Source organism: Sulfuriferula sp. (assembly GCF_054605375.1).
Genome location: NZ_JBTSEG010000009.1, coordinates 1 through 92930, shown reverse-complemented (window position 1 = coordinate 92930; position 92930 = coordinate 1). Strand labels below are relative to the sequence as shown.

General features: G+C 54.7%; 91 protein-coding genes and 1 riboswitch. Of the genes, 23 read left to right on the top strand and 68 right to left on the bottom strand.

The genetic code is table 11. From position 1 onward, the window contains the following. The 29 genes from ACYCZJ_RS07420 to ACYCZJ_RS07280 form a co-directional block, all read right to left on the bottom strand. On the bottom strand, window positions 1-1434 hold a 1434-nt coding region (locus tag ACYCZJ_RS07420; RefSeq protein ID WP_461553590.1), incomplete at its 3' end, for an O-antigen ligase family protein. Between the two features lie 204 nt (window positions 1435-1638). Then, window positions 1639-1995 carry a hypothetical protein gene (locus ACYCZJ_RS07415; protein ID WP_461553589.1) on the bottom strand — a complete coding sequence of 119 codons (357 nt, stop codon included), beginning with the start codon at window positions 1993-1995 and terminating at the stop codon, window positions 1639-1641. A gap of 84 nt (window positions 1996-2079) precedes the next feature. Further along, the gene (locus ACYCZJ_RS07410) at window positions 2080-3117 is read right to left on the bottom strand and encodes a PDDEXK nuclease domain-containing protein (RefSeq protein WP_461553588.1); all 1038 of its coding nucleotides are present in this window, start codon (window positions 3115-3117) and stop codon (window positions 2080-2082) included. A 220-nt stretch (window positions 3118-3337) separates the two neighbouring features. Further along, a complete protein-coding gene (locus ACYCZJ_RS07405; protein WP_461553587.1) occupies window positions 3338-4471 on the bottom strand; it encodes a DUF1016 N-terminal domain-containing protein in 1134 nt (377 codons plus the stop codon). Further along, window positions 4468-4692, bottom strand: a complete 225-nt coding sequence (locus ACYCZJ_RS07400; protein ID WP_461553586.1) for a hypothetical protein — start codon at window positions 4690-4692, stop codon at window positions 4468-4470. Before ACYCZJ_RS07400 ends, ACYCZJ_RS07405 begins: the two co-directional genes overlap by 4 nt. A 64-nt stretch (window positions 4693-4756) precedes the next feature. After that, entirely contained in the window at window positions 4757-4963 is a 207-nt protein-coding gene (locus ACYCZJ_RS07395; RefSeq protein WP_461553585.1) for a hypothetical protein, read from the bottom strand. Continuing rightward, window positions 4950-5399, bottom strand: coding sequence for a hypothetical protein (locus ACYCZJ_RS07390; RefSeq protein WP_461553584.1), 450 nt, complete (start codon window positions 5397-5399; stop codon window positions 4950-4952). Before ACYCZJ_RS07390 ends, ACYCZJ_RS07395 begins: the two co-directional genes overlap by 14 nt. An 11-nt stretch (window positions 5400-5410) precedes the next feature. Further along, a complete protein-coding gene (locus ACYCZJ_RS07385) occupies window positions 5411-5683 on the bottom strand; it encodes a hypothetical protein (RefSeq protein ID WP_461553583.1) in 273 nt (90 codons plus the stop codon). A 69-nt stretch (window positions 5684-5752) separates the two neighbouring features. Continuing rightward, complete coding sequence (locus ACYCZJ_RS07380; protein WP_461553582.1) at window positions 5753-6124, bottom strand: type II toxin-antitoxin system VapC family toxin; 372 nt, start codon at window positions 6122-6124, stop codon at window positions 5753-5755. Beyond that, window positions 6121-6318: a type II toxin-antitoxin system VapB family antitoxin gene (locus ACYCZJ_RS07375; RefSeq protein WP_461553581.1), complete on the bottom strand. Its 198-nt coding sequence runs from the start codon at window positions 6316-6318 to the stop codon at window positions 6121-6123. The genes ACYCZJ_RS07380 and ACYCZJ_RS07375 overlap by 4 nt, the downstream gene beginning before the upstream one ends. Before the next feature lie 219 nt (window positions 6319-6537). Further along, a complete protein-coding gene (locus tag ACYCZJ_RS07370) occupies window positions 6538-6894 on the bottom strand; it encodes a Fic family protein (RefSeq protein WP_461553580.1) in 357 nt (118 codons plus the stop codon). Continuing rightward, complete coding sequence (locus ACYCZJ_RS07365) at window positions 6891-8246, bottom strand: RNA-binding domain-containing protein (protein ID WP_461553579.1); 1356 nt, start codon at window positions 8244-8246, stop codon at window positions 6891-6893. The genes ACYCZJ_RS07370 and ACYCZJ_RS07365 overlap by 4 nt, the downstream gene beginning before the upstream one ends. A gap of 2 nt (window positions 8247-8248) precedes the next feature. Then, window positions 8249-9079, bottom strand: a complete 831-nt coding sequence (locus tag ACYCZJ_RS07360; protein WP_461553578.1) for an ABC transporter permease — start codon at window positions 9077-9079, stop codon at window positions 8249-8251. 5 nt (window positions 9080-9084) lie between these two features. Continuing rightward, window positions 9085-9453 (bottom strand): MarR family EPS-associated transcriptional regulator, encoded by a 369-nt coding sequence (locus ACYCZJ_RS07355; RefSeq protein WP_461553577.1) that lies wholly within the window; start codon window positions 9451-9453, stop codon window positions 9085-9087. An 81-nt stretch (window positions 9454-9534) separates the two neighbouring features. After that, window positions 9535-10503 (bottom strand): GDP-L-fucose synthase family protein, encoded by a 969-nt coding sequence (locus ACYCZJ_RS07350; RefSeq protein WP_461553576.1) that lies wholly within the window; start codon window positions 10501-10503, stop codon window positions 9535-9537. Beyond that, on the bottom strand, window positions 10500-11051 hold the full coding sequence (locus ACYCZJ_RS07345) for an ORF6N domain-containing protein (protein WP_461553575.1): 552 nt from the start codon (window positions 11049-11051) through the stop codon (window positions 10500-10502). The genes ACYCZJ_RS07350 and ACYCZJ_RS07345 overlap by 4 nt, the downstream gene beginning before the upstream one ends. Next, window positions 11048-12154, bottom strand: coding sequence for a GDP-mannose 4,6-dehydratase (gene gmd / locus ACYCZJ_RS07340; protein WP_461553574.1), 1107 nt, complete (start codon window positions 12152-12154; stop codon window positions 11048-11050). Before gmd ends, ACYCZJ_RS07345 begins: the two co-directional genes overlap by 4 nt. 83 nt (window positions 12155-12237) lie before the next feature. Beyond that, window positions 12238-12699: a hypothetical protein gene (locus tag ACYCZJ_RS07335; RefSeq protein ID WP_461553573.1), complete on the bottom strand. Its 462-nt coding sequence runs from the start codon at window positions 12697-12699 to the stop codon at window positions 12238-12240. Window positions 12700-12713: 14 nt separating this feature from the next. Then, on the bottom strand, window positions 12714-13013 hold the full coding sequence (locus ACYCZJ_RS07330; RefSeq protein ID WP_461553572.1) for a hypothetical protein: 300 nt from the start codon (window positions 13011-13013) through the stop codon (window positions 12714-12716). 46 nt (window positions 13014-13059) lie between these two features. Continuing rightward, window positions 13060-13500, bottom strand: a complete 441-nt coding sequence (locus ACYCZJ_RS07325) for a hypothetical protein (protein WP_461553571.1) — start codon at window positions 13498-13500, stop codon at window positions 13060-13062. A gap of 47 nt (window positions 13501-13547) precedes the next feature. Beyond that, window positions 13548-13859: a nucleotidyltransferase family protein gene (locus tag ACYCZJ_RS07320; RefSeq protein WP_461553570.1), complete on the bottom strand. Its 312-nt coding sequence runs from the start codon at window positions 13857-13859 to the stop codon at window positions 13548-13550. Window positions 13860-14201: 342 nt separating this feature from the next. Next, a complete protein-coding gene (locus ACYCZJ_RS07315; RefSeq protein ID WP_461553569.1) occupies window positions 14202-14690 on the bottom strand; it encodes a hypothetical protein in 489 nt (162 codons plus the stop codon). Next, window positions 14687-14986: a nucleotidyltransferase domain-containing protein gene (locus ACYCZJ_RS07310; RefSeq protein WP_461553568.1), complete on the bottom strand. Its 300-nt coding sequence runs from the start codon at window positions 14984-14986 to the stop codon at window positions 14687-14689. Before ACYCZJ_RS07310 ends, ACYCZJ_RS07315 begins: the two co-directional genes overlap by 4 nt. 90 nt (window positions 14987-15076) lie before the next feature. Next, complete coding sequence (locus tag ACYCZJ_RS07305; protein WP_461553567.1) at window positions 15077-15202, bottom strand: hypothetical protein; 126 nt, start codon at window positions 15200-15202, stop codon at window positions 15077-15079. A gap of 70 nt (window positions 15203-15272) precedes the next feature. Then, complete coding sequence (hepT, locus tag ACYCZJ_RS07300; protein WP_461553566.1) at window positions 15273-15689, bottom strand: type VII toxin-antitoxin system HepT family RNase toxin; 417 nt, start codon at window positions 15687-15689, stop codon at window positions 15273-15275. Continuing rightward, a complete protein-coding gene (mntA, locus tag ACYCZJ_RS07295; RefSeq protein WP_461553565.1) occupies window positions 15674-16108 on the bottom strand; it encodes a type VII toxin-antitoxin system MntA family adenylyltransferase antitoxin in 435 nt (144 codons plus the stop codon). The genes hepT and mntA overlap by 16 nt, the downstream gene beginning before the upstream one ends. Then, complete coding sequence (locus ACYCZJ_RS07290; RefSeq protein WP_461553564.1) at window positions 16095-16319, bottom strand: hypothetical protein; 225 nt, start codon at window positions 16317-16319, stop codon at window positions 16095-16097. Before ACYCZJ_RS07290 ends, mntA begins: the two co-directional genes overlap by 14 nt. Window positions 16320-16398: 79 nt before the next feature. After that, a complete protein-coding gene (locus ACYCZJ_RS07285) occupies window positions 16399-16968 on the bottom strand; it encodes a Uma2 family endonuclease (protein WP_461553563.1) in 570 nt (189 codons plus the stop codon). Window positions 16969-17023: 55 nt separating this feature from the next. Then, a complete protein-coding gene (locus ACYCZJ_RS07280; protein ID WP_461553562.1) occupies window positions 17024-18037 on the bottom strand; it encodes an NAD-dependent epimerase in 1014 nt (337 codons plus the stop codon). A 71-nt stretch (window positions 18038-18108) separates the two neighbouring features. Here ACYCZJ_RS07280 and waaA point away from each other — a divergent pair, with 71 nt between their 5' ends. After that, complete coding sequence (gene waaA / locus ACYCZJ_RS07275; RefSeq protein ID WP_461553561.1) at window positions 18109-19374, top strand: lipid IV(A) 3-deoxy-D-manno-octulosonic acid transferase; 1266 nt, start codon at window positions 18109-18111, stop codon at window positions 19372-19374. A gap of 6 nt (window positions 19375-19380) precedes the next feature. On the opposite strand, the gene ACYCZJ_RS07270 is transcribed toward waaA, so the two are convergent. Genes ACYCZJ_RS07270 through ACYCZJ_RS07260 form a run of 3 tightly spaced genes read right to left on the bottom strand, consistent with a single transcriptional unit; the run spans window position 19381 to window position 21699 of the window. Then, complete coding sequence (locus tag ACYCZJ_RS07270; protein WP_461553560.1) at window positions 19381-20685, bottom strand: TolC family outer membrane protein; 1305 nt, start codon at window positions 20683-20685, stop codon at window positions 19381-19383. A gap of 31 nt (window positions 20686-20716) precedes the next feature. Beyond that, window positions 20717-21040, bottom strand: a complete 324-nt coding sequence (locus tag ACYCZJ_RS07265; RefSeq protein ID WP_461553559.1) for a rhodanese-like domain-containing protein — start codon at window positions 21038-21040, stop codon at window positions 20717-20719. A 5-nt stretch (window positions 21041-21045) separates the two neighbouring features. Next, complete coding sequence (locus ACYCZJ_RS07260) at window positions 21046-21699, bottom strand: protein-L-isoaspartate O-methyltransferase family protein (RefSeq protein ID WP_461553558.1); 654 nt, start codon at window positions 21697-21699, stop codon at window positions 21046-21048. A gap of 60 nt (window positions 21700-21759) precedes the next feature. Further along, window positions 21760-21863, top strand: a riboswitch (TPP riboswitch). A gap of 28 nt (window positions 21864-21891) precedes the next feature. On the opposite strand from ACYCZJ_RS07260, the gene thiC reads away from it, so the two are divergent. Together thiC and ACYCZJ_RS07250 are read left to right on the top strand one after the other, a co-directional pair. Then, window positions 21892-23808, top strand: coding sequence for a phosphomethylpyrimidine synthase ThiC (thiC, locus tag ACYCZJ_RS07255; protein WP_461553557.1), 1917 nt, complete (start codon window positions 21892-21894; stop codon window positions 23806-23808). 262 nt (window positions 23809-24070) lie between these two features. After that, window positions 24071-24892 (top strand): undecaprenyl-diphosphate phosphatase, encoded by an 822-nt coding sequence (locus tag ACYCZJ_RS07250; protein WP_461553556.1) that lies wholly within the window; start codon window positions 24071-24073, stop codon window positions 24890-24892. Window positions 24893-24973: 81 nt separating this feature from the next. Here the strand turns inward: ACYCZJ_RS07250 and ACYCZJ_RS07245 are convergent, their stop codons facing one another. From ACYCZJ_RS07245 to ACYCZJ_RS07220, 6 genes are all read right to left on the bottom strand, one after another. Then, entirely contained in the window at window positions 24974-30430 is a 5457-nt protein-coding gene (locus ACYCZJ_RS07245; protein WP_461553555.1) for a hybrid sensor histidine kinase/response regulator, read from the bottom strand. A gap of 65 nt (window positions 30431-30495) precedes the next feature. Then, complete coding sequence (locus tag ACYCZJ_RS07240) at window positions 30496-32634, bottom strand: methyl-accepting chemotaxis protein (protein ID WP_461553554.1); 2139 nt, start codon at window positions 32632-32634, stop codon at window positions 30496-30498. Window positions 32635-32682: 48 nt separating this feature from the next. Then, window positions 32683-33195, bottom strand: a complete 513-nt coding sequence (locus ACYCZJ_RS07235; protein WP_461553553.1) for a chemotaxis protein CheW — start codon at window positions 33193-33195, stop codon at window positions 32683-32685. Window positions 33196-33225: 30 nt separating this feature from the next. Next, window positions 33226-33588 (bottom strand): response regulator, encoded by a 363-nt coding sequence (locus tag ACYCZJ_RS07230; RefSeq protein WP_461553552.1) that lies wholly within the window; start codon window positions 33586-33588, stop codon window positions 33226-33228. Window positions 33589-33611: 23 nt separating this feature from the next. Then, window positions 33612-33977, bottom strand: coding sequence for a response regulator (locus tag ACYCZJ_RS07225; RefSeq protein WP_461553593.1), 366 nt, complete (start codon window positions 33975-33977; stop codon window positions 33612-33614). A gap of 160 nt (window positions 33978-34137) precedes the next feature. Continuing rightward, a complete protein-coding gene (locus tag ACYCZJ_RS07220) occupies window positions 34138-34314 on the bottom strand; it encodes a rubredoxin (RefSeq protein ID WP_461553551.1) in 177 nt (58 codons plus the stop codon). Between the two features lie 78 nt (window positions 34315-34392). Here ACYCZJ_RS07220 and thiD point away from each other — a divergent pair, with 78 nt between their 5' ends. Genes thiD through hemL form a run of 3 tightly spaced genes read left to right on the top strand, consistent with a single transcriptional unit; the run spans window position 34393 to window position 37132 of the window. Next, window positions 34393-35217, top strand: a complete 825-nt coding sequence (thiD, locus tag ACYCZJ_RS07215) for a bifunctional hydroxymethylpyrimidine kinase/phosphomethylpyrimidine kinase (protein WP_461553550.1) — start codon at window positions 34393-34395, stop codon at window positions 35215-35217. After that, window positions 35214-35843 carry a thiamine phosphate synthase gene (thiE, locus tag ACYCZJ_RS07210; RefSeq protein WP_461553549.1) on the top strand — a complete coding sequence of 210 codons (630 nt, stop codon included), beginning with the start codon at window positions 35214-35216 and terminating at the stop codon, window positions 35841-35843. Before thiD ends, thiE begins: the two co-directional genes overlap by 4 nt. 5 nt (window positions 35844-35848) lie before the next feature. Continuing rightward, complete coding sequence (gene hemL / locus ACYCZJ_RS07205; RefSeq protein ID WP_461553548.1) at window positions 35849-37132, top strand: glutamate-1-semialdehyde 2,1-aminomutase; 1284 nt, start codon at window positions 35849-35851, stop codon at window positions 37130-37132. Window positions 37133-37193: 61 nt separating this feature from the next. Here the strand turns inward: hemL and grxD are convergent, their stop codons facing one another. Beyond that, entirely contained in the window at window positions 37194-37499 is a 306-nt protein-coding gene (grxD, locus tag ACYCZJ_RS07200) for a Grx4 family monothiol glutaredoxin (RefSeq protein ID WP_461553547.1), read from the bottom strand. Window positions 37500-37695: 196 nt separating this feature from the next. Between grxD and ACYCZJ_RS07195 the strand changes: the two genes are divergently transcribed. Further along, complete coding sequence (locus ACYCZJ_RS07195; protein ID WP_461553546.1) at window positions 37696-38628, top strand: DnaJ C-terminal domain-containing protein; 933 nt, start codon at window positions 37696-37698, stop codon at window positions 38626-38628. 5 nt (window positions 38629-38633) lie between these two features. Beyond that, window positions 38634-38927, top strand: coding sequence for a chaperone modulator CbpM (locus ACYCZJ_RS07190; RefSeq protein WP_461553545.1), 294 nt, complete (start codon window positions 38634-38636; stop codon window positions 38925-38927). Here ACYCZJ_RS07190 and ACYCZJ_RS07185 read toward each other — a convergent pair. The 16 genes from ACYCZJ_RS07185 to ACYCZJ_RS07110 all read right to left on the bottom strand — a co-directional run bounded on the left by ACYCZJ_RS07185 (window position 38924) and on the right by ACYCZJ_RS07110 (window position 55826). After that, window positions 38924-40009: a nucleotidyltransferase domain-containing protein gene (locus tag ACYCZJ_RS07185; RefSeq protein ID WP_461553544.1), complete on the bottom strand. Its 1086-nt coding sequence runs from the start codon at window positions 40007-40009 to the stop codon at window positions 38924-38926. The genes ACYCZJ_RS07190 and ACYCZJ_RS07185 overlap by 4 nt on opposite strands. Then, window positions 39996-40916 carry an HprK-related kinase A gene (locus ACYCZJ_RS07180; RefSeq protein WP_461553543.1) on the bottom strand — a complete coding sequence of 307 codons (921 nt, stop codon included), beginning with the start codon at window positions 40914-40916 and terminating at the stop codon, window positions 39996-39998. The genes ACYCZJ_RS07185 and ACYCZJ_RS07180 overlap by 14 nt, the downstream gene beginning before the upstream one ends. Then, entirely contained in the window at window positions 40913-41206 is a 294-nt protein-coding gene (locus ACYCZJ_RS07175; RefSeq protein ID WP_461553542.1) for an HPr-rel-A system PqqD family peptide chaperone, read from the bottom strand. Before ACYCZJ_RS07175 ends, ACYCZJ_RS07180 begins: the two co-directional genes overlap by 4 nt. Continuing rightward, window positions 41203-41805: a hypothetical protein gene (locus ACYCZJ_RS07170; RefSeq protein ID WP_461553541.1), complete on the bottom strand. Its 603-nt coding sequence runs from the start codon at window positions 41803-41805 to the stop codon at window positions 41203-41205. The genes ACYCZJ_RS07175 and ACYCZJ_RS07170 overlap by 4 nt, the downstream gene beginning before the upstream one ends. A 153-nt stretch (window positions 41806-41958) precedes the next feature. Next, window positions 41959-42813 carry a peptide chain release factor N(5)-glutamine methyltransferase gene (gene prmC / locus ACYCZJ_RS07165; RefSeq protein WP_461553540.1) on the bottom strand — a complete coding sequence of 285 codons (855 nt, stop codon included), beginning with the start codon at window positions 42811-42813 and terminating at the stop codon, window positions 41959-41961. Between the two features lie 2 nt (window positions 42814-42815). Beyond that, the gene (prfA, locus tag ACYCZJ_RS07160) at window positions 42816-43895 is read right to left on the bottom strand and encodes a peptide chain release factor 1 (protein WP_461553539.1); all 1080 of its coding nucleotides are present in this window, start codon (window positions 43893-43895) and stop codon (window positions 42816-42818) included. Continuing rightward, complete coding sequence (gene hemA / locus ACYCZJ_RS07155) at window positions 43892-45142, bottom strand: glutamyl-tRNA reductase (protein WP_461553538.1); 1251 nt, start codon at window positions 45140-45142, stop codon at window positions 43892-43894. Before hemA ends, prfA begins: the two co-directional genes overlap by 4 nt. 98 nt (window positions 45143-45240) lie before the next feature. Next, window positions 45241-48450 (bottom strand): transglycosylase domain-containing protein, encoded by a 3210-nt coding sequence (locus tag ACYCZJ_RS07150; protein ID WP_461553537.1) that lies wholly within the window; start codon window positions 48448-48450, stop codon window positions 45241-45243. 18 nt (window positions 48451-48468) lie between these two features. After that, complete coding sequence (gene hemF, locus ACYCZJ_RS07145; RefSeq protein WP_461553536.1) at window positions 48469-49374, bottom strand: oxygen-dependent coproporphyrinogen oxidase; 906 nt, start codon at window positions 49372-49374, stop codon at window positions 48469-48471. 10 nt (window positions 49375-49384) lie between these two features. Next, entirely contained in the window at window positions 49385-49936 is a 552-nt protein-coding gene (locus ACYCZJ_RS07140; RefSeq protein ID WP_461553535.1) for an L-threonylcarbamoyladenylate synthase, read from the bottom strand. Further along, entirely contained in the window at window positions 49917-51194 is a 1278-nt protein-coding gene (gene purD / locus ACYCZJ_RS07135) for a phosphoribosylamine--glycine ligase (RefSeq protein WP_461553534.1), read from the bottom strand. Before purD ends, ACYCZJ_RS07140 begins: the two co-directional genes overlap by 20 nt. Window positions 51195-51212: 18 nt before the next feature. Next, a complete protein-coding gene (gene purH, locus ACYCZJ_RS07130; RefSeq protein ID WP_461553533.1) occupies window positions 51213-52775 on the bottom strand; it encodes a bifunctional phosphoribosylaminoimidazolecarboxamide formyltransferase/IMP cyclohydrolase in 1563 nt (520 codons plus the stop codon). Window positions 52776-52857: 82 nt separating this feature from the next. Beyond that, entirely contained in the window at window positions 52858-53052 is a 195-nt protein-coding gene (locus tag ACYCZJ_RS07125) for a helix-turn-helix domain-containing protein (RefSeq protein ID WP_461553592.1), read from the bottom strand. 76 nt (window positions 53053-53128) lie between these two features. Further along, a complete protein-coding gene (dusB, locus tag ACYCZJ_RS07120) occupies window positions 53129-54166 on the bottom strand; it encodes a tRNA dihydrouridine synthase DusB (RefSeq protein ID WP_461553532.1) in 1038 nt (345 codons plus the stop codon). 77 nt (window positions 54167-54243) lie between these two features. Then, window positions 54244-55068, bottom strand: coding sequence for a M48 family metallopeptidase (locus ACYCZJ_RS07115; RefSeq protein ID WP_461553531.1), 825 nt, complete (start codon window positions 55066-55068; stop codon window positions 54244-54246). A 44-nt stretch (window positions 55069-55112) separates the two neighbouring features. Continuing rightward, the gene (locus ACYCZJ_RS07110) at window positions 55113-55826 is read right to left on the bottom strand and encodes an outer membrane lipoprotein-sorting protein (protein WP_461553591.1); all 714 of its coding nucleotides are present in this window, start codon (window positions 55824-55826) and stop codon (window positions 55113-55115) included. A gap of 108 nt (window positions 55827-55934) precedes the next feature. Here ACYCZJ_RS07110 and ACYCZJ_RS07105 point away from each other — a divergent pair, with 108 nt between their 5' ends. Together ACYCZJ_RS07105 and ACYCZJ_RS07100 are read left to right on the top strand one after the other, a co-directional pair. After that, window positions 55935-56681 (top strand): ABC transporter ATP-binding protein, encoded by a 747-nt coding sequence (locus ACYCZJ_RS07105; RefSeq protein WP_461553530.1) that lies wholly within the window; start codon window positions 55935-55937, stop codon window positions 56679-56681. A 1-nt stretch (window position 56682) separates the two neighbouring features. After that, the gene (locus ACYCZJ_RS07100) at window positions 56683-58290 is read left to right on the top strand and encodes a DUF1302 family protein (RefSeq protein WP_461553529.1); all 1608 of its coding nucleotides are present in this window, start codon (window positions 56683-56685) and stop codon (window positions 58288-58290) included. A gap of 27 nt (window positions 58291-58317) precedes the next feature. Here the strand turns inward: ACYCZJ_RS07100 and ACYCZJ_RS07095 are convergent, their stop codons facing one another. The 3 genes from ACYCZJ_RS07095 to polA all read right to left on the bottom strand — a co-directional run bounded on the left by ACYCZJ_RS07095 (window position 58318) and on the right by polA (window position 63610). After that, entirely contained in the window at window positions 58318-59529 is a 1212-nt protein-coding gene (locus tag ACYCZJ_RS07095) for an ABC transporter permease (RefSeq protein WP_461553528.1), read from the bottom strand. A gap of 11 nt (window positions 59530-59540) precedes the next feature. Next, window positions 59541-60776 carry an ABC transporter permease gene (locus tag ACYCZJ_RS07090; protein ID WP_461553527.1) on the bottom strand — a complete coding sequence of 412 codons (1236 nt, stop codon included), beginning with the start codon at window positions 60774-60776 and terminating at the stop codon, window positions 59541-59543. Between the two features lie 104 nt (window positions 60777-60880). Further along, entirely contained in the window at window positions 60881-63610 is a 2730-nt protein-coding gene (polA, locus tag ACYCZJ_RS07085) for a DNA polymerase I (protein WP_461553526.1), read from the bottom strand. Between the two features lie 11 nt (window positions 63611-63621). Between polA and ACYCZJ_RS07080 the strand changes: the two genes are divergently transcribed. Genes ACYCZJ_RS07080 through ACYCZJ_RS07065 form a run of 4 tightly spaced genes read left to right on the top strand, consistent with a single transcriptional unit; the run spans window position 63622 to window position 66503 of the window. Next, window positions 63622-64350, top strand: coding sequence for an LOG family protein (locus ACYCZJ_RS07080; protein ID WP_461553525.1), 729 nt, complete (start codon window positions 63622-63624; stop codon window positions 64348-64350). Window positions 64351-64410: 60 nt separating this feature from the next. Next, window positions 64411-64749 (top strand): DUF2782 domain-containing protein, encoded by a 339-nt coding sequence (locus tag ACYCZJ_RS07075; RefSeq protein ID WP_461553524.1) that lies wholly within the window; start codon window positions 64411-64413, stop codon window positions 64747-64749. Between the two features lie 48 nt (window positions 64750-64797). Then, window positions 64798-65748 carry a homoserine kinase gene (locus tag ACYCZJ_RS07070; protein WP_461553523.1) on the top strand — a complete coding sequence of 317 codons (951 nt, stop codon included), beginning with the start codon at window positions 64798-64800 and terminating at the stop codon, window positions 65746-65748. 26 nt (window positions 65749-65774) lie between these two features. Continuing rightward, on the top strand, window positions 65775-66503 hold the full coding sequence (locus tag ACYCZJ_RS07065; RefSeq protein WP_461553522.1) for a BPSS1780 family membrane protein: 729 nt from the start codon (window positions 65775-65777) through the stop codon (window positions 66501-66503). A gap of 108 nt (window positions 66504-66611) precedes the next feature. On the opposite strand, the gene ccsB is transcribed toward ACYCZJ_RS07065, so the two are convergent. From ccsB to ACYCZJ_RS07050, 3 genes are all read right to left on the bottom strand, one after another. Continuing rightward, window positions 66612-67754: a c-type cytochrome biogenesis protein CcsB gene (ccsB, locus tag ACYCZJ_RS07060; protein WP_461553521.1), complete on the bottom strand. Its 1143-nt coding sequence runs from the start codon at window positions 67752-67754 to the stop codon at window positions 66612-66614. A gap of 4 nt (window positions 67755-67758) precedes the next feature. Beyond that, window positions 67759-69783 carry a cytochrome c biogenesis protein ResB gene (locus tag ACYCZJ_RS07055; protein WP_461553520.1) on the bottom strand — a complete coding sequence of 675 codons (2025 nt, stop codon included), beginning with the start codon at window positions 69781-69783 and terminating at the stop codon, window positions 67759-67761. 82 nt (window positions 69784-69865) lie between these two features. Beyond that, window positions 69866-70492: a c-type cytochrome gene (locus ACYCZJ_RS07050; protein ID WP_461553519.1), complete on the bottom strand. Its 627-nt coding sequence runs from the start codon at window positions 70490-70492 to the stop codon at window positions 69866-69868. An 86-nt stretch (window positions 70493-70578) separates the two neighbouring features. Here ACYCZJ_RS07050 and yihA point away from each other — a divergent pair, with 86 nt between their 5' ends. The 6 genes from yihA to ACYCZJ_RS07020 all read left to right on the top strand — a co-directional run bounded on the left by yihA (window position 70579) and on the right by ACYCZJ_RS07020 (window position 76366). Next, on the top strand, window positions 70579-71214 hold the full coding sequence (yihA, locus tag ACYCZJ_RS07045; RefSeq protein WP_461553518.1) for a ribosome biogenesis GTP-binding protein YihA/YsxC: 636 nt from the start codon (window positions 70579-70581) through the stop codon (window positions 71212-71214). Window positions 71215-71412: 198 nt separating this feature from the next. Then, window positions 71413-72402, top strand: a complete 990-nt coding sequence (gene hemB, locus ACYCZJ_RS07040) for a porphobilinogen synthase (protein WP_461553517.1) — start codon at window positions 71413-71415, stop codon at window positions 72400-72402. Window positions 72403-72576: 174 nt separating this feature from the next. Beyond that, complete coding sequence (locus tag ACYCZJ_RS07035; RefSeq protein ID WP_461553516.1) at window positions 72577-73350, top strand: N-acyl amino acid synthase FeeM domain-containing protein; 774 nt, start codon at window positions 72577-72579, stop codon at window positions 73348-73350. A 52-nt stretch (window positions 73351-73402) separates the two neighbouring features. Then, window positions 73403-74260 carry a ThiF family adenylyltransferase gene (locus ACYCZJ_RS07030; RefSeq protein ID WP_461553515.1) on the top strand — a complete coding sequence of 286 codons (858 nt, stop codon included), beginning with the start codon at window positions 73403-73405 and terminating at the stop codon, window positions 74258-74260. A gap of 1 nt (window position 74261) precedes the next feature. Further along, window positions 74262-75344: a nitroreductase family protein gene (locus ACYCZJ_RS07025; protein WP_461553514.1), complete on the top strand. Its 1083-nt coding sequence runs from the start codon at window positions 74262-74264 to the stop codon at window positions 75342-75344. 239 nt (window positions 75345-75583) lie between these two features. Beyond that, window positions 75584-76366, top strand: a complete 783-nt coding sequence (locus ACYCZJ_RS07020) for a PEP-CTERM sorting domain-containing protein (protein ID WP_461553513.1) — start codon at window positions 75584-75586, stop codon at window positions 76364-76366. Window positions 76367-76712: 346 nt separating this feature from the next. On the opposite strand, the gene prsT (ACYCZJ_RS07015) is transcribed toward ACYCZJ_RS07020, so the two are convergent. The 7 genes from prsT (ACYCZJ_RS07015) to ACYCZJ_RS06985 all read right to left on the bottom strand — a co-directional run bounded on the left by prsT (ACYCZJ_RS07015) (window position 76713) and on the right by ACYCZJ_RS06985 (window position 90637). After that, complete coding sequence (gene prsT / locus ACYCZJ_RS07015; RefSeq protein ID WP_461553512.1) at window positions 76713-79499, bottom strand: XrtA/PEP-CTERM system TPR-repeat protein PrsT; 2787 nt, start codon at window positions 79497-79499, stop codon at window positions 76713-76715. A gap of 35 nt (window positions 79500-79534) precedes the next feature. Beyond that, window positions 79535-82315 carry an XrtA/PEP-CTERM system TPR-repeat protein PrsT gene (gene prsT, locus ACYCZJ_RS07010; protein ID WP_461553511.1) on the bottom strand — a complete coding sequence of 927 codons (2781 nt, stop codon included), beginning with the start codon at window positions 82313-82315 and terminating at the stop codon, window positions 79535-79537. A gap of 236 nt (window positions 82316-82551) precedes the next feature. Beyond that, window positions 82552-83904 carry a PEP-CTERM-box response regulator transcription factor gene (gene prsR / locus ACYCZJ_RS07005; RefSeq protein ID WP_461553510.1) on the bottom strand — a complete coding sequence of 451 codons (1353 nt, stop codon included), beginning with the start codon at window positions 83902-83904 and terminating at the stop codon, window positions 82552-82554. Then, window positions 83901-86000, bottom strand: a complete 2100-nt coding sequence (gene prsK / locus ACYCZJ_RS07000) for an XrtA/PEP-CTERM system histidine kinase PrsK (RefSeq protein WP_461553509.1) — start codon at window positions 85998-86000, stop codon at window positions 83901-83903. Before prsK ends, prsR begins: the two co-directional genes overlap by 4 nt. A gap of 17 nt (window positions 86001-86017) precedes the next feature. Continuing rightward, a complete protein-coding gene (locus ACYCZJ_RS06995) occupies window positions 86018-87412 on the bottom strand; it encodes a TIGR03013 family XrtA/PEP-CTERM system glycosyltransferase (protein ID WP_461553508.1) in 1395 nt (464 codons plus the stop codon). 268 nt (window positions 87413-87680) lie between these two features. Continuing rightward, window positions 87681-88301: a nucleotidyltransferase domain-containing protein gene (locus tag ACYCZJ_RS06990; protein WP_461553507.1), complete on the bottom strand. Its 621-nt coding sequence runs from the start codon at window positions 88299-88301 to the stop codon at window positions 87681-87683. A 5-nt stretch (window positions 88302-88306) separates the two neighbouring features. Beyond that, window positions 88307-90637: a penicillin-binding protein 1A gene (locus ACYCZJ_RS06985; RefSeq protein WP_461553506.1), complete on the bottom strand. Its 2331-nt coding sequence runs from the start codon at window positions 90635-90637 to the stop codon at window positions 88307-88309. A gap of 208 nt (window positions 90638-90845) precedes the next feature. On the opposite strand from ACYCZJ_RS06985, the gene ACYCZJ_RS06980 reads away from it, so the two are divergent. The 3 genes from ACYCZJ_RS06980 to ACYCZJ_RS06970 all read left to right on the top strand — a co-directional run. Continuing rightward, window positions 90846-91922 (top strand): pilus assembly protein PilM, encoded by a 1077-nt coding sequence (locus ACYCZJ_RS06980; RefSeq protein WP_461553505.1) that lies wholly within the window; start codon window positions 90846-90848, stop codon window positions 91920-91922. Continuing rightward, on the top strand, window positions 91919-92503 hold the full coding sequence (locus ACYCZJ_RS06975; RefSeq protein ID WP_461553504.1) for a PilN domain-containing protein: 585 nt from the start codon (window positions 91919-91921) through the stop codon (window positions 92501-92503). Before ACYCZJ_RS06980 ends, ACYCZJ_RS06975 begins: the two co-directional genes overlap by 4 nt. Continuing rightward, the coding region (locus tag ACYCZJ_RS06970; protein WP_461553503.1) for a type IV pilus inner membrane component PilO at window positions 92500-92930 on the top strand (431 nt) is incomplete at its 3' end. The genes ACYCZJ_RS06975 and ACYCZJ_RS06970, both read left to right, overlap by 4 nt.

Genomic DNA, 92930 nt, shown 5'->3' with positions numbered 1-92930 from the left:
ACCATCTTTATGTATGGGATTAGGGATAAGGTTGAGCTCACTCATCGGTTTGTCATAAGGGTCGGACATTGCTACCAGCATCCCCGCCATAGACATCAAGTAGTACCAAAGCCCATCACTCATGTTGTCCACTAGGAAGCGTACTAGCGATATACAAAACACCAGGTAAATGCCAACAAACATGGCGGAACTTGAGCTATTTTTGAACTCATTTCGCCCAAGCTTAAGTACTTTTAAACAAAACCAGACAAAGCAAATTGCTCCTGGCAGTCCAAAGCATATGGCCAAATCAAGGAAACCACTATGCGACTCTTTTACGAAAGTATTGCCAGTTACCGCAGACGGATTGGCTGCGTCCAATAAGGTCAAAATCGTATATCTGGTGGCTCCTATACCCAGGGGGTGCTCCAACACACCTTGCAAGCCAAATTGTAGCCAAGATAGCCTCAAATAGGCTGATTGGTCTACCGAACATCTAAATTCTCTTCCATCGCCACAGTTAGTATCCTGCCAGTATTTTATGCTCTGCCATGCCTTGGCATTTGTGGTTTTCTGGAAAACTGCTGCTACGCTATAACTGAATTCCGACCAGCGTTCTTGACCGGCAGAGAAGGCTATTAAAATAGAGAAGGCTAAAACGCTGGCTAAATATACAAACAACAGATTTGAATGAGTAGTTATTCGCATAGCTGCCCCCATAAATGCCTTGCGTAACCAGGGTATAAAAATCACTCCGATAACAGTTATGACGAGAGATAACTCTGCGGATCTGGTATCCAAAATCGCCAGTGCAAATACTGATAATGGAAAGAGGAAAAGCAGGAAGGTTTTGGCCCTCTTTGAGACGCATGTACTGCCCAATAGCGCGAATACGAGCAGCGATGTTAGCGCGATACTTAAATATTTACGACCAACTCGAGGGATATCTTTAAGATGCTGGAAATATCTGGGAGTATCCAATTCCCCTCTTGTGAAAGCTTGAACCAGGTCAAGTGAAAAAATAGAGAGGTGAACCATCCCTGGCAGCAATAACAAAAGCATCAGACCTTTTTCACCCAGTTCACGATGAAAATTTTTCATTAGCCAATAAGCAGCCAAATAACATAAAAAACCAATTACAAACTCTCTGGTAAAAACGAGAAACTCTATTAAATCAGCACCAAAAAAAACAAACAGGAAACCTATCACAAGAATTACCCAAAGAGGGGAATAGACTCGCAACGCTAGGCGCCAATTTGTCGGAATTTTAGGCGTGTCTGAGACGCGTAGGAGAACAAATCCGAGAGTCATTAAGGCAAGACCATGCCACTCCTTCGTAGGCGCCAAAAACAGCGTAATAGCTGCCGCACTTAAAAGCAGGCTTGTCCATACAAAGAACAGGCGTTTGGGTAATGCAGCAACCCCCACTATTTGCCTTAGGATACTGCTGCTCATTACTCCCCGTACTCCTGTTCAATTTTGTGATATTCAATATCCAGTGGAGAAAATGGAGTCATACACCATTCCTCATTTGGTGTGTCGTCCTGTGTCTGTGAACCAAACAGCGGCACGCGCGCTGTCGCCGGAGTGGCGTTGTGTTTCTTTGCGGATGGAGGCTTTTTGGCTGTCTGCGAGTCTCATTGCGTGAGTCGTACCGGATCAAACGGGGTGACCGGCTGAGTGCTTCATGAAGTTGCGGTAAGCGTATTTTAACCCATCTTTCAGGTTTAAACCCGCATGCCAGCCAAGAGTGTTCATGCGTGAAACATCCAGCAGTTTTTTCGGGGTGCCATCCGGTTTGCTCGCATCAAATACGATGTCGCCGGTGAAGCCGACGGCTTCACCCACACACTCGGCCAGTTCCTTGATGGTGAGATCAACACCTGTGCCGATATTGACCAGCGGCGGCAGCGTGCCGTTGCCGTCATCCAGTACACGCTGGAAACGCCCATCGTCGAGGTTCATCAGGAACACGCAGGCATCGGCCATGTCGTCGCTGTAAAGAAATTCGCGCATTGGGGTCAGACTCCAATTTTCTCTGATCACTGAGACGGGCCGTGGGTTGGGTTTGTCCGTGAGGTTGGTTCAAGGTTTGTTTCATCATTCTGCGGTGCCCCTTAGTTTCAACCGCGCCAGCTCGATGGATTGGTGAAGTTTGGCTTGTAGCGTTTCACGCGGCGGCAGGAGGGTCAGGTAGTCGGCCACATGGATGTTGCTTTGCGGTAGTTGCAGCAGTTCGACGTGCTCCTGATTTTTTCCTGTGCAGAGGATAAGGCCGATGGGCGTGGCCTCGCCTTCCATTTGTTCCTGTTTTTCAAGGTAGCGCAGGTAGAGCTCCATCTGACCTTTGAAGGCGGCTTCGAATTCGCCGATCTTGAGGTCGATGGCGACGAGACGACGTAGCCTGCGGTGATAGAAGAGCAAGTCGATGTAGTAATCACGGTTGTCGATGGTGATGCGCTTTTGCCGGGCCATGAAGGCGAAATCACTCCCAAGCTCGATAATGAATCGTTGCAATTCGGCCAAAATGGCGGATTCGAGGTCTTTTTCGGAATAGCTGTCGGTCAGGCCAAGAAAATCCAGCACGTAGGGGTCGCGAAAGGTGAGATCCGGTGAGAGTTGCCCTTGGTCGCGTAGAAGATCGAGGTCTTGCCGGATGGTGTCTTCGGGCTTTTTGGATATGGCTGTGCGCTCGTAGAGCAGCGAGTTGATACGCTCTTGCAACTGGCGAACGCTCCAGCGTTCAAGACGGCAGATTTCGAGGTAGAAATCGCGTTTGAGTGGGTCGTCGATGTAGATCAGCGCCTTGAGATGAGACCAGGACAATTCTCTCCGCACTGTGGAGAGAATTTGCTCATCAGGGTATATCTCAGCCAATCGCAAGCAGTGACGGAGTTGCTGCTCGCTCCACCCTTTGCCAAAATCGGTCGTCAGCAGCCGTGCCAATTCGGCGATCACCTGCTTGCCATATTTGGCCCTTTGCCCCTGCAGCAATTCGCTGTTAATGCGTCGGCCGATCTGCCAGTAGAGTTGGGTGAGTTCGGCATTGACCGCGCTGGCCACCCGCTGCCGGGCGGCATCGATGAGATGGCGCACATCGGTAAGCAGCCGGTTATCGGTTGGAATGGGGTTGGTCATGTCAGGCTCTCAACAAAAATGAAATGGAGTCAGACATATTTCCCGGTTGAGTATTGGGGTCAGGATCAGACACCATTTTCCGGTTATATCACTGTCACCTGCCTTGTCCCGCACCCATGAGTCAAAAAGCGGGACGCCCGCATCATCGCCGACATACTGTTGCACTTCTTCGCGGATGGCGGTTTTTTGGGTGTCGGTGAGTCTCATTGCGTAGGTCGTATCAAACCGGCTGATGGGCCGAATGCTGCATGAAGTCGTGGTAGGCGCATTTTAACCCATCTTGCAGGCTTAAATCCGCCTGCCAGCCCAGCGCGCCCATGCGTGACACATCCAGCAGTTTCCTCGGTGTGCCGTCGGGCTTGCTCGCATCAAATACGATTTCGCCGGTAAAGCCGACGGCTTCACCCACCTGCTCGGCGAGTTCGCGAATGGTGAGATCGACACCGGTGCCGATATTGACCAGCGGCGGCAACTGTCCGTCGCCGTCATCCAGTACGCGCTGGAAACGCGCAGCGTCGAGGTTCATCAGGAACACGCAGGCATCGGCCATGTCGTGGCTGTAGAGAAACTCGCGATATGGTGTGCCGGTGCCCCACACCACGACTTCTTTATCGCCACGCACTTTGGCTTCGTGGAACTTGCGGATGAGCGCGGGGATGACATGGGAATTGTTGAGGTCGTAGTTGTCCCCGGGGCCATAGAGATTGGTCGGCATGACCGCCAGGTACTGGGTGCCATATTGCCGGTTATACGCCCAGCACATTTCGATACCGGCGATCTTGGCGGTACTGGCTAGCAGGCGTTCGTAAAACAAGCGGCCAATCTGCCGCTCCAGGTCACGCCGCGACCAATTACTCTGCACCGCTTCGGTTTCGTAGAACTGGCGGGCGGCGTTATTTTCCACCCGCATCAGGGCGCGGTAGTGTGACCAGCTCAGGTTGGGATGAAAGCCTGATGGGGATTCGCTACCCGCCGGGCAGCTTATCGGATTTAATCCATTGGAGGCCGCCAATTGGCTACCCGATGGGTGGCTAATCGATACTATCCGGTCGGAGTAGGTCTGATAAAACTGCCGGAAGTTTTTCAGGTTGGCGGCGGAAAACCCGGCGCCGTAGTGCCCGGTGAGTCGTTTCGACAGATCCGTGATCAAGGCATTGCCATATTGCGCCCGCGTTTCGCCGCCTTGCAGTGCTTGTACGATTTCACGGCCAATCAGCCAATACACCAGCACCGTTTCGTGGTTGATGGTGCGCAGGACACGTCCGCGCCCCGGCTCCAGAATGCCGGCGACGCGCTCAAACAGTGAATCCACTTCACTATTGGTTGAAAGTGATGGTGTGGCTGACCTTTTCATAGCCGTTCTTTTGTGGCTGTCAGCTCCGGCTGCATGCCTCTGGTGTAATGCTTGACGGGTGTATCAAGAATTCTTTCAACCTCGGCAAAAACCACGATCTCGTCAAATTTACTTCTGATCTTCGCCTTGCTCATGCCGAGGATCGCGCCATTCAAGAAAATCTTCCGATGGCCGATGATGTATTTTTTCGAGAGGTTCTCGACGCTGATAACAGAGGGCATCAGAAAACCTTTAAAAGTTTAGATTTAGTCATTCTGGCTTGCCTGGATTGATAGCGGGTAAGCCTCAAGTTTTATCGATTCCCCGCAATGTGCGGGCGCGGGTGGCGAGCGATTCCACGGTTTCGTCTTGCCATTGGTTTTTGCGCCACTCGGTATAATCAAAACGCTCACGGTTAATCAAAGCGATAAACCGTTCCGCTTCGACTGCTCCCATGACTTGCATCAAGGCACGGATGCCCTCAGAACGAATCTCAGTATCAGTCTTCATCATTTTTATCCTTTAGTACACGTACAAAATCAACAGGGTCGACAACGCGAATGCTGTCCTGTTTTGCCATCTTGCGCAGTAGTGCGTTATCCGTTGTCAGGAAGTATTCGGCGCGAGCCTCGATTGCACATGCAACATGAAGCGCGTCCATTGGTTTGACGCCAATTTTGGAGAGTGTTATCGCTTTCTGTTCAACAAGCTCGTTAACAGACATATCTACAACCCCTATTTGCTGCCAGTCAGCAATAGTCACTTTCCGATTCAAATCAGGATTGGCGGAATTTTCTATATCCATAATCGCCGACCATACCAAGTCCAGCGCGCCCTGTCGAACCATCTCCTGAACATGGAGCTTGGCCTCTGTCTGAAGTCGAACAATCAAATCCGATTGATCATCAAAGGGACGGTTAAAACAACAGATATCCAGATAAATACGCATGGCATTCCCTACTATTTGACGGACATTTGGTGCATTTTACCATCCACCAATTGCATTTTCAGTTGGCTACAGTTTGTAGTCGCGTTGAAGCTGATATCCTTGAGAGCCCAGAACTCTTCGTGGGTAGAGTCATTTTGCTGCTCTGAAAAAAGATGAAGCAGCTTCCGGTTGATACGCTTGGCACTATTCGCCAGGACATCGCGCAACGCGGTATAGCGCTCCTGCTTCCGGTGACCGATGTTGTATTCTTTCGAGAGGTTCTCGACTGAGATGACAGATGACATCAGGGAGCCTCTGGTTTTAGATTTTGTCATTAGGCTCTGTCTGAATCGATAACGAAGATGTCAGCCATTTCAGTGCGCCAATACTGCCAGCAACCCCGCCTGATCGGCGACGGCGCGCAAGCGTTTGTCGCGCGTCCAAAGCAGGGTGCCCGGTGTCAGGCGCGTGCTTGCCAGCAAGTGCGCATCTATATAACCGATCCCGATCCCGTATAGATTGCTTTGGTTGATGAGCGCCAGCACTTCTTCATCTGTGGCGACTTTTACACGGGGCATATCAGTTAATGTATCCAGAATCACATCGCGTTGTCGCAAGCTACCCAAGGCAATCTCGCCGATGACAAATGGGTGCACAAGCACTTGCCCGGTATTCAGCAGTTTCACCAAGGTATTGTCACCATGGCGGAGATGGTCTATCCACACCGATGTATCGACCAGTATCACGCTCGCACCGATTTCCGTCTTGGTACAGGCTCAAGCGCGGGCTCGCTGCCGCCCAGCAGCGCAAGCCGATGCGCGCTTTCGCGTTCTATCAATGCGTTCAGCGCCTCTCTCACCAAAGCCGATTTTTCTGTCAGCCCGGTAAAAGCCTGTGCTTTGGCAACCAGGTTGTCATCAAGTGCAAGTGTTGTTCTCATCGCAATATCCCTCAAATGTTGAGGCACACATAATAACATTAAATGATGCCTTGATTGATGCCTGAACTAACCGCTATATCCGCTGAATTGGGTCACTTTCCCGGCTTGGCGAAATGATGGCGGAGACATCAGATCACGTCCGCAACGGCAAGGTTAAGTGCAAAAACAAGCTCCGGAGCAAGTCCGGAATGACGAATGTAATCGCTGACATAGTGATGCTCATTTATGTTTGGCTTTCCGGTTTAGCTGTTGCGCTTGCCCTGCCCGTGTGATGCGATATTTCTGAAGACGGCTATTTGGCTTGTCTGAGATGGTTGGCTCAATCAAGCCCAACACAAGCGCTGGCTTGAGATAGCGCCTGTCAAAATTGTCGCGTGATTTTAGCGCTAGCGCATCCGGCAACTGTTGTCGTGACATTTCGTCGTGCACAACATTTAGCAACCGCCCGATCTCTGCTGTGACTTGCCTTGTGACTTGCCCTGTGCCATTACTATTCTCTAGCAGTGACTCTGGCTGCTCAACCTCAACCTGAGCGAAGGTGAGCATGAATCCGCCGCTGATTTCTTGTGTGCTCATTCGTCTGAGTCCAAATAATAATAACCGCCCGTTTTGGCTGCGCCTCTAAATTCAACCAAGCCATTTTCTTTGAGTTGCCTGAGCCAGCGCTCAACATTTTTCGCGGAGGTTGCCATTCGTTCTGCTAGTGAGGGGACACGCAACCCAGGATGCAGTTTGATGGTTTTGAGTAATGAATTTACTCCCTCATTTACTCCCTCATTTACTCCCTCATTTACTCCGCCATGCTGCGCAAACGTAACCATCACGCCGCCTGCAAATTCTTTGATATCGAAATCAATTTCCGGGTAGTCGCGCAGCGCTTTGCGAATGCGTATGAAGCCGCTACCATATTTCTCGATACTGCCAGTAAGGTAAAAACCTTCGGCAACCAGTTTGTTGCGCAGGCTGGAGCGATAGTTGTCGGCCTGGATGTCGGCCACGCTGATGCCGCCGTAAAAGGTGCCGGGGCTAAAGATTGTGATCTTGTCGTCAAAGATTTTGATTTGAATGTCTGAGCCATCGGTGTAGTCGCGGTGGACGACTGCATTGAGCAGGGCTTCACGCAGCGCGGGCAGCGGGTAGCCAAAGCGTTCTTTGCGCTGAATGCTGCCATCAAACTCAAACGCGACACTGATGTACGAGATGATGAATTTCATCGACTGCTCGACCACTTCAAACAGGGTATCGGTGAACTGCCGGTCGTCGATGATCATGCTGGGTGTTTTGAAGCGCCCGATGTGAATGTTGTGACGTATCGGTTCCTTGGCAAATAGCAGCATGGCCGCCCATGTGGGGCGACCATTGATGATGTAGTTGAGTTTTTCCAGTGCGGCGAGGCCCGTGTTTTCCAGTGCGAAGCGGCCATTGTCGTTCACGTGCTGAATGAATCGCTTGATCTTGGGCATGGATAACTCAGCCAGCGTGTGCTTGCCGGCTTGATGTGCGTCCCATGAAATCTGTAGCGATTGCATGTAGAGATCGGCAATTTCGTTTAAGGCAAGTTGATGGTTGGAACTGGCCACGCGCTTGAAATAGCGTCCCCGTGTGTTTATCGGTTTGACTGGAAATTCGTCAATGCGAATGGCCACGACGGTTTTGCCATTCACAGCGATGACTTCCAGGTCGGGGATAAGTGATGGGCTAGTAGCGGATTTGATTTGCCCCAGCCATTCGTTGAGCGTTTCCTTCCCCATCGATACACCCAAGGCCACCCCAGCATCGCTTATTCCCACCAGCACTATTCCACCCTGCGCATTGGCAAAGGCCACCAATGATTCAACTGTGGTCTTATCAAAACTGGTTTTAAACTCCAGTGTCTGTGATTCGCCATCAAGCAGCCATTGATCGTAATGGTTGTCCCTGGCGGCCATGATCAAATCACGTCCGCGAAAGTTTTTTCCGTTTTACGGAAGTAATAGATTCCTGTGACCAGTATCACCAGAACCAGAGACAGGGAAAGCAAAAATCCAGGCCAGTAAAGTTGGGTATTGCCGCCTAATATCGCCCAGCGGAAACCATCGATCACGCCTACCATTGGATTCAATGAATAGAGCAGGCGCCATTTTTCAGGAACGATCGTGCTGCTGAATCCGACTGGTGAAACGTAGAGTCCGAACTGCACCACAAAGGGAATGATGTAGCGAAAATCCCGGTATTTGACATTGAGTGCCGCTGTCCACAGTCCTGCGCCTATTGCAGCAGCAAAGGCGATCAAAATAAACAACGGCAGCGTTAATATTCGCCAATCAGGCGCAAACCCATACCAGAGCATCAAACCAACTAGAATGACCCCCGAAATCAGAAAATCCACAAAACTCACGATTACGGCACTGGCAGGCACTACCAAGCGGGGAAAGTAAACTTTGGAAATCATGTTGGCATTGCTGATCAGGCTATTACCCGCTTCGGTAAACGCATTGGAGAAAAATTGCCAAGGCAGCAGCGCGGCGAAAACCAGAATCGGGTAGGGCGCACCCTCGGAAGGCAGTTTGGCCAGTTTGCTGAATACGAACACAAACACAACCATGGTCAAGAACGGCCTGATTAGTGCCCATGCAAAGCCAATGACAGTTTGCTTATAGCGGACCAGAATATCCCGCCAAGACAAAATATAAAAAAGCTCACGATACCGCCACAGGTCTCTCCAATAGTGGCGTTCCGTCCTGCCTGCTTCGATAACGAGTGTAGCCTGATTGGTTGGCATGCGTATTATTTCATCCCTTTTTTAGAAGGAGTGCCATTGTGTTGCCGCGCCCGAATTTGCCCGGCCTCTTGCCGCAAACCTTTGATCTCTTTCGTCAACGCCGCATGTTCGTCAATCTTGATCTTGAGGAATTGCACGGTGATTCGCGCTTTTTCCTCGATTCCACACGGCGTCAGCAGGTAGGCATAGCCCTTTTTGTTGTTGCTGTTGCGGAAGTTGTTGGCTTTGACCAAACCTTTCTCGATCAAGGCTTGAATGCAATAGTTCACCCGCCCCAGGCTGATGCCCAGATCTCCGGCCAGTTCGCGCTGGCTGATCTCAGGATTGGCCTCCAGGCGTTTCAGGATTTTGTAGCGGTATTCGTCGCTTAACATGGCTACGCCATTCACTTTTATCGTTCAATCATTGAACATGTTCAGCGATTGAACGATAATTTCAAGGTAGAGTCAAGCGGGTTAATGGGCTGAGTGCTGCATGAAGTCGCGGTAAGCGTATTTTAGCCCGTCTTGCAGGTTTAAACCCGCATGCCAGCCTAGGGCGTTCATGCGTGAAACATCCAGCAGTTTCCTCGGGGTGCCATCCGGTTTGCTCGCATCAAATACGATTTTACCGGTAAAGCCGACGGTTTCACCCACACACTCGGCCAGTTCCTTGATGGTGAGATCAACGCCCGTGCCGATATTGACCAGCGGCGGCAGCTTGCCGCTGCCGTCATCGAGCACGTTCTGGAAACGCGCATCGTCGAGGTTCATCAGGAACACGCAGGCATCGGCCATGTCGTCGCTGTAAAGAAATTCGCGATACGGTGTGCCGGTGCCCCACACCACGACTTCTTTATCACCACGCAGTTTGGCTTCGTGGAACTTGCGAATGAGTGCGGGGATCACGTGTGAGGTGTTGAGGTCGTAGTTGTCGCCGGGGCCATAGAGATTGGTCGGCATGACCGCCAGGTACTGTGTGCCATATTGCCGGTTATACGCCCAGCACATCTCGATACCGGCGATCTTGGCGACAGCATAGGGGCGGTTGGTGGATTCGAGCGGGCCGGTGAGCAGGTATTCCTCCTTCATCGGCTGCGGGCAGTCGCGCGGGTAGATGCAGGAGGAGCCGAGAAACAGCAGGCGCTTGACGCCGTGCCGGTGCGCCGCCTGGATGATGTTGCTCTGGATCGCGAGGTTGATGGCGATGAAATCAGCCGGATAGGTGTTGTTGGCGAGGATGCCGCCGACTTTGGCGGCGGCGAGAAACACGTATTCGGGTTTTTCTGCGGCGAAGAAGACTTCGACTGCGGCCTGGTTGGTGAGGTCGAGCTCGGCATGGGTGCGGGTGAGGATATGGGGGTGGGAAGCGGTCAGGCGGCGGACGATGGCGGAGCCGACCAGGCCGCGATGACCGGCGATGTAGATTTTTGCGTTTGGGTTCATTTATTGGCCTTCCCGGGGGCCGCATCGGTTGCAATAAAACCGATGGGGCGTTTGCTTTGCGCAGGAGGTGTCATGAGCTGACGGATCGCATCAATCAGCCCGGTGATGGCTTGGTCATGACTGCCGATTTTTCGCTCCAGCGCTTCCAGCTTTGCAGCGAATTCCTTGTGTGTGGAGAGCATTTCGCGGAGCTGGACGAAGGTGCGCACGATGGCAATGCCAACTTCGGCAGCGGTCTCTGAATTAAGCACACTGGAAAGCATGAGTGCGCCATGTTCGGTGAAAGCATAGGGCGCATAGCGGCGACCGCCACGTCCTTTTGAGGTCACATTTTGTGATCTCAAAGCCAGCCATTCCTCTTCTGTGAGCCGAAACATGAAATCCGCTGGAAAACGGTGGGCATTGCGCTTGACGGCCTGCACCAATGCGCGTGTCTCGACGCTGTATAACAAAGCCAGGTCAGCATCCAGCATGACTTTATGTCCGCGAATCAGGAGGATTCGTTGAGCGGCAGACTCCGGCGCGACGAGCGTGGATGCGAGCGTCATTCGTGGTAGTCCATGGCCTTGTAGCCATGATGCTTGACCAGTTCGTCGCGTTCGGCCGCCTTGAGGTCTTCGCGCACCATTTCGGCGACCAGCTCATCGAAGGTGATTTTGGGGGTCCAGCCGAGTTTTGCCTTGGCTTTGCTGGGGTCGCCCAGCAGCGTTTCGACTTCGGTGGGGCGGAAATAACGCGGGTCGACTTGAACGATGATGCGATTCCCTTCTCCCGCGAGGGGAGGGGAGGTAAGCCAGTAGCCTTTTTCGTCCATGCCGGTGCCTTCCCAGCGGATGGCCATGCCCAGTTCCTTGGCGGCGGCATTGACGAAATCGCGTACGCTGTATTGCACGCCGGTGGCGATGACGAAATCTTCCGGCTCGTCTTGTTGCAGCATCAGCCATTGCATCTCGACGTAGTCTTTGGCATGGCCCCAGTCGCGCTTGGCGTCGAGATTGCCGAGGTACAGATCGTCTTGCAGGCCGAGTTTGATACGCGCCAGCGCGCGGGTGATCTTGCGGGTGACGAAGGTTTCGCCGCGCACCGGCGATTCGTGGTTGAACAGGATGCCGTTGCAGGCATACATGCCGTAAGCCTCGCGGTAGTTCACCGTGATCCAGTAGGCGTAGAGCTTGGCGGCGGCGTACGGCGAGCGCGGGTAGAACGGGGTGGTTTCGCGCTGTGGGGTTTCCTGCACTTTGCCGAACAGTTCGGAGGTAGAGGCTTGATAGAAGCGGGTTTTCTTTTCCAGGCCGAGGATGCGGATGGCCTCGAGCAGGCGCAAGGTGCCGAGCGCGTCGGAATTGGCGGTGTATTCCGGCTCTTCGAACGACACCGCCACATGCGATTGCGCGGCGAGGTTGTAGATTTCGTCGGGCTGCACCTGTTGCACGATGCGTACCAGACTGCTGGAGTCGGTCATGTCGCCGTAGTGCAGGAAAAACCGCCGGTTCTGTTCGTGCGGATCCTGGTACAGGTGGTCAATGCGGTCGGTGTTCAGCAGCGAGGCGCGGCGCTTGATGCCGTGCACTTCGTAATCTTTTGCAAGCAGGAACTCGGCCAGATAGGCGCCGTCCTGGCCGGTAACGCCGGTGATCAGGGCTTTTTTCATAAGGTAATATTTTGGGTGGTTACTAAATTAGTGTGTTGTGCAGGTGTCGCATCAGCAGGTTGGCGGAGGGCTGGCGCTCTGCGTTATGCCCAGCCTCGTTGCTCGATTTCATTCATCATTTTGTCGGCTGCAGCAATCAATGCCGGTACAAAAGCATGGCCGGATTGCAGCGCGCTGGCGAGTATGGCAGGGTCTTCAACGTATTCGTGAACCATCTGGTTTCTGAGGTTGCGCATGCTGATCCATTCGTCCGTTGAGTGGATGAGCCTCAGGCGCTCGGCGCGGTCAAGGTTGTCGATTGCAGCACCGGTTTTTTCGCCCAGGGCGGTCAACAGCAGGGGGAGTAATTTGTCACCTACGGTGTCTTGCAGGCGGCCGAATCTGCCGACAAAGGCTTCCACACGTTCTGCCAAGTCGGGGTCTGTTTCGAGCTGGCTCGCTTGCGCCAGGGTAAATGCATTTGCAAACAGGCGCTGGTCGGTGGTGGCGAGGTGCTGGCATTCTTTGCGCACAACGCGTACCAGGAACTTCAGACGTAGTGTCATTTCGGGTTTCAACGTCACAGCAACTGCCCTTCCTGGAATGCAATGTTGTGAATGGGCAGACGCATGAGGTTCGGTGCGCTGATCAGCACGTCCACTTTGCGGCCATGCAGGGCGCGTGAGGCGCGCGCCGCCAGTTGCGCGGCCATGAGAGCGGGGTTGTCTACCGGCTCGGGCAGTTCGAGCATCAGGTCGAGGTCGCCGCCGCGTGCGCTGTCATCAAGACGCGAACCGAACACGCGCACGCGTGCCAGTTCGCCGCCGATCTGGCGTGCGCTTTGGCGTATTGCTTCCATCTGTTCGTCAGTCAGGCGCATAGAGGTGTTTCACACTGGTTGGTATCGCCACTGGTTGTCTTTGCCGTCATTTTGACACACTCACTACGTTCGGGAAGTGCGCCAGCAAATATCGGCCAACAAATTCATACAATGCATTCAACTGTGTTGCGCCATCGAGAAAACGGTTGATGGCGCCAGCCTGCAATGCAGGGGCATCGGGGTATTCATGGGCAATTGCGTTGCGTGCTGTGCGAAGCTTTTTCCATTGTTCTGCCGAAGGCAATGCCCCCATTCGCTCCAGCCAATTGAGCTTTTCAGCGAAGCTTGCGTCGGGTGCAATGGGTTCCTGTGCCAGTTCGAGAACCGCCGGTAAAACTTTCTGGCCCATGGTGTCCTGTAATTTGGTGAAACGGTAGGCCACCTGGTCAAGTACTCGAAGCTGCTCTTTCGTAATGCGCTGAACGGAATCAGCATTAAACGGCAGCCATTTACGCGCCTCAGCCATGGCCTCTGCCAATACACTCACGTGTAGCCTGCATTCATTTAGATAGAGGCGCATCAGGCGTTCTGGTGTCACAGCCGGATACCTTCAGTTCGGGCAATATCATAAATCGGCATGTGGAAACCGGAATGCCGACGCTTGACGATCAGGTCTATTTTCTCGTCCTCAAAGGCGGGGGATGACTGGAGTTCTACGATCAATGCAATTTTGTGCTCAATGATGGCATCGGGCTGGTCGAGTGAGGTTTCGATAAAAAAATCGTAATCGCCACCTTTTTTTCTGTCGTCGGCACGCGAGCCGAACAGCCATAGCGCTGCGTCTGCGCCGAAGTGGCGCTGCGCTAAGGTTTTGACTGTCTCGGCTTGGTGCGGGGTCAGGCGCATGGGACGATGGCTCTTAAATAAAATAGGGGCTTACGCGCACAGATTGTGAAGGTATATGCAGCGCATAGGTGGGGATTATAGCAGCCCGAATCCATGCCTGGATTCAGCCGATGTTACCCTGCGTATTGGTCGCGCACACTGACTTGCATCGGCGATATTGCAGAATCAGATCAGAGCGCGCAAAAGGCTGCGTGCTGCAAGAGAGTAAGCGCATTGAACCCGTTGTGTTAAATAGGTAATTCCATTATTTCTCGTTAAAAATAGCATCAATTGCAGGAGCGGCTTTAGCCGCGATGCATTCTGATTGCGCGGCTAAAGCCGCTCCTGCATCCGGAGAATTCATTACGTTTTATCCACCAGCGGCAGATTTTGCTCGGCATAGGTCTTTATGCCATGAAAAGTCTTGTATAGCTCACCGGCCGTTTCGCGCGCCTTTACCAGCGCGGCAGCCAGTTGCGCCAGGTCATCGACATATTCGTGAACCAGATGGTTGCGCAGCCGGCGCATGGCTAGCCACTGGTCCGGGTCACTGACTATGCCCAGCCGTTCTGCGCGGCGCAGGTTGTCCAGGGCGGTGCCTGGTTCTTCGCCTACGGCGAGCAGAAAATGCGGCAGTAACTTATCGACGAGTGTGTCTTGCATGCGGGAAAACTTGCCGACAAAAGATTCCAGGCGGTCTATGCCTTCAGGTGTAGCAAGCAGATTTTCCAGCCATACGGGCGAAATCACATCTTGCCTGGGGAAAAGTCGTTGTATGACGCCTTGCAGGTAGATATCTTCTTTTTCGACCACGCGCAGTATCTGCCACAGGCGATTGATGGTTTCAGTCACAACGGTACTCCGGTTCTGCGTGCTTCTTCGTCGATGGTGCGCAGGGGTGTGCCGCGTCGATGAACGACGATGTCGATGCGCTGCTCGCCCAGCCGGCGCTGGAGTGCGGCGTAGAGCTGGAGCTCGCGCGTTAATGTCTGTTCGGCGTTGCCTTCGGCTTCAACGAAGAGGTCGATGTCGCCGCCCAGCGCGTCGTCACGCACCCGTGAGCCAAATAGCAAAACGCGCGCACTGTCGCCAAAGTGCCGTTGCACTTCTTCGCGGATGGTGGCGCTCTGGGTGTCGGTGAGTCTCATCTTGGTAGCTGCGTCCAATCAATCGGAAATAACAGGAATAATGGGAATGTGCAGGAAGGTATTGTAGCAGCCATGTAGTCACACATGGATTCAACCCGTGCCGTTGCCTTCTTGCAGCTCATCCATGCCGGCTTGCGTATCCGCTGATTCCAGCGTGAGGGTATTTCCGGTGGCGTAAATATCGGGATATGCCTGTTCGCTGAACGGCGCAACCATTGCTGTTCCACGTGGCGATTCCTTGCGTCAATCTGGCCGGGAACTGGCGGCTGATCGGTGCAGCCTGTGTTTACTTTTCCAGTTTGAGGGCGACCATTTTGGCAAATTCCGTAAAGTCCACAAGGTGATGGCGGGCGATGCTGTGCACAATCATCCAGTTGATACACTCGTAATTGTGAATGGCTATATTACGAAATCCAACGGCTTTTTTAAGGCGGGTTGCCAGCGTATCGTCCAAAACGCCTTGTTGTGCCAGGATGTCAAAAGTTTGCCCCATCGTGTCTGGTGGCGGCACCTCCATACCCGCTATCAAGTGCGTGCCAATATCAACGCAGATTTGCACTGCTCGGCTGAGATTGAGCGTGACGATGTCTTGAAGGTCTATGTTGGCTACCAGCGTTTGTGGATCTGGCGGGCACCTGGTTTCTATGCGTTGTAAAGATCGGCGCAAGGATTCCAGTTTTTGTTCGACTATTTCCCGATCCATGCGCGCCGCCTTTCCGCGAGTAATCTGGTGCGATAAGGCATGAAGTCTGCCTGTTCGTACAGATGTTTGCGAATCACTTCCCCATAAAGCGTGTCGCTGCCGACGATTTTTTTACCGTGGCGCACGATCTGCCCGAGCAATGGTTCCGCGACAGTACTCAGGTCAATCAGGTCGATCGGCCGCCCCGTATGCTCGGCCAACGCGCCGATAATGGCTATTTTCTCGTCGGCGGTCAGCGGATGGTTTGCGGCAATGGCGATATCCAGATCGCTATCGGGGCGCTGGCGGCCTGACGCTAGTGATCCAAACAACATGGCGAGGGTAATCTGCGGAAATTGCGCCAGCACTTTCCTGAGCAGAAGAAGGAATGGCGTCAGGCACCGTTTCTCGTTTGGCGAGGCCGGTTTAGCAGAATTCATTGCGTTTTATCTCCCTGCGGGAAAGCTTGCCCACGAAGGATTCCAGACGGTCTATGCCTTCAGGTGTGGCAAGCAGTTCTTCAAGCCACGCAGGCGATATCGCACTGTGTTCCGGGCAGCGTGCTTCTTTATCGCCGCCGGGCACGCCGTCGCCGAAGTGCCGCTGCACTTCTTCGCGGATGGTGGCGCTCTGGGTGTCGGTGAGTCTCATCTTGGTAGCTGCGTCCGATCAATTGGGGATAACGGGAATACGCAGGGGGTATTGTATCAGCCTGAACCCATAGCTGGGCTCAGGCCACGCTGCTGCCTTCGTACAGGTCATCCATGCGGATTTGCAGATTCGCCGACTCCAGCGTGATTTCATCGTCTGGCGCGAAAATGTCGGCGCTCCAGCCAGCTTCATTGCGGCGGTAAACCTCTACCCAGCGCCGTTCCTGGTCGATCAGCACGTATTCGCGCAGGCTGGCGATGTGGCGGTAGGCGAGCATTTTTTCGCGGCGGTCGATGGCTTCGGTGGTGGGGGAGAGCACTTCAACCAGCAGCACCGGGGATTCGATGTAATCCTTGGGGCTGTCGCTGGCGAGGTCGCCCTGTGCGCAAGTAACGGCAACATCGGGATAGTAGTAGCTGGCCTGCGTGGCGATGCGTACTTTCATATCGGCGATGAAGGTCTGGCAGCCGCTATCGCGCAGTTTGTTGCGCAGCAACGTGAACACGTTTCCAGAAATGATGTTGTGTGCCTTGCTGCCACCGGCCATGGCGAAGATTTCACCGGCGACATATTCATGCCTGACCTGGCTGGCGCGCTCGGTTTCGAGATATTCCTGTTCACTCAGTTGCAGAACAATCGCGTGCTTCATGTCGTACTCCCTTGTGGCCAACTGGCCGGACGCTGCTTATTGATTGGCGTGAGCATCACCCGGCCTGATGATAATAACCGCGATACCACGCTACAAATTTCTCTATCCCTTCCGCGAGCGGCGTCCTCGGCTCAAACCCTACGTCACGTTTGAGATCGGCCACATCGGCATAGGTAGCCACCACGTCGCCGGCCTGCATGGGCAGGAAGTTTTTCACGGCCTGTTTGCCGGCGGCGCGCTCGATGGTTTCAATGAAAGTCATCAGTTCCACCGGCTCGTGGTTGCCGATGTTGTAGACGCGGTAGGGGGCGTAGCTGGTGCCGGGGTCGGGGGCGTTGGTGTCGAATTGGGGATTGGGTGTGGCTGTGCGGTCGAGGATGCGCATCACACCTTCGACGATGTCGTCGATATAGGTGAAATCGCGCTGCATTTTGCCTTGGTTGAATACGTCGATCGGCTCGCCGCGCAGGATGGCGCCGGCGAACAGCGAGGGTGACATGTCCGGGCGTCCCCACGGGCCGTACACGGTGAAAAAACGCAGGCCGGTGGTGGGCAGGTTGTACAGGTGGCTGTAGCTGTGCGCCATCATCTCGCTGGCTTTTTTGGTGGCAGCGTACAGGCTGACCGGGTGATCGACATTGTCGTGCACGGAAAACGGCATGTGCGTATTGGCGCCGTATACGCTGGAACTGCTGGCGTAGACCAGGTGCTCGACCTGATTGTGTCGGCAGCCTTCGAGGATGTTGGTCAGGCCGACGATGTTGGACTGGATGTAGGCGTGCGGGTTTTTCAGCGAGTAGCGCACACCGGGCTGGGCGGCGAGGTTGATGACGCGCTGGAATTTTTCCGTGGCGAACAGGGTTTCCATGGCTGCCCGGTCGGCAATGTCGAGCTGGATGAAACGGAAGTTGTCATGGGGCGCCAATTGAGCCAGCCGCGCCTTTTTGAGATTGACGTCATAGTAATCGTTGAGGTTGTCCACACCGACGACTATATCGCCGCGTGCCAGAAGTTGCAGCGCGGTGTGCATTCCGATGAAGCCAGCCGCCCCAGTGAGTAGGATTTTCATGTGGTCTCCAGAATTATTAGGGCTGATTCTAACATGCCCGTTTACGCGTCATGCGCTGTTAGAATGCCGGCATGAAACTGTTTTTGCCCCGTTTTTTCTACGCCTTGCTGCTGTTCGTGGCGTTTCCTTACACGCTGCTGCATTTGCTCTGGCGTGCGCGTCGCCAGCCTGCTTACCTGCACCATTGGAGTGAGCGCTTCGGGTTGTATTCGGCCCGTCCAACGCAACCGGTGATCTGGTTGCATGCGGTGTCCGTGGGAGAGACGCGCGCCGCGGTACCGCTGGTGGAGGCGTTGCTGGCGCGCTATCCAGGGCATCGGATTTTGCTGACAAACACGACGCCAACCGGCCGCGCAACCAGTGAGTCTCTATTTGGCGAGCGGGTGATCAGAGCATATCTGCCCTACGATTACAGTTTCGCTGTGCGGCGCTTCGTGCGGCATTTTAAACCCGCGCTCGGCCTGTTGATGGAAACTGAAATCTGGCCGAACCTGATCCGTGCCTGTCACGCAAGCGGCACGCCAGTATTGCTGGTGAATGCGCGTTTGTCCGTGCGCTCCGCGCGGCGCTATGGCTGGCTTGATGCACTGGTGCGCAGCAGCTTGGGCAAGCTCGCCGCTGTCGTGGCGCAAACACACGCGGATGCTGAGCGGTTGAGCCTGCTGGGCGCGCAGGGTATCGAAGTGGCGGGTAATCTGAAATTTGATTGCGAGCCGCTCCCGGCGCAACTCCAGACCGGGGAGCAACTGCGTGCGCAGAGCGGCGGTTCACGGCCGGTATTCGTAGCGGCCAGCACACGTGAGGGCGAGGAGGGACTGGTGCTGGACGCGCTGGAACGGCTTGCGTCGCCCGGTCTGCTCACGATGATTGTGCCGCGCCATCCGCAGCGTTTTGACGAGGTGGCGGCGCTGCTGGAACAGCGCGGCGTGATTTATCAGCGGCGCAGTGCAGGTGAGCCTGTAGCAGTGCAGACAGCGGTGTTGCTGGGCGACACCATGGGCGAACTATTTGCCTACTATCGCGCCGCCGATATGGCATTTGTGGGGGGGAGTTTGCTGCCTTTCGGGGGGCAGAACCTGATTGAAGCCGCCGCCGTAGGCTGTCCGGTATTGATTGGCCCGCATACCTGGAACTTCACCGATGTGGCGCGCCAGGCTATTGCGTGCGGTGCGGCACAGCGTGTGGAGGATGTGGCCGGCCTGGCCCGGGCATTGAAGGATTTGCTGGATGATGCTTCGCGCCGCCGCCGGATGTCGGAAGCAGCGCAGGCGTTCAGCCTGGCTCATCGTGGCACGGTGCAGCGCTTGATGCAGGTTATTGGCCGATTTCTGGGTTGAGCCTGATTAATTGCTGCCCAGCAGTGATTTGTCCACTTCGTTGAGGTCGGTTTCGCTCAGGATTCCGGCAGCGGCTTTCAGGCGCAGTTTGGAAAGAATGTAGTTGTAACGCGCGGCAGCCAGATCACGTTTGGCGGAATAAAGCTGTTGCTGCGCATTGAGTACATCCACCGTGGTACGCACGCCGACCTCGAGGCCAAGCCTGGTCGAATCGAGCGCTGTCTGACTGGAGCGCAACGCCTGTTCCAGCGCCTTCACCTGGGCAGCGCCACTGGTTACGCCAAGGTATGCCTGGCTGGTATCGAGATCCACCTGGCGCCGCGCATCTTCGAGGTCTTCGCGCGCCTTGTCCTGATTGGCAACCGCTTCACGTACTTGTGAACTGACCAGGCCGCCCTGATACAGCGGCAGGTTGAATTCCACCCCGATTACGGCATTTTTGGTGTTGACCTGAAATCCGCCAAAATTCTGGTTGCGATTATCCGAATAGCTGGCAACGGCATCCAGGGTCGGGTAATGACCGGCGCGGTTGCGTTCGACCTCGCGTTGGGCGATGTCATAACTGGCGCGTTGTGCCTTGAGTACAGGGCTGTTCTGCTCGGCATGGACGATCCATTCTTCCATGTTGGCTGGATCGGGCGGTGTCAGGTGTAGCTTGTCCCCCAACGTGTCGAGCGTGGGCGGTGGCGTTCCGATAATGCGTTGCAGGGCGCGTTGTTTGATTTGCAGATCGTTGAGGGCGGCGATTTCCTGGGCGCTAGCGAGATCGGAACGCGCCTGTGCTTCGTTGCTGTCGGTAATCGTGGCGGTGCCGACCTCGAAATTGCGTCTGGCTTGCGCCAGTTGCTCGCCGATGGCGGCCTTTTGCGCACGCACGAAGCTGATGCTGTCCTGGCTTTGCAAGACATCAAAATAGGCTTGCGCGGTACGCAGGATCAGGTCCTGCGCGGCATTGGCGAGTTGTGCCCCGGCTACACTGACTTGCAGTTTGGCTTGCTCGTAGCGTTCCCAGTTCTGCTTGCGATAGATGGGTTGGGTGACAGTGATGCCGGCACTGTTGGAGGTGTAATTTTTGTCCCCGAACACCGATGAGTGGCTGTCGTTATTGAGCACATTGGCATTAAGACTGGCTTGCGGCAGTAAACCTGCCCGGCCCTGCGGCAGTTTTTCTACACCGGCGCGGTAGGCCGCGCGGGCAGAGGCATAAGCGGCATCGCTGTTTTGTGCCTGATGATAAATATCAGATAGGTTGGCGGCAAACGCCAAATGGGTAAATCCGATACCGAGGAGTGCGAGAGACAGACGTTTCAAAAGGTCCCCCAGAATTAGCCGGCGATGCGTTTCAATAAGTGGGCATGCCGGCATCCACTTGCTGCGCCCAGCTATCCACCCCGCCTTGTAAATTGTAGACCTGTTCGAATCCGGCATGCTCTAGAAAATGCGCTATCTGCATGCTGCGCACACCATGATGGCAGATCACCACAATATGCGCCTGTTTGTCGAGCATATCGAGTTTGCCCGGGACGCTTTGCATCGGTATCAAATGGGTATTGGCGATATGGCAATGCTCATATTCCCAGGGCTCGCGCACGTCCAGCAAAAAAGGGCTGGCACGGCTGGTATCCTGCACCCATTGCTGGAGTTCGTGCGCGCCGATTTGCTGCATGGCGGTTAAAATACGAAGCGTTCGGGTTGCTGTGCGTTGATGAGCGGCTGAATGCTGGTTTCAAACAGTGTCACGGTATTGTAGGCGCCTTCGGCCATGCAGGTGATGAGCTGGGCCTGCATGGCTGGCGCATCGCCGACGATGGCGAACATCCGTCCACCAGGCTTCAGGTCGTGCAGGTAAACTTCGGGCAATACAGGCGTGGAGCCGGCCAGCACAATCACATCATACGGGCCATGCCGCGACCAGCCGCGTGCCGCGTCGCCCACTTCCAGCGAGGCATTGGCAAAACCATGCGCCTTGAGTTTGGCTTCGGCGCGTGTCTTGAATTCCGGCACGATATCCACGCTGTGAACGTGGTGTCCCTGATGTGCGAGCAAGGCGGTGAGATAACCGCTGCCGGTGCCGACTTCGAGGATCTTGTCAGTTTTTGTGATGGCTAATTCCTGTACGATGCGCGCTTCGAGTTTGGGCTGCATCATCAACTGGCCGTGGCCGAGCGGAATTTCCATATCCACAAATGCCAGGGTACGGTAAGTTTGCGGGACGAATTCCTCGCGTTTGACCTTGGACAGCAGGTTGAGAATGTCCTGATCCAGCACATCCCAGGTACGGATCTGCTGCTCTACCATGTTGAAACGGGCTTGTTCGATATTCATTATTTAACACCTGGGCGCGAACTTATACCTTGCGATTATTCCATAATTCCTTTAATTTAACATCTTTGCTAGGGGTCTGCGCCGGATGTTGGTCAGCGCAGTGAGACACACCCTTTGAACCTGATACGGGTCATGCCGTCGTAGGGAAGCATCTGGCCGTGCTCCTTACGCTATTCTGCTTAAGGACTTTCCATGAATGCCAATCCCCAGTTTATTGCCGCCACCGCCCATGTCGACGAAGCGGCCGTCCAGCCCTTGCCCAATTCGCGCAAGATGTACGTCGAAGGCAGCCGCCCTGATATCCGCGTGCCGATGCGCGAAATCAGCCAGGCCGATACGCCAGCCTCATTCGGGGCCGAACCCAACCCGCCGATTTATGTGTACGACTGTTCCGGCCCTTACACCGATCCGGCAGCGAAAATAGATATCCGCACTGGGCTGGACACCGTGCGTGCCGGCTGGATCGAAGCGCGCAATGACACCGATGCGCTGACCGAGCTGAGTTCAGAGTATGGGCTTGAGCGCTTGAACGATGCCGGGCTCACCGTCATGCGTTTCCCTGGCCTCGCTCGTCAGCCGCGTCGTGCCAAGGCGGGAAAAAATGTCACGCAAATGCATTACGCGCGACAGGGCATCATCACGCCGGAGATGGAATATGTGGCCATTCGCGAAAATATGCGTCGCAAGGAATACATCGAGTCGCTCAAGACTGCCGGTTCCACCGGGTTGAAAATGGCGGAATTGCTGGGCCGCCAGCATCGTGGGCAAAACTACGGCGCTGCGCTGCCCGAAGAAATTACGCCGGAATTCGTGCGTGATGAAGTGGCGCGGGGCCGTGCCATCATCCCCGCCAACATCAACCATCCGGAAACCGAGCCGATGATCATCGGACGCAATTTTCTGGTGAAAATCAACGCCAACATCGGCAACTCGGCGCTGGGTTCATCGATCCAGGAAGAGGTCGAAAAGATGACCTGGTCGATCCGCTGGGGCGGCGACACGGTGATGGATCTCTCCACCGGCAAGAACATCCACGAAACGCGCGAATGGATTATCCGCAACTCACCCGTACCGATCGGTACGGTGCCTATTTATCAGGCGCTGGAAAAGGTGGATGGCAAGGCCGAAAACCTGACCTGGGAAATGTTCCGCGACACCCTGATCGAGCAGGCCGAGCAGGGTGTGGATTATTTTACCATCCACGCCGGCGTGCGCCTGGCACACGTGCCGCTGACCGCCAAACGCATGACCGGCATCGTGTCGCGCGGCGGCTCGATCATGGCCAAGTGGTGTCTGGCGCACCACAAGGAAAGCTTTCTTTATACGCATTTCGAAGACATCTGCGAGATCATGAAGGCGTACGACGTGAGCTTCAGCCTCGGCGACGGCCTGCGCCCCGGCTCGATTTACGATGCGAATGACGAGGCGCAACTGGCTGAATTGAAGACACTGGGCGAACTCACCCAGATTGCCTGGAAGCATGATTGCCAGGTGATGATCGAAGGCCCGGGCCACGTGCCCATGCAGCTGATCAAGGAGAACATGGACCTGCAGCTGGAGTGGTGCGACGAAGCGCCGTTCTATACCCTGGGGCCGCTCACCACCGACATTGCGCCCGGCTACGACCACATCACCAGCGCCATCGGCGCCGCGCAAATCGGCTGGTACGGCACCGCCATGCTGTGCTATGTCACACCGAAAGAACACCTGGGCCTGCCGGACAAGGACGATGTGAAAGAGGGCATCATGGCTTACAAGGTCGCCGCCCACGCGGCCGATCTGGCCAAGGGTCATCCGGGCGCGCAGATTCGCGATAATGCCTTGTCCAAGGCGCGCTTCGAGTTCCGCTGGGAGGATCAGTTCAACCTCGGCCTCGACCCGGACAAGGCGCGCGAATTCCACGACGAAACCCTGCCCAAGGATTCAGCCAAGGTTGCCCACTTCTGTTCCATGTGCGGCCCGCATTTCTGCTCCATGAAAATCACCCAGGACGTGCGCGACTATGCGGCACAGCAGGGATTGTCGGAGCAGGATGCCTTGCAAAAGGGCATGGAAGTGAAAGCAGTTGAATTTGTGAAGCAGGGCGCGGAAATTTACCGCAAGGCATAATTCGCATTGAAACTTCTGGTGCGCCGTTTCATGGATTGAAACAGCGTACCTGCCGTGCGCCTGAATAGGAAAAACCCGGTTTGACCATATCTGACGATATCCGCGTCATATCTTCACAGAATTTCTTTATCATGAATGCGCCGATGTAACCATTGTGCGCATTCACGAAATATCCGGCCATGCATTTCGCGGGTGGTTAACGCGTGTATATTAGCCCTAACTGATTTGCGCCCTGAACGGGTTTTTTTTTGTGCGAGGAACAATGGACAATCTGATATATCTCAAAGCCTTCATCATGGGGCTGGTAGAGGGTGTGACGGAATTCTTGCCGGTATCGTCTACAGGCCATCTGATTATTGCCGGCGACTTGTTGAATTTCAACGATAACGTCGGGAAAGTATTCGAAATCGTTATCCAGCTGGGTGCGATTCTGGCCGTGGTATGGGAGTTCAGGGCGCGTATCGGCGAGGTGGTTGGGGGTTTGGGCAGCAAGCCCGCATCGCGGCGGTTTGCCATCAACATCATGATCGCTTTTATGCCCGCCGCTGTTTTCGGGCTGTTGTTCATCAAGGCAATCAAGGCGCATTTGTTTAACCCATTCTGGGTCGGCGTATTTTTCATTCTGGGCGGTTTCGTGATATTTGCAGTGGAACGATACGCACGTAATCCGCGTATTCATCATGTTGATGACATGACGTGGAAGGATGCGCTGAAAGTGGGTTTCGCACAGGCTTTTTCCATCGTGCCGGGTACGTCGCGTTCAGGCGCCACCATCATGGGCGGGATGATTTTCGGGCTGTCGCGACAGGCGGCCACGGAGTTTTCATTTTTCCTGGCCATACCCACCATGTTCGCGGCGACTTTCTACGAAGTGGCAAAGCATTGGCATGAACTCCATGTGCATGATTTCATGGTGTTCGGAATTGGTTTTGTCACCGCTTTCGTTAGTGCATTTTTCGCTGTACGTGCGTTGCTGCGCTATATTTCAAACCATAGTTTTGCAATCTTCGCCTGGTATCGCATTGTGTTTGGCGTGATATTGCTGATTTATTTCCGCGATACCCTGTTTGCGAGCGCCGCCTAAGATTCCGCAGTGTTGTCCGGATGTCTGTGAGGCGATGGGAGGAAAGGCAGAAAGCCGGCCCGCACAGCAGCGGGCCTGAATTCAAACCGTTTCGGACTGTTGCATATAATGCGCAACGTGGGCCAGCAGTTCTTCTTCCTGGAATGGCTTGCCGAGGTAGGCATTGACTCCCAGACTCATGGCGTGATCACGATGTTTATCTGCAGTGCGCGAGGTGATCATGATAATGGGCACCCCGGCCAGTTGCTCATCTGCGCGCATGGTTTTGGTCAGCTCGAAGCCATCCATGCGCGGCATCTCGATGTCCAGCAACATGACATCCGGGATGACATCCTGCAGCATTTGCAATGCATCCAGGCCATCCTTGGCGGTGATCACTTCATAACCTTCGCGCGTCAGCAGCCGGCCGGTAATTTTGCGTACAGTGAGTGAGTCATCCACGACCATCACCACCTTGCTGCGTACGGCTTCAATTTCTATGACTGGCGCCACTGTCGTCTCGGTGTGTTCACCCTGACGCAGTGCCAGTTGTACCGGGTTGAGAATGAGGACTACCTGACCATTGCCGAGCACCGTGGCGCCAGCGATACCGCTGACGCGGGCTAACTGCGGACCGATATTTTTGACCACGACCTCACGGTTGCCGATCAATTCGTCCACCAGAATGGCGCAGCGTTGTGTGGCGCTTCTCAGCAGAATGATGGCGTTGTAGCGTTGCGAGAGGTGTGCCTGTTCCATCTGGCCGAGAAGGTGCGGAAGGTAGAACAGATTATAGTGATTGCCCTGCCAATTGATGGCGCCCGTGGCAAGCAGATCGACCAAAGCCTCACTTTTGTATTCCTGGACTTGTTCGACCATGGTGGATGGCAGCGCGTACAGGTGCTCGCCGGCCTTGATCAGAACCGTCTGCGTGACGGCGAGGGTAAGCGGCAGGTAAATCATGAACTGCGCACCTTTGCCGGATTCGCTCTCGACTTCTATACGGCCACCGAGGCTGGTGATTTCGCTTTTGACCACATCCATGCCAATGCCGCGGCCGGACAGTTCGGTGACCGATTCAGCTGTGGAAAAACCGGGTGCAAAAATGAATTGCATCAGCTGATTGGGGGCGACATGAATCTCGGGTTGCAACAAGCCATTGGCGATTGCACGGGCGCGAATTGCCTCCAGATCAAGCCCGCGCCCATCGTCGCGTAGCGACAGCATGACTTCGTTACCTTCCTGGCGCGCATGCAGCACAACTTCGCCATATTCCGATTTCCCGGACCCTATCCTGTCTGCGGGGAGTTCGAGGCCGTGAGCGACGGCGTTGCGTAACAAATGCTCGAAAGGCGCGACCATTTTTTCCAGTACGCTGCGATCGATTTCAACCTGCTCGCCAATGATCTGCAAGCTGGCTTTTTTGCCCAGGTCCTTGGCCGCGCGACGCACTGTGCGGTGCAGGCGATCGGCAATGCTGGACAGGGGCACGATACGAATATGCATCAATGCCTGTTGCAGATCGCGCGTCATCCGGCCCTGCTGGGTCAGGGCAGCCTCGGTTTCGTTGAGGCCGACTGTAATGTTCTGCTGGACGGTGCCGACGTCGTTAATACTCTCGGCAATCATGCGCGTGAGTTCTTGCAAGCGTGTGAAGCGGTCAAATTCGAGTGGGTCGAACTGCTGATCATCCATTTGCATATGCGACAGCGTGGATTGCATCTGGCTTTCAGCCTGGATTTCCAGTTCGCGCAACTGACCGCGCAAACGTCCGATATTTTCTGCCAATTCACCTGCATTTTGCTTGATGCCGGATACGCTGCTTTCAAGACGCGAGCGGGTGATACTGATTTCACCGGCCTCGTTGACCAGACGGTCTACCATTTCAGCACGTACGCGTAACATGCTTGCGCTGGTTTCCGGCTCGATCATGGGCACAGCGGGCGTGTGTACTGGCGTGACGTGAGGCGCGGCCTGCTGATCTGTCTGGGTGCCCTCGCCGAGAATGGGGGCTTCTTCAGGATGCAGCAATTGGTGCAAAGCGTCGTTCAGACGATCCAGCTCGATCTCGAATTCATCGAAATAGGCTGTGTCGAGAGAGCCGGATTCAAGCGCGTTGACAACCTGGGTTTCCATGACATGGGTCAGCTCGCCAAGGCGCATGGCACCGGCCATGCGTGCGCTACCCTTGAGGGTATGCAAGAGGCGCTGCAAACTCGCCGGTGCATCACCCTGGGTCGGGTCAGCGCGCCAGTTGCGGCTTTCAGCGCCGATTTTCGGCATCAGTTCAGCCGCTTCCTCAAGGAAGATCGGCAGCAGTTGATCGTCCAGGTCATCCACGATATTGCGCCGCGCCTGCTGCTCGTCGGCAGTGGCTAGCAGCGTGTTGAGATGGGGAATATCAGCGGCAGGTTCATCAATATTTAGTGGCTCGAGAGGAGCAATTTCATTCTCGACACCAGGTGCTATTGCAGAGTTGTTACTCGCAACTTCACTGTCTGACAGTTGTGCTTCATATTCAAGCGTGGCAGCCTGCAAAGCCTCGAGGGCGGCAATGAGGTCATTTCCATGTACAGGAGATTGCTGCGCACGGATACTGTCCAGCATTTCACCTAATGCGGTGATGGTCTCGTCTGTAAGCTTGCTGTCGGCGGGTAATGGTGCAACGCTTTCCTGCAATTGGGTAAGCCATGTTTCCAGCGCGTGTGCAAGATCGGCCACGGCGGTGAAGCCTGTGGTCCCGGCAATGCCGGCCAATGTGTGCGCGGCACGCATGAAATCGTATGCGACCGGTTCGCCAATGTTGGTTTGCAGACGCACGAATTCGTGCCGTAAAGTAGCATGATGCTGTTCGGCTTCGCGCAGAAAAATGTCCAAAAGCGGCGCGGAGATCAGGTTGGCGCCGATACTGATGCGGTCGTCTTCGGGAGGCGCGATTTCAGCGGCGTCCTCTTCGGAACTGATGGCGCCGATGTCCGTTTCGACTACATCAGATGGGGTCGCCGATTCATCTGGAAGGCTGAATTCATGCGTGCTGGATTCAGGTTCAGGTGCCGACACAGGTTCCAGAATGGCCGGCTCAGGCGCCAGGCTGGCCGATTCCTCAGTGGGCTGGACATCTTGTATTTGCACCGGTTCCAGCTCTTCACCCGTGCGTAACTGGTTTGCCCTGCTCACTAATTCGCTTGCTGAAATAAGCGCTTGTCCACTGGATTTTAGCGATTGAATCCAGCCATCAAAGTGACCGTGGGCGTCTGTCAGCACAGCCAGAAGAGCTGCGCTGGCCGGTTTTTCATCCTGCAGCCACTGATTAAGCAGCTGCTCGATGCTCCACGCAACTTCACCCAGGTCGGTGAGCCCTACCATGCGGCCGCTGCCTTTCAGGGTATGGAAATTACGGCGCAGTGTCGTCAGACTGTCATTGTTATGGGATTCAGCGCGGCATACTTCCAGATGGCTGGCGATGCTATCGAGCACTTCGCAGGCTTCTTCCAGAAACACTTCCAGCAGTTCCGCATCAATCGCCTGACTTGTGGCTGCATCGGGCGTTTCAATTGCGGACGCGGGCAGTGCAGGTTCATTACCCGTGATGTTCTGGATGGCTTGAGACAGTTCCGGATTGGGTCCATTGTCGGCAAGCTTTAGCGCCTCGGCAGTTTGTTGTTTGAGCGCATAGTCCCCGATGAGCTCGGCATCTTCTTCCAGCTCAAGCAGTGCGCTCAAAAACTTTTTTTGAGTGTGTGCCTCGCCGGGCGCTTCCTGCCAGGCTGTCAGCTGACCAGGCAGATTGTGTTTCAATGTATCCAGATTATCTTCGACACTGGCAGTGGGCACATTCGCCGATGCGCCTGGTTCAGGCTCATATAACCCCATCTGCTGAAGCGCGGGAAGCAGGATCGTATCTGCATCGTTGCGCTGGTGACGGAGTGCGTCAATATAAAGACCAAGGCTACTGAGGGCGTCTGCGATGACTGCAAAATCAGCTTCGTTAATGGGTTGCTGGAGATCCTGAAAACCCGACACAATGTCTCGGGCTGCAGTGAGTAGCTGCCCGGCCTGATCCAGCTGCAGGATGCTCAAAGCACCTTGTACCTGTGTCAACGGGGAATTGATGCCGCCCAAAGCCTGGCGATCATGTGCGGGGTCACGGAAAAACGCATCCAGTACTTCTTCGGCGTGGTTCAGATTGGATTGGATTTCCTGTGCAACCTGTGCGATGAGCAATCGCTCCTGGGCATGGCGCGATATTTCATCCAGCAACGGAATTTCCGGTATCTCGGATACATCCACATCGCCGTATGCGGCAGCGCGCAGCCGCTGTATTTGTACATCGGTTTGCGCAACCAGCTCGCCGGTAACGTTCTGGTAGTTTTCCAGCGTGTTCTGAATCAGTAATAGTGCGGTGGCAATTTCCAGACCCAGTGTTTCGCTTTTGCCTGTTGGAAGCGTGTCCAGGGATGTGGCGATCTCGCTGATTTGAGTCAGCAAATTCAACAGTGGCGTGCTTTTCAGTTCGGCAGTTCGTGCCAGCAAAGCGGAGGTCTGGGATCGGAATTGTGCCAAACTGTCACGATTGCCGGCAGTAAATTTGAGCCAGGACTCCTTGGCCGGACCGAGCAGATTGCGCAGTTCCTTGAGTAACGGCAGCAGCGCGGTCATTTCACTGGATGCGGCGCTATCGTCTGGCATCATGTTATCCAGCGCAAAAGCCTGCTTGACGGCTTTGACATGATCGCTGACATCGCGGCTTTTTGCCACGAAATAAAGGATGTCCTTGAGCAGGCGTTCGGCGACTTTATACGAGCCTTCAGCCTGGCGGCGCATTTGCAAATCGATGCGTCCGCACAGTTGCTTGACCGCAAAATTGGGTTCGATGGCGTGATTGGCAAGGCAGTCTACAAATGCCGTGGCGCCCCACCATAATGTACGATTGGCAGGCAGTGCCATGGCTTGCTCGATTTCATGCACTGCCGTACGCATCACCGCCAGACCCCGGTCCGCATTTTGTTGGCGCAGGAACGCCAGCAGGCCGCGCTGGAACTGGACGCGTGATTTTTTTACCAGCGCCGCCAATTCTTCTTCGGAACGCGACACTACGGATTGAATCTTCGGAGCGCGCTGACCCATATCCGGAAAGAATAGATCACTTTCTGTGCTGTTTTCAACGCCAAGAATGGTGCGGATTTCCTTGTAAAGCGGAAACAAGCGCAGTTCCAGGTTGGGCTTGCCTTTGATCAGGTCATCCAGATACAGACAAATCGCATCGATGCTGCGTTGCAGCAGATCAATAGCAGCCGTATCGATAGGCAGCGTCTGGTTCTCGAGTTGCTCCAGCAGTTTTTTGGCTTCCTGCGAAACAAGTGCAACACCTTGCAGCCCGACCATCTCGATGGCACCGCTGACCTGGTTTAGATACGTGCGGGCATTACGCAACTGTGCAGGGTCGTCCTGCCCGACACTGAACTGGTCCAGTATCGTGCGAGTTTGCTGCAGGGCGTGGTCGATTTCGCTCTTTACCCAGCTTAATGGGCCGGTATCGTATTCCGCAGTTGCGCTCATGGTGTGTCCTGTTTAGTCAGCTAGTCGCAGCGGCGTGCGCTCTGCACACGCCGGAAGTCAGTGTGTTATGTCAGCTTGAAGCCGGCAATCGATTTCTTCAGATCGGCTGCCAGGTCGCTCAGGGCGCCAATTGAAGATGCAGTCTGGTTTGTACCAGTTGTCGTCTGCTCGGTAATGTTCTGGATGTCCTGCATGGTGCGGGCAACTTTGGTGGCTGCCGAAGCCTGGGCTTCGGTCGCGGTGGAGATGTTTTCGATCAAGGCCGCCAGATTGCGGGAGACCTGACTGATCTCGGACAGCGCCTGACCGGCAGCATCGGATAGCTTCGCACCTTCAACCACACCCTGGGTACTGGTTTCCATGGCGGCAACCGCGTCTTGCGTATCCGATTGAATGGTTTTTACAATGGCGGCGATCTGCTTGGTCGCTTGACCGGAGCGTTCCGCCAGACGTTGCACCTCTTCCGCAACCACCGAGAATCCGCGCCCTGCTTCACCTGCTGATGCGGCCTGAATGGCAGCGTTCAAGGCGAGCACGTTGGTCTGTTCGGTAATGTCGGAGATCAACTCCACAATTTCGCCAATTTCCTGTGATGACTCACCCAGGCGTTTGATACGCTTGGAGGTTTCCTGAATCTGCTCACGAATGCCATTCATACCTGCAATGGAGTTTTGCACTGCGTGGGTGCCTTTTTCAGCGGCTTCCAGTGATTGGTGCGCCACCTGTGCCGATTGGCTGGCACTGGCTGACACCTCATTAATGGATTGCGACATATCCAGAATAGCGGCAGAAGTATCTTCGATTTCACGTGATTGACGTTGTGCCGCAGACAGGAGTTCGTCCGACACCAGTTTAGCTTGCGTGGTCGTCGAATTGACTTGATCAGTTGCCTTGTCAATACCTGCAACCAGTGACCGCAGTTCATCGATAGTGAAGTTGATCGAATCCGCGATCGCGCCGGTGATGTCTTCGTTAACCGTCGCGCTGACGGTCAGGTCGCCTTCCGAGAGGTCACCCAATTCGTTCAATAACCGCAAAATAGCTTCCTGGTTGCGTTTGTTCTCGGCCTCACCTTGCAACGCGCGGCGTTTGGCTTCGTTAATGTTGATATATCCAAACAATGCCAGGCTGGCTAGCCCCAGTACCCCAAACAGAATGGCCAGGGCATTGCCAAGCGCCCCCAGCTTTTGATAAGCGATGGTGATTTTTTGCGTGTCGGACAGAAGTTTGTCACTTTCGGTGAAAATTCCGTGTCCCGCCTGTTTGGCCTCCACCAGGGGCTGCATGTTGGCAAGGATGTTGTTGACGTCAACGTCAAATCCTTCGTAGGCAGTGAGAATGTCCTGCAGTTTGGTGCGTACGTCCTGATCCGTGGCGGCAGTCAGGCGCAGCTTTTCGCTACCGTCATGCAAGCCATTCATGATGTCCTTGAAAGTAGTCGCATCTTTGCCCAACTGAAATGCCACATCCTGATCAATGACTTCGCCGGACAGCAGCGTGTTGGCATTTTTAGCCATACGCTGGGTCAGCATGACCATTTCGCTGGCTAGCGAGGTAGGCCGTTGTGCTGCATTGGCATCGTTCATGCGGCCAACGAGTTGCTCGGAAAGTTCCAGCAGCGTACTGCTGTTCTTGTTGATGTTTCCTACGCTCTTATGCAGGCCAACCAGCGTTTTTTCCTGGCCCAAAATCAAATCGATCTGCTTGGCCATCGGCTTCCAGTCTTTGTCGAGCGTGGCCAGTAGTGGCTGAATCGAACTGGGTGAAGCAGGGATGCTGCTGTTACCGTTTACCAAGCCTGACAGGCTGTTTTTGTAAATATTACGGCTATCCTGGAGTTGTTTGAATGCTTCCGGGGTGCCTAGCACGGCCTGTTGCGCACCCTTGGCAATGCGTTGTGACAACATCTGCATCTCTGTGGATGTTCCGATATATTCGGTCTTGTTACCCACTTGAATGGTGCTGTATGTCACCAGACCGGCTGCCAGCACAATCAGCCCCAAGGCTGCGCCGAGGGTAAGCATGTACTGTTTTTCGATCGGCAAATGGCCGATAAGCGGCGTCTCTCCGGGGGTCTTTGCGGAAATTTTGCGCAATCCGCTCATGATCAGCGTGGTGTGCTCAGGCACGTCGCGCGTATTCCTGGATTTGGCAGTTTTGTCCTTGGAGGACTTCAGATTGAAACTGGGAAAGCTGATAGCCATGCTTTTCTCCGCGTTAAAGTTGTTTAGTAGATTGTTATTATGAAATAGCTAGATGCCGGCCTGGAGAAAAGTCGGGTGCGAAACCAATGCGCCCATGTCCAATACTTTCCAGGAGACATTTTGTCCGTCACGATAATGACGGCTTACCCATTCTGTATCCGGCGTGCCGGTTTCCGTGTGAGCGGCGTGTTCCAGGCTGCGTAGTCCCAGTGTCTGGTCAACGAGCAATGCGGCATTCACGGCAAAGCGGCTGTGTACCAGCAGTAAGCGCGTGTCCGGCCCTGGTGTAACCGGGGCGTGACCGGAAAAGGCGGACAGGTCGACAACGCTATATAGTTTGCCGCGTATATTGGCGACCCCCAGCAGCCAGGGCTTGGCAAGCGGCACCCGTATCCATGGCCCCGGCGCAATGACTTCGCTGATGTTGCCCAATTCGATCAACCAGTTTTCCTCGCCGACGCGCACTCCCAGGCTGGTCGCCAGCGTGGTGCGCGTGCCCGCATCCTGAAGCCGGGTACTCAGATCTTGCTGGAATTGTTTGAGGCTGACGCGTTTTGACATGGTCGTAAGTGAGTTGTCAGAAACTGAAGCTTATAAAGTACGGATCTTTTGCAGCAAGGCAGGGCCGTCGATGGGTTTCACCATGTACTCAATGGCGCCCTGACGCATTCCCCATATTTTATCGGTTTCCTGATTTTTGGTTGTGCACAGGATGACCGGGATATGCTTGGTGTCGTCGTCGCGTGAAATCGCGCGGGTGGCTTGAAAGCCATTCAGACCTGGCATCACGACGTCCATCAGGATCAGGTCTGGTTTGGTCTGCTTGGCTTTGTCCAGCGCCTCAGTGCCATTTTCAGCCATGCTGACCTCATAGCCATTTTTGCCGAGCAAATCAGCCAGGAAAAAGCGTTCGGTCGGAGAGTCGTCTACAATCAGGATGCGTTGGATAGCCATGGTAATAATCTCGTCTTAAAAAGTCAGGCAGCTAAATGCTGGGTGGTGTGGCGTTGTACTGCAGTTAACAGGGTATCTTTGGTAAAAGGTTTGGTCAGGTATTCATTGGAGCCCACCATGCGCCCGCGCGCCTTGTCGAACAAACCGTCCTTGCTCGACAACATGACCACCGGGGTGGCACTGAAATGTGCGTTTTTCTTGATCAGCGAGCAGGTCTGGTAGCCGTCCAGGCGAGGCATCATGATATCCACGAAAACCACATCCGGCAGATGCTCGGTGATTTTAGCCAATGCATCAAACCCGTCCTCAGCCAGAATGACCTGGCAGCCGGCCTGATTGAGAAAAATCTCTGCGCTACGGCGGATTGTATTGCTGTCATCGATGATCATTACTTTGATACCAGCCAGATTTTTCGTGTCGCTCACGCTGTACCCCGTCCTGAGTGTGTCGGTTTCGGCCTGCGCGGTGGTTCAATTGCAATAAGCACCAGTACAGGCTTTGAGTAAATATCGGACTGCCGGGCGAAATCTTTAGGAATTGCTACGCGTCCTATATTTGAACAAGCTCGAAATCGTCCTTGCGTGCGCCGCAATCCGGACAAGTCCAGTTGGGAGGCACGTCGTCCCAGCGGGTTCCAGGGGCAATGCCATCATCCGGACGACCCTTTTCCTCTTCATAGATAAAGCCGCAGATCACACACAGATAAGAGTTGAAGGGGGTTGCCATTAGAATTTCCGCTTTTCGGTTAAAATGATTATTCTAACTCCATAATGCACCGAAGTATCGGGTGCCACCGCCTCGACCATGACCGAAGAACTCCCGCCTATCGTACTCACTTTTGCCGCGACCGATCCCAGTGGCGGGGCCGGTATTCAGGCCGATATTCTCACGCTGACCAGCATGGGTTGCCATGCCTTGTCGGTGGTGACGGCGATCACGGTGCAGGATACGGTGGGCGTGGACGATTATCTGCCTATAGATGCCGACTGGATCGCCGATCAGGCGCGCAGCGTGCTGGAAGACATGCCGGTGGCCGCTTTCAAGATCGGCCTGCTCGGCAGTATCGAAGCGATTGCTGCGATTGCGGAGATCGTCAGCGATTACCCCGATGTTCCGCTGATACTCGACCCTGTACTGGCATCCGGGCGTGGTGATGAACTGGCGAATGACGACATGCAGGCGGCGCTTCTCGACATGCTGATCCCGCAGACCACTATCCTGACCCCCAACAGTATGGAAGTCAGGCGTCTGTTACAGGATGATGGTGAAGAAGGTGTGGAACTCGATCTGGAAGAATGCGCCCGACGCTTGATTGATTTGGGATGCGAATATGTGCTGATTACCGGCACCCACGAAAATACGCCGCAAGTCTTCAATACGCTTTATGGCGAAAACGGTCTGTTACGACGGGATGCATGGGACCGCCTGCCGGGCAGTTATCATGGCTCGGGTTGTACGCTGGCATCCGCGATTGCCGCCGCGCTGGCGCATGGTCTGGATCTGGCGGAGGCGGTCCGGGAGGCGCAGGAATTCACCTATGAGTCATTGCGCGCAGCATTTCGCCCCGGCATGGGACAATTCATTCCGGATCGTTTGTTCTGGGCGCGCGAGGGTGAGAAGCCGCAATGATAGGCGGGCTCTACGCGATCACGCGTGAAACTGACGACAGCGCACGGCTGCTGAATGAGGTCGAGGCCGCCCTGAAGGGTGGTGCCGCGGTTGTCCAGTATCGCGATAAGAGCGGTGATGTGGCGCGCCAGCATGAGCAGGCCAGCGAGTTGCTGGAGAGGTGCAGGCGTTACAGGGTGCCATTGATTATCAATGACAGCTTGCGTCTGGCCGATCTGGTGGATGCGGATGGTGTCCACCTCGGGCGCGATGATGGCGGCATCCGTGAAGCACGCATTGTGCTGGGAGCGGCCAAAATCATCGGCGTATCGTGCTATCAAAGCCTGGATCTGGCTTTGGCAGCCCAAAAAGCAGGCGCTGATTATGTGGCTTTCGGCAGTTTTTTCGCGTCCGTTACCAAACCCGATGCGCCGCGTGCGGATTGCACATTGTTGCAACAAGCCAGCCGGGCATTGCGCCTGCCCATCGTGGCAATAGGCGGCATCACGTCTGAAAATGCAGTGTCGCTCATCGAAGCAGGTGCCGATGCAATAGCGGTTATCAATGCCTTGTTCGAAGTACCCAACGATATCGAAGCGCGTGCGCGTCGCTTCGCTGATCTTTTTATTGCTGAAACAGAAGACTGAAAACCATGAGTAAAAATGAAGAACTGTTTGCCCGCGCCCAGCGCCATATTCCGGGTGGGGTCAATTCACCGGTGCGCGCGTTTCGTTCGGTGGGCGGTACGCCATGTTTTTTTGAGCGTGCGCTGGGTGCGCGCGTGTGGGATGCCGATGGCCGCGAATACATCGACTATGTGGGTTCGTGGGGGCCGATGATCGCCGGTCACAGTCATCCCGAGGTATTGCAAGCCGTGTGCGAGCGTGCGGCGCTTGGCCTGAGCTTCGGTGCGCCGACCGGGCTGGAAGTGGAAATGGCCGACCTGCTGGTTGAGCTGGTACCGAGCATGGATATGGTACGTCTCACCAGTTCCGGTACCGAAGCGACGATGAGCGCGATTCGCCTGGCGCGTGGCCATACCGGGCGCGACAAGATCATCAAATTCGAGGGCTGCTATCATGGTCACGGTGATTCGCTGCTGGTCAAGGCGGGCTCCGGCGCGCTCACTTTCGGCCAGCCCAGTTCCGCCGGGGTGCCTGCTGAACTGGCGGCACTCACCGTGGTGCTTGATTACAACGATACACAACAGTTGACAGACACGTTTGCCCGTATCGGATCAGAAATTGCAGCAGTCATCGTCGAGCCTGTGGTGGGTAACATGAACCTGATTGCGCCGCGAGGGGAATTCCTGAAAGCCATGCGCGACCTGTGTACGCAATATGGGGCAGTACTGATTTTCGACGAGGTGATGACCGGATTTCGTGTTGCGCTGGGTGGCGCGCAGGCGCTTTACGGAATTACGCCGGATTTGTCCACTTTTGGCAAGGTCATTGGCGGCGGTCTGCCGGTCGGGGCATTTGGCGGCCGGCGCGAGATTATGGAAAAACTCGCGCCGCTGGGTCCGGTCTATCAGGCCGGCACCCTGTCGGGCAATCCGGTGGCGGTGGCAGCGGGTTTGGCGACACTCAAACTCGTTCGTTCTACAGGTTTTTATGAGCGCTTGGCTGCCTCAACTGCCACTTTAGTGAGCGGATTGACCGAGGTGGCCTCGCGTCATGGCGTGGTATTTTCCGCGCAATCGGTAGGCAGCATGTTTGGTTTGTATTTCCGCGCCGCGCCACCTCAAACCTATGCCGAGGTGATGGAATGCGACAAAGAGGCCTTCAATGGCTTTTTCCATGCCATGCTGGATGAAGGTATCTACTTTGCGCCTTCAGCGTTCGAAGCCGGGTTTGTGTCGGCCGCGCATGGTGCAGCCGAGATCGAGGCCACCGTGGCGGCGGCGAATCGGGTATTCTCGAAAATGGCAGAATAATGATGCGATCGCCCAATAAAAAACGCAGCCAGGCTGCGTTTTTTATTGGGTGATTGAATTATCAACCCAATAGTTTTTGCAACTCGCCGTTTTTGAACATCTCTTGCATGATGTCAGAGCCGCCAACGAACTCGCCATTCACGTAAAGCTGCGGGATGGTCGGCCAGTTTGCATATTCCTTGATTCCCTGGCGAATTTCCGGATCGGCCAGCACGTTGACGGTAAACGGATCAGTCACACCGCAGGATTTGAGAATCTGCGTTGCGCCAGCGGAAAAACCACACTGCGGGAACTGCGGTGTGCCCTTCATGTACAGTACGACTTTGTGGGTGGTGACTTGCTCGCGGATAGTGTCTTGTGCGCTCATTGCTACGAATGCTCCATGATGATTATAAAAGATGCGGGTGAATACCCGACTAAATCAATCAGGAATAATACGCGCGTGCAGTTGCGTGCGTCAAGTTTCGCTTGCCGGCATATTTACCAGGCTTTGCTTGAATTTGTGATGCGACAGTCCAAAATGAGAGCGAATACAAACTTAGATTCAAAAAGGAAAAATCGCTGTGGAATACAAGGATTATTACAATATTTTAGGTGTGGCGCGGGATGCTTCACAGGATGAAATCAAGCGCGCATATCGCAAGCTGGCGCGAAAATATCATCCTGATGTAAGCAAGGAGGCCAACGCCGAAACGCGTTTCAAGGAAATCAATGAAGCCAACGAGGTGCTAAAAGACGCGGAAAAGCGTGCCGCCTATGACCAGCTTGGCAGTCGCTGGCAGGCAGGCGAGCAATTCCGTCCGCCACCTGACTGGGATGCCGGTTTCGAATTCAGCGGCGCCCCTCATCAGGGTGCTCAGGGGCAGGATTTCAGTGATTTTTTCTCGGAGCTGTTTGGCCGCCGCGCACGTCAAGGCGGCTCGGCGCAGCAGCGCACAGCCGGAAAGGATCACCATGCCAAAATCATGCTGGATCTGGAAGATGCCTATCGCGGTGGAGCACATCGAATCAGTCTGCGCGTACCTGAAATTGATGCCGGCGGCCACCTTGCGTACCGTGAGCGCAGTCTGAATGTGCAGATGCCAAAGGGGGTGCGCGCGGGCCAGCAAGTGCGCCTGGCAGGGCAGGGCACGCCTGGCGCTGGAGGAGCCGGGGACCTGTATCTGGAGGTGCAGTTCCGGCCGCACCCTTTATACCGTGTGGACGGTTCGGACCTTTACCTGAAATTGCCGGTTACCCCCTGGGAGGCTGCCTTGGGGGCAACAATCAAAGCACCGACTCCGGACGGCACAGTTGAAGTCAAAGTACCGCCCAATTCACAATCCGGGCGCAAGCTGCGCCTGAAAGGACGCGGATTGCCGGGTAATCCGGCGGGTGATCTGTATTTGACGCTGGAAGTGATATTGCCCGAGGCGGCAACACCGCGTGCACGCGAGCTGTACCAGACCATGGCGCAGGAGCTGGCATTTGATCCGCGTCATGCGCTCGGAGTATAACGTCGATGGAATCTTCCCTACCGATTTCCGCAGACAGCATTTTTACGCTGACACTGGAGCAGCTTGCCTGGACTTGCAGTGTTGAATCTGCATGGGTCTGTGTGCTTGTGGACGAGGCGATATTGAACCCGTCAGGTGCAACCCCGGCTGATTGGCGGTTTAACGCGGAAGATTTGGCCCGTGCCCGCCGTGCCTGGCGTCTGTATCACGAGTTGGAGGCCAATCTGGAAGTGCTGGGTTTGATACTGGATATGCAGGATGAGATCAGTCGCCTGCACGCGCGTTTGGACTGCGCTTAATTTTCTGCTGCGCGTGGTGGAAACAGCGCCTTGTGTGCCAGGTGATAGGCTAGCAGGTGGGGTGGCATGCGCAACCAGTGGGCACGTGTATAGAGCAGAATGCGAGCTGTCGCAGACAGGGCATCGTGGCAGCTGACGTGATCAGGTACCAAGGCACGTTGTAACAGCGCATTCATGAGCTGCTTTGCTGGTGTAGAGGGCCGCGCGCATGCGTCGATCTCGCGTAGCACCGGGGAGGGTATCGGCGTAGCAAACAACCGCACCGCCCAGTGCAGCGCGTAATACAGCGGCCGCGCCAGATCCAGTCGTTGCGCGCGCGCCACCAAGCCATCCCAGAACCCTGCCACAATACCGAATTCGCGCAGCAGCAAATCGATGTCCGACAAATCGCGCAAGCCATGCTCGAATTCGCCGCAGAATAAATGACTGGCCGAGTGCAGCACCATGTCAGCGGGTGCCAGAGTATATACGCCGGGTTGATCCACAACAGGCTGTGCCGCAGCCAGCAGCAGAGCCGGATCCGGATGCAGTCGCGCCGTCTCCGGCAGGATGGCATGGTGCACGTCGATCACCGACAGGCGCCTGATGTGAGTCAGCGGCGGAATTTCATGCATCCAGGTACGGTAGTAGCGCTGGTCGTAGGCATCATGTTGAGTGGCGACCCAGCCATGCAGCATGAGTGCAGCTTCGGCGTGATTGATAAGTTGCTTGGGCACAAGGATGTCCACGTCTGAGAATACGCGTCCGCGTCCCGCCGCCAGTGCCGCCATGCGGTAGGCAGCACCCTTCAGAAGGATCAAGGGCGCACCGGTAGGTGCAATCGCCTCGTGGATTTTGCGCACTTCCCAGGCGACTGCGGTCGCTTGCTTGTCGGCGATCACCCGTGCGGCCTCCAAATGGGCGCGTGGTGCTGCGGGTAGGGATGCGAGCAGATTTTTTTCTTGTGCGAGCCAGTGCAGCCGAGCCAGCAAATTGGCGCGCCGGCCCTGACGAATGAGGACATCCCATTCCGCCATGCTGAATTGATCGAGGCGGTCTGGCTCTCGTAGCGCGCGAACAATGGCGCAATCAGGTGTCTGCATCGTGTTGTGCTGCCATTGCGTCAAACATCCGCACGGCCTCGTCGAGGTTGCTGTATTCAAAGCTGTAACTGGCGCTGCCGCCCATCAGAGCAGACAGACGCCGAAAGCCTTCCTCCGCCAACAGGCTGTAATTGAAAGCGTTTCGTGCGAGTTCCATGAAGGCGTCAGTGCGTGCCATCGCGTGCATTGTGGCGGCTGCCTGGGCAGTATATTTGGGAAAAATGACCCAGCCCGGTTGCGCCCGCTCCAATACCCGGGCGACACTGTCTGCTGGCGCGCGTAAATGCGCCACAGTTCCTTTGATGGTGTCCTTGACTACTCGTCCGATAATTGCGTCCGGTGCGAATTGGCGAATCACGGCGATGGACTGGTTTTTCAGGCTGACAGGGCGCGCAATGCCCTGTATCAAGCCGTCCGATCCAATGAGTGTGAGTTCATCCGAGAGCAGCCGCCAGCCGCGTTGGATCAGTCCGGCGGTGAGCGTGCTTTTGCCCGAGCCCGGCGGCGCGGGCAGGATCGCCACCCGACCATTCTTTTCGATGGCGGCTGCGTGAATCATCAGATATTGATGCGCGTGGCTGGAAATACACCAGTTGAGCCCCCATTCAAACAACGCAAAGGCTTGGTCGATTGGCAGGGGTTTGAAGGGAGAAAACCCGTCAAAACGGAACACCACTTGGGGCTTGAGCCAGCGTCTAAAATTTTCTGGACGCAACAGTGTGATGTGGAAATCGGCAAACTGCTCGGCGGACAGCACGGGCGCGTCGGCATAGAGCTCATGGATACCTTCGGCCACCAGCGGAATGGTGCTGCGCACGCAGGCAGAAAATATCCCTGTTTGTAAATGTACCCCATTGTGCGCCATTGCGCGGCGCAGTTCGGGCAGAGTGTAATCGGCAATATTCAAACGGCGGTGTCGGTAATCAGATCTAGCTGTTGCAGGTCGCCCAAGGTGGCTTTCAGCGTCTGCTGCAATTCTACGGTGTCCTGACCCGGTGCGCAGTTAACAATGTGTTGGTGCAGTGTGTCGGTGGTCGCGGCAACGGATTGCAGATGCAGGATGACCTGACCTGCCAGTGCGCTGACCAGATGCGTATCGCCTGATGCGATCTGGTAGATAACCGCCTGACCATCCAATTCTGGCACGTAGAGCAGGGTGTCAGTGGTGAGGTGCCACACAGCGGGATTCGAGATCAACTATCGTGCAGGCTTTCCAGATAGTTTTTAACGTCTTCGTCCGTCCAGGAAACACTGGCATTGACTTGATACTGTCCGGTGTTCACCACCTCATTCCAGATTTGTTTGATCTGCGCCATGCTAAGCGGGAAGTTGGGCGCAAATTGTTGCGCATTCAACAGGGCACAAACCACTTCGCGCGCCAGTGCGGTCATGTCGCCACCGCCGAGATTGAGCACTTGCAGCATGGTTTGACCCGTGGTTATTCCCGGTGCATCCAGTAGCGAATTGGGCGCGCCGGCATTCCTGAACAACTGGCTGGGTGCAAACGGCGCTGGCCAATCACCTGTGGCCGTGTGGGTTTTCCAGTAGCCATGGCTCAGGCCGATGGCGCAATTGCCTTCTGGACCATGGGTCGAGACGTTGCCCGAGGCGTGACCGGAGATGGTGCAGTTGTAGGGAGCGGCGCCCAGCACCGGCTGGCTGGCGAGTGTGGCGATAACGGCTCCGGCACCCAGTCCGGTCTTGGTAAAGCGGCGCCGTGAATCGCTGGCCACGCCGTTTTTGGCAACAGGTTCGGTCACTCTGGTTCGCGACTCGTCATAAATTTTATTATCCATTGTCTGCCCTTTGAATCATGCTTGCATGTCGATATATGCAAAATTAAGCAATAAACATTCCAAAACAAAAATTACTCTGGCGCATCAGTATTGGCAAGTCATGCCGGGTTATTCAGAAATGATATCAGCGTGGATAGCGACGAGGGTGTAAATTTATCCGACAGTCCCCAGCGTCACTCGCTCCACACCGGCGAGGTCGTGATAAGTGACGCATTCGTGGAATCCCGCTTGCCGTAGCGCAGCGCGAGCATATTCGCCCTGGTCGTAACCATGTTCCAGCAACAGCGTGCCAGTGCTTGTTATACGAGATACTGCCTGATCAATAATCCAGGCAAGCGCGTCGCGTCCGGACGCACCCGCAGCGAGCGCGATAGGCGGCTCGAAACGCAAATCACCACGCGCAAGATGCGGGTCATCCGCGCGGATATACGGCGGATTGCTGACAATAACGTCAAATTTCTCGACACTGCTCAGTGCGCTGAACCAGTCACTTTCAATAAACAGTACATTGTTCGCTTTTAGATTACGGGCATTTGCTTGCGCCAATTCCAGCGCTACAGGGCTGACATCTACAGCCACCAGCTCGGCTAACGGGCGCAGCTTGGCCAATGTGATAGCGATGATCCCGCTGCCTGTGCCCAGATCCAGTACCCGGCATGGCCGATCCATGGGGATGCGCGCTAGCGCCAGCTCCACCAGCAGTTCGGTTTCCGGGCGCGGGATGAGCACGGACGGACTGACCTTGAACATCAGGCCGTAGAATTCTTTTTCACCAAAAATATAGGCGATCGGCTCGCCTGTCAGTCTGCGTTTGAGCCAGCTTGTATAACGCGCTGCGACGGGCGGGGCAAGCATTTCGTCATCATGTGCCAGCAGCCACGCACGGTTGACGTCCAGCGCGGCAGCCATCAGAAGCTGAATTTCCAGGCGGGCGTCGTGCGGCGTGAGGCGCAGTGTTTGTACGAGTTGTGACTGATCTGCCGCGAGCCGATCCCGAATTGCCGGCACGATTACCGCTCGCCCATCGCCGCCAGCAGTTCGGCCTGATACTCGGACGCCAGCGCGTCCAGCAGTTCGGTGAGATCGCCATCCATGATGGCGTCGATCTTGTACAGGGTGAGGTTGATGCGGTGGTCGGTGATGCGTCCCTGCGGGAAATTGTAGGTGCGCACACGCTCGGAGCGGTCACCGCTGCCGATCAGGGATTTGCGCGTGGCGGCTTCCCTGGCGGCGATTTCACGCAGCTGCTTGTCCTTGATGCGTGCAGCGAGCACCGATAGCGCCTGTGCCTTGTTCTTGTGCTGCGAGCGGTCATCCTGGCATTCCACCACAATGCCGGTGGGAAGGTGGGTGATGCGTACTGCCGAGTCGGTCTTGTTGATGTGCTGGCCGCCGGCGCCGCTGGCGCGATAGGTGTCGATGCGCAGGTCGGCGGGGTTGAGGTTGACGTCGGCCACTTCGTCCGCCTCCGGCATGACCGCTACAGTACAGGCGGAGGTGTGGATGCGCCCCTGGGTTTCGGTGGTGGGCACGCGCTGCACGCGATGGCCACCCGATTCGAATTTAAGCCGGGAATAGGCGCCGCGCCCGATAATCTTGATGATGACTTCCCGATAACCGCCCAGCTCGCTCATGTTTTCCGAAATCAGCTCGATTTTCCAGCGCTGGCGTTCGGCATAACGTGTGTACATGCGAAACAGATCGGCAGAAAACAGCGCGGATTCATCCCCGCCGGTGCCCGCGCGGATTTCCAGGAAGATATTGCGTTCGTCGTTGGGATCCTTGGGCAGGAGTTCGGTCTGCAATTCGGCTTCAAGCTGCTGGAGCCTGGCCTTGGCATCTTCGATTTCAGCCTCTGCCAATTCCTGCATTTCCGGGTCGGCCAACATTGTCTGGGCATTCACGATGTCTGTTTCAGATTGGCAATAAGCTTTGTAAAGCGCGACCACCGGAGAGATTTCAGCATGCTCGCGGGTGAGTTTGCGATAATTGTCGAGATCGCTGGTCACCGTCTCACTGGCGAGCAGACGGTTGAGTTCATCCAGCCGCTCGGTAATCTGAGCGAGCTTGGTAAGCAAGCTTGGTTTCATTCGTGATGGAGTGAGTAAAGCCGGGCCAGCAGCGCCGCCAATTCCTGACGCTCGCTGTCACCGGCGTGACTGAGTGCATGGGTCGGCAAATGCAGGAATTTATTGGTCAGTGCGCGCGATAACACGTCAATGACTTCGTGCGGGTCGTCGCCGCGCGCCAGCATTTTCTGTGCGCGCTCCAGCTCGTGGCGGCGGTAACGTTCGGCATGGTCGCGCAAACCGCGGATGGTCGGAACCATTTCGCGGGTTTCCATCCAGTGTACAAAGGTTTCCACCCTGGCTTCGATAATCGCCTCGGCCTGGCCGACATGCGCCTGGCGATTGTCCATGCCTTGTTTGACCACTTCGCCCAGATCATCCACGGTGTAGAGAAACACATCGGCCAGCTCTGCCACCTCGGTTTCAATATCGCGTGGCACCGCCAGATCCACCATGAAAATGGGACGATGGCGGCGTGCTTTGAGGGCCCGTTCAACCATGCCCTTGCCCAGTATAGGCAGCGGGCTGGCGGTACAGGTCACTACAATGTCGTAATTTGCCAGATGTTCGGGCAAATCGGCCAGCGCAATGGCGCTGCCGTTATACCGGTCGGCTAACTGATGCGCGCGTTCCTCGGTGCGGTTGGCGACCAGAATGTGCTTGGGGTGACGCGCGGCAAAATGTGTTGCGCACAGGTCGATCATTTCACCGGCACCAATGAACAATACATTCTGTTCGGCAATGCTGGGGAAAATCCGTTCCGCCAGGCGCACGGCTGCGGCCGCCATGGATACCGAGCTGGCGCCAATTTCGGTGGTGGTGCGTACTTCCTTGGCGACTGCGAAAGTGCGCTGGAACAGCTTGTGCAGGAGCATACCGAGCGTGCCGGCATGCTCGGCGGTTTTGACTGCCTGACGCATCTGGCCAAGAATCTGCGTTTCGCCCAATACCATCGAATCCAGTCCTGATGCGACCCGGAACGCATGTCGGGCCGCTTCGGCTTGTGGCAGGGCATACAGATAGGGTTGTATGACGGAACGCTTGAGCTGGTGATAGCGAGCCAGCCAATCCAGCGCCACTTCCCCCTGGTTGGTGTTGCAATAAACCTCGGTGCGGTTGCAGGTAGACAGGATGGCGGCTTCTTTAACCGGCGTGTGTGTAGTCAGGTCGCGCAGCGCCTCCTCCATGCGTTCAGCATGAAACGCCACCTGCTCGCGAATGGAGAGCGGTGCAGTCTGGTGATTAATGCCGAAAGTAAACAGCTGCATGAATGTGTTGAGGCATTATAACTGCCCCATTTTACCTAATTGTGGAAAACCGCGCAGGATTGAGTGCGGTTCAATGTTGGCGCTGACGCATTGAACGTTCAATAAGTTTCTTCGCTTTTGGGTTTGATGTCTTCATCCGGAGCGGTTGCCGCGGGGCTGGGCGAAGCGATTTTCGGTTGGGTTTTTGGTGGGCTGCCCGGGCTGATTGTCTCGGGAGGAAGATGCGGTTCCGGTTTTTCCTGCGGCAGGGTATGGTGTGGCTGGGGACGAGTGTGCCGGGCTGGTTCCGGTTGTGATTCCGGCACGGCGCCATGCTTGATTTTGGCGCGGGTCTGTTCGTTGATTGGCGTCAGGACGCTGCTTAAAGCGGGCCCCATTTCTTTGAGTATTTGTGCCGGCAGGGAACTGGTGAAGCGATAGGCGGCTGCTTTTTCACCGGGGACCAGTGCGGTCATGGTGCCGAAAAAACGGTCCCCCAGGAAAAATACCATGGTGGCGGTGCGGTTCACTACCCGCGAGGTAAGCAGATTGCCACCGGCACCGAAGGTTTTGTAGCGCTGGTCGCCGGTGCCGGTTTTACCTCCCATGGGAATGGGATTCCCGTCGGCATCCTTGAATGCGCCGTTCAGGCGTGCGGCAGTGCCTTTCTCCACGACTCCCTGCAATGCACGGCGCACGACCTGGGTCAATTCAGCGGGAAGCAGGCGTTCACCTTGCGGTTGCTGGCGTACAAACACGGTGTCGTAGGGCGTACCCGCGGCAAAGTGCAGTTTCTGTATGGAGACGGCCGGCAGGCGCACGCCATTATTGACGATTACACCCATTAATTCGGCGAGGGCGGCGGGGCGGTCTGCCGAGCTGCCGATGGCGGTGGCATAGGAGGGCACCAGGCTGTCAAATGGATAGCCGAGCCGTTTCCAGTCAAGATAAATGTTCTGGAATGCTTCGACTTCCAGCAGGCTGTGTATGCGTTGATCCTGCGCATTTTTGCGGCTGGTCTTGAACAGCCAGCTATATACTTCCAGGCGCTGATCGTGGCTGGCAGCGACGATGTTGGCGAAAGTCGCATCGGGATGACTGCGTAGATAGCGCACCAGCCACAATTCCAGCGGATGAATTTGCGAGATGTAGCCTCGATCGGCCAACGAATAGGCATCCGTCGCCTGCTGTGTGTAGAGTGTCTGAATTTCACGATCCGATAGGGTGGTCCCTGCTGCAACGTGGCTGCGCAGAAAGCTGGCAAATACACTGAGTGGGGCGGCCGGGATGACATATCGATAAACAGCGGCCAGCCTGCGCGGTATCGGATGCATCTCGGAAAACAGTTTTTCCGTGATCTGGTCAGGGTTGAGGCCGCGGTATTTTTTATGGAAGCGCAACAGGAATGCCTGGCCTTCCCGGTCGGCAAAACGTTCCAGATAGGTTTTCCGCGCCGGGTTGCTCGCATCTTCGAGAATCTTGCCGGCTACGCCAGGATTTTGCGCAATGTAGTGACGCTCGATGTCGCGCATGACACGGATATACACCAGGTTGACCGAGTTGCGCGTGGCCTCCCACAAGTTCATGCGGCGGCCATTATCGTCCTTGTTGAAGTTGACGAAATGAAGCAAGCCGCCGCCGGTGAAGAAGCCAGTAAACGGATCCGCAGAATAGGTGCGGTTCATTGCCGCTTCCAGCATGGCGGCAAGGCTTTTGTCCTGCGCGGTCAGCAGATATTGAGCTGCCCACTGGGCAATTGCATCGTTTTGCCGGCGCGTGATTTCATGCAGGCGTTCGTCGGGCAGATGCAGATAGGTATCATGCAGTTTGCTGACGATCTCCAGATAGCTGATCAGCGTGCGCAGTTTGGCGGTCGAGCCCAGATCCAGTTTTGCGCCGCGGTTGATATCGAACGGCTGGTTGAGGTTGTCTGCCTGTACCCGCAACAACGCGCCCTGCGGAGTCATTTCATACAGGGTAAAACTGTAGATTATTTGTGACAAATCATTTTCCTGGCTCAGCAGATTCCTGCCATAAGCACCGATTGCCTGGACACCTTCGTGTGTATTAAGACTAACCAGCAAGCGGGTTACCGCTTTTTGTGCAGTGGCGTTCAGGGTGCTGCTGGCGGTCAGGTCGAGACGATCAAGGTTGTACAGGCGGTGCGTGCCGAGCAATATGGCGAGTCGCGAGCGCATTGCGTTGGCGGCTTTTTGCTCGACAAAGTCGGTATAGCTGGCGGTGCGCTGGATGTTGAAATGCAAGGGGATCGATAGGGCTGCATCGCGCAGCGCCGGGCTGATCAGTCCTTCCCTGGCCATCAGGCGTACGTAGCTGTTGGTAAGATCGTTGAGCTCGGTGTGGTTGCTGCCAAGATAAAATGAGGGCTTGCGCTGTGCGATCAGCAAAGACAGCATATGCTTGAAGGCATTGGCTGTCGCGTGATCCGGCTGATCGGCATTGAGCAGGCGCACCACTTCATGGTAATTCAGCCCGTACCATGCTTTTAACGCATCCGGCAGGCCGATGACCTCACCGTAACCAGGGGCGGCGGAGAGAGGCACCGTGTTGAGATAGTCCAGTACCAGTCTGCGTCGCGTAGTCAGGGTGTTTTCGCCATCCAGATAAGCACGCACCGATGCCGATTCCATTTGTTTGAGTTTGTCGCCCATGGACAATGTCAGACCATCAGGCGAGTGACGATATTTTTCAATTTGTGTGGCGAGCGTACTGCCGCCGGGCACATCGTGTGCAGGATGGAAAATCTGAATGATTTTGTCCGTCACAGCCTGGGCGAGGCGATCCCATTCCACGGCGGGGTTGCGTTTTGGGTTTTCCGTGGAGAGCAGTTCGCGGTTTTCGATAAACAACAGCGAATTGCGGATCAGTGCCGGAATGGCCTGAAAATTGTCGAACACATGGTGTGGTGTGCGACTGGAAAACATGACCGTGCCGGTTGTGTCGTACAGGGTAAGGCCAGCCTGATCTTTTTCATGGTAAGGCAGGAACAGACCTTTATCAGCCATTTGCGCCATGGCGGGGCTGATGCGTGCCTGCGCCGAGATCGCGAAGCCGGCGTCCGTCAGACGTTTGCTGAAATCGGGCAGCTGGGTATAACCAAAGCGCACATCATAGGGGCCGTCATGCGGAAACCGGATGGACGGGCTGGGTCCCGGCTCCAGTTTGAAATGCATGCGTGCAGCGTACTCGCTGAGGTATTTTGCCTGCAGGGTGGAGGTGGTGAATTCCCAGGCGAGGAAGCCCGCCAGTATGCCGACGATAAGCAGACTACTACCACTGATAATCAGTTTGCTGCGCAGAGATGCCATGACGTCATTCAGACCCGGTTAAGCATTGGCGAGCCAGTCCTTGGCTACCAGAAAGTCACTGTATAGCTGTGACTCGGCGGTACCCGCTTCGGGCTGCCAGCGATAGCGCCATTTGGCTACAGGCGGCATGGATACCAGGATGGATTCGGTGCGGCCATTGGATTGCAGGCCGAATAGCGTACCGCGATCGTAGACCAGGTTGAATTCCACATAGCGGCTGCGCCGATACGCCTGAAAATCCCGCTCGCGTTCGCTGTAGGGCATATCCATGCGGCGCTCCAGGATGGGCGCGTAAGCGGAAAGAAAATGATCACCCACGCTTTGCACCAGGTTGAAGCTCGAATCGAAATCAGACTCATTGAAATCATCAAAGAAAATCCCGCCGATGCCGCGTGGTTCGTTGCGATGCTTGAGGAAAAAATACCTGTCGCACCATTCCTTGAAACGTGGGTAATAGGCAGCATCAAATGGATTCAATGCATTGCGGCAGGTGTGATGAAAATGTATCGCGTCTTCCTCAAAGCCGTAATACGGTGTCAGGTCCATGCCGCCGCCGAACCACCATACCGGCGCTGCACCCGGCTTGGTGGCCATGAAAAAACGTACATTGAGATGCACGGTCGGCGCATAGGGATTGCGCGGATGGAATACCAGCGATACACCCATGGCCTCGAAACTGCGTCCTGCCAGTTCCGGCCGCACCGCGCTGGCGGACGGGGGCAGATTGTCACCAAAAACATGAGAAAAATTGACCCCGCCCCGCTCCAGTACATTGCCCTCTTCCAGTACGCAACTGATGCCGCCGCCGCCTTCAGGGCGCACCCAGCTTTCGCGCAGAAAAGGCTTGCCGTCGATCTGCTCCATGCGTTCGACGATGAGTTCCTGTAACTCCAGCAGATATTCCTTGATTGGCTCGGTGTTCATGTCTCGTTCCTTAACTGCGCAAGATATTGCCGCTGACAAAATCCATGATGGTGCTGGGGCGTCGGGCCGTGCCGATTTTACCGGTAATGACGCGGACTTGATTGCCGAACAGCCGATAGCAGCCGCGCGCATTTTTCAGTGATTTCCCACCCGCCCGATTGGCGCTGGTGGAAACCAGTGCCATGCCGAGGCGTTCGCACATCAGGGCGGCACCCGGGTGCGCAGTAACACGCACTGCCAGTTTGGCATGCCGGCCGGTGAGCCAGGGTGGACAACGCTTGGCTGCGGGCAACAACAAGGTAACCGGCCCTGGCCAGTATGTGGAAAGTGCTGCGCGCTTCAATGCATGCTCATCCACAAAATACCCGAGTTGTTCGACATGCGATGCGATCAGTATCAATCCCTTGGATTTGGGTCGCCCCTTGATCTGCAGAATACGCCGGACCGCATGCGGGTTCATTGGGTCACAACCCAGTCCATAGCAGGATTCGGTCGGATAGGCGATCACGCCGCCGGATTTCAACCAATGGCGCAAGGCTGTATCAGTGGGATTTTTTGTCAATTGCGCGGTAACCGATATCGTGGCGCATCTGGCAGCCGTCGAAGTGGATCAGATCGGCAATTTCATAAGCGCGTCGCTGGGCTATTTTTACGCTGTCACCCAATGCAGTGGCACACAGTACCCGTCCGCCACTGGTCACCACGTTATTGTCCTTTAGCGTGGTACCAGCGTGAAATACATGGAAATCCTGGTCATCTTTTGGCAGGCCGAAAATCACGTCGCCGCTACGTGGCGTGTCCGGATAATTGGCTGCGGCCAGGACCACGCCCAGCGCGGTGCGTCGATCCCATTCGGCCTCCACTTTATCCAGGGTGCCATTGATCGCATGTTCCATGATGCTGATCAGATCGGACTTCAGCCGCAGCATGATGGGCTGGGTTTCCGGATCGCCCATACGACAGTTGAATTCCAGCACCTTGATATGGCCTGTGGCATCGATCATCAACCCCGCATACAGAAAACCGGTATAAGCGACGCCCTCTTTTTTCATGCCGGCCATCACCGGTGCGATGACCTCGCGCAGTACACGCGCATGAATTTCCGGCGTGACTACCGGTGCTGGCGAATAAGCGCCCATGCCACCGGTGTTGGGCCCGGCATCGCCGTCCAGCAATCGTTTGTGATCCTGACTGGTAGCCAGCGGCAGCACATGCTCGCCATCGCACATCACGATGAAGCTGGCTTCCTCGCCAACCAGAAATTCCTCGATGACCACGCGTGCACCGGCGCTGCCGAGTTTGTCACCTTCCAGCATCATGTCTACTGCGGCGTGGGCTTCCGCCAGGGTTTGGGCAACGACCACGCCTTTGCCTGCGGCCAGTCCATCAGCCTTGATGACGATGGGAGCGCCGTTGGCTTCAATGTAGGCATGCGCGGGCTGCGCGGTACTGAAGGTCTGGTATTTCGCGGTGGGAATGTTGTGCCGGGCCATGAATGCCTTGGCGAAATCCTTGGAGGCTTCGAGTTGGGCCGCCGCCTGGGTCGGGCCGAATATTTTCAGGCCAGCCGCACGAAAAGCGTCAACAATGCCGGCTGCCAACGGCGCTTCCGGGCCGACCACCGTAAACGCAATACCCTCGCGCCGGACAAATTCAATCATGCTGGGGATTTCGCTGACCGGCACATTGGTGAGTGCCGGATCCCGTGCCGTACCGGCATTGCCGGGAGCAACCAGTACTTTGGAAATGCGCTGTGACTGGGCCAAACGCCAGGCGAGCGCATGTTCGCGTCCGCCGGAACCAATGACTAGAACTTTCATGTTTAACCTGTCAAAACTTTAGTGGCGAAAATGCCGATGCCCGGTAAAGACCATGGCAATGCCATGTTCGTCCGCGGCGGCAATGACTTCTGCATCCTTGATACTGCCGCCCGGTTGAATCACGGCTTTGGCACCGGCCGCAGCGAGGATATCGACGCCGTCGCGGAACGGGAAAAATGCATCCGAAGCAACCGCACAACCGGTTAGCGGCAAGTTCGCTTGCCCCGCCTTGATGACGGCGATACGCGTGGAATCAACGCGGCTCATCTGGCCCGCACCCACCCCCAAGGTCTGGCCGTTGGCGGCAAATACAATGGCATTGGATTTGACGAATTTGGCGACGCGCCAGGCGAACAGCATGTCCTGGATTTCCTGCGGGTTGGGTGGACGTTGACTGACCACTTTCAAATCGGCTGCGGTGATGTTGAAGGTGTCGGCACTCTGTACCAGCAGCCCGCCACCGACGCGTTTGATCTCCAGCGCGTTATGGCCAGCAGCGAGCGGGATGGCAAGTACCCGTACGTTGGCCTTTTTTGCCAGCAGCTCCAGTGCGGCCGCGCTGTAGGCCGGTGCAATCAGGACTTCCATGAACTGCCCGGATATCGCTTCGGCCGTGGCCGCATCCACCTCGCGGTTGAAGGCAATAATGCCGCCAAACGCCGAAGTGGAGTCAGTCGCAAACGCCAGCCTGTAGGCGCTCAGTGGATCGGTTGCGACTGCCACGCCACAGGGATTGGCGTGTTTGATGATCACGCAGGCGGGCGCATCGAAAGTCTTGATGCATTCCCACGCCGCGTCGGCATCGCCGATATTGTTGTAGGACAGCTCCTTGCCTTGCAACTGGGTGTAATGTGCCAGCGTGCCGGGAGCCGGATTCAGGTCGCGATAGAAGGCGGCGGCCTGATGCGGGTTCTCGCCATAGCGCATTGATTGCACACGCTCGAAATTAAGGTTGAGTCGACCGGGAAAGTCAGCTTGTTCACCGTTCAGTTCGCGCGCAGTCAGATAATTGGAAATCGCACTGTCGTACTGGGCGGTATGCGAAAACGCCTTGCGTGCCAGGCTGTAGCAACTTCCGGTGGATACCGAGCCATGGTTGGTTTTTAGTTCGGCGAGCACAGCGGCGTAATCGGCTGGATCCGTCACCACGGCTACGTGCTGGTAGTTCTTGGCAGCGGAACGCACCATGGTCGGGCCGCCGATATCGATATTTTCGATGGCATCGGGCAGCGAGCAATCCGGTTTGGCGACTGTCTGACTGAACGGATAGAGATTCACCACCACCAGGTCGATGTAACCGATACCGGCATGGCGTACTGCCTCGGCGTGTTCGGCCAGGTCGCGGCGTGCCAGGATACCGCCATGTATTTTCGGATGCAGGGTTTTCACCCGGCCATCGAGCATTTCCGGGAAGCCGGTGTAATCGGCTACTTCGGTCACCTGGATACCATGCTCGGCTAGCATTTTTGCGGTACCGCCAGTGGAGATGATTTCGATATTGAATTCGCGCAAGCCTTTGGCGAATTCGAGTACACCGGTCTTGTCGGAAACGCTGATCAGTGCACGTTCGATGAAAGCCATGATTAATCCTGATTGTTTAAAAATTGTGCGTCACAGAATGCGCCCGGACGGCAAAGGGCAAGAATTTCTGTGGTGGATAGACTTATTTGATTCCGTACAGCGCCATTTTTTTGCGTAGTGTATTGCGGTTGATACCCAGGTATTCGGCCGCACGTGTCTGGTTTCCTTCGGCGAAAAGCAGCACTTGTTCCAATAGCGGTTGCTCCACACAAGCCATCACCATGTCATAGATCCCTGCGGGTACTTCTCCATCCAGATCGTGGAAATAGTCGTCCATGGCGCGGGTCACACATGCCGCAATGTCATTTTCTTTTTCTTTTCTCACCTTGCTGAATCTCCCTGTGCCTGCCGCATCATGCGGCTAGCGATGTTTCATTGAGGTTGTAATTGTCGAGTTCGATATATTCGAGGCACTGGCCGCGAGCGCGGCAGCGGTCGAAAAACTCGTTCACTGCCGCTTCTTGTTCGGCTACGTTCTGCAGCTGGTTCATGGCATGGCGAAAGGTGGCGGAATCCTGCAGGCCTTTGGTATACCAGGAGATGTGTTTGCGCGCGATACGTACCCCGGCATACTCGCCATAGAAGCCGTAGAGATCGTGCAGATGATCAAGTAGCACGCGGTGGATTTCGTCGACTTCGGGTGCGGGCAAGTGTGTGCCGGTTTGCAGGAAGTGTTCGATCTCGCGGAAAATCCATGGTCGGCCCTGGGCGGCGCGACCAATCATGACTGCATCCGCTCCGGTGTAATCGAGCACGAATTTCGCCTTTTCCGGGGTGGTGATGTCGCCATTCGCAATGACGGGGATACGTGCCACCGCTTTGACTGCAGCGATGGTGTCGTACTCGGCGTTGCCCGTGTAGCCGCATGCACGCGTGCGCCCATGCATCGCCAGTGCCTGGATGCCGCTGTTCTGGGCAATACTCAGCACGCTCAGCGCGTTTTTATGCTGCTTGTCCCAGCCGGTCCGAATCTTGAGCGTTACCGGCACGCCGGGCACAGCGTTAACCACGGCTTCCAGAATTCGCGCAACCAGCGGTTCATCCTGCAGCAGTGCGGAACCGGCCATGACGTTACAAATTTTCTTGGCAGGGCAGCCCATGTTGATATCAATGATTTGCGCGCCGCGATCGACATTATGACGTGCCGCTTCCGCCATCATTGCCGGATCTGCTCCGGCAATCTGTACCGAAATCGGGTCCACTTCGCCATCGTGATTGGCACGGCGTGCCGTTTTAGCCGAACCATACAGCAGCGAGTTGGAAGTCACCATCTCGGATACCGCCATACCCGCGCCCATCTGTTTGCACAGCTGGCGAAAGGGCCGATCGGTCACGCCCGCCATGGGGGCGACAATCAGATTGTTCTTGAGAGTGTGTGAACCGATACGCATGGAAGGGACAGCTAATGAAGAGGAAGAAAAGGCTGCCTATTTTATACGCAATCCGGAGCCGGGGCAAAACTGTCTGATTAGCGTTTTTTTGCCTGCAAATACAGCGGCATCACTTTTTCAGCGTATTGCTGCAAATCCTGCATGCGCGATTCCGGATTGGGGTGCGTACTCAAAAATTCGGGCGGGCGGTTGCCACCCAGCCGGATCATTTTTTGCCATACGGCTATGGCAGCGCGCGGATCATAGCCTGCACGTGCGGCGAGTTCCACGCCCATGCGGTCCGCCTCGGTTTCCTGTCTGCGGCTATGCGGCAAACCGATGCCAAGCTGATAAAGCTGTCCGCCCGCATTCACGATATTCTGGCCTGCCCCGGCCAGTGATGCACCAAGCAAGCCCAATTGCGCCAGCGATTGCTCGGAGGCCTGTTCGCGTGCATGTTCGCGCAGCGCGTGAGCGATTTCGTGGCCCATCACCGCAGCGATCTCGTCATCGGTCAGCTTCAGCTTGTCGAGAATGCCCGTGTATATGGCGATTTTGCCTCCCGGCATGCACCATGCATTGACCTCTGGCGAACGGAAAACATTGACCTGCCAATTCCATTTCGATGCATCAGGCCTGAATACGGTAGTTTGTGGAATCAGGCGATCGGCTATCCGGCGTACGCGCGCAGTCTGCGCAGGATCGGGATTCAGATCACCTTGTTTGGCTTCCTGCCCAACCAGGTTGGTATAGGTCAGCGCTGCCTGCTGTTCAAGTTGCTGGCTGGAAACCAGTGGCGACATGATTTGCTTGCGGTCAATGCCGACCGCACCACTTTGCGTGGTGCTCACTGTCTCGCACGCAGTGGTGAACAAAGCACTTGCAACAATCAGGGCGAGCAGAGTGAAGCGTGATCTAGTCATGGCTCATTTCCTGGTGCGGTTTATTTTGAAACTGTCCAAAATGCTTACTGTAGCTTCTTGAGATAGTCCTTGTTGAAAACCTTGTCGGGCAGGTCACGCAATTTCATGTTGCTATAGTCCAGTACTGACGTGTCGCCGGACTTGAGGGCGTCCTGTATGAGCAAGCGTGCCGGCCGCTGTTTTCCCGCCATGGTTTCGTAATTCTCGTAAAAACTGGTCTTCAGCAGACGGCCGGAGAGCGAATAAAATTCGGCCTTATACGGACGATAGCTGGATTTGTTGACCCATAGCAGGACTTGATGGTAGGTCACGCTGCGATCCACGGCATCCAGTTGCAGGACATAATAATCATCGCCGCCCAGTTTTTCGGTGCGTAATAATTTTGGGGTATAGTCACCGGAGAAGTTGGCTCGCGCCAGATCGCCATTCGCAACCTGACCGGTCAGGCGCTGGGCCAGTCCCAGCCGGATGGGTTGGGAAACGTCGGGCATGAAAATCCAGAGATCACGATCTTTCATCAGCATGATCTGTCCCCGTTCCGACGCGGGTTCAAGTATCATGACGACTGTATTTTCGTTGCCCTTGGAAAGTATCCGGTATTTGCGGTGTTCAGTTGCCGTCCCCGGCGAAGCGCTGGCAATATCGACATCAACCTGAAAGCCTTGGGCCGGAAATCGTATCGCGTCGGATTTTTCCAGAATGCTGCGCGCTAGCGGGCTTTCCGCAGTATTCGGCTCCGCAGCTGTTGCGGCACCCATCAGGGTCTGGGAAAGAAAACAGGTTAAAAAAGCGGCACGAAAAAAACAGGAGGTTATCGACATGGTATTAATCCTTCAAACGATGCTGCCTCGAACGGATGGGATGCAATGAGCCTGGTCCGGGTCGAAGGCGTAACCAAAGAATATTTGCTCGGTGAGCAAAAGGTTATTGCACTTGAAGATATCACACTCTCCATCGAGGAGGGCGTGTTTTTGGCCATAGCAGGACCTTCCGGCAGCGGTAAAACCACGCTGTTGAACATCATTGGCTGTATCGACAATCCTACCCATGGCAAGGTCTTCATTGATGATGTCGAGGTGACAGGCCGGTCGTCCAATCAGCTGGCAGACTTGCGTGCGCGTACCACCGGCTTTATCTTTCAAACCTTTAATCTGTTCCCGGTGCTGACCGCCGCGGAAAATGTGGAATACCCGCTGCTTCAACTGCCCGAAATCAGCCGTGAAGAGCGGCACAAGCGGGTCAGGAAATTTCTGAAGGTGGTCGGGCTTGAGCGCTATGCCGAGCATATGCCCAATCAATTAAGCGGCGGGCAACGGCAGAGAGTTGCGATCGCCCGGGCCTTGGCAATCAATCCCCGTATCGTGCTGGCTGACGAACCCACCGCCAACCTGGACAGCAAAACGGGTGAGAGCATCCTGAATTTGATGAAGGATGTTAACCGGCGCTATGGTACGACGTTTATTTTTTCCACCCATGACCGCCATGTCATGGCAATGGCTGATCGACTCATCCGTGTCGAGGATGGTCACATAACGATGCTGGGTATAAAAACGGATAAAAAATGGAAAGCAGTCAACACGAATAGCGCAGTGGTGAGCGAGGGGGAGAGTTAGTATGGGTTTACATTGGGCAAAAGCGGTAGGGGTGGTTTTGCTGGGCGCACCTGCTCTGGCAAATGCGTCAGGGACGATTGGGGCGAATACGCTCGGGAAGCCGGACGTATTCTTGCTGGCCGCGGCAGGTGCGGATCTACCGGTGTCCAAGGATGCGCTTTTCGATGCCCCTGCCGCGCCGGATAATGCAGATAAACCTGTTTCCAAAAAAGTGCCCGGGGATGCGGCTGAATCAAAGGATTCTTTGTTCGGTATTGATGACGGTTCGGACCAGAAACCCCAATCCGCAACCAGGACTGGCGGGGTTGTGCCAGACAGCAAGGCTGCGCTGTTCGATGACGCGGCTTTGGCATCACCCGGCAAAGATCAGGCACCATCGCGCTGGCACGGGTTTGCACAAACCGAGTTTGCCTATACTTATCCGCACCCGGCGCATTGGTCAAAACAAATGGGGCGCTTTGAGCTGGGTACAGAGGGTAATCTGGGCTCCGGAATCCATTGGAAGGTAAGTGGCCGCCTCGATTACAACGCGGTTTACGATCTTACCAATTACTATCAGGATGCAGTCCGTGATGACCAGCGCTTCGGGTTGCAGTTTCGCGAAACCTATCTGGACTTCAGCGGTGGTGGACTGGACTGGCGCGTAGGTCGGCAACAGATTGTTTGGGGCGAAATGGTCGGCGTATTCGTTGCCGACGTTGTTTCTGCCAAGGATCTGCGCGAATTCATCCTGCCGGACTTTCGGGTGCAGCGTATCCCGCAATGGGCTGCGCGTGCGGAATATTTCAAGGACGATTTTCATGCCGAGCTAATCTGGATCCCGGTTCCCGGTTACGACAAGATCGGCAAGCCGAAAGATTTCAGCCAGCCTGGTGCCGGGTCGGATTTCTATCCCTATCCGGTTACGCCTGCGGGTTATCCGGTGGTATTCAGGGACGAGGTGTTGCCAGGAAATCGTTTGAGTAATACCAATTACGGCCTGCGCCTTACTCAGCTAAGTCATGGCTGGGATATGTCCGGATTTGTGTACAGCAGCATGGACAGCCAGCAGACGTTTTATCGTCAATTGGTGATTGCACCCGCACCGCCGCATTTTATCTATACGCCGCGTCATGACCGCATCTGGCAGACCGGTGGAACCCTATCCAAGGATCTGGGCTCCTTCGTGTTGAAAGCGGAAGCTGTGTATACCAATGGGCGCAGTTACAATACGCTAAATCCTACTGATATCAACGGTTTGGTGAAACAGAATACTCTCGACTGGATCGTCGGGATGGATTTCAACCCGACTGCCAAGACCAGAATCAATACGCAGTTCTTTCAGCGTGTTTATTTCAATCATGATCCGAATATTATCCCCGACCGGATCGAGAACGATGTTTCCCTGCTGGTAAACCATAAGATCGCCCACAACTGGGAAGTGGAAGCGCTGGCAGTGCATAGTCTCAATCGGAGCGACTGGATGTTCCGGCCCAAGGCGACCTGGAAATTCGAGCGTAACTGGCGTCTGGCATTCGGGCTGGATACATTCGGAGGGCCGTCCACCGGATTTTTCGGTCAGTACAGCAAGCAGGATCGTGTCTACACAGAGCTGCACCGCGATTTCTAGTCACGAAAATTGCAGCGCAATATCGTTTTACACGTTCTGCCGTAATGCATCGACTACCGGTATGCGACGCACTCGTGCGGCTGGCAAAAACGCAGCCAGGAAGGTAGCAATCAATCCCACGGCGAAAGCACTGGCGACAACCGACGGCACGACGCGGATGTGAGCGGTATAGCTCAGATCCGCGTTGGGCGGTGGTGGCATGGGGATGCCGATGGCCGAGATGATCAACGCCAGGATGATGCCCAGAACCACGCCGAGGGTCGCGCCGGTCAAACCGATGATGGTGTTCTCCGTGATGATCAAGGTGAAGACCCTGCTACTACGATTGCCCAAGGCCATCATGGTGCCGAATTCACCCACGCGCTCGTAGATGCTCATATTCACGCTATTGATGACGCTCAATAACACCATTAACAGGATGATGAAGCGCAGCACACCGAACTGTACGTCATACATCTTCACGGTTTTTGCGTAAAAATCATTTAACTGCAGCCAGGTCTTCACTTCCAGACCGGCACCGGCAAATTTGCTGGTCAACGCCGAAGTGACGGATGCCGTATCCCGGGTGTGCTTTAATGACACTACCAGCGTATTGACACCATGCGTGGCGAGCAAATTCTGGGCGGAAGTCAAAGGGATGCGCACCGCACGGGCATCATAATCCTTGGAGAAAGTCTGGAAAACGCCGATTACCTGGAGGTCGAGGCTATTTAAAGCGCCATCAGCAGTATTCATCACCAGCGTTGCCCAGTCTCCCGGTTTGAGTTTGAGGGCGTGGGCCAAACCGTAACCGACCATCATGCCATTCTTGTCTTTGTCATCGAGTCGGCGCCCGGCCGTGATTACCATCCCGCTGCCCAGCCTGGCTTCACGAGAGGCTTCCACACCCTCGCCAACAATGGGCAGATCGGAACGGCCATTATTGAGTAAACCGGCAAAGTAGACTCTGCCCATGACATCATCCACTTCAGGCATCGCGGCGATATATTTGCGGATTGGCTCAGATTTGGCGATTAAATATTTTTCCGGGCTGCGTGCACCGTGTTCGAAGTAGCCGGTGCGCGAAAGCTGTATGTGACCGGATTGGGAATGAATCAGCGCTTCGCCCAACTGGGTGAAAATGTCGTGGACGAAGCCACCGCTCAAAATAAGGCCGACCACACCAGCGATGATCGCCAACAGGGTCATGCCGGTTCGAGCCTTGTGGCGCAGCACATTACGCAGGGCGAGTTTCCACATGCCTATGCTCCTCAGCGGTTGTGGCGTAACGCATCGACAATAACCAGCCGTGATGCGCGCCAGGCTGGATAAATGCTTGCGATGATGGTCGTAATTAAAGCCAGCAACAGGGCTTGTTGAATGATGCTTGGTGTGATCATGATCGCTGCGATGAACCCGCGTGACATACCCGGCGAGGGCGGCATCGGAATGCCGATTGCCGAGATAATGCGGGCTGCCAGATAACCGAGCAGCACGCCGCTTGCGCCTCCCATTGCACCCAGTACAGATCCCTCCATCAGGAACAGGCCGAGAATACGCTGGCGCCGGACTCCCAAAGCCATTGCCGTACCGATCTCCACAGTACGTTCCAATACGCTCATGGTCATGGTGTTGCTGATGCTGAGTATGATGATTAGCGCAATGATGGATTTGACGATATTCATCTGGCTGGAAAACAGTGCGACTGTCTTGTTATAGAAATCTGCCAGTTTCGTCCATGGCACGATTTCATAATCTTTTAATGCAGGTGCGGCTTTTAGCTTTTTCACAACTTCATTTGTCATGTCCGTGTGCCGCAGAGACACAACCCATACATGCGAGCCCTTGGTTCGAAGCAGGGTGCGTGCCATACCGATTGGTACGCGCAACATGGTGTCGTCGTACGCCTTCATGGAGGTGGACGCCAAACCCCGTACATGCCCTTCAACGGCATTGATTCCACCCGATGGCGTATTGGTGAGCAAGACGATGGTGTCGCCGGTTTTGACACCCAGATTGGCCGCCAGCCCGGCGCCCATCAGGATGCCTTTCGGGTCATTGGCATTGAGTCCATGGCCATCAAGAATATCCAGATTGCGCGCGGATGGATCCTTGGCAGGATCAATGCCCTCGCCAATGAAAGAGATGGTATTTTCACCATGACTGACCAAACCGTTAAAAGCCAGACGCGGTGTCACCGACTTTACGCCCGGGGTATGTTCGAGAACATCTAATGCGGGGGATTTTTCCGGAAGCAGGTAGGCCAATGGGTTTGCCTGGCCATTTTCATGATAACCAGGTTTGGTCACTTGAATGTGACCGAGTTGATTAACTGTCACCAACTCGCGATTAGCCCAGAAAATCCATTCAATGTAGCCCGAAGAAAGCATCATCGCGATGACGCCAAAACCAATGGCGACAATGGCGATGAAACTACGTCTGCGCTGACGCAAAATATTGCGCAGCGCAAGCCGGAAATCGATAGCTAGAGTATTGGCGATCGACAAGGTGTTAAATTAAATGGGAGGCCGCAAAAAGGTTTGCTGGTTAAGCATACTCGACATCATTTGCATCATCAAACCCTTGCGGCACTATGGTGTGTTCTTGGGGATCAATGTGCGGCTTCCCAGTTTAATCCAACACCCAGTCCAATTTTAATCGGCACTGCCAGCTTGGTCACGTCGCACATCAACCCGGGTAACGCACCGCATACGCGTTCCAGCTCAACCTCCGGCACTTCGAGTACCAGTTCGTCGTGCACCTGCATGATCAGGCGGCTGTGCAGGTGCTCGCGTTCCAGCCAGCCCTGCACGGCGATCATGGCGAGCTTGATGAGATCGGCGGCGGTGCCCTGCATGGGGGCATTGATGGCGGCGCGTTCGGCACCGTCGCGGCGCTGTTTGTTGGCACTGCGGATTTCCGGCAGCCACAGGCGTCGCCCGAATACGGTTTCTACATAACCCTGCTCGCGTGCCTGATCCCGGGTGCGGCGCATGTATTCGGCGACACCGGGATAACGCGCGAAGTAGCGGTCGATATAGGATTGTGCGGCGCTGCGATCGATGCCCAGCTGGCTGGCCAGTCCGAAAGCGGACATGCCGTAGATCAGCCCGAAGTTGATGGTCTTGGCGACGCGGCGCTGTTCCGGGCCAATCTCCTGCTGGGGCATACCGAAGATTTCGGCGGCGGTGGCGCTGTGGATGTCGGCGTCCTCGGCGAAGGCCTTGAGCAGGCTGGCATCATTGGAGAGGTGCGCCATGATGCGCAGTTCGATCTGCGAGTAGTCAGCGGAAACGATGTGGCTGCCCGGCGGCGCAATGAAGGCCTCGCGGATGCGCCGGCCTTCGGCGGTTTTGACCGGAATGTTCTGCAGGTTGGGGTCGGAGCTGGACAGCCGTCCGGTGACCGCCACCGCCTGCGAATAACTGGTATGCACGCGCCCGGTGGCGGGGTTGACCATGCGCGGTAGTTTGTCGGTATAGGTGGATTTGAGCTTGGCCAGTCCACGGTATTCCAGCAACAGCTTGGGCAATGGGTAATCCAGGGCGAGCTGGGTGAGCACGTCCTCGTCGGTGGAAGGCACGCCGCCGGGGGTTTTCTTGATTATCGGCAAGCCAAGTTGAGTGAACAGGATTTCCTGAATCTGCTTGGGCGAGTTGAGGTTGAACGGCTGGCCGGCGGCCGTGTGCGCCTGCTGCTCCAGTGCCAGCATTTTTTGTCCGAGTTCGCGGCTTTGCGCGTCGAGTAATTTAACATCGAGCAGTACGCCGTTGCGCTCGATTTGCCAGAGTATCGATAACACGGGTATTTCCAGCTGGCGGTATACATAATCCAGCCTGGCGTCAGCGGCGATGCGCGGGTACATGGATTGATGGAGCTGGAGTGTGACGTCGGCATCCTCGGCAGCGTATTCGGCGGCACGCGCCACGTCCACCTGCTCGAAACCGATTTGCCCGGCGCCCTTGCCGGCGACTTCGGCATAGGTGATGGTGGTTACCCCCAGGTGGCGCAAGGCAAGACTATCCATGTTGCGCGACTGGTGTGATTCCACCACGTAGGACTGCAGCAGGGTGTCGTGCGCCACCCCGGCCAATTGAATACCGTGGTTGGCGAGTACGTGCATGTCGTATTTGAGATTCTGGCCCAGTTTGGCGCGGGTGGCATCTTCCAGCCAGGGCTTGAGCTGCGCCAGCACGCTATCACGGTTGAGCTGTTGAGGCGCATCCGGCCCAACGTGCGCCAGCGGCAGGTAGGCTGCAGAGTGCGGCTCGATGGCGAATGACAACCCCACAATGCGCGCCTGGAGTGGGTCGAGGCTGGTGGTTTCGGTATCCACGCATACCAGCGGGGCGGCCATCAGCCTGGTCAGCCAGGTATCAAGCTGCGCCTGGGTGAGCAGGGTGTCATAATGGCGCTGCACGGGTGCTGCGGGTTGTGCATCGTCGGCAAACATATCCGCCGTGACCGGATTGATTGCAGGGCCTGGTGTGCCATTGTCGAGATCGCGCAACCAGCTCTTGAATTCATAGCGGGTATAGAGTGCGCTGAGTGCGGCCTTGTCCGGTGCATCCATGACCAGCGCATGTACACCCACGGGCAAAGTGACATCGGTGCGGATAGTGATCAGTTTGCGGCCGGTGGGTAGCCAGTCGAGCGCACGGCGCAGATTGTCGCCCACCGCACCTTTCATCTGCCCGGCCTGAGTGATGAGGTTGTCCAGCGTACCGTATTCAGTGAGCCACTTCACTGCGGTTTTTGGGCCGACCTTATCCACCCCCGGCACATTGTCCACCGCATCACCTACCAGCGTCAGGTAGTCCACTATACGCGAGGGTGGAATACCAAATTTGGCCAGCACCGCAGCTTCATCCAGCGTTTCGCTGGTCATGGTATTGACCAGAGTGACATGGTCATTGACCAGTTGCGCCATGTCCTTGTCGCCGGTGGAAACGATGCTGTGCATGCCTTCTGCTTCGGCCATTTTGACCAGTGTGCCGATCACATCGTCGGCCTCTACGCCGTCTATCATCAATAGCGGCCAGCCCATGGCGCGGATGGCGTTGTGCAGCGGTTCGATCTGGCGCGCCAGATCGTCTGGCATGGATGGCCGGTGCGCTTTATACTCGGGGTACCAGTCGTCGCGGAAGGTTTTGCCTTTGGCGTCGAATACACAAGCGCTATAATCGGCGGCGATATCCTTTTTCAGCCGGCGCAGCATGTTGAGCACGCCGTAAATGGCGCTGGTGGGCTCACCAGCGCTGTTGCGCATATCCGGCAGCGCGTGAAATGCCCGATACAGATACGACGATCCATCCACCAACAGCAGCTTTTTTGTCACCACGATACCTCAAAATGCTTAAAGAAAAATTGCCTCTGCCCGCCGATCCTGAACTGGCCGCCCATGCAGGTTACAACGCGCGTGAATCCTGGCGCATGTTCGAGATTATGTCAGAGTTTGTATCGGCTACCGAACGTCTGGGTGAGATACGTCCTGCAGTGAGCATGTTCGGCAGCGCCCGCACACCTGCCGATCACCCTTACTATGGGCTCACCGAGCGCATTGCACGGCAACTGTCGGATGCGGGTTTTTCAGTCATCTCCGGCGGTGGCCCCGGCATTATGGAAGCTGCCAACAAAGGCGCTTATTTCGGCAAATCACCGAGCGTGGGTTTGAACATTCAGCTTCCGCATGAGCAGCATGACAACCCTTATCAGGATATCTCGCAGAGCTTCACGCATTTTTTCGCGCGCAAGGTAATGTTCGTCAAATTTGCTTCGGCCTATGTCGTGATGCCGGGTGGTTTTGGAACCATGGACGAGCTGATGGAAGCGCTGACTTTGGTACAAACCGGCAAAACCCGCAAAATACCGATTATTCTGGTGCGCAAGCCATTCTGGAACGGATTGCTGGACTGGTTTAAATCCACGCTGGTGGATGAGGGCATGATTAACGCGGAAGACATGGATTTAATCAAGGTGATTGATCAGCCCGAGGATGTGGTATGTGCCATTTTTGACCATTACGAAAAGCGCGGTTTCGAGCCTTCGGCCAGGGAACGTGAAATTCAGCTTTATTTGTAGGGCAGTGTTGCAGGCTCTGCTAAAATCAAAACAATCCCATAAACATAAAAGGACGCCATCATGCGCCGTCTCATCGCAGCTCTTCTGGTTATTTTGCCCATCGCCGCTTCGGCAGCAAATCGCCCCGGTAACCTGCAACCAGTCCCGGATGCACCCCCCCCTCCGCCCCCACAAGGATTGACTGGAGATGATGCCACGCCCCAGATAACCATCAAAAAGCAGGGGCAGGAAACGCGCGAAGAATATCGCGTGCATGGCAAACTCTACATGATCAAGGTCACGCCAGCCGTGGGCAAACCTTATTACCTGGTTGATCAGTTGGGTGATGGTACGTTTGCGCGCAAGGAGGGGCTGGATTCAAATATCCATCCGCCGATGTGGGTAATACACCAGTGGTAATCTCGGCGTTTTAATTTTGGGTCGCCATTGTGCGGCTTCTTTGTAGCCATGTCCGTATTCACTACCGTTACTCCCGACGAAGCCAGTCATTGGCTCGGCCAGTACGCCATAGGCACGCTGGTCGAACTCAATGGTATTTCTTCGGGGATTGAAAATACCAATTATTTCCTGACCACGACGCACGGGCGTTATGTGCTGACGCTGTTCGAAAAGTTGACCCATGACGAGTTGCCGTATTTTCTCAATCTCATGGATCATCTGGCACGGCATGGCGTGCCTTGCCCGCAACCGGTGGCAACCATTGCGGATAGCCTGCTGACCAGCCTGAATGGCAAACCGGCCAGTATCGTCTCGTGCCTGTCGGGCCGGTCATTGGAAATCGCTGGAATGGGTCACTGTGCCCAGGTAGGCGAAACATTGGCTGATATCCATTTGGCGGGAAAAACCTTTTCTGCACAGCGCATCAATCCGCGTGGAGCGGCTTGGTGGAAAGTAACTGCCCAGCAAGTCGCCCCCTTTCTTGATGCGGAAGCGGCGCAACTATTGAACGATGAAGTGCGTTTCCAGACGCTGCACCGTTTGCAGGATTTACCGCGCGGCGTTGTTCACGCCGACCTGTTTCGCGATAACGTATTGTTTGACGGTGAACGGCTGGGCGGAGTGATCGACTTTTATTTTGCCTGCCATGATGTCTGGCTCTACGATATTGCGATTGCGGTCAACGACTGGTGCGTGAGTGAGGAAGGCGGGCTGGATGAGGAACGCATGCTGGCTTTGCTGAGCGCGTATCATGCGGTGCGCCCATTTATGTCGATAGAGCGTGGCGCCTGGCCGGTGATGCTGCGTGCTGCGGCGCTGCGTTTCTGGGTGTCGCGAATGTATGACCTTTACTTTCCGCGCGCGGGTGAACTTACCCATGCCAAAGATCCATTGCATTTTGAACGCATTTTGCGTCAACGTGTTGCTGCGCAGTCGCAATTACAACGTATCTGGGTTTGATTCCAGGTTAATTTCAGGTAAACACCATGCAAGCAATTCCGGAATTTCGTCGCGTACCTGCCAGACACGGCTGGTTGTGGATCAAACAGGCATTTGGCCTGTTCAAACAGAATCCGCTGATCTGGATTGTATTGTCGGTCAGCATTTTTTTGCTGGCAGGGCTGTTAGGGATTATTCCGCGTATCGGCAGCGTGGTGTTTCAGTTGATCTCACCCGTCTTTACCGCAGGCCTGATGATCGGATGCAAGGCGATAGAAGCGGGCGAAGAGCTGGAAATAGCGCACTTGTTTGCCGGTTTTAAATTCCATGGTGCGCAATTGGTGACGGTGGGCGGCATTTACCTGGTGGGCCTGATCCTGATCGCGGGCGTCATGACAGCGCTCGGCGGTGGCGCATTGGTCACCATGATGCTGCAAGGACACCCTGATGCCGGCAATATGGCCACGCCGGCAATGCCCGGCAGCGGGGCAGGTCTGGCAGTATTGGTGGCGCTGGCATTATTGATGCCATTGTTGATGGCATATTGGTTTGCTCCCACATTGGTCGTGTTTCGCAACATGGGTGCGGTGGCGGCAATGAAGCTTAGCATGCGTGCAGCATGGGCAAATATGGTGCCTTTTCTGGTCTACGGTATCATCATGTTTGTTTTGTTCGTGATTGCTGCAATGCCCTTGATGCTTGGCTTCCTGATCATGCTGCCACTGGCATTCATTACTTATTACACTACCTATAAGGATGTATTTGACGCAACCTGATGGCCGTATTCCCGCCCAAAACAAAAAAAGCCCCTCGCCGATGGCGAGGGGCTTTTTTTCTATCGGTTGCCAATGCGCAGAGGGGCTGGCAAGTGACAGGTTCTGCGATCAGAGCGTGCCGTATGAATGCAAACCTGACAGGAACATGTTTACCCCAAGAAAGGCAAACATGGTGACGAACAGGCCAACCACGGCCCACCAGGCCAGCATCGGACCACGCAACCCCTTCACCAGACGGATATGCAGCCAGGCTGCGTAGTTGAGCCAGACAATCAGCGCCCAGGTCTCCTTGGGATCCCATGACCAGTATCCACCCCAGGCTTCTGCTGCCCAAAGCGAGCCGAGTATGGTGGCGACTGTGAAGAATCCAAAGCCCACGGCGATGGATTTGTACATCAGGTCATCCATCACTTCCAGTTTGGGTAAGCGTGAGGCAAAAATGCCTTTGGAGGCAAGCAGGTACGCTATGCCAACCATGGCGGCAAGCGAAAATGAGCCGTAGCCGATGAAGTTCGCGGGAACATGGATTTTCATCCAGTAGGATTGCAGCGCCGGAACCAGCGGCTGGATTTCCTGGGCCTGACGATCAAATGCGTACCATAGCAGGAATGCGACCGCAGCGCTGATCACGGGCATCACAAAAGCGCCCATCTGGCGATTATTGTAGAGACGTTCGTAATGCAGATACAGTAGCGAGGTAATGATGGAAAACAGGATAAAAACTTCATACAGGTTGGAAATAGGTATGTGACCCACATCCGGGCTGATCAGATAGGACTCATACCAGCGCACCATCATGCCGATCAGTCCCATCAGGATGGCGGCCCAGGTCAATCCGCTGCCTACCTTGGCAGCGAATTCGGAGCGTGTAGCCAGGCTGATCCAGTAACTCAGCGTTGCCATCACGAACAGTGCGCTCATCCACATGATGGCGGACTGGCTGGCAAACAGATATTTCAGGAAAAATGCCTGATTGCCGCGTGCCAGGTCGCCGTGATAACTGGATATGGCAAACAGGCTTAATACCGCGACACCAATCATCAGCAGACGAATGGGTTTCCAGTTCCAGCCGAGTACGGAAAACACGCCGACGGCAGCCAGCAGAATGCTTTTGTCGTAAATGTTCATGTAGCTGCTATACAGATTCAAAGCGTATCCGGCGCCACTCAGCAAAAAGACGGCGAACAGCCAGTCGAATAGCGACAGACGCTTGAAAAACGGTTCCGGTGGAGCGGTTTGGGTCAGTTCCATGGCTTCAGTCCTTTACGATTGTGGAAATGCGCTGCCTATGGCGCTCGAATTCTTTTTCAAAATCCAAGGTCTTGCGGTTGCTGGACATGGCAAACAGGAGTTGCCCGGGTTTGACGAGCAGCCACAGCCTTCGTTCCCTGATAAAAAACATTGCAAAGATACCCAGCACTAACAATCCAGAGCCGCCGAAAACAATATTCTCGCCGGGGGAGCGTGTCAACTGTAAACCGCTGGCATTGATCTGGTCATATTCAGCCAGTTGCAGGTAGACGGGTGCACCATAGAAAAAGATGTCGCTGATGCTATTGAGTGAATCGCGGATGAACCAGCCGGTTTCCTCGTCGGCTTTGGGCGCAGGGGCGCCAGCCTTTTCTTCCGCCATGATGTAGGCTTGGAACGAGGATAACTCAAGGATTTTCAGGTAGGTTTGTGCCGCACGATCACGCTCGGCAGCGGGGATATGTTTTTCAATAAAAGCCGACAATGCCTGATAACCGCCTTTTGCAAACAGGTCGAGGACCTTGGCTGTGCTGTCAGCCAGCTTGGCGCGTACATTAGGCGGTACATTGCCTCCCTGAATTGCGCTGGCGGCAAATTGGCGTGCAATTTCGGCATGCGTGGAGGGGTCAAGCAGCATGCCGCGCAGGCGCATGAAACCATCCAGACGCCGATCCTGATCCAGCGGAAAGCGAATGTAGTGGAGCGGGTCCGCAGGGGTGTTGCGTACGCCCGAGAGCATGTACCAGCGTTTGTCGACCAATAAGGGCAGCATGTAGTTGTTGTATTCGTGCGCCTGACCCTGCGCATCGCGTACTTTGTACTGGAAGCTCGGCCCGACATTGTGCAGGTTGGTTTTATCGCCCACCGCATTGCCCACCATCACGCTACGCGCGTCCTTATTCTGCTGTTCGCTAGAGGGAAGTTGGCCGGTGTTTTCGATATTGAAGGGGCGGAAATCAGTAAATTCCAGCGTATATTGCTGATTGTCGGCAGTGATTTTCGTGTTGCTGTTGACCGCGCCATTCACATCGAAAGGCTTGCTGCTGGGGGAATACAGATTCCAGCCATTCATTTTCAGTTTGGTGCCACCATCGCCAAAGCTGGCCTGAAAGATCGCAATGCCATCATAAATGAGCGGGTGATTGACGGTTAGTGTGTGTTCCAGTATCTGCTTGCCGGTGGCCTTGTCGAGAATGGCGATGTCGCTGGCAAACATTTTCGGCTGGCCGGTACTGTAATGTTCAATATGAAATTTTTTCAAGGCAATGGCGAAAGGCAGGTCCTGCACCATATAGCCATCGGCAATATTGAGAAAAACCACGTCGGCGCTGGAACCTTCCGGGATAGTGACATTGCCGCGAAATGACAGGCTGTTGGGCCCCAGGCGGCTAATAGCGGGTACCTGACTCTCAGGGATGTCACGTGTTTCAATGCGTTTTATCCCGAAAGTCTGTTCAATCTTGAGCGGGATGTTGCTGTCCAATAGCGCGCCCAGGCAAATGACGACGATGGCCGAATGGGTGAAAATATATCCCAGCCGGTTGACGCTGCCCACCTTGGCCGCCAATAAGGTGCCCGCACCATTGTCCAAAATGCGCTGTTTATAACGATAACCTTGCTCGGTCAAATACTGGGTCAACGCGTCAAGGTGGGAACCGGACGTCGCAAATTCTGCATGATGCTGAAAGTGCCGCAGTGAGTTTTCGCTGGCCTGTTCGCGATAGCTGCGCATTTCTCGCAGCATGCTGGGCATGTTGCGGTAAATGCAGGTGCTGGTGGATGTGACCAGAAAAGCCAGGATGGTCACAAACCAGACAGTGCGGTAAACATCGTATAGCCCCAGCCACTTAAATACCGTAAACCAGTATTGGCCAAATTGCAGAATGTAATTCAGGTAGGGTTCGTTCTGCTTCAGTACTGTACCAATGATTGAGGCGATGGCCAGCACGGTGAGCAAGCTGATGGCAAAGCGCATCGAACTAAAGAGCTCGTATACTGATTTTGAAAATGTGGCGGTGGATTTACTCATGGTGTGCCAGGAAAAATAAGGGGTGACTCGCGCCACCCCCTATTGATTGCTTATACGCCGACAGGTTCCGGCAGGCAGTTAATTAATGCAGGCCGGAAATATACTCGGCAACGGCTTTCATTTCCTGATCAGTCAGTTTGGAAGCGATGATACGCATCATTTTAGCACCATCGTTTGCACGGTCGCCATTCCAGAAATTGTGCAATTGGGCCAGTACGTATTCGCTATGTTGGCCAGCCAGGCGCGGGAACTGAGCCGGAATACCGGCACCAGTCGGACCATGACAGGCTGCGCAGGCCGGTACGCCACTGCCAGCATTGCCACCCTTGAAGACTTTTTCACCCTCCAGGGCCAGTTCCTTGTTTTTGGCGCTGCCGGGTTTGGGTGTCTGTGAAGAGAAGTAAGCGCCCAGGTTTTTCATGTCGTCCGGGGTAAGGTTGTTGGCAGTAACAATACCTTGCATGATCGGGCTCTTGCGTGCACCGGATTTGAAGTCGGTTAATTGCTTGGTGATATACTCAGCGCCTTGGCCAGCCAGATTCGGGTTGGCCGGTGAAGTGCTATTGCCGTCTGCACCGTGGCATGCTGCGCAAACCGATGTCACCAGCTGTTGAGCTTTGGCCGGATCACCTTTGGTTGTGACTTCGGCTTGAGCCGGGGAAAAGGCAGTGAATGCGGCAAGCGCCGCAAGCGCCATGGTGTATTTCATTGTGAGTTCCTCTTACCGTAACATTCTAAAAAGCTAATATTTTAGCTGCGTTTTGGTTTCGACGCCAGTTCCCGGGATTTCTTTAGATGAATCTATTTCAGCAAGCAGAGTTTTACACGACCGTTAATCATTTGCGTGACCTGCCTCCGGAAAGTGTCATTGAGGTGGCTTTTGCCGGGCGCTCCAATGCCGGTAAATCAAGTGCGATCAATACATTGGCAAATCGTACCCGGCTGGCATTTGTCAGCAAAACACCTGGCAGAACCCAGCACATCAATTATTTCAGCCTGGGACAAAATCGTTTTCTGGTGGATTTGCCAGGCTATGGTTATGCCAAGGTACCGGGTGCTATCAAGGATCATTGGCGGGAGTTGCTGGCTCAGTATCTGGCGCAACGTAAGCAGCTTGCCGGCCTGATTCTGATTATGGATTCGCGTCACCCGATGACCGAACTGGATCGGCAGATGCTGGAATGGTTTCTGCCTACTGGAAAGCCAGTGCATTGCCTGCTGACCAAAAGTGACAAGCTGAACCGTAGTGACTCCATGACTACTTTGCGTTTTGTGCAAAAGGAACTTGCGGCCTTGTCGGCGTTCTATACAGCGCAATTGTTTTCCAGCCCAAAGCGCTTGGGTATGGATGAAGCAGGAGAGGTGTTTGCCAGATGGCTCGGTATTGGCACAAATGACGGGCATAAAAGAGCCCCGGTTAAAGGGGAGTAAAACCGGGGCCAAAAAAGCCTCAACTGGTGTCGAGGCACCCGCTCAGGGAGGAGAAGCGGGAGACGGCAGCGAGCCGTCTGCATGATAAGATGGGCCTTTCTGCAAGAAGTTCAAATTTTTTTAAATTCTTGATTAGCTGATTGATTCATATTGTGTATGAGCGCAGACGCCAACTACCCTAAGACACGCATGAGACGCATGAGACGCATGAGACGCATGAGACGCGACGATTTTTCACGTCGCTTGATGCGCGAGAACCAGTTATCTGTGGATGATCTGATTTATCCGGTGTTCGTTCTGGATGGTGCTGATCGTGTTGAACAAATCAGCTCGATGCCTGGGGTGGCCCGGGTTTCCATAGACCGGTTGCTGGAGGTGGCAGGGCAGTGCGTGGCGTTGGGGATCCCGGCCATGGCACTATTTCCGGTAATCGATCCAGGTTTGAAGACGCTGAATGCGGAAGAAGCTTTTAATCCAGACGGTTTGGTGCCGCGCGCCGTGCGCATCCTTAAACAGCGATTTCCCCAATTAGGCATTATTACTGACGTTGCACTGGACCCTTATACCAGCCATGGCCAGGATGGTTTGATCGATACCCAGGGCTATGTGGAGAATGATGCGACCATCGCTGTGCTGGTACAGCAAGCGCTGGCCCATGCCGAAGCCGGGGCTGATGTGGTGGCGCCTTCGGACATGATGGATGGCCGGGTGGGTGCCATTCGCGGGGCGCTGGATGCCGCGGGCTATATCCATACGCGAATTCTGGCGTACGCGGCCAAGTATGCCTCCAGTTTCTATGGGCCATTTCGCGATGCGGTGGGATCCACCGCCAATCTTGGCGCCAGTAGTAAAGAAACCTATCAGATGGACCCGGCCAATAGTGACGAGGCATTGCGCGAAGTGGCGCTCGATATTGCGGAAGGTGCGGACATGGTTATGGTCAAGCCAGGTATGCCGTATCTGGACATTGTGCGGCGCGTGAAAGATGCCTTTGGCGTGCCCACCTACGCTTATCAGGTCAGTGGTGAATATGCCATGCTCAAGGCAGCCGCAGCCAATGGCTGGCTGGATGAAAAAAAATGCGTACTGGAATCTCTGCTATCCTTTAAGCGTGCAGGCGCAGACGGCATTCTCACTTATTTTGCCTTGGATGTCGCAAAGTGGTTAAGCCTGCCCCGGTCTAATTAAAAGAAAGTTTTAGTATCGGTACGGTCTGTATCAGGTACAACTGTTAGATAACGTGCTGTTATTTGCTTGTTTTTTCTAAACTATTCGCAATTTAATCCGTTAGATTCAACAAGCGTTTGTTTGAATTAATTGGCATCGCGTTAATTGTAAGTAGTAGTTCTAACTGGTAGCAATATGATGGCTATTCAACGCAGAAAACCGGCAGATGAGTGGTCCAAAACCATCGTGGAGTTTCAGTCTCCCCACAAGCTGAGGGAATTGTGTATCCCAAGCGGCGAACAGGCGAGTACTCAGGATGTCACGCTTGAGCAGCAGAAATTCAAGATACGCCTGGCAGCCAATGAAGACAGAGTGCAGTCAGCAAGTCTGCTCATTCAAAAAATGTATTCCTGGCGCGGTTATCAGACCAGCGGAATGGATGAAGATCCGAATCGCATCACGCTGCTTGCTTTTGATAAGGACAGGATTGTCGGGACCCTTACGCTGGGCCTGGATTCCAGGGTCGGTCTGCTGGTGGATGAGTTATACAAGCCCGAAGTGGATGGTTTGCGTGCCCAGGGACGGCGTGTATGCGAGATTATCAAGCTTGCGCTGGACGAAGGTCTGGGTTCCAAACCTGTTCTCGCTGCATTGTTTCATATCTCTTTCATTTACGGACACAATATCCATCAGGGAACCGACTTTGTCATCGAAGTCAACCCGCGGCATGCCGGATTTTACCGGCGCATGCTGGGTTTTGAGTTATTGGGCGAGGAGCGTTTATGCAATCGCGTCAACGCGCCGGCGGTACTGCTAAGGCTGGATTTGTCTTATGCAGGGCAGCAGATTGAAAAATTGGGCGGCCTGACCCACAAACCACCCGGAGAAAAATCCTTGTATCCGTATGGGTTTTCAAAGCAGGATGAATTAGGCATCACTCAACGCTTGCTGCACGGAACTGATAGCTGACATCCAGGCTACCCCACTTTATACTCTACCCGTTTAGCAACGGGTTCTGGCTATGTCCGGTTTCTCCTATCACACTGCATTTTCACGCAATATCGGCTGGATTACCCGGAATGAACAGGAACGCCTGCGGCATAAGCGGATAGCCATCGCTGGTATGGGTGGCGTCGGTGGTGCCCATTTGCTGACCCTTGCCCGGCTAGGTATCGAAAAATTTAACATAGCTGATCTGGACACGTTTGAGCTTGCCAACTTCAATCGTCAGGCCGGCGCCGGTATGAGCAGCCTGGAACGCCCCAAAGTTGAAGTCCTGGCCGAAATGGCGCGGGACATCAATCCGGAATCCGGCCTGGTCATTTATCCGCAAGGCGTGAATGAGGTCAATCTGCAAGCCTTCTTCAAGGATGTTGATCTCTATATCGATGGCCTCGACTTCTTCGCCTTCGATGCGCGCGAGCGGGTTTTTGCATATTGTGCCCAACACGGTATCCCGGCGGTGACAGTCGCTCCTCTCGGCATGAGTGCCGCGCTGCTCAACTTCATGCCTGGCGGCATGAGCTTCGAGGACTACTTCCAGCTGAACGGTCGGCCCGAACCGGAAAAAGCGGTGCGCTTTCTGGTCGGCCTTGCCCCCGCGCTGTTGCATCGCCATTATCTGGCGGACAAGACCCGTGTCAATCTCAAGGAACGTCGTGGCCCGTCCACTATCATAGCCTGCCAACTTTGTGCCGGTGTTGCCGCCAGCGAAGCCCTCAAGATACTGCTCGGCCGTGGCAAGGTCTGGGCGGCACCCCATGGCATCCAGTTCGATGGCTACCGCAACAAGCTGGCGCATACCTGGCGACCCGGCGGCAACCGCCATCCTTTAAACCGGCTGGCCATTACTATCGCCCGTCATCAACTGGGAATCTAGGATGAATGCCATCGCGCAACACCTCGAACGCATCCTGAATCTGGCTCGCTGGGCACCGAGTGGCGATAATACTCAACCATGGCGTTTCGAGATTCTCGGTGACGAACATATTTTGGTGCATGGTTTCGATACACGTGATCATGTGGTGTATGACCTGGATGGTCATGCAAGCCAATTGGCCATCGGCGCCGTGCTGGAAACCATCGTCATCGCCGCCAGCGCCACGGGGCGCTCAGCCACCATCCAGCGCCGCTCCGATACGCCGGAAACCCACTTGCTGTTCGATGTGCGTTTCCGGCCAGAAGCGGGCATGGCGCCCGACCTCCTGTTGCCCTGCATTGAAACGCGCGTGGTCCAACGCCGCCCCATGTCCACCCGGCCCCTGAGTGCTGAGCAAAAGCAGGCCCTTGCAGGTTCCTTGCCTGAGGGCTATTCCGTGGTCTGGTACGAAGGTTTCGCCCAGCGTTGGCGCCTGGCCAGGTTCATGTTCGACAACGCCAAGGTGCGCCTCACCATCCCCGAAGCCTACGCGGTCCACAAGTCCGTCATTGAATGGGGAGCCCGGTTCAGCACCGACAAGATCCCCGGCCAGGCGGTTGGCGTTGATCTGCTGACGGCGCGTTTCATGCGCTGGGTCATGACGAGTTGGGCGCGTGTCGAATTTTTTAACACCTATCTTTTGGGACATCTGCCACCACGGCTACAGTTAGACCTGCTTCCCGGCCTGCGCTGTGGTGCGCATTTTGCACTGATTGCTCCCGCGCCGCCCATTTCCGTGGACGATTACATCGCTGCCGGTCACGCCATGCAGCGCTTCTGGCTGACTGCAACCCGCCTGGACTGGTTGATCCAGCCGGAAATGACGCCGGTGATCTTTACCCGTTACCACCGCCAGGGCTTGATCTTTACCCGGACGCAAGCCGCACTGACGCAGGTGGGACGGTTGAATGAACGCTTGGGTGGCTTACTCGGAGCCGAGAGGGTTGAGCGGGTATTCTTCATGGGACGAATTGGGGCGGGGCCTGGACCTTGGGCGAGATCGACGCGCAAAAAGATTGACGCCCTGATGTTGAAAGATGGCTGAATCACGCACCTCATTTTTTATCTGTCGAGAATTCTTACAACAATTCTTTTTATTGGATTTAAAAAACGGAAAATCGTGGCATGAATGTTCTCAACTATTTGTATTGTATATGTATTATTAATAATATTTTTGGCTGGCATGGGTCGTGCTTAATAGAGGCTACGTTCGATGCGACTTCGAGAAAAAGCTTACTGATCGCATCAGACCAAATTTTTTCACGTCGCTTACGGAGATTTATCATGAAAGCAATTAAAAGTACTCTTACGGCCTTGGCATTAGTATCCGGCCTGGCTGTTGCAGGTTCGGCAAATGCCACGCTGACCAACTGGTATCTGGATACCGATGGTGCTGGCGGCAATGCGCCTGTCCTTGTTCAAGATTACGTCGATCTGAATGGCAATGCGTATGTTCACAACACTTTCAGTACTGCCACGGCTTTTTCCTTCAATGAAGCTGGCTCCTTTCTGTCTGTATTGGCCGATTCAGTAACTCCGCTCAGCCCTAATTTGGCTTCTTACTTTCTTGGATCGGGTACCGGTACCACGGGTGGCCAATTGACATTTACCCCTGGTGGCACACTGAATATTTTTTCGGGTGCAACCCAGATCGGGGCATTTGTCCTGCAAACTGGTAGCGCCAACCTGATTGCAAACAGCACGCTGCCGAATGGTACTGTGTCACTGGTTTTCCAAGCGACCAATCTTGCACCCGGTTACTTCTTCAACAGTGGTATGGCCGATTTGTCTACCCTTGTATCGACTAACTTGGTTTTTGGTTTTGCGACAACCAACGTGATATCTCTTGCCAACGGTACTCGTACAGTTACCCCTGCATTGATAAGCGCATATAACAGCGCATTCAATCCCGATGTGCCGGCTACGATCGTCGCAAACAATACTACTGACCTGTTCCTTTCGAACAACGGTCAATACCGTATGTCGGTTCCAGAGCCTGGTTCGCTGGCTTTGATCGGTCTGGGACTGGTCGGCCTGGCTGCTTCGGTCCGCCGTCGCAAAGCGTAACAGCTGAAGCCCGACGAGTAGCGTTTAAACGCTACTACATTCGTAGCATCAGGATTAAGCCCCATGGAAACATGGGGCTTTTCTATTTGTGCGGGCTCGTTTGAAACAAATTCTTAGCGGCCAAAACCCAAACGCATTGAACGGGCTGCAATCGTCATCGGGCAAGGTAACCGACACTTGCAGCCATGAGCGGCCACACCCACCCTAGAATGCAAACGCCCGATGCGGTGCACCAGGTGTTAGTTTCTCAAACGCTACAACAATCGAGCTAATCAGCGGCTACAAAAGCCTGAATTTGTAAACATGTTCCAGGATGAGGCAAGGCAACGCACTGGATATGTTGTGTTTACAGGGTAATTAATAATTTCCTGGCTGCCGCAGCCTCCTTAAATTTCGGATGATCTGCAAGCAGTTTACTCAGTTCCTGGCGGGCCTTGGCCTTATCTCCGCTGTTAGCTAAAGCCGTTGCGTAATGATAGCGCACGTTGGGTTCGTCGGGCATTTTGGCCAGGGCCTTGCGTAATAGATCCAAGCCGCGCGCAGTCTGGCCTTGCGTCACAAGTATCCAGCCTAGAGTGTCCTGTATCGCAGGGCTGTCTGGTGAAGCTTTGAAAGCTTGCTCTGCGGTTGGCAGTGCACGGGTATCTTTTTCGAGTAGAAACAAGTTGGCAAGGTTGTTGAGGATTGAGGCGTTGTTAGGCGCCTGTTTCTGGATTTCCAGGTATTCGGTAATGGCGTCTTTGTTTCGACCCGTGCTCATGTAGTATTCGGCAGTGTAAGCGCGCACGGCGTTGTCGCCGGGATGTTGTTTGAGCCAGTCGCGAAGACTCTGCTCCGCTACTTTGATAGCCCCGGAGTCAAATTGAGTATTCAAAAGCTTGATAAATACCGTGGATCCTGCGCCTTTTTTCAGTGCTTGCGTATAAGCCTTGATGGCTTGGGGCAACTGCTTCTGCGCAACCAGAATGTCAGCTTCACGTTCATAACCCAAGGGCATCTCAGGATGCTTTGCTTCGATTTGCCGGGCAATCTGCAAGGCGGGATCAAATTTCTTCTCAGCCAGGTTCAAACCCAGCAAGGTGTCCAGTATTTGTATGTTGCCTGAATCAAGTTGGATCCCCGCCTGCAATGTACTGCGAGCTTCATTATGGTTTTTGTTTGCGAGTTGGGCAATTGCCAGATGCCAGTACGCTTCGGCGGAAGGTTTCCCTTTGCCGACCAGCTTTGTGTAGGTGATGATTGCGCCAACCATGTCCTTAGTGGACATTTGTGTGGCACCCAACAAGTTAAGCGCGTCAGGGTTGTCCGGGTTGGCATTTACAGCATCATTTGCCAATGCCAGCGCTTTCTGGGGCTCGTTTTTGGTAAGGTAATAACGCGTGAGGGCTGTGCGTGGGGGGATGGCTTCAGGGTGTGATTTGACCGCTTTTCCCAGCCAGCCGGCATAGTCCTTTTCCTGTTTGCTGATGGAGGCCAGTTCGGCCAGGGCCATCATGGCCTGCAAATTATTCTTGTCTGCATTGAGGATGCTCTCGAAACGTTTGCGGGCAGCAGTAGGATTTTTCGCCTGCAGATCAAGCTGCGCCAGATTGGCTGCAGCGGGGAAAAACCCCGGGTTGATTGCCAGCGCTTGCTCGAAATTTTTGCGGGCATTGAGTAGATCATTTTTTCCGAGGTAGGCACCCCCACGGAAATTATAGGTGAGCGGGCTATTTGGTTGTTTCTTGTCCAGATCGTCTATGGCTTGCAGGGCACGGTCGAATTGCTTGTCCCGAAGCAATGTCATGACAAGCAGCGTGTTTGCCTTGTAAGCGTCTGGTCCGACGTTCAACGCTGAGGCAGATTGGAGATCTGCCAGTGCGCGCTCGGTTTTGCCACTGGCAAGCAAGCTGACTCCTAAGCCGGTACGGATCGCGGCATTTTTTGGATCAATAGCAGCAGCTTTTTCCAGCATTTGGTTGGCTTTGACATATTCTTTGGCGTGAAAATATATATTGGCTGCGAGTGTCAGCAATTCAGTGTCATCGGATTGTTCCGCCAGTAGCGGTTGTAAAGTTGCTAAGGCCTGCTGATCTAAACCAAGTTTGACTTGTGTGGCAGCAAGTAATTTACGTGCATACGGGTTGCCAGGTACTTTATCAAGCACTTTGTTAAGTTGGCTTGCTGCTTGTTCATACGAGCCCATTGAATAATTTACAGCACCAGACAACAGAAGGCTGGGTAGGTAATCCGGAGCAATCTGTAGGGCTTCCTGAAGTGAGGAACGCGCAGCAGAAAAGTCATCCTTCTTGAAGGACAGTAATGCCTGAGAGTAATTGGCAAGCAGGGAATGCGGGGCAAGCGAACTGATTTTTTTTATGTCTGTTTTGGCAGTGTCTAACTGACCAATGGCAATATTAAGAGTCGCGTGCTTGCTGAGAGCTTCTAGACTATTCGGATCAGTTTTTACAGCATTTGAGTACGCAGCAAGCGCCGCTTGGGAATTGTTATTTAATTGTTCAAAATCGCCCATATAAAGCCACGATTTAGCCATCCTGGCATTAATTTTCAATGCGGTATTGAGCAATGCTTTGGCTTTGTTCATGTCTTTATCAGCAACAGCACATTGTGCCAGACCCCAATAGGTAGGAGGGTTCTGGTTGTCGGTATCGAGTGACTGCTGAAACAGATGACACGCTTCCTGTAATTTACCTGTTTTTAGCAATGCTTCGCCACGCATTTGATAAATGCGCGCCAGATTCTGCTTGGTTGTTTTGTCACCTGGCTGGATTTCGGCTAGCACTCGATCGTATTTTCCCATCATTAGCAAGGCCTCGCCTAGCAATGGTTTGATGGTTTCTTCGTCTACACCAAGTTTTTGGGCTTTCTGAAGTTCGCTTTCAGCTTCTGCACCCATGCTGTCCTTAAGATAAATTTGTCCGAGTAGCAACCTTGCTTGCGGGCTATTAGGATTTTTCTGGAGTGCGCTTTTTAGCTCAATAATTCCTGCTTTGGTGTCGCCTTTATCCTCAAAATCCTTGGCGCGCTGGATGAGTTGTTGCTCGGTCAAGTTGGCGTTATGGTCGCAGCCTTGCAGGGTGGACGTGGTTAATAATGCAAGGATCAAAGCCGACTGGAATGGTTTAAGTATCATGTTCGTTCCCTGAAAAGATTCTTGAATCTCGGTAGTTAATTTGCCTTGCCTTGCAGTTGCTTGAGTAGCGTACGCGCCTCGGACTCGTGTGGAAATGCGGCTCCGCTAGCGAGCAGTCGTTCAAGTTCGCTGCGTGCACGGGCAGTGTCGCCGGATTTTGCCAGCGCCTGGACATAGTGGTATGCGATTTCAGTGTTGTCAGGCACTTTGGATAGCGCTTTCTGAAGTAGTTGCAGAGCACGTTGGGTTTGACCGCGGCTTACCAGTATTTCAGCCAGCGTATCCATAATGGCGGTGTTGTCCGGTGCAAGCTTGTAGGCGCGTTCGGCATAATCCAGGGCACGCGTGTCACCAGCGTGCTGCAGGCTCCATGCGTAATTATTGAGGAGCAAAATATTGTTGGGTGATTTTTCCAGTAATTTGGCGTAGTGAGTATTGGCCAGCTTGTAGTTGCCACGCTCCATGACACTCTGTGCCAAATAGGCACGGCTTGCTGCGTCATCCGGGTGTTGCTTGAGCCAATCGAGCAACCCTGCGTCTGCCTCGGCAGGCTTGCCTGACAAGAGTTTGGCATTGTAGAGCTTGATCGCCAGCGGCCCACTGTTTTGCAGGTGCCAGGCTGTTTCGTATTTTTTGAGTGCCTGTGCAGGCTGCTTTTGCATCAACAGCGTGTCGCCTTCCAATACCCAGCCCGCAGGGACACGCGGTAGTTGGTGCTGCACCTGGTGCGCCATTTGAATGGCCTGATCGTAGTGCCCGCTTTGCGCATCGAGGCTGATCAGCGCAGTCTGAGCGTCGAGAAAATCGGGTTTGAGCTGGAGTGCGCGGTTCAGTGAGGCTCGTGCACGATCGGTTTGTTTGAGTGTGAGCTGTGCATTGGCGAGCCGGAGTTGGGCCATGGGTGACTGCGGCACCATTTCAGTCAATTTTTGAAAGCTGGCCAGGGCGTTGTCTTTATCACCTGTCGCCAATTGAGCGCTGCCCAGCATGTCGAGCGCAGCGGGATTGCCGGGATTGGCGGTGCGGGCCTCTCTTGCCAGCAACAAGGCTTTGGAGAAGTCGTTTTTGCGCAGATAGTAATCAGCCAGGAGCAGGTGCGGCTGCAACGCATCTGGCGCAGATTTGGCGGCCCGCTCCAGCCAGCTCAGGTAGTCCTTTTCCTGGCCTGCCCGGGCAGATAGCTGAGCCAGTGCCAGCATTGCTTGTGTGTTGTTGGCATCGTGCTGGAGCAGGGTTTCGAAACGCTTGCGTGCGGCGGCTGGATTGTTGGCTTGCAGGTCGAGTTGGGCGAGATTGGCGGCAGCCGGAAAAAAATCCGGTTTGATTGCCAGCGCCTGCTCGAAACTTTTACGCGCATTGGTCATATCTTTTTTGCCCAGATAGGCACCGCCACGCAAATTGTAAGTGATCGGATTATCGGGTTGTTTTTTGTCCAGCGCTGCGATGGCCTGCAGGGCGCGATCGTATTGTTTGTCGTGCAATAGCGTGAGGATCAGCAACGTATCGGCCTTGTGCGTGCCGGCTCCCGTATCCAGGGTCGCGGCGGACTCGAGATCAGCCAGCGCGCGATCAGTATCGCCGCTGGCGAGGCGGCTCACGCCTAAACCGGTGCGGATGGCTGCGTTCCTGGGGTCAATAGCAGCGGCTTTTTCAAGCAGCTGTCTGGCTTTGCTGAATTCGTTGGTACGCAGGTAGAGGTCGGCTGCCAGAGACAAAATCTGGGGGTTGTTTGATTGCTCGGGTTGGAGTGGTTGCAGGGTTGCCAGTGCTTGCGCATATTGGCCCAATTTCGCCTGTGTAGCGGCAAGCAGTTGGCGAGCGTAAGCGTGAGTCGGCGCTTTTTCGAGTACTTTGCCAAGTTGACTCACGGCCTGCTCATAGGAGCCCTGTGCGTAATTGACCGCAGCGGCCAACAATAGGCCGGGTGGATATTCAGGCGCGGATTTGAGTAATTCCTGCAGATTATCCCGTGCTGCATCGAGTTTGCCCTCACGGAAATCGATCAGGGCCTGCATATAGCGTACGGCAAGATTGTTGGGACTGAGTTCGCGGGCCGCATCAATCTCCTGCCGGGCTTCCGCGATCTTGTTTTTTTCCAGATAAATCGAGGCTATGCTGAGGTGGGCAGTGGCGTCAGCGGGGTCTTTTTTTAACGCGCCACGGTAAGCCGCAAGTGCAGCATCAGGCTGGTTTTTCAGGCGCAGCAGGTCGGCCTTCATTAGCAAGGCATCCCGATCGGTGGGCGCAAGCTTTAAGGCGCTGTCCGCTTCGCTGAGCGCGTCATCCAGACGGCCTTTGGCCGCAGCAACGCGCGCCAATCCCAGATGGGCCGAGGCGTCGGGCGCCGCTTTGAGTGCTTCATTGAATGTTTTGCCGGCTTTGTCGGGTTCATTCAAACCCAGTTCGGCATTGCCACGTGCCACGAGGATGCGTGCCTGGAACGATCCGGAAGCACCTGGAGGCAGGGTGATTTCATCGATTACCCGCTGAAAAGTGCCTTGACCAAGGAGCGCATCTGCCAGCGCAACAAGCACCTTGTCGGGTGCGTACCCGGCAGCGCGTGCGCGGCGCAGCTCTTTTTCGGCAGAGGCGTAATTGCCGCTATGGTTGTAAGCTATTCCCAGCAGATAGCGTGCCTCAGCGTTCTGGTCGTCTTTTTGCAGCGCGTTTTTGAACTGGATAATGGCGGCTTTGTCGTCACCTTTCGCTTGTAATTGCTTGGCTTCGGACAAGTACTTGGAAGCGGAATCACCGCAGGCGGTAGTAGCGAGGAGTGCCACCAGCAGTGCAATAGGAAGACGGAATATAGCAGTCACGTGCGGTATCTCCTGGAGTTTTTTATTTTATGATGGCGTCATATGCTTTGTTGCAAATGAGGGTTCTATGGTTTTGGGGCAGTCCACAAACTTAACGCCCGGTTAATATAGAACCCGATCGACAGAACATCAGGCAAATCGCGACGCGCCCATTCTATCGCTATAAAACCTGGGATCATGCTACCACGCGCCATCAAACAGTGTTATCGGCCATCTGGAGGATACACCCCGAAGGTCTATTTCAGGCCGCAGCGATTAATCAAGTCATATAAGGTCGGGCGACTTACGCCCAATAGCTCCGCGGCCTGTACGATATTGCCATTGGTGCGCCCCAAAGCGCGAATTACGGCGCGCCGGTCGGCTTCTTCTCTTACCTGGCGTAGATTCAGCGGTTCCGATTCGGTATTGCCGGTATTCAAGCCCAGGTCATGTGCAGTAATTTGCGCACCCTCGGCCATGATCACGGCACGTTTGATAACATTTTCCATTTCACGCACATTGCCGGGCCATGCGTAGGTCTCGATGGTTTCGATGGCATCAGCCGTAAAGCCTTTCAGAACGCGATTTTGCTGGGCGCTGAATTTCTCCAGGAAAGCATGGGCGAGCAGGGCGGCATCACCTTGCCGGTCGCGCAGTGGCGGGATCATTACACTGATCTCACTCAGGCGATAATACAAATCCTGGCGGAAACTGCCGTTCTGAATCAGGTTTTCCAGGTTCTGGTGGGTGGCGCCGATGACCCGCACATCCACAGGAACTTCGCCACGGCCGCCCAGGCGTTCGATCACACGTTCCTGCAAAAAACGTAACAGCTTGGCCTGTAAGGGTTGCGGCAAGTCACCGATCTCATCAAGAAACAAAGTACCTTTACCGGCATATTCGATTTTGCCGATCGTTTGCTTGGCGGCACCCGTAAACGCCCCTTTTTCATAACCGAACAACTCCGATTCGAGCAAGGCCTCAGGTATGGCCGCACAGTTGATGGCGACAAAGCGTTCACCGGCCCGGTTGGAAAGCTGGTGCAAGGCACGTGCCAGTAATTCCTTGCCGGTACCGGATTCGCCCAAGAGCAGCACCGTGGCGTCGGAAGGAGCGACTTTTTCCACAGTGTGGCATACCTGAATCATGCTCGGTGCGCTGGTGATGATGCCATGCATCACTTCACCCGGCCGTTGTTGCTGAAGCGCGCGGTTTTCCTGTTCAAGACCATGTACGCGGAAGGCGCGCGCGATGATCATGTCCAGAATTTGCGGATCAAATGGCTTATGGTAAAAATCGTAGGCACCCAGACTGATGGCCTTGACGGCGTTGGCGCGATCCTGGTTGCCTGTCACCACGATTATTTTGGTGGAAGGTGCGATGGACAGGATCTGTTGCAAGGTTGCAAGGCCTTCTTCAGCGCTGTCAGGGAAAGGCGGCAGGCCGAGGTCGAGCAGTACGACAGCAGGTTCAAAGCGGCGGATCTGATTGAGCGCCGTTTCGCGGTCGGCAGCCAGCTGTATGTCGTAACCATCCAGGCTCCAGCGTATTTGTTTTTGCAGTCCGGGATCATCTTCGACGACGAGCAGTGTGGGTTTATGATCGCTCACGCGATTTCTCCTTGCATCTGATTACTTATTGGTTGCCGGGTTGTTGCCAGCGGAATATGAATATCAAAAGTGGTGCCTTGCCCGAGGGTGCTGGTGACGTCGATTTTGCCGCCCAACTCGAGAATGTATTCGCGGCATTCGTAGGCGCCAATACCCATGCCGGAACCTTTGGTGGAATCAAATGGGCGGAACAGGCGTTCACGGATGAAGACGCTATCCATGCCGCAACCGGAGTCGGCAATTTCAATGACCGCATCGTTTTCCTTGCGTGACAACCGGATTTCAATGCGGCCATCGTAAGGGGTGGCTTCCAGCGCGTTTTGCAGAATATGGCCCAGTACACGTTTGAGGCGTTCGTGATCGGCACCTACCTCGATTGAAGCTTCATCCAATTGCAGCGCGGGTTTGAGGCGGTAAACATGCTTTTCACCGATGATTTCGGCAAGTAATTTCCCCAGTTCTATTTTGCGTTCGGCCAGTATGGCCGGCTGACTGCTGTTCAGTTGTTGTAGCAAGCGATCCATGCGTGTTACCGAGCTTTCCACGGTGCTGATCATATCGTCCACAAATTCCGGGTTGTGTTTGTATTTATCCGCATTGGATACCAGCAAGGACTGCTGGGCGATAAGATTTTTCAAGTCATGTACAACAAATGCCGCCATGCGATTGAAAGATTCGAACTGGCGTGCCACGGTGAGCGCTTCTGCAGCCTCCATTTGGGCCAGGTTGGCGGCGGCCTGGCGCGCGGCCGTCTTGATCAGATCGCTAACCTCCCAATCGAAGGAAATTTTTCCCAGCGAGTGGCCGATAATCATGAAGCCGATCAATTTATCGCGTACCAGTAATGGCGCAACCAGCCATGCATCGGGTATGGCGTTGAGCCAGGGCGGCAGCTGCAGATCTTCATAGAGATCGGGCCGGTTCCGGTATTCATCCAGATTGATTACCCATTCGCGCTGGGTGAGAAATTCTGCCAGCGCACCACCAACGGGTTCTTCGCCATCGGCATTCTGCAGGTTCCAGCTCACGATGCGGGTGAACCGATGCGGTTCGCGAGCTAGCCATAACGCGCCGGACGGACTCTCAACCAACCCTGCGACTGCCTGAATGGCACGTGTGCACAACTGTTCGCCAGAATCCCCCTGCGACAGGATGCGCGTGAAATTGAGCCATTCGTCACGATAATCGTAGGTGTAACTGAAAAAATTCTTGCTAAAAAACACACGTACCCGTGCCCGTAACGTGCCGGAAAACAGAATGGACAGCAGGATCACGAAGGCGCCGAACAGGAATGCTGCTTGCAGGATACTGCTCCATTCCCCCCCGAAGGTGCGGATGTAATAGCCGGCGCCTGCCATGATCAGCAGATACACACCGGCGCCGAGCAGGGCGGCAGTATGGAAAAACAGCCGCCGCGATACGGTCACGCGCAAATCCCAGTTGGGATTGCGTTTGGCGGAAATGGCGATCAACGGGACGGACAGTGCATTGACAATACCGCGCCCGGCCCAGATTTCAGCATCAATATGTTGAAACAGCATGGCATCCGAGTATAGATAAAAATCATAGGCCAGCATGCCCCCCAGGCCAAAGCACAGGTATTTGATGCTCCAGCGATCTTCGCTGCGGGTATTGCGGAACAACTGTTCGACCAGCGCCATGCCGAGTACCGCCAGGATGACACGGCTGACGGCACCGCCAAGCAGGGTATCCAGTATTGATAATCCACTGGTGACAGGAAAAATACCTGACACGCCAGCCATGATGCGGATTATTAACAGCGCGCAGTAAATGAGCGCTACATATCTCGCCAAGCGCAAAATGAATAATGTTTTAGGCGGCATGCCCTGGCGTTGAGTGACGAGGTCAAACAGGAAATATAGCCATGCCGCGTCACGCAGCAACTCGACTATCGCAGTAAGCGGCGCGATGGGTTGGCCATAGTAGGCATCCAGTGCCGCCAGTCCGGCCCAGAATGCAGTTAACAGACTGGCGGCCATGAATACGCTGGTGCGATTTTCACCGCGCACCGCCATGGTGCTCAGCGCCGCAAATGCAACAGACGCGAAACCGTAGCTGATCAAGGCGGCATTCATGTGAGTAGCCGCTGTGGTTACTGACCCTTGCCCCGGAGTACAACCTGTACTGTCTGGAACAAGACCATCATGTCGAGAAATAAGGTATGGTTTTTTACGTAATACAGATCATATTGCAATTTTTCTACGGCATCTTCAACGCTGGCACCGTATGCGTAACACACTTGCGCCCAGCCGGTAATGCCGGGCTTGACGGTATGGCGGCTGTTGTAATAGGGAAGCTGGCGCGTCAGCTCATTGACGAAATAGGGGCGTTCGGGTCGAGGACCTACGAAGCTCATGTGCCCCATAAATACGTTAAATAATTGCGGCAGCTCGTCCAGGCGCACGCGCCGGATAAAACGTCCGACCCGCGTGGTTCGGTCATCGTCTTTATCCGCCCAGCGCGGCTTGCCATCCTGTTCAGCGTCGTTGCGCATGCTGCGAAACTTCATGATGGTGAATGGTTTTCCATGTTGCCCCACGCGCTCCTGGCGATACAATACCGGGCCGCCACTTTCCAGATAGATTGCCAGTGCCGTCAGCACCATGGCGGGCAGCGAAATCAGTACGATAACCAGACTTACCACCAGATCAAAAATGCGTTTAACGGTGTCGCGCGCCAATCCCTGTTTAAAGCCTTCCGACAGGATGATCCAGCTGGCGTTAAGCGATTCCAGTTGTAACTGGCCATTTTCGCGCTCGAAGAACGACGATAATTCGATGATGTTGATACCGCGCAGTTTGCATTCCAGCAGTTCACTTACCGGGAGGCCGCCATCACGGCGGTCGCGTACCGCAATGACGATTTCGTGGATATTGTATTTGGTGACGATTTCACCAAGCCCTGAGTTGTCATGGATGACGCGTGAATGCTCTACATAATGGTGGCTGCCCTGCAAAGGCAGGTAACCAATGATCTGTACGCTGCGCGTCGACGACATTGACTGGATCAGGTGATCCACTTTGGCAGCACGACTACCGCTCCCAAGAACCAGTACGCGTTTCTTGAAGGCATCCAGATTGGACCATTTAATGAACGCAATGCGCGTAATTGTGACGCCGATCAGCGCAAACAGCAGAGAAAACAAAAATGCGCCCCGCCCCAGGAGCATGTCCGGGAACAGATAAAAAAGCAGGCTCATGACCACGAAGCCCGTTGCGAAACTCGCGGTGATACGGAGCGTCACTGCGCGCGCACCAGCCATCCATTCGTCACTGTACATGCCGAAGATGGTCATAATCAATATCATTACCAGTGCGAATGAGCTGGCTTTGGGTAGTATCGGGCCCAGCGAAGACGGCAGGTTGCCCTCACTCTCCATGAAACGCACGGAGATCCCCAGGTAGATGGACGCAACCATGACCGCAATATCCAGTCCCATGATCAAGATCAGGTTGGCGGGTATGTAATGTCTGAAAAATCGGATCATGTCGTGCCTGTTACCCTCGGGTAGTCCTGTTTGGATTGCGCAGATGTTTTTTCTTGTGATTATCCAGGTTGCCCGGATTGGTTACGCAGGATGCGTGCCAGTTACTGATATGACAGATGTTTTGTGCCGTCATGGCGTGTCCGGGGAGCCTGATAAGCTTGTTGCGGACAAGAGTCTAGCGGTCTGGAGTCGTGTTCTCAACTGTATGTCGGAATTTTTGACACTTTGCTTGTGTGGGGTGCCGGGATTCAGGTATGCCAGTATGGTGCTATTCAATGGCAGGTAAAGCGGGCCTTGCGTCGCCTAGCAGGGCCTGTACTTGCGCCAATTTGGCGCGTTTTAGCGTACGCCCGTCACCTTGGCCGCGCGGCACACTACGCAATTCATCTTCAGGGTAAATGGCAATCTCCACATCTGCCGAGTCCAGATTAAGCGTAAAGCTGGGGATATTTTTGACCCCCCCTTGTCGATGTACCTGACGCTGGCCCTGTTTGAACGGGATGTTGCGTTGCATTAAATACAGCTCGAATTCTTTTTCGTTGTCGGTAAATAGCTGCAGATTGATATCGGAGTGCGGTCCTGCGGTGCCATTCAGTACCGAACCGGTTAAATAGGGGTGATAATCGGTGAGCATGCGCATGGTATCCAGCGCAATTTCTCGCAGCAAGCGCAGTCGTGCCGGATGTGAGTCGCCATGGTAGAGCGCCTGATACGATTTGAGCGCCAGCTCGATTTCCTGATTGCCCGGCAAATTATAGCCATCCTCCACGCCCATCTGGCGCGCGGCCTTGCGTTTGGCCAGACCGAAATCCTGAATGCCGTGCTCAGCCATCAATTGCGCAGCCAGCTGCGCCACGCGTTCGCGCAGCTGATTATGTCGGCTACTCATGGGGGCTAAAGCATCGGATTGGCGTCGGGTTGCTGAACACCAGGCGTGGCCGGTACCATTTCCGGCATGACGGGTGCGGTGGTGAGCACTGGCACGGTCTCCTGATAAAAATATTCGTTGTAGCCTTGCTCGCCATTGGCAACCGGCAAGCCGGTGAGTGGGTTAATGGTGGCCGTGACGATGCCATCGGGCACGGTATATCCGGTTTGTGGCACGTTGCGTAATACCGTTCCCATGTATTTCATCCAGATCGGCAATGCAGCTCTGGCACCAGTTTCACCCCTGCCAAGCGTGCGTGGTTGATCAAATCCCACCCAGGCCACGCCCACAACATTGGGTTGGTAGCCGGTAAACCATGCATCAAACTGGTCATTGGTGGTGCCTGTTTTACCCGCCAGATCACTGCGCCCGAGCCGCATGGCGCTGGCGGCAGTACCGTGCCGCACGACACTTTGCATCAGGCTGGTCATGATAAATGCATTGCGGGGATCAATGACCTGACGCGGTTTTTCCGGCGTGGTCTGGCTGAGTACCCGGCCTTGCTGATCTACGACACGGGTAATCAGATAGGGCGTGGCTATCTTGCCGCCATTGGCAAATGCAGTATAACCCGTGGCCATCTGCAGCGGTGTGACCGAACCTGCGCCCAGTGCCAGCGTGAGGTAAGGGGGCTGGCGCGCAGGATCGAAGCCAAACCGCTTGATGTAATCACGTGCGTAAATAGGCCCAATCGCTTGCAGAATCCGAATGGTAGGCAGGTTGAGTGATTTGGTCAGCGCCTCGCGTACGCTGACGATGCCGGAATAAGTGTTTTCATAGTTTTTCGGAGTCCATTCGACACCTCCGGCTTGTGCGGCCGGGATTGTGAGCGGCGTATCTTCCACCAGTGTGGCTGCAGTAAAACCTTTCTCCAGTGCGGCCGAATAAATGAATGGCTTGAAACTGGAGCCTGGTTGACGCCAGGCCTGGGTTACATGGTTAAACTTGTTGAGGTTGTAATCAAACCCCCCAACGAGTGACAGTATTGCGCCGGTTTTCGGGTCAATCGAAATAAACGCAGCCTCTACATTGGGTATCTGAACAATGCTCCAGGTATTGTCCTTGGCGTTTTTTTCTACGCGGATCACGGCGCCGCGGCGGATATCGAGCTTGGCGGAAAGACCGCCCGTCAGCGCGCGATGGGCAAACTTGAGCCCTTCGCCGGAAATGGTAATCCTGCCCGCATCCTTGGCGTAGGCGCTCACCGATTTAGGATTCGCGGCCAGGACCACGGCGGGTTGCAAATTATGAATAACGCTCAAATTTTCCAGCGCGTCATCCAGTGCTGTATCGGTCAACTGGGCGTCTTCAGGTAACTTGGCAGTCCCTTCCACGCCGCGATAGCCGTGGCGCTGATCGTAATCCATTACACCCTGCCATAATGCCTGATCGGCAGCATCCTGATCGCGTTTGCGTATCGTGGTATATACCTTCATGCCGCTGGTGTAAATATCATCCTGATAGCGCTCGTACATGGCTTGCCTCACCATCTCGGCAACATAATCGGCACTGACATTTTTCGTGCTCAATTGTGCGCTGCGAATGTCCAGATGCTGGTTTTTTGCTTGCTCGTATTGCGCGTCAGTAATGTATTTAAGTACGTGCATGCGATGTAGGACATAAAGCTGACGTTGACGTGCGCGCTCGAAATTGACTACCGGGTTATAGCGTGATGGCGCCTTGGGCAGCCCTGCCAGCATGGCCGCTTCGGCAATACTGATTTTCTGTAGCGGCTTGCCGAAATAAGCGTAAGAAGCAGCGCCGAAGCCATATGCGCGCTGACCAAGGTAAATTTGATTGATATAGAGTGTGAGAATTTGATCTTTGGTCAGGCTATGTTCTATTTTGATAGAAAGCATCGCTTCGTTCAGTTTGCGCGTAAAAGTTTTTTCCCGCGACAGAAAGAAATTCCGTGCGACCTGCATGGTAATAGTCGACGCGCCCTCTTTGGCACCACCAGAAACCACATTGCTTATTGCTGCACGCAATATGCCCAAGGTATCCACCCCCCCATGTTGATAAAAGCGCTCATCTTCTGCGGCCAGAATGGCTTGCGGCACGAAATGCGGAATATTGGCGAGGCTGACCACAATGCGACGCTGCTCGCCGAATTCGGCAATCAGCGAGTTATCCGCCGTATACACGCGCATGGGCACTTTGGGGCGGTAATCCGTAAGCCTGTCCAGGCTGGGCAAGTTGGGATATATCAGTATCGCCGTAAGGGCTCCCAAAGCAGCGAGAAGTAGAAAAAAAGTGACGAGCGCAGCGATGAAGTAGTGCCAACGGGATTTGAACATTTTTGGGATCAATAAAAAAACTTGGGTGAGAAATCTAAAGTTCCCGACATTATAGGCGTTATCAGTACCCAAGATAAACACGACTGCATAGACAATGGTTCGTTATGCAGGATAAGCAAAAACCTTTACAGTATATAAACTTGTTGTTAGCATTTAACGTGAATTGTGTATTTAGTTCCTAACTATTACATTAAAAAAGGGATTTCCATTGCAGTTCGATTTCTTCAAAGCGAAGTCTCCCCCTCTGATTGGTGTTGATATCAGTACCAGCGCCATCAAGATGGTGGAAGTTTGCGATGCAGGGAAGGGTCTGTATCGCATTGAGCGCTATACAATCGAACCATTGCCGAAAGAGGCCGTGGTCGATGGGAATATCGCAAAACTGGATGAAGTAGCCGAAGCTATCCGGCGTGCCTGGAAAGACATGGGTAGCCGCGCCAAGCATATTGCCCTGGCGTTACCGGCCGCAGCCGTCATTACCAAAAAGATTATTCTGCCTGCCGATTTGCCCGAGATCGAATTGGAAGCCCAGGTGGAGGCCGAGGCCAACCAGTCCATCCCGTTCGCGCTGGATGAAGTGAACCTGGATTTCCAAATACTGGGTCCGGCCCCTAATAATCCGGGCGAAGTAGAAGTGCTGCTTGCCGCCAGTCGCAAGGAAAAAGTAGAGGATCGCGTAGCTGCCGCAGAAGCAGCCGGACTCAAAGTGCTGGTGATGGATATGGAATCAAACGCCAGCCAGACTGCTTATGAAGCCATGACACACATGTTGCCCGACAACGGCCGCGCACAAACTGTCGCGCTGATCGATATTGGAGCGTCGACCATGCATATCATGGTGTTCGTTGATGGGCAAATGATGTACCAACGCGAACAGTCATTTGGCGGCAATCAGTTGACGCAGGAAATCCAGCGTCGCTACGGCATGTCGATTGAGGAAGCCGAAAAAGCCAAACGTGGCGGGGGACTGCCGGAAAGCTACGAGCCAGAAGTGCTGGAACCGTTTACCGATACCGTTGCCCTGGAAATCAGTCGCGCATTACAACTATTCTGTACTTCTACACCATATAGCAAGGTTGATCACATTGTGCTTGCAGGGGGTTGTGCGGCCATCCCGGGTCTGGATGAAACCGTCGCCGGACGTACCCAGGCCAGCACCATGGTTGCCAATCCGTTTGCCAATATGGCTGTTTCAAACAAAGTGCAGCCAGGCCGGCTGGCGCTCGATGCGCCCGCATTGATAGTGGCCTGCGGGCTGGCGATGAGGAGGTTTGACCCGGCATGATACGCATCAACCTTCTCCCGCACCGCGAAGTCAAACGTGCTGCACGCCAACGTCAATTCACGCTTTTGCTGGGGTCAGTCGCCCTGCTCGGCATCGCGGTTGTTGTTCTGGGTTATTTGGCGCTGGATGCACGCCTCAATACCCAGACAGATCGCAATGCTTATTTAAAAACCGAAATTGCCAAACTTGATAAAGATATCGCGGCAATCAAAGGACTCAAGGAACAAACGCGTGCATTGCTGGCGCGCAAGCAGGCGGTGGAAACCCTGCAAACCAACAGATCCAATGAAGTGCATCTGCTTGATCAGTTAGTTCGGCTATTGCCTGAAGGCCTCTACCTGAAATCCATCAAGCAAACCGGCAGTACTATCAATCTGCAAGGTTATGCCCAGTCCAGTGCGCGCGTTTCCAGCCTAATGCGTAACCTGGAAGCCTCCCCATGGCTGGAATCACCTACCCTCATCGAGATTCATGCCGCAACCGTACAGGGTCTGCGCGCCAATGAATTCAATCTCAATGTGCAGCAGAAACAGCCACAAGGCAGTCTAGATGACAAAGCCAAAAATGGTGGAAAACCATGACACTAGATGATCTGAATAATCTCAATCTCAAGGATCTGGCTAATGCCCAAATGGGTGTTAAGGTTGTGATCTTGGCGGTGCTGTTTGTGGTGATCGTTTTTGCCGGTTACTGGTTTGGCTGGAGTAGTCAACTCGATGCGTTGAATACTGCCAGGCAGGAAGAAATGTCCCTGCGTGACACCTTCATGAACAAAAAACGCCAGGCCATCAATCTGGATGCCTACAAACAGCAACTCAAGGACATTGAGCATTCGTTTGGGGCATTGCTCAAGCAATTACCCAACAAGTCGGAGATGGACGCGTTACTGACCGATATCAATCAGGCGGGTCTGGGGCGAGGATTGCAATTCGAATTGTTCAAGCCAGGCACAGAGAAAATTGGTGATTTTTATGCCGAATTGCCTATCAACGTGCGGTTGACCGGCAC

What these genes read in the sequence shown, in the direction of transcription:
- ACYCZJ_RS07110 (WP_461553591.1), bottom strand. Translation starts at nt 55,826, where the DNA reads ATGGGTGCCGCAACAGCTGCGGAGCCGAATACTGCGGAAAGCCCGCTA.
- ACYCZJ_RS07095 (WP_461553528.1), bottom strand. Translation starts at nt 59,529, where the DNA reads ATGTGGAAACTCGCCCTGCGTAATGTGCTGCGCCACAAGGCTCGAACC.
- ACYCZJ_RS07100 (WP_461553529.1), top strand. Translation starts at nt 56,683, where the DNA reads ATGGGTTTACATTGGGCAAAAGCGGTAGGGGTGGTTTTGCTGGGCGCA.
- thiD (WP_461553550.1), top strand. Translation starts at nt 34,393, where the DNA reads ATGACCGAAGAACTCCCGCCTATCGTACTCACTTTTGCCGCGACCGAT.
- ACYCZJ_RS07405 (WP_461553587.1), bottom strand. Translation starts at nt 4,471, where the DNA reads ATGAAAAGGTCAGCCACACCATCACTTTCAACCAATAGTGAAGTGGAT.
- ACYCZJ_RS06990 (WP_461553507.1), bottom strand. Translation starts at nt 88,301, where the DNA reads ATGAGTAGCCGACATAATCAGCTGCGCGAACGCGTGGCGCAGCTGGCT.
- ACYCZJ_RS07115 (WP_461553531.1), bottom strand. Translation starts at nt 55,068, where the DNA reads ATGACTAGATCACGCTTCACTCTGCTCGCCCTGATTGTTGCAAGTGCT.
- ACYCZJ_RS07335 (WP_461553573.1), bottom strand. Translation starts at nt 12,699, where the DNA reads ATGACACTACGTCTGAAGTTCCTGGTACGCGTTGTGCGCAAAGAATGC.
- ACYCZJ_RS07170 (WP_461553541.1), bottom strand. Translation starts at nt 41,805, where the DNA reads ATGGATAATAAAATTTATGACGAGTCGCGAACCAGAGTGACCGAACCT.
- ACYCZJ_RS07080 (WP_461553525.1), top strand. Translation starts at nt 63,622, where the DNA reads ATGCTTAAAGAAAAATTGCCTCTGCCCGCCGATCCTGAACTGGCCGCC.
- ACYCZJ_RS07105 (WP_461553530.1), top strand. Translation starts at nt 55,935, where the DNA reads ATGAGCCTGGTCCGGGTCGAAGGCGTAACCAAAGAATATTTGCTCGGT.
- ACYCZJ_RS07230 (WP_461553552.1), bottom strand. Translation starts at nt 33,588, where the DNA reads ATGGCTATCCAACGCATCCTGATTGTAGACGACTCTCCGACCGAACGC.
- purH (WP_461553533.1), bottom strand. Translation starts at nt 52,775, where the DNA reads ATGGCTTTCATCGAACGTGCACTGATCAGCGTTTCCGACAAGACCGGT.
- ACYCZJ_RS07370 (WP_461553580.1), bottom strand. Translation starts at nt 6,894, where the DNA reads ATGAGCACACAAGAAATCAGCGGCGGATTCATGCTCACCTTCGCTCAG.
- ACYCZJ_RS07225 (WP_461553593.1), bottom strand. Translation starts at nt 33,977, where the DNA reads ATGATCATCGATGACAGCAATACAATCCGCCGTAGCGCAGAGATTTTT.
- ccsB (WP_461553521.1), bottom strand. Translation starts at nt 67,754, where the DNA reads ATGGAACTGACCCAAACCGCTCCACCGGAACCGTTTTTCAAGCGTCTG.
- ACYCZJ_RS07350 (WP_461553576.1), bottom strand. Translation starts at nt 10,503, where the DNA reads ATGAACCCAAACGCAAAAATCTACATCGCCGGTCATCGCGGCCTGGTC.
- hemF (WP_461553536.1), bottom strand. Translation starts at nt 49,374, where the DNA reads ATGAACACCGAGCCAATCAAGGAATATCTGCTGGAGTTACAGGAACTC.
- ACYCZJ_RS07055 (WP_461553520.1), bottom strand. Translation starts at nt 69,783, where the DNA reads ATGAGTAAATCCACCGCCACATTTTCAAAATCAGTATACGAGCTCTTT.
- ACYCZJ_RS07240 (WP_461553554.1), bottom strand. Translation starts at nt 32,634, where the DNA reads ATGGCTATCAGCTTTCCCAGTTTCAATCTGAAGTCCTCCAAGGACAAA.
- prsT (WP_461553512.1), bottom strand. Translation starts at nt 79,499, where the DNA reads ATGATACTTAAACCATTCCAGTCGGCTTTGATCCTTGCATTATTAACC.
- ACYCZJ_RS07410 (WP_461553588.1), bottom strand. Translation starts at nt 3,117, where the DNA reads ATGACCAACCCCATTCCAACCGATAACCGGCTGCTTACCGATGTGCGC.
- ACYCZJ_RS07250 (WP_461553556.1), top strand. Translation starts at nt 24,071, where the DNA reads ATGGACAATCTGATATATCTCAAAGCCTTCATCATGGGGCTGGTAGAG.
- prsK (WP_461553509.1), bottom strand. Translation starts at nt 86,000, where the DNA reads ATGAATGCCGCCTTGATCAGCTACGGTTTCGCGTCTGTTGCATTTGCG.
- ACYCZJ_RS07190 (WP_461553545.1), top strand. Translation starts at nt 38,634, where the DNA reads ATGGAATCTTCCCTACCGATTTCCGCAGACAGCATTTTTACGCTGACA.
- yihA (WP_461553518.1), top strand. Translation starts at nt 70,579, where the DNA reads ATGAATCTATTTCAGCAAGCAGAGTTTTACACGACCGTTAATCATTTG.
- ACYCZJ_RS07025 (WP_461553514.1), top strand. Translation starts at nt 74,262, where the DNA reads ATGAATGCCATCGCGCAACACCTCGAACGCATCCTGAATCTGGCTCGC.
- purD (WP_461553534.1), bottom strand. Translation starts at nt 51,194, where the DNA reads ATGAAAGTTCTAGTCATTGGTTCCGGCGGACGCGAACATGCGCTCGCC.
- ACYCZJ_RS07125 (WP_461553592.1), bottom strand. Translation starts at nt 53,052, where the DNA reads ATGGACGACTATTTCCACGATCTGGATGGAGAAGTACCCGCAGGGATC.
- ACYCZJ_RS07235 (WP_461553553.1), bottom strand. Translation starts at nt 33,195, where the DNA reads ATGTCAAAACGCGTCAGCCTCAAACAATTCCAGCAAGATCTGAGTACC.
- ACYCZJ_RS07385 (WP_461553583.1), bottom strand. Translation starts at nt 5,683, where the DNA reads ATGTCATCTGTCATCTCAGTCGAGAACCTCTCGAAAGAATACAACATC.
- ACYCZJ_RS06975 (WP_461553504.1), top strand. Translation starts at nt 91,919, where the DNA reads ATGATACGCATCAACCTTCTCCCGCACCGCGAAGTCAAACGTGCTGCA.
- ACYCZJ_RS07375 (WP_461553581.1), bottom strand. Translation starts at nt 6,318, where the DNA reads ATGAGAACAACACTTGCACTTGATGACAACCTGGTTGCCAAAGCACAG.
- thiC (WP_461553557.1), top strand. Translation starts at nt 21,892, where the DNA reads ATGAATGCCAATCCCCAGTTTATTGCCGCCACCGCCCATGTCGACGAA.
- hemA (WP_461553538.1), bottom strand. Translation starts at nt 45,142, where the DNA reads ATGCAGCTGTTTACTTTCGGCATTAATCACCAGACTGCACCGCTCTCC.
- grxD (WP_461553547.1), bottom strand. Translation starts at nt 37,499, where the DNA reads ATGAGCGCACAAGACACTATCCGCGAGCAAGTCACCACCCACAAAGTC.
- ACYCZJ_RS07065 (WP_461553522.1), top strand. Translation starts at nt 65,775, where the DNA reads ATGCAAGCAATTCCGGAATTTCGTCGCGTACCTGCCAGACACGGCTGG.
- ACYCZJ_RS07415 (WP_461553589.1), bottom strand. Translation starts at nt 1,995, where the DNA reads ATGCGCGAATTTCTTTACAGCGACGACATGGCCGATGCCTGCGTGTTC.
- ACYCZJ_RS07220 (WP_461553551.1), bottom strand. Translation starts at nt 34,314, where the DNA reads ATGGCAACCCCCTTCAACTCTTATCTGTGTGTGATCTGCGGCTTTATC.
- ACYCZJ_RS07280 (WP_461553562.1), bottom strand. Translation starts at nt 18,037, where the DNA reads ATGAAAATCCTACTCACTGGGGCGGCTGGCTTCATCGGAATGCACACC.
- ACYCZJ_RS07050 (WP_461553519.1), bottom strand. Translation starts at nt 70,492, where the DNA reads ATGAAATACACCATGGCGCTTGCGGCGCTTGCCGCATTCACTGCCTTT.
- ACYCZJ_RS07400 (WP_461553586.1), bottom strand. Translation starts at nt 4,692, where the DNA reads ATGCCCTCTGTTATCAGCGTCGAGAACCTCTCGAAAAAATACATCATC.
- ACYCZJ_RS07020 (WP_461553513.1), top strand. Translation starts at nt 75,584, where the DNA reads ATGAAAGCAATTAAAAGTACTCTTACGGCCTTGGCATTAGTATCCGGC.
- ACYCZJ_RS07390 (WP_461553584.1), bottom strand. Translation starts at nt 5,399, where the DNA reads ATGCGTATTTATCTGGATATCTGTTGTTTTAACCGTCCCTTTGATGAT.
- ACYCZJ_RS07185 (WP_461553544.1), bottom strand. Translation starts at nt 40,009, where the DNA reads ATGCAGACACCTGATTGCGCCATTGTTCGCGCGCTACGAGAGCCAGAC.
- ACYCZJ_RS07035 (WP_461553516.1), top strand. Translation starts at nt 72,577, where the DNA reads ATGATGGCTATTCAACGCAGAAAACCGGCAGATGAGTGGTCCAAAACC.
- ACYCZJ_RS06985 (WP_461553506.1), bottom strand. Translation starts at nt 90,637, where the DNA reads ATGTTCAAATCCCGTTGGCACTACTTCATCGCTGCGCTCGTCACTTTT.
- hemB (WP_461553517.1), top strand. Translation starts at nt 71,413, where the DNA reads ATGAGACGCATGAGACGCATGAGACGCGACGATTTTTCACGTCGCTTG.
- ACYCZJ_RS06995 (WP_461553508.1), bottom strand. Translation starts at nt 87,412, where the DNA reads ATGATCCGATTTTTCAGACATTACATACCCGCCAACCTGATCTTGATC.
- ACYCZJ_RS07070 (WP_461553523.1), top strand. Translation starts at nt 64,798, where the DNA reads ATGTCCGTATTCACTACCGTTACTCCCGACGAAGCCAGTCATTGGCTC.
- ACYCZJ_RS07345 (WP_461553575.1), bottom strand. Translation starts at nt 11,051, where the DNA reads ATGACGCTCGCATCCACGCTCGTCGCGCCGGAGTCTGCCGCTCAACGA.
- ACYCZJ_RS07285 (WP_461553563.1), bottom strand. Translation starts at nt 16,968, where the DNA reads ATGAAGCACGCGATTGTTCTGCAACTGAGTGAACAGGAATATCTCGAA.
- ACYCZJ_RS07290 (WP_461553564.1), bottom strand. Translation starts at nt 16,319, where the DNA reads ATGAGACTCACCGACACCCAGAGCGCCACCATCCGCGAAGAAGTGCAG.
- ACYCZJ_RS07330 (WP_461553572.1), bottom strand. Translation starts at nt 13,013, where the DNA reads ATGCGCCTGACTGACGAACAGATGGAAGCAATACGCCAAAGCGCACGC.
- ACYCZJ_RS07360 (WP_461553578.1), bottom strand. Translation starts at nt 9,079, where the DNA reads ATGCCAACCAATCAGGCTACACTCGTTATCGAAGCAGGCAGGACGGAA.
- ACYCZJ_RS07260 (WP_461553558.1), bottom strand. Translation starts at nt 21,699, where the DNA reads ATGAATATCGAACAAGCCCGTTTCAACATGGTAGAGCAGCAGATCCGT.
- mntA (WP_461553565.1), bottom strand. Translation starts at nt 16,108, where the DNA reads ATGAATTCTGCTAAACCGGCCTCGCCAAACGAGAAACGGTGCCTGACG.
- ACYCZJ_RS07365 (WP_461553579.1), bottom strand. Translation starts at nt 8,246, where the DNA reads ATGGCCGCCAGGGACAACCATTACGATCAATGGCTGCTTGATGGCGAA.
- ACYCZJ_RS07320 (WP_461553570.1), bottom strand. Translation starts at nt 13,859, where the DNA reads ATGCGCCTGACCCCGCACCAAGCCGAGACAGTCAAAACCTTAGCGCAG.
- ACYCZJ_RS07150 (WP_461553537.1), bottom strand. Translation starts at nt 48,450, where the DNA reads ATGGCATCTCTGCGCAGCAAACTGATTATCAGTGGTAGTAGTCTGCTT.
- ACYCZJ_RS07310 (WP_461553568.1), bottom strand. Translation starts at nt 14,986, where the DNA reads ATGAGACTCACCGACACCCAGAGCGCCACCATCCGCGAAGAAGTGCAA.
- ACYCZJ_RS07030 (WP_461553515.1), top strand. Translation starts at nt 73,403, where the DNA reads ATGTCCGGTTTCTCCTATCACACTGCATTTTCACGCAATATCGGCTGG.
- hepT (WP_461553566.1), bottom strand. Translation starts at nt 15,689, where the DNA reads ATGGATCGGGAAATAGTCGAACAAAAACTGGAATCCTTGCGCCGATCT.
- ACYCZJ_RS07305 (WP_461553567.1), bottom strand. Translation starts at nt 15,202, where the DNA reads ATGGTTGCGCCGTTCAGCGAACAGGCATATCCCGATATTTACGCCACC.
- ACYCZJ_RS07265 (WP_461553559.1), bottom strand. Translation starts at nt 21,040, where the DNA reads ATGCAGCAAATCGGCGCGCACGAACTCCAGCAATGGGTGCAGGATACC.
- thiE (WP_461553549.1), top strand. Translation starts at nt 35,214, where the DNA reads ATGATAGGCGGGCTCTACGCGATCACGCGTGAAACTGACGACAGCGCA.
- waaA (WP_461553561.1), top strand. Translation starts at nt 18,109, where the DNA reads ATGAAACTGTTTTTGCCCCGTTTTTTCTACGCCTTGCTGCTGTTCGTG.
- ACYCZJ_RS07395 (WP_461553585.1), bottom strand. Translation starts at nt 4,963, where the DNA reads ATGATGAAGACTGATACTGAGATTCGTTCTGAGGGCATCCGTGCCTTG.
- ACYCZJ_RS07075 (WP_461553524.1), top strand. Translation starts at nt 64,411, where the DNA reads ATGCGCCGTCTCATCGCAGCTCTTCTGGTTATTTTGCCCATCGCCGCT.
- ACYCZJ_RS07245 (WP_461553555.1), bottom strand. Translation starts at nt 30,430, where the DNA reads ATGAGCGCAACTGCGGAATACGATACCGGCCCATTAAGCTGGGTAAAG.
- gmd (WP_461553574.1), bottom strand. Translation starts at nt 12,154, where the DNA reads ATGAAAAAAGCCCTGATCACCGGCGTTACCGGCCAGGACGGCGCCTAT.
- dusB (WP_461553532.1), bottom strand. Translation starts at nt 54,166, where the DNA reads ATGCGTATCGGTTCACACACTCTCAAGAACAATCTGATTGTCGCCCCC.
- hemL (WP_461553548.1), top strand. Translation starts at nt 35,849, where the DNA reads ATGAGTAAAAATGAAGAACTGTTTGCCCGCGCCCAGCGCCATATTCCG.
- ACYCZJ_RS07355 (WP_461553577.1), bottom strand. Translation starts at nt 9,453, where the DNA reads ATGTTAAGCGACGAATACCGCTACAAAATCCTGAAACGCCTGGAGGCC.
- prfA (WP_461553539.1), bottom strand. Translation starts at nt 43,895, where the DNA reads ATGAAACCAAGCTTGCTTACCAAGCTCGCTCAGATTACCGAGCGGCTG.